This window comes from Aquimarina algiphila, assembly GCF_947494415.1.
In the GTDB taxonomy this organism is placed as follows: domain Bacteria; phylum Bacteroidota; class Bacteroidia; order Flavobacteriales; family Flavobacteriaceae; genus Aquimarina; species Aquimarina algiphila.
The window spans coordinates 461374-576716 of the sequence record NZ_CANLVC010000006.1; the positions used below are offsets into that span (position 1 = coordinate 461374).

At 32.0% G+C, this 115343-nt stretch carries 103 protein-coding genes (2 of these 103 only partly in view); 16 read left to right on the forward strand and 87 right to left on the reverse strand.

The features are described from left to right. The 14 genes from PQF96_RS11435 to PQF96_RS11500 form a co-directional block, all read right to left on the reverse strand. Positions 1 to 935: the 5' portion of a ketopantoate reductase family protein gene (locus tag PQF96_RS11435; RefSeq protein ID WP_271766242.1), read on the reverse strand. The gene continues 13 nt to the left of window position 1, outside the view; only the first 935 of its 948 coding nucleotides appear in the window; the start codon lies at positions 933 to 935; the stop codon falls past the left edge of the window. 63 nt (positions 936 to 998) lie between these two features. Beyond that, positions 999 to 1580 carry a Crp/Fnr family transcriptional regulator gene (locus PQF96_RS11440; RefSeq protein WP_271766244.1) on the reverse strand — a complete coding sequence of 194 codons (582 nt, stop codon included), beginning with the start codon at positions 1578 to 1580 and terminating at the stop codon, positions 999 to 1001. Between the two features lie 70 nt (positions 1581 to 1650). Continuing rightward, positions 1651 to 2283, reverse strand: a complete 633-nt coding sequence (locus tag PQF96_RS11445) for a hypothetical protein (RefSeq protein ID WP_271766246.1) — start codon at positions 2281 to 2283, stop codon at positions 1651 to 1653. Between the two features lie 217 nt (positions 2284 to 2500). Further along, on the reverse strand, positions 2501 to 2836 hold the full coding sequence (locus tag PQF96_RS11450) for a GIY-YIG nuclease family protein (RefSeq protein WP_271766247.1): 336 nt from the start codon (positions 2834 to 2836) through the stop codon (positions 2501 to 2503). Position 2837: 1 nt separating this feature from the next. After that, entirely contained in the window at positions 2838 to 3251 is a 414-nt protein-coding gene (locus PQF96_RS11455; RefSeq protein ID WP_271766248.1) for an ester cyclase, read from the reverse strand. Positions 3252 to 3480: 229 nt separating this feature from the next. Then, a complete protein-coding gene (locus tag PQF96_RS11460) occupies positions 3481 to 4050 on the reverse strand; it encodes a hypothetical protein (protein ID WP_271766250.1) in 570 nt (189 codons plus the stop codon). A 283-nt stretch (positions 4051 to 4333) separates the two neighbouring features. Further along, complete coding sequence (locus PQF96_RS11465; RefSeq protein ID WP_271766252.1) at positions 4334 to 5386, reverse strand: alpha/beta hydrolase; 1053 nt, start codon at positions 5384 to 5386, stop codon at positions 4334 to 4336. Between the two features lie 9 nt (positions 5387 to 5395). After that, positions 5396 to 6559, reverse strand: a complete 1164-nt coding sequence (locus PQF96_RS11470) for an aspartyl protease family protein (protein WP_271766254.1) — start codon at positions 6557 to 6559, stop codon at positions 5396 to 5398. 8 nt (positions 6560 to 6567) lie between these two features. Beyond that, positions 6568 to 7242 carry a DUF2306 domain-containing protein gene (locus PQF96_RS11475; protein WP_271766256.1) on the reverse strand — a complete coding sequence of 225 codons (675 nt, stop codon included), beginning with the start codon at positions 7240 to 7242 and terminating at the stop codon, positions 6568 to 6570. Between the two features lie 105 nt (positions 7243 to 7347). Then, positions 7348 to 8229 (reverse strand): LytR/AlgR family response regulator transcription factor, encoded by an 882-nt coding sequence (locus PQF96_RS11480; RefSeq protein ID WP_271766258.1) that lies wholly within the window; start codon positions 8227 to 8229, stop codon positions 7348 to 7350. A gap of 234 nt (positions 8230 to 8463) precedes the next feature. Further along, complete coding sequence (locus PQF96_RS11485; protein ID WP_271766259.1) at positions 8464 to 8970, reverse strand: hypothetical protein; 507 nt, start codon at positions 8968 to 8970, stop codon at positions 8464 to 8466. A 31-nt stretch (positions 8971 to 9001) separates the two neighbouring features. Next, entirely contained in the window at positions 9002 to 9430 is a 429-nt protein-coding gene (locus PQF96_RS11490; RefSeq protein ID WP_271766261.1) for an ester cyclase, read from the reverse strand. A gap of 99 nt (positions 9431 to 9529) precedes the next feature. Further along, the gene (locus PQF96_RS11495; RefSeq protein ID WP_271766263.1) at positions 9530 to 10432 is read right to left on the reverse strand and encodes an AraC family transcriptional regulator; all 903 of its coding nucleotides are present in this window, start codon (positions 10430 to 10432) and stop codon (positions 9530 to 9532) included. A 260-nt stretch (positions 10433 to 10692) separates the two neighbouring features. Continuing rightward, on the reverse strand, positions 10693 to 11484 hold the full coding sequence (locus PQF96_RS11500; RefSeq protein ID WP_271766264.1) for an alpha/beta hydrolase: 792 nt from the start codon (positions 11482 to 11484) through the stop codon (positions 10693 to 10695). Positions 11485 to 11700: 216 nt separating this feature from the next. Between PQF96_RS11500 and PQF96_RS11505 the strand changes: the two genes are divergently transcribed. Both PQF96_RS11505 and PQF96_RS11510 read left to right on the forward strand, forming a co-directional pair. After that, entirely contained in the window at positions 11701 to 12720 is a 1020-nt protein-coding gene (locus PQF96_RS11505; RefSeq protein ID WP_271766265.1) for a sensor histidine kinase, read from the forward strand. Then, on the forward strand, positions 12713 to 13027 hold the full coding sequence (locus tag PQF96_RS11510) for a LytR/AlgR family response regulator transcription factor (RefSeq protein WP_271766266.1): 315 nt from the start codon (positions 12713 to 12715) through the stop codon (positions 13025 to 13027). Before PQF96_RS11505 ends, PQF96_RS11510 begins: the two co-directional genes overlap by 8 nt. A gap of 57 nt (positions 13028 to 13084) precedes the next feature. Here PQF96_RS11510 and PQF96_RS11515 read toward each other — a convergent pair whose 3' ends face one another. The 6 genes from PQF96_RS11515 to PQF96_RS11540 form a co-directional block, all read right to left on the reverse strand. Next, the gene (locus tag PQF96_RS11515; RefSeq protein ID WP_271766268.1) at positions 13085 to 13711 is read right to left on the reverse strand and encodes a hypothetical protein; all 627 of its coding nucleotides are present in this window, start codon (positions 13709 to 13711) and stop codon (positions 13085 to 13087) included. A 97-nt stretch (positions 13712 to 13808) separates the two neighbouring features. Then, entirely contained in the window at positions 13809 to 15551 is a 1743-nt protein-coding gene (locus tag PQF96_RS11520; protein ID WP_271766269.1) for a DMP19 family protein, read from the reverse strand. Positions 15552 to 15752: 201 nt separating this feature from the next. Beyond that, positions 15753 to 16001, reverse strand: a complete 249-nt coding sequence (locus tag PQF96_RS11525; protein ID WP_271766271.1) for a hypothetical protein — start codon at positions 15999 to 16001, stop codon at positions 15753 to 15755. Between the two features lie 3 nt (positions 16002 to 16004). Continuing rightward, positions 16005 to 16277, reverse strand: a complete 273-nt coding sequence (locus PQF96_RS11530; RefSeq protein ID WP_271766272.1) for a hypothetical protein — start codon at positions 16275 to 16277, stop codon at positions 16005 to 16007. A gap of 73 nt (positions 16278 to 16350) precedes the next feature. Then, the gene (locus tag PQF96_RS11535; protein WP_271766273.1) at positions 16351 to 17502 is read right to left on the reverse strand and encodes a serine hydrolase domain-containing protein; all 1152 of its coding nucleotides are present in this window, start codon (positions 17500 to 17502) and stop codon (positions 16351 to 16353) included. 157 nt (positions 17503 to 17659) lie between these two features. Next, positions 17660 to 18499, reverse strand: a complete 840-nt coding sequence (locus tag PQF96_RS11540) for a S1 family peptidase (protein ID WP_271766275.1) — start codon at positions 18497 to 18499, stop codon at positions 17660 to 17662. A 344-nt stretch (positions 18500 to 18843) separates the two neighbouring features. Here PQF96_RS11540 and PQF96_RS11545 point away from each other — a divergent pair, with 344 nt between their 5' ends. Beyond that, entirely contained in the window at positions 18844 to 19548 is a 705-nt protein-coding gene (locus tag PQF96_RS11545; RefSeq protein WP_160114220.1) for a hypothetical protein, read from the forward strand. Positions 19549 to 19932: 384 nt separating this feature from the next. On the opposite strand, the gene PQF96_RS11550 is transcribed toward PQF96_RS11545, so the two are convergent. The 16 genes from PQF96_RS11550 to PQF96_RS11625 all read right to left on the reverse strand — a co-directional run bounded on the left by PQF96_RS11550 (position 19933) and on the right by PQF96_RS11625 (position 31885). Beyond that, positions 19933 to 21000, reverse strand: a complete 1068-nt coding sequence (locus PQF96_RS11550; RefSeq protein ID WP_271766277.1) for a DJ-1/PfpI family protein — start codon at positions 20998 to 21000, stop codon at positions 19933 to 19935. A gap of 88 nt (positions 21001 to 21088) precedes the next feature. Further along, positions 21089 to 22066, reverse strand: coding sequence for a GlxA family transcriptional regulator (locus PQF96_RS11555; RefSeq protein WP_333968024.1), 978 nt, complete (start codon positions 22064 to 22066; stop codon positions 21089 to 21091). A gap of 65 nt (positions 22067 to 22131) precedes the next feature. Further along, the gene (locus PQF96_RS11560; protein ID WP_271766279.1) at positions 22132 to 22590 is read right to left on the reverse strand and encodes a hypothetical protein; all 459 of its coding nucleotides are present in this window, start codon (positions 22588 to 22590) and stop codon (positions 22132 to 22134) included. Between the two features lie 115 nt (positions 22591 to 22705). Next, on the reverse strand, positions 22706 to 23320 hold the full coding sequence (locus tag PQF96_RS11565; protein ID WP_271766281.1) for a hypothetical protein: 615 nt from the start codon (positions 23318 to 23320) through the stop codon (positions 22706 to 22708). Then, positions 23310 to 23807, reverse strand: coding sequence for an RNA polymerase sigma factor (locus tag PQF96_RS11570; RefSeq protein ID WP_109436980.1), 498 nt, complete (start codon positions 23805 to 23807; stop codon positions 23310 to 23312). The genes PQF96_RS11565 and PQF96_RS11570 overlap by 11 nt, the downstream gene beginning before the upstream one ends. Continuing rightward, a complete protein-coding gene (locus tag PQF96_RS11575; RefSeq protein ID WP_271766282.1) occupies positions 23800 to 24639 on the reverse strand; it encodes an alpha/beta fold hydrolase in 840 nt (279 codons plus the stop codon). Before PQF96_RS11575 ends, PQF96_RS11570 begins: the two co-directional genes overlap by 8 nt. A gap of 200 nt (positions 24640 to 24839) precedes the next feature. Continuing rightward, positions 24840 to 25547 (reverse strand): DUF2490 domain-containing protein, encoded by a 708-nt coding sequence (locus PQF96_RS11580; RefSeq protein WP_109436978.1) that lies wholly within the window; start codon positions 25545 to 25547, stop codon positions 24840 to 24842. A gap of 2 nt (positions 25548 to 25549) precedes the next feature. Further along, a complete protein-coding gene (locus tag PQF96_RS11585; protein WP_271766285.1) occupies positions 25550 to 26119 on the reverse strand; it encodes a hypothetical protein in 570 nt (189 codons plus the stop codon). Between the two features lie 23 nt (positions 26120 to 26142). Then, positions 26143 to 26595 carry a nuclear transport factor 2 family protein gene (locus PQF96_RS11590; RefSeq protein WP_109436976.1) on the reverse strand — a complete coding sequence of 151 codons (453 nt, stop codon included), beginning with the start codon at positions 26593 to 26595 and terminating at the stop codon, positions 26143 to 26145. 41 nt (positions 26596 to 26636) lie between these two features. Next, positions 26637 to 27107 carry a nuclear transport factor 2 family protein gene (locus PQF96_RS11595; protein ID WP_271766287.1) on the reverse strand — a complete coding sequence of 157 codons (471 nt, stop codon included), beginning with the start codon at positions 27105 to 27107 and terminating at the stop codon, positions 26637 to 26639. Positions 27108 to 27250: 143 nt separating this feature from the next. Then, entirely contained in the window at positions 27251 to 28360 is a 1110-nt protein-coding gene (locus PQF96_RS11600; RefSeq protein ID WP_271766289.1) for an AraC family transcriptional regulator, read from the reverse strand. A gap of 61 nt (positions 28361 to 28421) precedes the next feature. Further along, positions 28422 to 29123 (reverse strand): hypothetical protein, encoded by a 702-nt coding sequence (locus tag PQF96_RS11605; protein ID WP_271766291.1) that lies wholly within the window; start codon positions 29121 to 29123, stop codon positions 28422 to 28424. A 172-nt stretch (positions 29124 to 29295) separates the two neighbouring features. Then, positions 29296 to 30453: an FAD-dependent monooxygenase gene (locus tag PQF96_RS11610; RefSeq protein WP_109436972.1), complete on the reverse strand. Its 1158-nt coding sequence runs from the start codon at positions 30451 to 30453 to the stop codon at positions 29296 to 29298. A 9-nt stretch (positions 30454 to 30462) separates the two neighbouring features. After that, positions 30463 to 30888 (reverse strand): DUF1330 domain-containing protein, encoded by a 426-nt coding sequence (locus tag PQF96_RS11615; RefSeq protein WP_271766293.1) that lies wholly within the window; start codon positions 30886 to 30888, stop codon positions 30463 to 30465. A 122-nt stretch (positions 30889 to 31010) separates the two neighbouring features. Then, positions 31011 to 31334: a hypothetical protein gene (locus PQF96_RS11620; RefSeq protein ID WP_271766295.1), complete on the reverse strand. Its 324-nt coding sequence runs from the start codon at positions 31332 to 31334 to the stop codon at positions 31011 to 31013. A 62-nt stretch (positions 31335 to 31396) separates the two neighbouring features. Next, positions 31397 to 31885: a hypothetical protein gene (locus tag PQF96_RS11625; RefSeq protein WP_271766296.1), complete on the reverse strand. Its 489-nt coding sequence runs from the start codon at positions 31883 to 31885 to the stop codon at positions 31397 to 31399. Between the two features lie 483 nt (positions 31886 to 32368). Between PQF96_RS11625 and PQF96_RS11630 the strand changes: the two genes are divergently transcribed. Continuing rightward, positions 32369 to 32833 (forward strand): hypothetical protein, encoded by a 465-nt coding sequence (locus tag PQF96_RS11630; RefSeq protein ID WP_271766298.1) that lies wholly within the window; start codon positions 32369 to 32371, stop codon positions 32831 to 32833. 173 nt (positions 32834 to 33006) lie between these two features. Here PQF96_RS11630 and PQF96_RS11635 read toward each other — a convergent pair whose 3' ends face one another. The 12 genes from PQF96_RS11635 to PQF96_RS11690 all read right to left on the reverse strand — a co-directional run bounded on the left by PQF96_RS11635 (position 33007) and on the right by PQF96_RS11690 (position 41936). Further along, positions 33007 to 33879: an ATP-binding cassette domain-containing protein gene (locus PQF96_RS11635; RefSeq protein ID WP_271766300.1), complete on the reverse strand. Its 873-nt coding sequence runs from the start codon at positions 33877 to 33879 to the stop codon at positions 33007 to 33009. Continuing rightward, entirely contained in the window at positions 33876 to 34547 is a 672-nt protein-coding gene (gene modB, locus PQF96_RS11640; protein ID WP_109437018.1) for a molybdate ABC transporter permease subunit, read from the reverse strand. The genes PQF96_RS11635 and modB overlap by 4 nt, the downstream gene beginning before the upstream one ends. Next, positions 34547 to 34945, reverse strand: coding sequence for a TOBE domain-containing protein (locus PQF96_RS11645; RefSeq protein WP_109436966.1), 399 nt, complete (start codon positions 34943 to 34945; stop codon positions 34547 to 34549). Before PQF96_RS11645 ends, modB begins: the two co-directional genes overlap by 1 nt. Beyond that, entirely contained in the window at positions 34942 to 35724 is a 783-nt protein-coding gene (modA, locus tag PQF96_RS11650) for a molybdate ABC transporter substrate-binding protein (RefSeq protein WP_143915269.1), read from the reverse strand. The genes PQF96_RS11645 and modA overlap by 4 nt, the downstream gene beginning before the upstream one ends. Before the next feature lie 37 nt (positions 35725 to 35761). Continuing rightward, on the reverse strand, positions 35762 to 36415 hold the full coding sequence (locus PQF96_RS11655) for a hypothetical protein (protein ID WP_271766302.1): 654 nt from the start codon (positions 36413 to 36415) through the stop codon (positions 35762 to 35764). 276 nt (positions 36416 to 36691) lie between these two features. Beyond that, complete coding sequence (locus PQF96_RS11660; protein ID WP_271766304.1) at positions 36692 to 37594, reverse strand: DUF1963 domain-containing protein; 903 nt, start codon at positions 37592 to 37594, stop codon at positions 36692 to 36694. A 134-nt stretch (positions 37595 to 37728) separates the two neighbouring features. Next, positions 37729 to 37947 carry a hypothetical protein gene (locus PQF96_RS11665; protein WP_109436962.1) on the reverse strand — a complete coding sequence of 73 codons (219 nt, stop codon included), beginning with the start codon at positions 37945 to 37947 and terminating at the stop codon, positions 37729 to 37731. A gap of 45 nt (positions 37948 to 37992) precedes the next feature. Continuing rightward, a complete protein-coding gene (locus tag PQF96_RS11670) occupies positions 37993 to 38400 on the reverse strand; it encodes a hypothetical protein (RefSeq protein ID WP_109436961.1) in 408 nt (135 codons plus the stop codon). Positions 38401 to 38415: 15 nt separating this feature from the next. Beyond that, positions 38416 to 38949 (reverse strand): RNA polymerase sigma factor, encoded by a 534-nt coding sequence (locus PQF96_RS11675; protein WP_143915272.1) that lies wholly within the window; start codon positions 38947 to 38949, stop codon positions 38416 to 38418. A gap of 222 nt (positions 38950 to 39171) precedes the next feature. Further along, the gene (locus PQF96_RS11680) at positions 39172 to 39924 is read right to left on the reverse strand and encodes a hypothetical protein (protein ID WP_271766305.1); all 753 of its coding nucleotides are present in this window, start codon (positions 39922 to 39924) and stop codon (positions 39172 to 39174) included. 11 nt (positions 39925 to 39935) lie between these two features. Beyond that, the gene (locus PQF96_RS11685) at positions 39936 to 40427 is read right to left on the reverse strand and encodes a DUF7000 family protein (protein WP_143915273.1); all 492 of its coding nucleotides are present in this window, start codon (positions 40425 to 40427) and stop codon (positions 39936 to 39938) included. A gap of 309 nt (positions 40428 to 40736) precedes the next feature. Next, positions 40737 to 41936, reverse strand: a complete 1200-nt coding sequence (locus PQF96_RS11690; RefSeq protein WP_271766307.1) for a hypothetical protein — start codon at positions 41934 to 41936, stop codon at positions 40737 to 40739. A 232-nt stretch (positions 41937 to 42168) separates the two neighbouring features. On the opposite strand from PQF96_RS11690, the gene PQF96_RS11695 reads away from it, so the two are divergent. Both PQF96_RS11695 and PQF96_RS11700 read left to right on the forward strand, forming a co-directional pair. After that, positions 42169 to 43200 carry a sensor histidine kinase gene (locus PQF96_RS11695; protein WP_271766308.1) on the forward strand — a complete coding sequence of 344 codons (1032 nt, stop codon included), beginning with the start codon at positions 42169 to 42171 and terminating at the stop codon, positions 43198 to 43200. Further along, positions 43190 to 43957, forward strand: a complete 768-nt coding sequence (locus PQF96_RS11700) for a LytR/AlgR family response regulator transcription factor (protein ID WP_271766310.1) — start codon at positions 43190 to 43192, stop codon at positions 43955 to 43957. The genes PQF96_RS11695 and PQF96_RS11700 overlap by 11 nt, the downstream gene beginning before the upstream one ends. A gap of 4 nt (positions 43958 to 43961) precedes the next feature. Here PQF96_RS11700 and PQF96_RS11705 read toward each other — a convergent pair whose 3' ends face one another. The 13 genes from PQF96_RS11705 to PQF96_RS11765 all read right to left on the reverse strand — a co-directional run bounded on the left by PQF96_RS11705 (position 43962) and on the right by PQF96_RS11765 (position 59668). After that, positions 43962 to 44336 carry a superinfection immunity protein gene (locus PQF96_RS11705; protein ID WP_271766312.1) on the reverse strand — a complete coding sequence of 125 codons (375 nt, stop codon included), beginning with the start codon at positions 44334 to 44336 and terminating at the stop codon, positions 43962 to 43964. A 202-nt stretch (positions 44337 to 44538) separates the two neighbouring features. Continuing rightward, a complete protein-coding gene (locus PQF96_RS11710) occupies positions 44539 to 45018 on the reverse strand; it encodes a nuclear transport factor 2 family protein (RefSeq protein WP_271766314.1) in 480 nt (159 codons plus the stop codon). Between the two features lie 394 nt (positions 45019 to 45412). Beyond that, positions 45413 to 45937 (reverse strand): GNAT family N-acetyltransferase, encoded by a 525-nt coding sequence (locus PQF96_RS11715; RefSeq protein WP_271766316.1) that lies wholly within the window; start codon positions 45935 to 45937, stop codon positions 45413 to 45415. A 110-nt stretch (positions 45938 to 46047) separates the two neighbouring features. After that, a complete protein-coding gene (locus PQF96_RS11720; protein ID WP_271766317.1) occupies positions 46048 to 46221 on the reverse strand; it encodes a hypothetical protein in 174 nt (57 codons plus the stop codon). A 316-nt stretch (positions 46222 to 46537) separates the two neighbouring features. Further along, positions 46538 to 47467 (reverse strand): carbon-nitrogen hydrolase family protein, encoded by a 930-nt coding sequence (locus tag PQF96_RS11725; RefSeq protein WP_271766319.1) that lies wholly within the window; start codon positions 47465 to 47467, stop codon positions 46538 to 46540. Between the two features lie 13 nt (positions 47468 to 47480). After that, positions 47481 to 47984 (reverse strand): endonuclease V, encoded by a 504-nt coding sequence (locus PQF96_RS11730; RefSeq protein ID WP_271766320.1) that lies wholly within the window; start codon positions 47982 to 47984, stop codon positions 47481 to 47483. Positions 47985 to 48024: 40 nt separating this feature from the next. Then, positions 48025 to 48750 carry a sulfite exporter TauE/SafE family protein gene (locus tag PQF96_RS11735; RefSeq protein WP_271766322.1) on the reverse strand — a complete coding sequence of 242 codons (726 nt, stop codon included), beginning with the start codon at positions 48748 to 48750 and terminating at the stop codon, positions 48025 to 48027. A gap of 33 nt (positions 48751 to 48783) precedes the next feature. After that, positions 48784 to 49824: a zinc-dependent alcohol dehydrogenase family protein gene (locus PQF96_RS11740; protein WP_271766323.1), complete on the reverse strand. Its 1041-nt coding sequence runs from the start codon at positions 49822 to 49824 to the stop codon at positions 48784 to 48786. 9 nt (positions 49825 to 49833) lie between these two features. Next, on the reverse strand, positions 49834 to 50628 hold the full coding sequence (locus tag PQF96_RS11745; protein WP_271766325.1) for a hypothetical protein: 795 nt from the start codon (positions 50626 to 50628) through the stop codon (positions 49834 to 49836). A gap of 2 nt (positions 50629 to 50630) precedes the next feature. After that, a complete protein-coding gene (locus PQF96_RS11750) occupies positions 50631 to 51440 on the reverse strand; it encodes an arginase family protein (RefSeq protein WP_271766327.1) in 810 nt (269 codons plus the stop codon). 4 nt (positions 51441 to 51444) lie between these two features. After that, positions 51445 to 53067: a M1 family metallopeptidase gene (locus PQF96_RS11755; protein WP_271766329.1), complete on the reverse strand. Its 1623-nt coding sequence runs from the start codon at positions 53065 to 53067 to the stop codon at positions 51445 to 51447. A gap of 57 nt (positions 53068 to 53124) precedes the next feature. After that, the gene (locus PQF96_RS11760; protein WP_271766331.1) at positions 53125 to 54057 is read right to left on the reverse strand and encodes an alpha/beta hydrolase; all 933 of its coding nucleotides are present in this window, start codon (positions 54055 to 54057) and stop codon (positions 53125 to 53127) included. Between the two features lie 181 nt (positions 54058 to 54238). Then, complete coding sequence (locus PQF96_RS11765) at positions 54239 to 59668, reverse strand: Calx-beta domain-containing protein (RefSeq protein WP_271766333.1); 5430 nt, start codon at positions 59666 to 59668, stop codon at positions 54239 to 54241. A 434-nt stretch (positions 59669 to 60102) separates the two neighbouring features. On the opposite strand from PQF96_RS11765, the gene PQF96_RS11770 reads away from it, so the two are divergent. Continuing rightward, a complete protein-coding gene (locus tag PQF96_RS11770; RefSeq protein ID WP_271766335.1) occupies positions 60103 to 60441 on the forward strand; it encodes a hypothetical protein in 339 nt (112 codons plus the stop codon). Here the strand turns inward: PQF96_RS11770 and PQF96_RS11775 are convergent. After that, a complete protein-coding gene (locus PQF96_RS11775) occupies positions 60434 to 61771 on the reverse strand; it encodes a M28 family peptidase (protein WP_271766337.1) in 1338 nt (445 codons plus the stop codon). The genes PQF96_RS11770 and PQF96_RS11775 overlap by 8 nt on opposite strands. An 80-nt stretch (positions 61772 to 61851) precedes the next feature. Beyond that, a complete protein-coding gene (locus PQF96_RS11780) occupies positions 61852 to 63588 on the reverse strand; it encodes an amidohydrolase family protein (RefSeq protein ID WP_271766339.1) in 1737 nt (578 codons plus the stop codon). Between the two features lie 325 nt (positions 63589 to 63913). On the opposite strand from PQF96_RS11780, the gene PQF96_RS11785 reads away from it, so the two are divergent. Genes PQF96_RS11785 through PQF96_RS11800 form a run of 4 tightly spaced genes read left to right on the forward strand, consistent with a single transcriptional unit; the run spans position 63914 to position 70529 of the window. Next, positions 63914 to 64663, forward strand: coding sequence for a hypothetical protein (locus PQF96_RS11785; protein ID WP_271766341.1), 750 nt, complete (start codon positions 63914 to 63916; stop codon positions 64661 to 64663). Positions 64664 to 64667: 4 nt separating this feature from the next. Further along, positions 64668 to 67436 carry a TonB-dependent receptor gene (locus PQF96_RS11790; RefSeq protein WP_271766343.1) on the forward strand — a complete coding sequence of 923 codons (2769 nt, stop codon included), beginning with the start codon at positions 64668 to 64670 and terminating at the stop codon, positions 67434 to 67436. 4 nt (positions 67437 to 67440) lie between these two features. Beyond that, complete coding sequence (locus PQF96_RS11795) at positions 67441 to 68706, forward strand: DUF4249 domain-containing protein (RefSeq protein ID WP_271766345.1); 1266 nt, start codon at positions 67441 to 67443, stop codon at positions 68704 to 68706. 47 nt (positions 68707 to 68753) lie between these two features. Continuing rightward, positions 68754 to 70529: a hypothetical protein gene (locus PQF96_RS11800; RefSeq protein WP_271766346.1), complete on the forward strand. Its 1776-nt coding sequence runs from the start codon at positions 68754 to 68756 to the stop codon at positions 70527 to 70529. A gap of 99 nt (positions 70530 to 70628) precedes the next feature. On the opposite strand, the gene PQF96_RS11805 is transcribed toward PQF96_RS11800, so the two are convergent. The 6 genes from PQF96_RS11805 to PQF96_RS11830 form a co-directional block, all read right to left on the reverse strand. Further along, on the reverse strand, positions 70629 to 72155 hold the full coding sequence (locus PQF96_RS11805; protein ID WP_271766348.1) for a nuclear transport factor 2 family protein: 1527 nt from the start codon (positions 72153 to 72155) through the stop codon (positions 70629 to 70631). A gap of 224 nt (positions 72156 to 72379) precedes the next feature. Beyond that, positions 72380 to 73711 carry a DUF4302 domain-containing protein gene (locus tag PQF96_RS11810; RefSeq protein ID WP_271766350.1) on the reverse strand — a complete coding sequence of 444 codons (1332 nt, stop codon included), beginning with the start codon at positions 73709 to 73711 and terminating at the stop codon, positions 72380 to 72382. A 13-nt stretch (positions 73712 to 73724) separates the two neighbouring features. Next, on the reverse strand, positions 73725 to 74573 hold the full coding sequence (locus tag PQF96_RS11815; RefSeq protein WP_271766352.1) for a zinc-binding metallopeptidase: 849 nt from the start codon (positions 74571 to 74573) through the stop codon (positions 73725 to 73727). Positions 74574 to 74599: 26 nt separating this feature from the next. Then, positions 74600 to 76081, reverse strand: a complete 1482-nt coding sequence (locus PQF96_RS11820) for a RagB/SusD family nutrient uptake outer membrane protein (RefSeq protein WP_143917702.1) — start codon at positions 76079 to 76081, stop codon at positions 74600 to 74602. Between the two features lie 12 nt (positions 76082 to 76093). Beyond that, a complete protein-coding gene (locus tag PQF96_RS11825) occupies positions 76094 to 79795 on the reverse strand; it encodes a SusC/RagA family TonB-linked outer membrane protein (RefSeq protein ID WP_271766354.1) in 3702 nt (1233 codons plus the stop codon). A 120-nt stretch (positions 79796 to 79915) separates the two neighbouring features. After that, complete coding sequence (locus tag PQF96_RS11830) at positions 79916 to 81088, reverse strand: FecR family protein (protein WP_271766356.1); 1173 nt, start codon at positions 81086 to 81088, stop codon at positions 79916 to 79918. 160 nt (positions 81089 to 81248) lie between these two features. Between PQF96_RS11830 and PQF96_RS11835 the strand changes: the two genes are divergently transcribed. After that, a complete protein-coding gene (locus tag PQF96_RS11835; protein ID WP_271767074.1) occupies positions 81249 to 81761 on the forward strand; it encodes an RNA polymerase sigma factor in 513 nt (170 codons plus the stop codon). Between the two features lie 23 nt (positions 81762 to 81784). Here the strand turns inward: PQF96_RS11835 and PQF96_RS11840 are convergent, their stop codons facing one another. The 3 genes from PQF96_RS11840 to PQF96_RS11850 form a co-directional block, all read right to left on the reverse strand. Further along, entirely contained in the window at positions 81785 to 82939 is a 1155-nt protein-coding gene (locus PQF96_RS11840; RefSeq protein WP_109436929.1) for an MFS transporter, read from the reverse strand. Between the two features lie 200 nt (positions 82940 to 83139). After that, positions 83140 to 83934: a sugar-binding protein gene (locus tag PQF96_RS11845; RefSeq protein WP_271766357.1), complete on the reverse strand. Its 795-nt coding sequence runs from the start codon at positions 83932 to 83934 to the stop codon at positions 83140 to 83142. A gap of 138 nt (positions 83935 to 84072) precedes the next feature. After that, on the reverse strand, positions 84073 to 86367 hold the full coding sequence (locus PQF96_RS11850) for a starch-binding protein (RefSeq protein ID WP_271766358.1): 2295 nt from the start codon (positions 86365 to 86367) through the stop codon (positions 84073 to 84075). Positions 86368 to 86987: 620 nt separating this feature from the next. Here PQF96_RS11850 and PQF96_RS11855 point away from each other — a divergent pair. From PQF96_RS11855 to PQF96_RS11865, 3 genes are all read left to right on the forward strand, one after another. Then, positions 86988 to 87458, forward strand: a complete 471-nt coding sequence (locus PQF96_RS11855; protein WP_109436926.1) for a DinB family protein — start codon at positions 86988 to 86990, stop codon at positions 87456 to 87458. A gap of 47 nt (positions 87459 to 87505) precedes the next feature. Then, positions 87506 to 88198, forward strand: coding sequence for an ArsR/SmtB family transcription factor (locus tag PQF96_RS11860; protein WP_271766361.1), 693 nt, complete (start codon positions 87506 to 87508; stop codon positions 88196 to 88198). A gap of 127 nt (positions 88199 to 88325) precedes the next feature. Continuing rightward, on the forward strand, positions 88326 to 89123 hold the full coding sequence (locus PQF96_RS11865; protein ID WP_271766363.1) for a hypothetical protein: 798 nt from the start codon (positions 88326 to 88328) through the stop codon (positions 89121 to 89123). A gap of 73 nt (positions 89124 to 89196) precedes the next feature. On the opposite strand, the gene PQF96_RS11870 is transcribed toward PQF96_RS11865, so the two are convergent. The 11 genes from PQF96_RS11870 to PQF96_RS11920 all read right to left on the reverse strand — a co-directional run bounded on the left by PQF96_RS11870 (position 89197) and on the right by PQF96_RS11920 (position 109725). Continuing rightward, positions 89197 to 93120 carry a T9SS type A sorting domain-containing protein gene (locus PQF96_RS11870; RefSeq protein ID WP_271766365.1) on the reverse strand — a complete coding sequence of 1308 codons (3924 nt, stop codon included), beginning with the start codon at positions 93118 to 93120 and terminating at the stop codon, positions 89197 to 89199. Between the two features lie 399 nt (positions 93121 to 93519). Continuing rightward, positions 93520 to 95052, reverse strand: coding sequence for an RICIN domain-containing protein (locus tag PQF96_RS11875; protein ID WP_271766367.1), 1533 nt, complete (start codon positions 95050 to 95052; stop codon positions 93520 to 93522). Positions 95053 to 95354: 302 nt separating this feature from the next. Then, positions 95355 to 97166: an acyl-CoA dehydrogenase family protein gene (locus tag PQF96_RS11880; RefSeq protein ID WP_109436921.1), complete on the reverse strand. Its 1812-nt coding sequence runs from the start codon at positions 97164 to 97166 to the stop codon at positions 95355 to 95357. 30 nt (positions 97167 to 97196) lie between these two features. Continuing rightward, positions 97197 to 98387 (reverse strand): acetyl-CoA C-acyltransferase, encoded by a 1191-nt coding sequence (locus PQF96_RS11885; RefSeq protein ID WP_271766369.1) that lies wholly within the window; start codon positions 98385 to 98387, stop codon positions 97197 to 97199. A 12-nt stretch (positions 98388 to 98399) separates the two neighbouring features. Beyond that, positions 98400 to 100805 (reverse strand): 3-hydroxyacyl-CoA dehydrogenase/enoyl-CoA hydratase family protein, encoded by a 2406-nt coding sequence (locus tag PQF96_RS11890; RefSeq protein ID WP_109436919.1) that lies wholly within the window; start codon positions 100803 to 100805, stop codon positions 98400 to 98402. Between the two features lie 17 nt (positions 100806 to 100822). After that, positions 100823 to 101278 carry a MarR family winged helix-turn-helix transcriptional regulator gene (locus tag PQF96_RS11895; RefSeq protein WP_109436918.1) on the reverse strand — a complete coding sequence of 152 codons (456 nt, stop codon included), beginning with the start codon at positions 101276 to 101278 and terminating at the stop codon, positions 100823 to 100825. A gap of 193 nt (positions 101279 to 101471) precedes the next feature. Next, positions 101472 to 103244, reverse strand: coding sequence for an AMP-dependent synthetase/ligase (locus tag PQF96_RS11900; protein WP_143917694.1), 1773 nt, complete (start codon positions 103242 to 103244; stop codon positions 101472 to 101474). Between the two features lie 456 nt (positions 103245 to 103700). After that, on the reverse strand, positions 103701 to 107387 hold the full coding sequence (gene purL, locus PQF96_RS11905) for a phosphoribosylformylglycinamidine synthase (RefSeq protein WP_271766371.1): 3687 nt from the start codon (positions 107385 to 107387) through the stop codon (positions 103701 to 103703). A 250-nt stretch (positions 107388 to 107637) separates the two neighbouring features. Then, positions 107638 to 108078, reverse strand: a complete 441-nt coding sequence (locus tag PQF96_RS11910; protein WP_271766373.1) for a hypothetical protein — start codon at positions 108076 to 108078, stop codon at positions 107638 to 107640. A gap of 2 nt (positions 108079 to 108080) precedes the next feature. Then, positions 108081 to 108374 (reverse strand): hypothetical protein, encoded by a 294-nt coding sequence (locus PQF96_RS11915; protein WP_143917691.1) that lies wholly within the window; start codon positions 108372 to 108374, stop codon positions 108081 to 108083. A 136-nt stretch (positions 108375 to 108510) separates the two neighbouring features. Beyond that, entirely contained in the window at positions 108511 to 109725 is a 1215-nt protein-coding gene (locus PQF96_RS11920) for an RsmB/NOP family class I SAM-dependent RNA methyltransferase (protein ID WP_271766375.1), read from the reverse strand. A gap of 76 nt (positions 109726 to 109801) precedes the next feature. Between PQF96_RS11920 and PQF96_RS11925 the strand changes: the two genes are divergently transcribed. Continuing rightward, complete coding sequence (locus tag PQF96_RS11925; RefSeq protein ID WP_271766377.1) at positions 109802 to 110866, forward strand: sialidase family protein; 1065 nt, start codon at positions 109802 to 109804, stop codon at positions 110864 to 110866. Positions 110867 to 110917: 51 nt separating this feature from the next. Here the strand turns inward: PQF96_RS11925 and PQF96_RS11930 are convergent, their stop codons facing one another. The 4 genes from PQF96_RS11930 to PQF96_RS11945 all read right to left on the reverse strand — a co-directional run. Beyond that, a complete protein-coding gene (locus PQF96_RS11930; RefSeq protein WP_143917688.1) occupies positions 110918 to 111364 on the reverse strand; it encodes a hypothetical protein in 447 nt (148 codons plus the stop codon). A 9-nt stretch (positions 111365 to 111373) separates the two neighbouring features. Next, positions 111374 to 111904 carry a hypothetical protein gene (locus PQF96_RS11935; protein WP_271766379.1) on the reverse strand — a complete coding sequence of 177 codons (531 nt, stop codon included), beginning with the start codon at positions 111902 to 111904 and terminating at the stop codon, positions 111374 to 111376. A gap of 31 nt (positions 111905 to 111935) precedes the next feature. Continuing rightward, positions 111936 to 112484, reverse strand: a complete 549-nt coding sequence (locus PQF96_RS11940) for an RNA polymerase sigma factor (protein ID WP_109436909.1) — start codon at positions 112482 to 112484, stop codon at positions 111936 to 111938. 1240 nt (positions 112485 to 113724) lie between these two features. Then, positions 113725 to 115343, reverse strand: the 3' portion of a protein-coding gene (locus tag PQF96_RS11945) for an ABC transporter ATP-binding protein (RefSeq protein WP_109436908.1). 208 nt of this gene lie beyond the right edge of the window; 1619 of the gene's 1827 nt are visible here — the last part of the coding sequence; the start codon falls outside the window, past its right edge — the gene reads right to left on this strand; it ends in the stop codon at positions 113725 to 113727.

The window sequence follows — 115343 nt, forward strand, 5'->3', positions numbered from 1 at the left end:
TGTGTGGCTTTTATTTCCAGATATATTTTTTCAGAAAAAGGAGTATTTATATTTATTTCCTTTCCATAATTAATGATTGCACCAGCGAATAGTTCTAGTTCATTATTTTCTTTTCCTGAATTTACATCAAGTTGTAAGGAGGTTGGTGTTTCCCAAGGAAATGTTAATGCTTTTTCAAATGTTTTTTGAATAATATCATCTTGTAGATGAATATCTTTTTTATCAGCAATTGATTTTATTTCAATCATAATTTTCGTTGCCTCTTCTTTTTGTAATTTAACAGAGCAAACGTCTCCAATAGATGAATTATGTTTAGCTGTTACTAAACCAAAACTTGCAATAAAAATAAATTTTGTCCAAATATCAATTTGAGCATTATCTTTGAAGTCAAAATTTATTCCACTTTTTTCTATTAAATTTAAAATCCAATCAATATTTTCTGAAGGATTTTCTGGGTCTTTACCCAAAATTAATTGTCCTGCTTTTCCTTTATGTTCAACGATTCCTTTTTCTTTTATATGAGAAGCAACATAAAGACAAGAGGGTAAAATAATATTGTTAGGTATTATTTTACGAATTCGGTCATATATATCAGCTCCATTCATCATTGGAAGTAAAACTGTATCTTTTGTAATAACTTTAGATAATTGACTGCAAATATTTTCTAAATCGTATTCTTTAACGCAGATAAACACCAAATTAGGGTTTTTAATTTCTGAAATATTTTGATAAATAGCGTCAGGATTTGTAATGCTATTTTCGTGTTCAGAAGAGAGCAAGGTAAGACCTCTTTTTTTTACAGTTTCATATGTTTTAGTTCTAGCAATAAAAGAGATTTTATTTTGTTTATTTGTTTCGTTATTCTGAGATATCTTAAACCCAAAATAACCGCCAACACCACCTAAACCTATAATAACAATGTGTTTTTTGTCCATTTTTTTATTTTTCACAAAAATGAAGACTCCGTAATAAATAAGCACTTGATAAATGACAAGAAATTATATTTTGCTAATTTCTTTTCTAATTCTACTTAATGTACTGTCAGTAACTCCTAGATAGGAAGCTATAAATTTTAGAGGTACATTTTGAAAAATATGAGATTGCTGTTTTAAAAGATTTATATATCTTGTTTCTGCTTTTTTACTTGCCATTTCAATTAACCTATCGTTTAATTTAGAATAATTTATAACAAATAAAAGTCTACTGAATTCCCTAAATTCAGGAATATTATGGAAGTTTTTTTGCACGTTTTCTAAGCTTGTTTCCCAAAATGAGCAGTCAGTTATAGTTTGATAGATTTCTTTTGTAGGCTGTTTTTTAAAAAAAGATAAAAAATCATTTACAAAGCAAGGAGCTGAATAAATGTTGGTTGTAATTTCTTCATTATCTTCATTAAGAATATATGAGCGTATATAGCCTTTCTCTAAAAAGTATGTTTTGGTGCTAATAGCATCTTTATTAAGCAGTGTAGTGTTTTTGTCTAATGTGAAATGGCAAAATGTTTCCGTAATTTTTTCAACAATTTCTTTTTGGATAGGAAACAAAGAATGGAAATAGTTATTAAGTTTTGATTTGTCCATCAGTTTGTTTTTTCAGTTACACACAACGTTTAATAATAGGTAATTGATTTATTCATACATCTTGTTAGCGCTAGTTTTTATTTTGTTTGTTAATCTCACCGTTAGCTTGTATTTCGAAAAGATTAATAACGGAATCAATTTTTGTTTCCACTTCTAAAAAGTCATATTCATCTTTCATATATCCATTAGAATCAATTAATGAATCGTGTGCATATTCTCTATACTCTTTTAATTTAATTGTTTTAGGTGTTATCATTTCATATTCTTTCCATTCATATTCCGGAACTGATAGATCGTGGTCACAGCCTACACTAATTTCTATGTGATCAACTTCTTTCTCGTTCAGATAAGTATCCATTGAATGTTTTGAGCAGACTCCATCATTAAATTCAAATATAGCATAGGAAATAGAGTCGTTCAGTTTCGTGTATTTATTTATTTTCGATTTCCCATATTGTCCTAATTCTTCGTTTATTTCTCTATTTATAATGTTCAACCAATCAGGATATTCAGTTTGTGTTTTATTAGAAACAGGTAAGCTCTTATTACTTTTTTTTACGATATTCTGTTCTTCAGTTGTTGAAACTTCTACTTGATTAATTAGCTCAGAATCCTTTTTTGCAATTGGTATATTGGTTTTTTTCTTCGAATCACTACAATTCAAAAAAAGAAAAGGAATTAAAAGTATTAAATAAATTCTCATTTGTTTCAATTAGCGCTAACGTTTAGTATATGGCAAGTAGGGTAGAGGAAAGGTAAGAACTTTTAAGTTTGCACTGAGTCAAAGCGTTGTATTTTGTTTTTAATTTTTCTCTTTTTAAAAGCCAAATTAAAAATTTGGCGGTCTTTGTAAATAAGCATAAACCTTTCGGTTAAGCACTTATTAGCTATGTTTTATACGCGTTGTTAGCAACTGCTTTTTAATATCTATTTTCAATGTTGAGTTCCTCAATCACCATATTTTCAAGAGTTTTTAATTCTTTATTATAGTTCATATTTCCCTCATCATTTTCCTTTAGTTCGGACAAAACTTCAAAGACAAAATTATTTTCTCCATAATCATCCCAATCTTTTTGAAAGGTTCTATTTCTGTGATTGCCAAACTTAAGTTCCATTTTATGTCTATTCCATTTTGACTCCATATCAATACTATTGTCAATTAGAACTTTATTGTTACTTATGTTTTTTATCTGAAAAACTCCCATTGGAATTTTCATTTGTTTATACTCTTCTTTGAGCTCTTTTTTTGTTTTCATATTACATAAATCCTAATTGTTTCATTACCGTTATTCTATCAAAGACTTGAGTATGTCCATTAATTAGACTGTCTTTGAAATGATATATAGTCATTCCTTTAGTTTTAATAGCTTTTTTAGTTGGCGGAAACTCTCCAATCATTCCAAGATTTGTTCCTGTTAATATCCAAGTTATTGCAACATGATTTTCTTCTTGAACTGCTGATGTTATTTCAAAATTCATATCCGGAAATGAATTGAATGAAAACTTTAATCTCTCTTTAAATTCGGAATGAGTTAAGGTTTTTCCTTCCCAAGGATCAGTAGTGTCAAGATGAATCGTATATTCTTTATGAATATATTCTTTAACTTTATCAAAACTCTGTTTATTCCAAATTTCATCCATAAATTCCCTAAGGAATGATTCTTTGTTCATTATATTTCTTATCGTTTTTAAATTGGTGCTAACGGTTCAGTGTATGAAATCGTAGCGAGTAAAAAGATACTACATTTTCGAATTAGCACAGAGCCAAATTTTTATATTTTGTTTTAACTTTTCTTTTATAAAACCAAATCAAAAGATTTGGCGAACATTATAAAAATACACTAAACTTTAGATTAAGCACCAAACCCCATATTAATTATAGTCCTTGATGGCAGTAGTTTTATTCAGCTTCTTCATCGTAAATTGTAATATTTACAGGGAATTTTACTTCTTTGTTTACTTTATCAGGCATTTTAAATTCAATTACAACATACCCTTTCAATTTTTCATATTTTTTGTTAAGTTTTATTTTAATACCTAAGTTCTGACATAAAACATTATTGTAATCCCACAATGAGTATTCTTGTAAATGAATGGTTCTTAAGTTAATAGAATCTGAATGGTAATAGACTTTTTCATCTTTTTCATTTATCAATTCATATTTTTTAAAAATATATGTTGCAAAATCCCAGATATCATCGTCTTTATTGACGATTGTTCCATTATTTTTATTAAACTCTTCAAGACTTGTTTTAGATATTGGATATCTAGTATAAAGATATAGCTTATCTGTAGGCTGCTTTTCTATTTTAGTAAAATCACCAATGGAGAGTTTTGCATTTTTCACAATTTCATCTAAAAACGAAATACTTTCCTTTTGAGAATACTTGTAATTGGATTTCTTTTGTAGATTACAATTAGTCAAAGTAATAGTTAATGGTATAAACAGAAATAGACTATAAAATTTCATTCTTTAATTTTGTTTTTTAATTCAGAATAACGGTGAAATTTTCAACTTCAATTTACTCCAAAAAATCCATCCGTAAGCTTAAGAAATTAATAGAGTTTCTTTATACAGGAATTACTGCAACGGTCTTGTATATGAAAAGTAGCGGATTTTTATGCACTATCTTTTCGGATTTATAATGACCTTAAATTTATAAAATTCATTTTCGTTTAAGCGCTAAAACTGCTATTTTTTATATACGGTGTTGTACAATGTTTTTTTGTATGATAATTAAATCAAGAGAATATTAATTATTTCCTAAATTCAAAAAGGAAAGAACAGCTTTATTAAATAAATCTGCTTTGACTATATAGGATTCGTGGGTACAATTAGGAATAATTACAAGATTTGAGTCTTTAATAAGCCTATGTGCTTCTTCTTGTTCCTCAGGGATTGCAACTGCATCATATCTTCCAGTTATTAGCAAAATGGGATGTTGAATTTTTGGAAGTAATTCCCACATTGTTGTATTCTTCTTAGAATCCCATAATTTTTTTTCTGTATACCAAAGTTTGTCTGATACAAACTTATTATCCTTGTTGTTTAGATACTTAATTGGATTATAAGGCTTGGAGAAAATTACATTGAAAACCATACCAAGTCCTGTTTTTCTCTTAATAGGTTGATAAGCTTTATCTACGTATCCATTCCATTTTCTCGAATCTTCTATAGTGGCTATAGAATCTGTTTGTACCATCCAATCATAAGCCTCTTGCCAAAAAAAATTATTGTCATCTTGTTCAATAAATTCTTTCGCCAAATTTTTAAGATAAAGCGGACGATAATAGTTGTATCGTCCTGGCGAGAAATCAGTCGTTATTGGTGCGTTGAACACTATCCCAGACTTAATCAAAGATGTTTCTTCTGGAAAGTTTGCTAAACACTCTAAAACTTTAACTCCACCAAAACTATGACCAAACAAATAAATATCAGCTTCGTATTTTTTGTGTAATGATTTTGCAATAACAATGATATCTTTTGATATTTGCCTTTTATTGATTTTGGACGTATCAATTTTTTTCACGCTTCTATTAAGTCCTCTTTGGTCAAAATAGGCTATTGCTACTTTTTTTTCTAGTGTGTTTTTCCATTTTGGATAATCTGAACGTCCAAAATCGATTCCATTGTCTGCTCTTCCACCTTGTATGTAAAGTAGTATTTTGTTAGATTCCAAATTGCCTCTTACAAATACAGGCAAGTTTTTTGTTTCGAGTTCTGCATAATAAAAGTCTTTAATTTGCTGAGCTTTTGAAAATTGCGAAGCAATTAATAATATAATTAGTACAATTGTTTTTTTCATTTTTATTGGTTATTTAAATGATTTAATTTTAATTTCTTTTCCTTGTTTTGTTTCGATAAAAAGGACTTTAGATGCTAATAATTGTGATACCTCTAAAAAATAATCACAATGAGAGGCAAACAAATCTTTGGGTTGATACCCATTTATTGTTTTTAATGTATCGCCTATTTTTAGAGGCAATTTTGGATTTGTTCTATTTACAATCCAAAGTGAATCATTAAGAATTCCTGGGATAAATGTTTTGGGTTTATCTATTGCCATTGGTTCAACAGATTCTAGGATAATTTTATCATCATTATAATCTATATATACTTTGAAGTGCTCCAAAAAATCATTACCTAAAAGAGCCTTGTTTAGGGATGAAAATTCAACAGATATTATGGTCTTGAGATTTCCTATTTTTACGTTGAGTTGTTTCACAAGCAAAGTGTCTCTATTTGAGCCAAATATTCCAGCTGTAGATTGGTCTATAATAGTTTGTGTTTTTGTTGAATGAAATTTTTCAGCAAAACGATAGGGAACAACTAAGCCGCCATTATAACCTAAATCAAAAATGACATCCTTTATTATTTGTCCATTAATTTCTATATCTATTTTTGGAATTCCAGAGAGAAGTGAGGTGTCAAATTCAATATCAAACTGTTCATTATTAGTATTAGGTAGTATCGATTTTTGTGAAACTAACATTTCCTTTTTTTGGTAGTCAATTTTCCAATGGGCTAGTTTGATGAGATTTGCTCCAATGATTCCATCTTCTGCAATACAGGGACTATATGATTTTTGGTCATATTTTAGCTTTCCCGCAGAAATATTATAAAATTTTGATTTTGAAATTTTTATAGAATCTACAGTAGTGATTTCGATTTCTCTTTTAACACCTTGTGCTGTTCCATTATTGCGTTTAGTTATGGTGTTAAGCTTCAATTCTTGTGATAATTGGTATTCAACTTTACTTTGAAAAGCGCCAGTATCAAAGATGAAACTATTAGTCGTTTTTGAATTATTTAAATGTGCATCTACAACAATCAATTTTTTAGTATATCGAAAGGGAATTGTGGTTTCTACGCTAATAGTACTATCGGCATCAGATTGTAATTTTAGTTCACTAATTGTATTGCAACTCAAAAGAGGAAGCACAGCTAGTAAATAGATTTTTATTGTATTAAATTTCATATTAAATGTTATAGTTTAGGATTAAATCTTTTTTCAGTTTTATGCAACCAAAAGAATAATAATGGAACACCTATAATCGCAGGAAGTGCAAAGGCTAAGTATGGATTAATAAAGTCATATCTGGAAACTATGGTAGATAAGAAAGCTGTAAAGGTTGCAATGTAGCCACCCATCATATTTCCTATGTGGGACAAATACCAATGATAAGCTTTGTCTGGTCTAACGATGAATGGTTTTAAATTAGTATAGGACAATACCAAACCACCAAGACCAAAACCTATAGACAAAAGAGCACCTCCGGTTGTAAAACCTTTGGTCAGTCCAAGGTACAATCCAAAAGCAACAAAAACCGTATTTACTAGAGCATTTATAATACCTGCAAACCAATCGTACCATTTAGGATTTTGTTTTTTATGTAGTTTTTTCAGTTTTAATGACCTAACACCGCAAAAAACAGTATAGTAGCTTAAAAAAGCAATTAAAAATAAGAATCTATTTAAACGAAACCCAGCTACAATTAAACCTGTTATAAAGACACCTGTCATTGCATACACATATATTTTACCAGATTGTCTATGCCATTTTTTTCCTTTGGAACTAAGAATAGCAACAAGACCAATTAGTAGTGAAATAGTCCCTACAACTATGTGTAGATAAAGTGTATTGTTAATTATGGTTTCCATTATTTTGCAATTTTAACAATGCAAAACTGCAAAATGAAAATAAGCTTACGTCCCTAATTATTAGGCTTTGTTACTAATGGGATGTATTCGGGATATTTGGGAATGCTATTCTTGAAGTTGGTTTATAAAAGTAGAAATCGTTTTTGCTTTGGTTCTAGAAACTGGTACTTTTTCCTCACAATTCTTTAATTGAAGTACTAAATTACGAGCATTGCCTTCTATTTTTATTATATAATTGCCATTAACAATAAAACTGTTATGGCATCTTATAAAAATTTTATTCGGCAATAGCTTTTCAATATTCTTTAATCGGTTTCTAACTAAGTTTTTTTGAATTGAACCAGAATCTAAGAAGAATACTTCAACGTAATTACCATCCGATTTTAAGTATATTAAATCTGAAGGATGTATTTGTAGTTCTATGGAATCATTTTCCGATTTAATTAATAATTTTTGCTGCGTACTAGAGTTAGAAAGACGAGTTGAAATCAATTTACTATTCTCATTTAGAAGATATTGAGTTAATGAATCAGCTTTTTTTAATTGTAGCTTTTGATGTCTATATTGCTCAAAAAGAATCGAAACTATAATTGGAAATATGCTAATACCAAGCGTTATAAGAGCGGTTTTAAGCACCAATGGTAAAATAGAATTGTAATTGTCTCTGATAATAAATATTGTTATAGACAGCACCAGAATTATAAGTATTACTACTAAAAGAATTAATAAAAACTCTTTTCCTATAGTCCATTTATCTTCTATTATTTCTGCAGAAACAATTATTTTTAAAATTTTTATTGTGAATAATATGATTAGAGCTACAACGACAGAAACTATAAGCGCAATAATCAATCTAGGCTGTAAACCAAGTTCTTGAAACTGTAATGGTGCTAAAAGACTTATAATTAAAAATGTAATTATACTAGGTATTAATACACTAGAGGTATTGAATATAAATGGGTGTGGTTTGTAAAAAATTCTAAACATTTTAATTTGTTACTGATTTTTCAAAATGTTGTACAACGTTTAATGTATGAAAAGTAGCAGATTAAATAGAAATACTTTTAAATTAAGCGAAAGATAATAAAAAAGCACAAACCAAATGGCTTGCGCTAATTATGCTATTTTTTATATACGTTGGTAGCTGCTGTTGTTTTTTATCTCAGATTGACGATTTCCTCATTCCTTTAAACTGATTGTGAGAGAAGCCAATTAATATACCTATTTTGAAAATACGTCCTTGTCTAAGACCTCTTTGGTATCTTTCAAATAAGACTTCATCCAATCTATCCAAACGTTCTCTACAAAATCTTGTAATTGTGGTAATACTTCCTCGGATTTTGCTCTAAAGTTATAGTACCATTTTATTTCGGTTCTTGGTCCTACAGGCCTGAATAAAAATTGCGCTACTGCTAGGTCTACCATATCCTTTAAATCTGCAGTAAAATCTGTCAATTGATAGTCGAATAGATATGGTCGCTGAATGAAGTTAATTTCCTCTCGTGCTTTATCCTCTCCGAAATGTACCCAGCGGTACGCTCCTTTTTGTCCCCAAGGTCCTTGCTGAATTTCATAACCTGTTACTTCTGGTTCTCCTTTTAAGAATTTGGTAATTACATCTTCTGCTACTGTAAAATCGAATACAGTTTCTACATTATTTTCTACCGTTGCGCTTACAGCTGCGGTTATTAATAAATTAGTTCCTTTTTCTACTAATAAATGACTCATAATATTATTTTTTTAAATTGTTTGACTGTTTTTACTCTTCGATTACTCCTAATTGTTTCATTAATCCCAGGTCATCCGTCAATCCCCATCTTTCAATCAGTTTTCCATCTTTTATTCTATAAAGGTGAAATACTTCAAAAGCAACTGGTTTCCCAGTTGCCGGATTTCCCATTAACTTACCATCATTGGTTCCTGTAATGGTGTCTCTTGCCATTACATAATCGGCCTCTGCTATGACGTGATGGTAGTCAGCTCGTACATCAGGGAAAATTTCAAAAAACTTACTATATAACTCTCTGAACACATTGGGTCCTTTTTTCGCTTCTAGTGGGAATACTTCCTGATGATTCACAAAATCTGGATGCAATACTTCTTCAAGAATGTCTAAATTTCTCTTGTTGAAGGCTTCGTCAATAAGTCTTTTTAAAATCTGCTTGTTGTTTTCTACTGTAGTTTCCATTTTTATTTGTTTTTTATTATTGTTAAATGATTACAGTACAAATGTAAAACGGAAGGTTACCCAAGTTTTGGACCATAACTAATGAAGATTATGCAATTTCTATGGATTCCTGAATTGCGAGGGAGAAATACCTGTTTCTTTCTTAAAAAAACGGCTAAAACTATTGATGTCCAAGAAACCTAAACTGTAAGCTATTTCGGTAATAGACAAAGTTGATTTGTGTAAACTGGCTTTAGCCTCACTAATAATTTTAGTGTTTATCCATTGCTTAACAGTCTTACCAGTTTCGTTTTTAATGATACTGCTAAAGTAATTCGGATGGATATGAAGTTTGTCAGCAAATTCCTGGACGTTCCAGATATAGGTTTGCTTTTTATTGAGAATATCTAGAAAATGCCTATTAAGTAGGCTGTTAAACTCTTGCACAATTTCAGTGGGCCGATTTTTAAGTTCGACTTTTGCCTTGTGCGTTCTTAATAGTGCTTTGGTTTTATAAAGGATAGTAATTAATTGGCTTGCTAAAATTTCTTTCTTATATGTGTTGGTTCTATTATAATCCAATAGTAAAAGGTTGAAAATGCTCTTTAATTCCTCAAAGAAATCATTGGGAAGATACATTACCGGAATACTTTCTTTTAAAAGAAAAGAAAACTCTTCTGCCACAGGTCTGGCAACATAAGGTTTTAGAAAATCCAAGGTAAATGTTGTTATATATCCTTCCCATTTTTTATCAATAGCAAAGGATTTAAGGTGTCCCGGATTAGTGAAGTAGAATGATTTTTCTTTTAGTGGGAACCAATTGTCATCTATTGTGTAGTACCCAGCTCCTTTTTCAATTAGTAGAAAGGCAAAATAATTGGTTCTAAAAAGCGGTGGTTTTTTTAGTTTTTCATCCTGAAGTATTTCTAAAGAGTGAATAGTAAAATCTATTTCCTGCGGTATTGAAATTTTGAAGTGCTCAAAATATTCAGAAATAGAATTGTATGTTCTTATTTCACTCAATAGATTTCTTTTCAGAATTGCAGGTAACGCTTAGTATAAGAATAGCAGCAACATTTGAAATGCTATCTTTTCCAAAATAGACTGCCTATAAATATAAAAAAGAGACCTTGATTAAGCACCAAAGCTGCTATTATTTTTATACATTGTTACCAAACGTGAGTATAAATATTATTCGATTTATTTGTTTCATGATTTTAAGTTTCAGTCAATTTATACTCATAAAAAATGACCAAAATAAAACATATTGTGTTTTAGATTCGTTATTCTTTTATCAAGTCTGATAACCAATACATACTCCGTACTGCAGCCATAGGCACTGCTGTTCGATGGTCGAGACCCTTAATTACAACATGTTCTACTGTTAAATTTCCATCGTTTATATTTTTAAGCATGTTAATAAATTTTTTGAAGCCCTTGATATCTTTCTCCTTTTCCAATGAGCCATATGTGAAAAAAACATTTGCTTTCAATTTTTTTCGCTTTTCGGCCGCAGTAGACTCAAGTTCATAAATTTTCTGTATGATTTCATGATCAACTCCAAGAACCGGAGCACCAAGAATGTAATTTTCAAAGGTATTGGTGTGTTTCGATAATATGTATGTACCAACTAAAGCAGCGGCAGAATATCCAAAATAGGTACGTCTTTCAGCATTAGCACGGTACTTGCTTTCTACCATCTTAAAGACATCGTTACGAAGAAACTTCACATAACTGTCCAAATTCCCATAGTTTATTCCTTTTGACCAGGTAAGCCCAACTATAATAACGTCTTTTATCAGATGTTCACTGAGCGCAGATAATCTTTCGATATTCTCTAACGGATTAGTAAAATAGATTACAGGGTATTTTAAATCTGTGTTTTCTTCATATCCTTCGGGCAGTTTTATGTAAAGTGTATTTAGTGTATCAGTTTCAGAATTACTGATCTGAATGACCTGGGTTCTGGGCATTTCATATGCCTTTGGTGTATCATCGTTTACCTTATTTTCTTGAGCAAATACAGTGTTTAGAGATAAAGCACATGTCAATATTAATAATTTCGCTGTTTTCATGTTTTCTTTCTTTATTATAAAATTGTTGTGTTTTTCATGTTTTTTTTTACTTAAATTTTGAATAAATGTATGGTATATTCAATGTGTAAATTCATTAATAGGATAAACACAATAATTAAATGATAAAGTCATTTCGTCATTGATACAAGGCTTTTGTAAGAAATTAAAGAATATTGTTTTTGTAAATAGTATCTTCATTAGGTATTAAAATAGTTTATGCTTAAAAAGTCAATAAAGAATACAATTTTTATAAACATAGGCGCCTTTTTATTGGTGCTTATTCTTGAACTAATGAGCGGATGGTTATTCATAGATCGATATGATACTAATTATTCTTTTTTCTTACATGATCTTAATTATACAATAGCCATTATGGCCATCATTTGGATAAATCATTTTGTTCTCATTCCTTTTTTTTTAGATAAGAGACGCTATTTTTTATTTGGCATCTTACTCATTGGGAGCATATTTTTAGTTTCTTATTTAAAGGGAAATGAGAAAGATGGCTGGTTAGATATTTCTAAATTCTTTTTCTATCTTATTTATACTACGGGAGCCGGAATGGCTGCCTTTTTTTTAAGAAGAAATATGATCATCCAAAGAGAAAATGACGAAAAGGAAAAATTACAAAAAGAAATGGAGCTTAATTATTTAAAAGCACAGGTAAATCCACATTTTTTATTCAATTCTTTAAATAGTATTTATTCGCTTTCGCGGAAACAATCATTAGAAACTCCAGACCTTGTCATGCAGCTTTCAGAATTAATGCGGTATCAATTAGAGAGTTCTAAAAAAGAGACCGTTTTATTAAAAGAAGAGCTTGAGTTTATAGAAAACTATTTATTTCTTGAAGAAAAAAGATTGAGTAATCGTTGTACTATTGAATTTTTAATTGACGGAGATTTGTCCGGCTTAAGGATTTCTCCGATGTTGCTGATCCCATTCGTTGAAAATGCTGTTAAACATGGTGCCCAAAGTACGAATAAACAGAGTACCATTGATATTTCTGCCACTATAAAAAACTCCACTCTTCACTTTTGTGTTGATAATTCAAAGCCTCACAAAGTTTCTTCATTGAAAAAAACAGGACTGGGTCTCGAAAATGTGAGAAGACGTTTAAATTTTTTATATCCTAACTCTCACGTATTGGAAATTGATGATAAAGAAGAAAAATATCATATAAATTTATCTATTGATTTAGCAGTTTCAAAATTTAAAAAAACAGTTAATGATTAAAGTTGGTATTATAGATGATGAAATACTAGCACGAAAAGTGTTAGAGGAGTATTGCTCTAAAATTGACAATTTAGAATTAGTATTAAGTACAGGAAATCCACTTGAATTTATAAATTTCACTCAGCAAAATGACCTTGATCTCATTTTTCTTGATATAGAAATGCCTGAACTTAATGGCATGGAAATTTTGCGTTCTATGATAAAACCACCTAAAATTATTTTGACTACGGCTTACTCCGAATATGCATTAGAAAGTTATAATTATGGTGTTATAGACTATCTATTGAAACCAATAAAAATAGATTAAACTTTTGATTAAGCAACATAACCCGCATTAATTATAGCCCTTGTTAGCAGTAGTTTTTCATTCGTATTTACTTCCAACATCATCCAGTTTTTTTATCATTTCGGCATTTAGGTTTTCAAGGAAAACTTTGTTTTTGAAAAAGTCATTTTGACCTGAATATTCTTCAATTTTATTTATGCTATCTCCACCGAGCTTTGTTCTCTTGACAATATATTTACCTGTAAGTAAATTATATGATTTTTCAATACGTTCTGTTGGCAAAGATTTATATTCTGTATCATAACCAATAACTTGTATTTTTTTTCTCTTTGAGTTATATCTGATTTTAATAAATCTACCGGAAGTCGCAGTTCCATCTTCAAAATAAGCAAATTGAATTGTGTTATTTACAGTTGATAATTCAATAGGGTAAATAGAAAAGTCAGTGTTATTTAGGTTTATTTCATATTGTTTCTTCAAACTTGTTAGGTAAATCAAAAACCTGTAGCTAGAAAATTCTTTTTCATTCTCAACTAATAATACAACATCATTTATTGAATCATCATCAAAATCGATTACTACTTTTTCTATTTTCTTTCCATTTGCAGGGCTTTCAGTTAATTCTATAAAATCTTTTGGAATTTTAATTTGAGAATATGAAACTGTATAAAATATCAGAAATAGAAATGAGAAATATATTTTCATTATTTTGATTAGGATTTGGTTTCAGAATTACTGCTAACGTCCCGTATAACAAACGTAGCCTGCCGATAGGCAGCTATGATTTGTTATACATTGTTAGCTATAGTGTTTTTTTTCCAAGTTTCAATTTATGTCTGATAATCAAGAAAGAATTAGTGTTTTTTCCATTTTTTTGAGCAGGATTGAATTTCATTTTCTTAATACTTGATTCTACTTCAGTGGTCAAGAAGCCGTTATCAGCAACTAAGAAATCTAGTTTAATTGGTTTCCCATTTTTGTCTATCTCAACAAAATAGCTATAACTTAATTCGTGGTCTTGCGGGTAGCCATCGAAAACAGAAATCTCAGCTTTAAAAGCTTTTTCTAATACATTCTGATTAAGTATGACTGGGTAAGTATCTGCAATTTCAAGTTCACGATTAATTAACCATTCATCCTCCATTTTACATATAATTGAAGTAACAACTACTGGATTCTGAAAAATTGGAAACTTTTTAGTTGAAATAGCTTTACCATTTTCATATACGGTTTCTTGCTCTAAATTTCCGTTATTGTAGTAACTTCTTGTAATACCGTGTTCTTTGCCTTCTTTAAATTCTCGTTCTAAACTTACAACACCTTTTATGATAGTTCTAGATTTACCGTCTCTGAGGTAATTCTTATATTTAGTCTCGTATATAGTTGTGCTATTAAATGAATTCCATTCATTTGTATAAAGTCCTGTTCCGTTTATTAAAGTTTGCTTTCCCTTTTCGTTCCAATAATTTTCAAAATAAACTTTACCATCTTTAAAATCAGCTTCAAGCTTTTTACTTCCATTTTCCCAAAATTTTAGCCATTTTCCAGTTCTTGTGGTATTATCAACGAAATTTGATTGCTCTTTAAGTTGCCCATTATCATACCATTCTTTTGATTCACCAAAGTTTTTGTTGTTATAAGCTTTTTTTGTCTCTAATTTTTTAGGGACTCCATTTTCATAGAACCATTTATGTATAAGAACTTCATTAGGTTTATTTTTTACAACCTTATATTTTAGTGTTCTGTTTTCAAAAAATTCTTCTCGCTCTCCAGTTTGTTTTCCTTTTTTATAAACTATTTTTTCCTTTAGTGTTCCTTTTTCATAAAAAGATTTGAATTCACCATTTATAACACCTTTTTCAAGCTGAAACTCTTCTTTAACTGTTTTGTCAGGATAAAAGGTTTTACAAAGTCCAGTAAAAGTCATATCAAATTCGTTTCCGTCTTCGTTAAGACATATTTCATTTGGGTTATTACGAATATAAGATTCAATTATTGACATTGTCTTTTCATTCATTTTGTAATATTGGTTGTCAAGTAAAGACATTTCGTCAAGTCTATCATAAAGGTCACTCCCAAACAAATCACTTTCTTGCGCCTTATCCAATAACTTTTTATTTTTCTGATAGATTTTATCTGCTTTTTTGACAAGGTTAGCCATTTCTGTATCTCCAATATGTTCTAAACCCTTGATTATTGTTGAAACATAAGGACCGTAACCATTGTAATAGAATTGTACAAATCCACCATTTGTAACTTGAGCATCTAAATACCACCAATAATAAAGTGCTTTTTGTCCGTACGATAAGGATTTACCAAGTTCAATTTCATGTTCCTTGTTCTTTACAAATTTTGATATTGGCTCAAGTACAAACCAGCCAAAATCAAACCCACTTAATTTGAAGAATTCGCCTTTATTTAGTTCAGGTCGAAAATGTTTATTTTCATTAAAATCCCAATAAGGGTCATTTTCGTTTTGTGTTTTACAACCAAACAGATTTAATAGATTCATAATAATTATTGAAATGATGATTGTTCTTTTCATTCGCGATGTTTGTTCGACATTATAGCTAACGTTTAATATATGTGTCGTAGCAGAGCAAAATGTTACCTTGCTTTTCGATTTTTCTTGCGCATTGGTTGCTAGCTTTTACCTTTTGCAAGCATTGCGCCTTACCAAAAATACAACAACAATTCAATTGATCACTTTGCTGTCATGATCACATATATAGTGTTGTAGTACGTTTTATCTTTTTCCGTTTTTATCTCTTGTCAGTAAATATTCTCCTTTACTGTTATAAATGTTAAATTCATAATTAGAACTTTCAGTTAGCTTTTTCTCAACAAATTCCATAGCTAAATCATACGTTTCAAAAATGTGAAAAACATCCTCATTTCCGATGTGTTGACTAAAATTAGTATTCAATACAATTCCTGTATTTAATTCGGCCGAAAGTACCGAGTGTTTTCCACTTTCCAAGATAGGAGGTTCCATTTATTATTTCTTATTAATTTCCTTGTCAAATTTTGAGGATAACTTTAAATACTCATCGCTCCAACCATTTGCCATAGAAATTTCTTGAATTGTAGAAGTAGGTGCAAATTCTACTTCTAAAAGATCTCTATCTATTTTTTCATTTCTTTCTAACTTCACAATTTGAATTTCTAAGTTTTTTACTACTTCTTTAGGCGTTAATGAGCTCCAATCAGATTCAACCGAATTATTAAGATGGTCGATTACTTTAATCAGTATTTCTTTGAGATTCTCCATTAGTGAACAATGTAGTAAAACGTTTAGTGTAAAATGCGTTTTAATGCATTTTTACACATTGTTGTAGGTAGTTTTATTCCAAAATTTCTTCATCAATTAAGATGTCTGCAATTTCATTTGCTTTTCTAAAAGCCTCTCCTGAACCAAGGTTTGAAAGCACCACAATTGTAACACCTTCATCTGGAAATCGTAATAATTGTGAGCTAATTCCCCAATCTCCGCCATCCCAAGCAACTATCTTTTTTCCATTAAAATCTCCAATATAAAGGCCAAAAGCTTGATTGTCCCTGTCGTGATTAAACTTTATGGTTTTATGCATCAAATCATAAAATTCCTGACCACCAAAATTTTTACTCATCATATTAGAGCTCCATTTCAATAAATCATCAATAGTAGTCATAACACCACTTCCTCCGTAGTGGGGTGAATTTCTTGGATGTTGGATATATTCTCCTTCTTTTTTAAGTCTAATTCCGTATTCATTATATCCATCCAAATATTCTTTTGTTCGAAGGTTGTATGGAGTAACTCTGTTTTTTATTACACTTGTAATATCATCATTTATCAATGAATTATTCATCTCTAAAGGTTCGAATAAACGAGTTTTAGCAAATTTATTAAATGATTGTCCGCTTATATTTTCAATAATTTTTGTCAGCAACATAAAGTTAACATTACAATAGTCCCATTTTTCACCAGGTTTAAATTGAAGTTTTTCTTCCGCTAAAGATGTTGAAATGCATTCATCAATATCAAAATAGTTAAAGGTCACCCAAGACTTACCACTTTTTCTTTTTAGTCTGGGATAATCAGTAATTCCACTAGTATTATAAATAAGATGTTTAATTCGAATTGTGTCAGAATATTTTTCCAATTCCGGAATAAAGTCAGATGCAGGCGTTTCTAATGAAATTTTATTTTCGAGGATCAATAATGCGATACAGGCAGCAGTAAACTGTTTAGAAACCGAAGCAATACTAAACATTGAGTTAGTTTTAATCGGAATATTATAATCCAAATTTGCGGCTCCATAGCCATTCTTATAAAGCGTTTTGCCGTTTTTAGAAATACCAATGGCATAACCTGGTGAGTTTAGGTTATTAAATTTTGAGAATAATGAATTAATCTGATTTTTTGTAGAAATTGAAAATTCTGTGTTCGATTTGTTTTGGCCACAACTGAGTAAAGTGAAGATGCAAAAAATAGTTAGAATTATATTCTTCATTTACTCAGTTTTTAAATTATCTACAACGGTTGGGCTATGGTTTCGTTGTGGAATTGTCCGCTAGGACCATTCCGCGAGAACCAAGCCAATATCTAAAGGTAGTGATTTTCCGTAGGAAAATCCGCCACAATGAATTATAGCCGTTGTTGGGCTGAGTTTACCTTGCTCTTCGTTCTAATATTGGAGCGAAATCTTTTATAAGAGATGCTTTTATAACAATTCCAAGATTGAGCGGGATATCCGTTCTTGCGATTAATTTGATCTCCTTTTTTGGTTTTTTCTTCTTTTTTATTATTTCGCCTTCCATTGTTTCATCATAACCGCTATAAAGAACTCCTAGAAAAATTAGTTTTTCACTAGCCTGTATACCTCCAAAATTACCATTATGATAAATTAGTACAGGAGAACCACTTGACCCTTCAAAAACAGTAGTATCTATTAAGAATTCTTTATCCCCATCATAGTCAATATATATTGGTGTAGCGGTTGTCCCTTTTCTAATTATCGGTAAATTATTAAACTCATCGAATATTCCAGAGGGATATCCAATCATATAAATGTCTTCTATTGCACTCAAACTATTAATTTCTTCCTCTGTTAGGATTGATTCTGCCCCAAAAGTCATGTAGAACGGAAGATCATCAGTTTCCAAAAGTTTGGTTAATATTGGTCCTGTTGGGATAAATGCCAAGTCAATTGTAGGGTTAGGATGAAATATTATATTACCAGACAAATTCGGATAATTAAGCGCCTTAAATTTCCCAATTTCAGGTTCATTTTTGTCTTTTTTCCTAAGGTTTATTCTAAATTCTGCATTTATTGCAATCTCTCCATTTTCTTCATTTTCAAATACGTGTCTATTTGTAACGATACCCGGAACAATACCATTATCTACTTCGATTTCATAAAAAAAACCAGTTCCGTAAAATGAAGCACCATCAGGAAAAGTGGATTCAATTCTTGTAGTGAAGTATAAAAGTTTCTCTGAAAGATCCATATGATGTTTTAAATTCTGCCCAACAATTGAATATAGTTACCAAGGTAACTATATATCCTAAATATTAAAAATATAGTTACCATCAAAAAAGCAAGATAAGCTCATATCCTTACGATATACTCCCAGATCAACATGCATAATAGAAAGATGTGTTAGCCGCAGAAATCTATAACACAGTATCATATGTGTTAGTATGGGGGTCCTAATACAAATATTACTTCTTTATAGACTCTTGTAATGACTTTCTTATACTTTTCTTATAAAAAATCTCAGTGTCGAAAAATGAAACTGGTATGCCTTATCCTTGTTTTTAAATTAATAATAACATTTTAAAATCAACAATGATGTCTAAAGACAATTTTGAACAAAAGCTCCCTGTATTTAATGCCATACCGGCTGATGAAGTAAAAACACCTAATATACCGGTAGATAACGTCCTGCAAGAAGCAGAAAACCTTTATGTGTGGGCTACTCATGATAAAAATGACCTGGTGAATAACTCAGGCTTAGCATGGGATAGCTATGCAGAGGAGTTGCCCGTTCGTGCTGGAGCATTACGTCATGCGCAATCGGTATGGGTTAGCGAACGCTATGGGCAGGAAGAAGCCAATAAAACCTGGAAAGAAGAATCTCCAAAAGCTTATGACCTTAGAGATGATCTGCTAGACGATTTTAGATATGCGTTTAGAAAACGTACCGATTTGCTAGGTCGAGTACGTGAGATCGCCAATGGGAGTGGCAATGCCGATATGATACAAGATCTAAGTGATCTTAGTGTATTGGGAAAAAGTAATACCAAAGAACTTAACGAGGTAAAATTTAAACTTGCCAAACTAGATACAGCAGCAAATTTATCTAATACTATGGCAGAACTGCTGGCCAAGGCTAACGGAGCTATACTAGAAAACTCTTCTGCCAAATTGGTGCGTGATAAAGCCTTTACACATTTAAAAGAAGCAATAGACGAGGTGCGAGATGCGGGTAAATATGTGTTTAAAGATCAACCCGAGCGATTTAGAGGATATACCAGTAGGTATTATAAAAGGTAATCCCTTGATATCACTCGCCCCGGCAGTAGTTTACTGCTTCCCGGCATAGAGATGACCTCTCCCGGTGGCTATCTCATGCCTCCCGGCAGTAGATTGATAGCTCCCGGCACTCTGGTTATACTTCCCGGCATGATGATGATGCGTCCCCGCTGCCGGGAAACTTGCTTTTGATGCAGGGGTTTACTTTGCATATTCCGGGGAGTACTATATGGACTACAAGGGGGCTTAAGTATATCGCTGGCAAGCTTCTAATCGTCTGAGGAAGTATATCGACCTCGCTATTTTTTAGAAGCGATGAAAAGTTATCTCATCTTATACATTAGAAAATCGATTACATCACGAAGTGCTAATGTATGAGAAGGGTTGAATAATTTAAAATTATGATCACTTGCTTAATTTATGAAATAGGGTATTAGGGTGTTCTGAGGATGTAAAACCGGTGATATCTTTATTTTTATCCATTATAAAAGTGATTTCATGATCGGCTATATTTGTAAATGTGGTATTCTTTACATGAAAAATTGGATAGTTCATACCGTCGACTACAGCATAAAGTGATTTTTCTCTTGTATTCATTTTTAATTCTACTGTAGTGTTGTTTAAGTATTTATATATTCCTGTGTAGGTTTCTAAATGTTTACTGTTTTTTATTTTTTCATATGGGTTGTCGTCTGATAGTATTAATCCTTCTCCAGGAATCCATTTGTCATATTCCATATGATAGGCTATTTTTCTTGCTTCATTAAAACCTCTTAGTTTTGCTACCAGGTGTAATGCTCCATCGATACCCGCAGAAATACCGGCAGTAGTGATTACTTTTCCGTTATCTACAAACCGTACATCTTTTCTAACATTGATTTCTGGGTATTCTTTTTCTAGTTTGTTTAATGCACTATGAAACGTAGTGGCCGTTTTACCATTTAAAACTCCTGATTTAGCTAGAGCAAAGGCCCCTGTGCATACAGAGAAATGATACTGAGTTTTTTGTTGAGTCTTGATCCAATTAATTACTTCTGCATCATTAAAAGCCGTTGAGCTGTTCCCTCCAAAAAAAGCTAAAATATCAGCTTGAGGGGGATCCTTAATATCATAGTCGGGTAGTATCTTTAATATTCCTTGGGATACAATAGGGTCTTTGGTTTTAGAAACAGTAAATACTTCAAAATTGGCATAGGCAAATACTTCCATAGGTCCTGCAAAATCCAGTATTTCTATTCCTGGTTGTAGATAGAAAGCTATTTTTTTTCTTTTAGGGGTGTTTTTTTTTAATTGTTCTTTTGAGATCAGTTTCATGTTACAGTGAGTACAAGTTCCTGGTTTTTTAAATTCTATAGTATCACAACTACTGGCACAAGGAGGACATACATAAATTTTATTTGGGTTCTGTACTGATGTTTGTGATAATACTGATATGCTGATAAAAAAGATGAACGATACGATTAACTTTGACATTGTTTTTTGATTAATTATTAATGCATATAAAGTTAAGCTTCTGCATACTCTTGTAGAAGGACAAGTATACGCAGTATCGGGACAGGTATTATAAAGAAGTAATACTTGTGGGTAAAGCGTTTTGATGTTTTTTTAGTAAAGACCTTAATTGATTGGTACTTTTTAATCCACAAAGATGAGCCACGTAGCTAACTTTATTTCCTTCTGCCAAAAGATGTATTGCTTTATCTACTCTTAGTTTTTCGTGGTAAGCTCCAATCGTTACTCCAGTAGTTTTTTTAAAAAGCCGAGTGAGATTGCGGCTGCTCATATGTATATCTTCTGCTAAATCTTCTAGTGTAAAAGAAGAATGTAAATGTTTGATCATATAGTCTTGCACATCATGAATGCGAGTATCCAAATGATTTCTATATTGTAAAAACACACTTAACTGGGGATCTGATTCTCCACGACGAAAATATAAAACCACCTCTTTGGCAATGTCTATGGCAAATTTTGGTCCGTATAGCTGTTCAAGGATATATAAGGAAAGATCAATACCAGAGCTTACTCCTGCACTAGAATATAAATTGTTATCGACTACAAAAAGTCGATTATTGATAAGTTCTACAGATGTAAACCTATTCTCGAATTCTGTTAAATATTTCCAATGTGTTGTACATGTATTACCGTCTAATATTCCGGATTCTGCAAGTAAAAATGTTCCGGTACAGACAGAACAAATATTAACTTCATTGTTATATTGCACTCTTAACCAATCAAAGAATGTTTTACTTTTTTGTATAAAAACAGGATCAGAGAGGAGTTGAAACTCTACTCCCGGGATAAAAATAAAGTCATTTTTTGTTAATGTAAATTGAGAAAAAGAAGAAAGTTTTGTGAAATATAACCCAGCGCTACTTTGAATTTCTTTTTGATTGTCTATAGAAACAAAATGAAGATCAATATCGGCACCATACTCTTTGGCTTCATAAAAAAGATGCGCCGGACCATTTATGTCCAGTAAATGTACTTTGGGCGGTATTACAAAAATGATATTTTTGATTCTCGGATTTTTAGTAAAGATAAGATATCTTCAAAAAGTGTTTAAAAATCTAAATATACACGCTCTTTAATATTTGTTTTTTTGTTTTACTCGCAGGGAAGTGCCTTAATTTCTGAAACGAATACTTCTTGAGTGACCAGAGGATTTAGATTAATAAAATTAGTTTCGGTATTATAATCGATAGAAATATCTCCATTACATATTTTTCCATTGTTGTCATTATCCCATTCGATATTTATATAATATGAGATATTTCTATTTGATGTATTAAGTTCTATCATAGACTCTGGATTAGGAGGGATGGTAAGGGTTATAGTTACCGGTAGTTGATTAGACTCAAAGCTTTGAGTACTGATCAGTGTGGCTGCAACATCTGCATAGCTATTATCAAAGCCATAGACCAAAATGGTGAATTTTGGATTAGTAATGCCTATTGATGCTGCACTTTTTAACTCTAGTCTTATTGCACTATTGCCACCATCATCATCAGAATTACATGATGTACATATTAATGCTGTTAACAATATTCGAAGTAAAATTTTCATAACATAACAATTCGTGATGTGTAACCTGATTGTGCATTTTGGACATTGCCATCCAAAATGCACATTGGCTTATATACTATAGATGTGTGATCCTATGAAAGGTTGCGGCTTATTTTTATAATGAAACTGTTTCTGTTTCTTCGACCATTTTATTTCTTAACTCAATAATTTCTAATAATGTTTTAATTTCTTTTTTAATACTTTTTCTAATAAAACTAATAAAGATAATAGCTCCGATAATATAGGAAACATCTATGAGAATCATTTTCCAGGTACTGAAATACAGACTAAACTCTGGAGTAATCATATAAAAGCCTATAGTGTATAACGCAAGAATAATAATGGTCACAGGGCCATGAATTTGTTTTCTAAATTTATAAAAAGCAATAGTGTTATTTGTTGTTTTTAATACGTTATCTATGACATCAATTTTCTTTGATTTTGATACACTAATACACTCTATAACAATCCTGGTTAGTAACCCTCCAAGCATTAGTACCACTCCGATTCGACTTAAGATTTCTTGTACAGGAGCAAGGAAGTAGAAAAATGCAGCAATACCAATTAAAGTAACAGATAATACTGCGATGTTGCCATAATGAAACTGTACACTAGAATTTTTCTTTGTAGTGATAGCGGCTAAAGTTTCATTAATTATTTCAGTATTATTTTCAATATCTTTTTTTCCTTTTTGCCATTTGTTTTGTAATTCATCAAATTCATTTTCCATGGTCTAATATTTTTTTAAGTCTTTTTTTTATTCTGTGAATTTTTACCCTAACATTAGTGGGTTTGATACCCAAAATATTGGATATTTCATCATAATTCTGCCCTTCTAATACCATCATGATCATCAATCTATCAAGTTCTTCTAATTGTCCGATGGCTTTATATAATCCTTGTTCCTGATCAGGTTCTGGATTTTGAGATTCATCTACTAATGCATGTTCTATTTTATCTATAGATAATCGTTTCTTCTTTTTTTCTTTTCTAATGTATTGAAGGCATGTGTTTACAGTGATTCGATATACCCAGGTTTTATGGGTGGATTGTCCTTTGAAGTTAAGGAGCGCATTCCAGATATTAATAAATACTTCTTGCGAAAGATCATTAGCCAGATCAATATCTCCTTTCATAAAACCCAGGCACATCTGTCTTACCATAGGATAACATTCTCGATATACAGTTTCGAAAAGCTGTTGATTCTTTTTACTCATTTGTTAAGAATGTATTTACTTGTGCATAAAACCACTCTGGTTGATCAAACATGATGAAATGTTTACTATCTGATGCCATTTCTATCGTTTTGTTTGCTAAAGTAGCATATTGTTTTTCATAATTGGATTTTGCAATTTCTACAGTAGGGAATGATGCGCCTAAAATTAGAGTCTTTGCAGTCACTTTATCTAATACTTTTCTTAAATCTAATTTTAATAAATCGGTATATCCATATACATAGGTTTTACGATCTGCCTCCATAATCCAATGGATCAAAGTATCTACTTTTTCTTTTTTATTCGTCATATTTTGAGCCATCATAGTCGCAGTTTGTTTAAATTGTGCTTCTTCCATAGCAAGCATCTGCTTATTATAAGGACTTTCGTATTGTATATTACTTTCTGGGACTCCTGGCATCATAAGCTCACGCATACAGGGTATTGCATCTACGATAATCATACGAGTTATAGTATCAGGTAATGCTGCAGCAAGATCGGTAGCTAGATTTCCTCCCATACTATGTCCGATTATTTTGACATTAGTTAGGTTTTTAGTTTTGATATAGGTTATCAATTCTTTTTTTATGGTGTCATACCAAGGCATTGGGATAGGTTGATTACCATTAAAACCTGCATAAGAAATAAGATGAGCCTCATTTTTTGAAGTTAAATGATCAACAGTCTCCTCCCAAATAGATCCGGGAGTTGTAAACCCAGGTAAAAATAATACCGGAGTTCCTTTTCCTACAACTTTAACTTTAAAAGCTGATGTTTGACCAAATCCCAAACTAACGATTGCTAATAATACAATGGTGATTTTTAATGTTTTCATGTTTATGTTTTTTATTGTTTTTAAGACTTATTTTTCCCTTTGATGCAGAACACAATGAATTGTTACACGCAAGAGTGAAAAAAAATAGAAAACATGTCGGTAAGAGGTGAAAGCCTGTGTTTACAAAGGAAAAGGAGAAGAAGAATTTATGAAGTAATAAATATTTTCCTTGTTGAGGTAAATAATACTAAGAATAAAAGTTATTTCTTTTTACGTATATCAATGGTATAGAGCCAATGTATACTTACCCAAAGTTTATGTTTGGTATCAGAATTAAAGAAATTACTAATTCGATAGTCTAAACCAAATTCAGTCTTACTTCTTCTATTGAACTCGTATCCCAGAAAAGGCAGAAGTCTGATTTCTAAATCTGTTTCATTTTGTTGATATGATCCAAGATATTCGTTACTAAACTTAAGATAGAATTCTTTGGAGTCAATTTGTTCTCCTGATAACGGTTTTTCATAGGTTACTCTATATCTCAAACGAAATTCTGGAGCTTCATTACTCGTAAAAGTTTGATCTGTTGCCAAGCGATGACCAATTCGGCCTACATGAAGTAGTTGAACATAATTGTACTGTTGAATTGTGCGATGAATAATCTCATCATCCTTTATTCTAAATAAATATCCACCATTAAGCACTCCATGAGCTCCAATTTTTGTAGAAATCAGAGAAGTTAAATCAGTAAGAATATAAGAATATTGAAATGAATTTTCTTCTGTATCATCGATGAATACTTGTCGTGATTCTATGGCATTAATTAATTTTGTACGATTAGAAAGTTTTGAAGATAATGTGAATTTGGGAAGTATACCACTTGAGAATTCACTTTGAGCGAGTATATCATGTGTTAGTAAATTGATACACAAGACTAGAAATAAAATTTTTATGGTGGTGTTATGCATGACTAAAACTGTATATTATCAGAATTACGCTGTACGATCTCAAGAAATTTTATAATAGTTCCCTTTGGATCGATTAAGACTTCATACAAATGATAATTTTTTTCTCTTTTACCTTTTATGACAATCTCATAAAGGGTGGTATAAGAATCTTTTGATGCTTTTTCCTGCATCAAACTTAATAATGTTTGTCGATCTGCTTTCCATTGTATTTGTGTTTTTACAATAGTATATTTGGTAAAAACAGAATCTAATGAATGAGTAATGTTTGTTTTTATTTCTTTAGGAAGTATTTTAAAATGTATTGTTTTCTCAATATCGATAGGGTTTCCTAGAGTGTCAAACTCAATACTAAAACGTGCTCTGTTTTTTTTGGTTTTGGCTTCTATTGTTTTTCCATCTTGACTCTCTTCAGCATACCATCTTATAGTGTTTTTGAAAAAACAACTGTCTATAAATGATAATGCTTTTGGAGGGACAATATCTGGTTGGATTCGATATTCTCGTTCATACTTTGTCTGAGCTGTAGCAAATACAGTAAAAAACATTCCGAAAGCAACTATTATTTTTTTCATCAAAAAATGTTTTGAAACATAAATCAATGCTTAGAAGAATCATTAAATTGCCATAATACATTTACGATTTTCCAGGCTCCATTAATTTTTATGATGTGCATATAATCAACCCATTCATCTGCAATAAGTTTTACAGAAGCAGTTTTGTCAAAAATGTCTAGTATAATCACTTCTTTTTTAGGATTATCAGGGAACTTATCTCCATTACGATTATAAGACTCAGAAAGGAGTACCATAAAATCTGTAAAAGTCTCACGCAAATACTCTTTGTTTGTGGTTTTGTTCTTCCAAAATGTTCTTTTTACCATTCTTGGATGAGCAGCGCGTTCAAATTGCTCAGGTTTTACGTGATGTTGCGCTTCAATATAATCCAGAGCTACTTGTTTAATTGCCAAAGAGTCTTGTTTGGTTTGGCCATAGGTTTTAATGGTAATACATGAGATTATTAAAATGAGTAAAAGAGAATATGATTTCATGTGAATGCAATTATTAATAGTAAGAATATTATATTTTTAGGTTACCAATATTCGAATATTTTGGAGATTTTACCACTTTTAAATTCGAATAAAGCCATTTGAGCATCTCCTTCTTTTGTCCCAGTGTCAGTCTTATTAATAAACTTCTTTTCTGTAACAATAGCATCGAGTCCCGTAATCATATTGATTACTTTGATATCTATTACGCTTCCATCATAACCTCCCTTTTTTTGATTACGTACGTATCCATCATATAATTCTTGTCTGGTATATGTGCCTCCATATTTTGGATGTATATAGACAAAATCATCTGTAAATAATTCAAAAACTTCATCAATATCTTTTATGGTAGAGTTGGCTTTAAAGATTTTAATATTTATAGTATAGTAATCATTTACTAACTTAACAAGAACATCTTTTGGAGTTGGTTCATGCTCTGCTTGCGCATTGATATCATGAATAGCAATAGTACATAAAAAGAATGCGAAAATAACGCTACATGGATACTTCATTGAATTGACTGATTGTTTTTCAGTTCTAAAAATATAAGATATATGATAATTAAATAAGAAAGTTTTCTTAAATCTTAAAGATCAGTAAACTCACTTGAATTAAATGAATGAAGTTATCGTTTTAGTTTTTTTTGAATTTCTCCTTAGTTTTGCAACGAAGTAAAATATTCTTTTGGTGAGGTTCCCATTAATTTTTTAAACGATTTATTAAAGGTCGTTTTAGAATTGAAACCTGCTTCTTGCGCAATCCCAAAAAAAGTAAGATTTTGGTTTTTTTCAGATTTTGCCAATTCTACAAATTCCTTAATACGATAATAATTGATGTATTCGAAGAAATTCATACCAACATTTTCATTGAGTAATCGAGCAATTTCGGGACTACTCACTCCAAGCATTTCTGCAAGCTCAGCCTTTAATAATTTTCTATTGAGATAAGGTTTTTTCTCAATCATTAATGTATCTAATTGGGCTTTTAGTGCATCAAGATCCTTTTTTGATAATTTTGATTGTGTATATTTTTTATGGATTGAAGGAGGGATAATTTTAAATAAATCGGGAGAAATCATACCATAATAGGCAATAAAGAGAATGATTAAAGCAATACTTAACCAGATAGTTTCTCTTGCCGTTCTTTCTATCATTTCAAATCCAAAAATACTAATGAAGTATACAATAACCCAGCAGAGTAGACAAATACCGATTGCAATAAGAAAATTTAGGAAAAACTGTGTTTTTACGGTATAGCTTAACTCATCTCGAAGTTCTTTTTTAAATACAAAAAACAGATGCAGGCTCATGACCCAATATGTAATGTTGAATAGTAATCCTATGCCTATAAAAATGGTTATGGTACGAAATAATTCTCCGCTTTTTACTCTTAATCCCATTTCTTGATCTGTAGGAAGCATAAACATGAAAATCACAAAAATAATGTAGAAAACTCCTGGGATGTAATGTAACAGATCCTGATAAGAAAAACGTTTTTTTAATAAAGAAGATCTGGTAAACAAGTAAATTGTGGATCCAAATAAAAGTGTAGCAAATTCTGAAAAGGCAATAAATCTAAAATTCTTACCAAAAACTTCTGATATATAGATAACCCGTCCCGATAAACCTATCATAAGCACTACTACCAAAAAAGCGACATAACCGTTAATGTTCTTTCTGTTTTTTGGTGAAAAAAGATAAATAAAGAGTAAGAAGATACTCTGAAAATATCCAAAATACACAAGTTGATTTAGAAGTGTTTGCATAGGTGTTGGGTTAAGTAGGTGGTTTTTAATACCACCTACTTTTTTATATCGCTAAAAATAGTTACTTAATCTGAAACTGATTCACATGTTTTACCGAACTATGGTCCATTTTTAGATTCTCTGTATAGAATTTTTCAAAAGCAGCTTTATTTTCCCATGAAGTGATGACCAGATAATCTGGGTTATAATGATATCCAAATGGAGATGTACCTTCTACAAATTCTATTTCTATTTGGCCACCTGCCTTTTTACTTTTTTGTAACCACTCTTGCTTAAATTTTTTAAAGGATTGTTCATCTTTTTGCCAATATGCAGTGGTGATATTAAACCTTTCTGGATCGATTTTAAAAGAAAGATCTTCCTTTAATTCATAATACGTTAAACCAAAGGTTGACCAGATATTTCTTCTTTCTTGATGAAAGTCAGGCATTGTTTTTTCTATTTCTTGTAAAAATTTTTCTCGACCACTTAGCGTATCCCAATATCCAAAGACCATAACTTCGGGGTGGTAATTTCCTTGAGTCGGACTTCCTGATACTGCTCTTCCAGGTAATGGGTGATATCCCATTTTTTCGGCAACAGGAAATGCGGTTTTAAAATAGTTATCTAATTTTTTTTTGGTGTCGGGTTTTGTATTTAGAAATATAATATCAAATACTTGTCCTTTTTTTTGGGCATATGATTTTATTTTTGATTGCGCCTGTAGATTTAAAAAATTAGTGATTAAAAATAAGGTTAATAGTGAGATTTTTAAAAGCTTCATATGTTTCTTTACTTTAATTAATGATTCTTAATTGATAAGACAAATGTAGAAGCTATATTCTGAGAACTAAAGTAAAATAAGGACTTTGAAGTACATATACCGTATGCGTACTTATATAAAATACAAATATAACTGATAGTTATTCTTAAAAGAATAGATAACTAGAAAGTGATCATTTATTAGATATGGTTTTATCAATACTGTATAACGAAATCATCTGCTTTTTAAGTTTAGAGGAAGGAACATTTTTTAGCATAAAGTTTCTAATTCTACTGCCATATCTCATGTTACCAATTTTACCCATGTTCCAGGATTGGGATACTATCGAATTTACTTTTTTAGATCTTAATCTATAGAATTCTGAAAATGCCTGAATAATATCTTTTTGTGATGCGATTAGATTCGATAGATAATATGCATCTTCAATAGCTTGCGAACCTCCTTGTCCAAGATTAGGGGTCATGCCATGCGCAGCATCCCCAATTAAACATATATTATGATGATGCCAGGTTTTTAAAATTTTTAAATCATTAAGATCGGTTCTAATAATTTTATCAGTTGGTGTGTGTTTTATAAGTTGAATAACTTCTTCGTGAAAATCAGAAAATAAATCTATGAGTTTATCTTTTAAAAATACGGTATCATCTTTCAAATTAGGCTCACTTAACGCAACGGCAAACCAATATACTTGATTCTTTTGCAATCTTGAGATTCCAAACCTTAACTGATTTCCCCACATTTCTATTCCATTATGATCAAAAGTAGGATTCATTTCATATGCTGCAACTCCTCTCCAACAAGTTTGCCCAGAGTACCGTAATCGACTTTTTGGAAAAAGTTGGTGCCTTATCTTAGAGTGAATTCCATCTGACCCAATAAGGTATGTTGTCGTAGTTTGTGTACCATCTTCAAATACAATCTCAATCTTTTGGTCACTTAAAGAAGTATAGCTTTTAAATGCTTTTCCCATAGTTATCTTTTCTTTGGGAATATTTTTAAGTAAAAGGTACTGTAGTTTCCCTCGATGAATTGCAATTGTAGAGAAGCCAAATTGCTCTTTTGCAAAATTTTGATCGGTGTCAGAAATAGGGTTTAGTTGTAAATCTGCTAATGTAATTCTATCTATAGAATTTCCATGGAGCTGAAGATCTTTTAAGATACTCGGATTGATCCATTCAATAACCTGAAGCGCATTTGGAGGCATCCAGATACCAGCACCAATTTCTTTTAGTTCTGGAGCTTTTTCATACACATGATATTCGATTCCTAGTTTTTCAAAAGCTAAAGCTGTGGTAAGCCCACCAATTCCTGCACCAATTATTGTAATCATACGTATTATTTATGGTAAGTCATCTGCAAATAAAATATTAATTTCAGAGAATCCTTTATCTCTATTTGGAATAAGATTTTGATATGCTTTACTATTCAATAAATTTATAACATTCTCTTTTGAAGGAAAGTCCATAACCAATAAAAAAACAAATTTTTGTTCTCCGTGATATACATCCTCTATTTTACTTCTTTTGATTACCGTCCCACCAATATCTAATAATAGAGGCATAACTTCTTTTACATACTTTTGTAAGGCCTCTATTTCGTCTAAATTTGGAGAAGAGGTTACAATTAAAGTTGTTTTTTTAGGTGGATCTTGTTGAGGCATTTTTTGATGCAATGACTTTTGGTGAATACTATAAAATATATCTTTTGCATTTGAGCTATGTATTGTGGAAAAAACTATGATGATTAATAGTAATGTTTTTTTCATTTTTATAGAATATGCGTATTGTAAATGTAATACAAAAGCATACGAAGTCCTCTTAATCTAGATTAATAAATTGAATATAAATTAGGTGTAAAGATCGTATCAATCCACTTTCTGTCTTTCCATTAAAATTTTGATATATTTATACTCGTTTTGGTAAGTCTGCATTCACTCTTAACCAAGTCTAGAGTACATTCATATGTATATTCTTGTTCAGATTTATCTTTGCATTTATATCCTGTAACTCCTCCGGTATTAGTATCCAAACAAAACCAACCTCCCGTTTCCTCAAGACTTTCTAATTTTTTATTAAATTGTTTTTCAGTTACTTCAATATCGTTAATGAAATATTTTGTAGTTATTTCCTGATGTATAGCTTTTGTTGTGATATTGGTGTACGCAAACATCGTTGTGAACATCATGAATATATGTAGTATTATTCTAGCCAAGAGTTTAGTAGATTTGATTTATAACGTTTAATGTAAACTGCTTCTAATGAGTTTATATATTCTTAACTTTCTTTTTTAGGAGGCAATTCTATATCTCCATCGGGATGAATACGACAGATGACTTTACTCTTTTGATCAATTAGATTTAAAACAAACACTACGGGGCCATCTTTAGGTAATTTTTGAAACTCTATACTACTGGCAACAGACTGTAGCCCTTTTAAAACCGCAGCAGAAGCATTTTGCAAACATTCTTCGATATAATCATCTTCATTACTTGCAAAATATTCACTTTGTTCATCAAGTGGAAAGAAAGAGGTTAAATCTATTCCACCGCATTCACTAAAACTTTCTCCTTCTGATCCACCACCATATCCCATAAATTCTAGATCTGGAGGAGAAGTGATTTCTCCATGGGCAGAAAAAATAATTTTAGATACTGGTTTTAGGGGATCATATCCTGTATATTCTGAATCTATAAAAAGAGTAAAAGACTCTAGTAAATCAGCATTAATTTGCTCTTGTATACTGTTGTTTTTTGTAGTGCTCATAAGTCTGTTTTTTTATGATGTAATACAAAACTAATAACAATAGGAGAGGTGTAACTACCTGTTTTCAGTGAAAAATAATATAAAAATTAAAGAGCATTAGTATATGAAAAGGAGAAGTATTAATACATAAAGCAACCAAATTATTATTTAGAAACCACATGGTAAGATTTTTGTATTATGAGAATTAAGAGCAGAGAGTAAGGTATGGGTATACGAACTTTGTTAACTATAGGATAATTTTGAACATATTTCTTACATGTTTTCAAAGTAGTCTGGATTTCTCTAAAGTTCTCTACAGGCATTGGCTACCTTAGCAGTCAAAGTTTCTTTAGTTAAAGTTTTGATAATATATGCCCTTGACCAGATTTAAACTACTGGAAGTATTTACACTAGATTTTTCTTGAATTAATTTTAAAATAATTACTGCAACTTTTTATTTAAAGTATAGTATTATCTATGTAAACTTTTAAAATCAATATCACAATGAAAAAACTAGTATTATTTTTAACAATTACCATTGCATTATGTTGTTCTTGTAATAATGACGATGATGAGGCTAAGGCTACCATGCAAGAGTTCGTATTAGAAGAAGTAAATGGGTCTGGAATCAAGGGTCTTGTTAGGGTTGTGAAATCTTCTACTGATTACACATGGTTTTCTATTGCATTAGAGGGCACAAGCTCAGGGAATTTATATCCTACACATATTTATAATAATTCTTTGGCCGATGATGGAAATATTGCTTTTTCACTTCCTGAAGCATATAGAAGAGAAGGTGATAAATTTGCGATTTCTTCTACCTCATTTAGCCCGATTGATATAGGTGATTCTTTTTTTGTAATGACATACGATGAATTAATCAATTTTGATGGCCATGTGAAAATCCTTAAAAGTGAAAGCGATCCAACAGTTGTAGCTCAAGGCAATATTGGAATTAATGCACAATAAGAAACTACTTTAATAGTACAAAAAATAAATAACGTTTGCTTTGTATCTTAACTTTGAATATGACTATTATATTCAAAATTAAGATACAATACTTGTTGTTGATATTCAGTGTTTTAGTGGAGGGATATGTAAGTTTTACAATTCATTTGTAATAAACCTCTAGTCTTTTTTACTTAAATTTTATATAAAATAGGATTAAACGCTTTGGAAGCAACAATAACTTTATCACCAATACTTAAATCCTTTATTTCATCTTCCTGGGCAACTACTTTTACAAAATTAGCATCTATTATGATGGTAACAATATAAACGACGTCTTCCTTTTGTATTTGAACGATTTCACCAGAAAATTGAAATTTTCCACTTACTCGTTGATTTGTAAATATATCAATAGGATTACCTTGTTTGGTAATCATCCCGTTTTTTATAATCATCACACAATCAGACATTTTTACAACTTCACCTATATCATGACTAATGAGAAGGGTGGTTAACTTAAATTGTCTATGCACTTCGAGAATATAATCCTGTAATTTTGCTCGCATTTTTGGGTCCAACGCAGAAAGTGGCTCGTCTAATAATAAGATATCTGGTTTTCTAACCATTGCCCTGGCCAAAGCAACACGTTGTTTTTGTCCTCCAGAAAGGTGTTGAGGTTTTCTATTCTGTAAGTTCCCTAATTCTATAATAGCAATTAATTCATCTACAATTTTTTTATCTTGCCCTTTCTCTAATGCAAAAAAGAGATTTTCTTTTACTGTCATATTAGGGAATAAGGCATACTCCTGAAAAACAAGTCCCACTTTTCGTTGTTGTGGTTTTAGATATATTTTTTGTTCGGTATCTAACCATATTTTTTGTTTGACAGTAATTAACCCTTTGTCTGCTTTTAATAATCCAGAAATTATTCTGAAAATAGATGTTTTTCCTGCTCCCGATTCTCCATACAATGTCGTTAGTTTTCCTTCTTCCAAAGTAAAATCTACATCAAGAAACATTTCTCCTTCTACGGCTGTTAATTTTTTTTGTACTGCAATATGTATCATTTCCAGAATCTTTTTAAATGACCTCCATTAACTAGATATACTAGCAGTAGTATACAAAAACTAATGAGAAACAAAATGAGAGAATACCAGTTTGCCGTAGAATAGTTAAGAGCTTCAACTTCATCGTAGATTGCAATCGAGGCTACTTTGGTTTTACCCGGTATATTTCCTCCAATCATTAATACAACCCCAAATTCTCCAATAGTATGTGCAAAAGCAAGAACAACTCCCGTAAGTAATGAAGGTTTTATATTAGGAAGAAGAACTTTAAAAAGTGTTGTGATTTTTGATTTCCCCAAGACATAAGATGCTTCTGAGATGGTCGATGATAAATTCGAAAACCCAGCTTGTATAGGATGTACCATAAAAGGTAAACTATATAAAACAGAGGCTAGAACCAGACCTTGAAATGAAAAAATAAATTGTATTCCCAGAGATTCATTAAGCCAACTTCCAAAAGTACTTGAAGGACTAAAAACAACTAATAAATAAAATCCTAAAACTGTAGGGGGGAGTACCAAAGGCATACTTACTAAGGTCTCAGCTATTGGCTTGAACCATGATTTTGAATGTGCCAACCAATATGCAAGCGGAATTGAAACAATCAATAGTAAAAGTGTTGTAACAAGAGCTAGTTTAAAAGTTAATACTAAAGGTTGCCAATCCATCATTCTGATAACATTATTTCATTTGTTTTAATCATAGCTGTGATTTTTTCATCTACCTGAAGGCGTAATTCCTGAACGGCATTTGTAGTGATGATAGATACTATATTTCCTACACCAATATCAATAGTAAGTTTACTCAATAATTCTCCGTTTTCTATGGTAAGAATTTTTCCGACTATTTTATTTTGCATACTTACGGCATGTTCTACACCTTTACCAATAATAACTTCTGTTTCTTTAAAAATAACCTTGACAATATTTCCTTTTGTTAAATAAGAAGCCGTATCGGGTGTTTCAACCACAATAGTTTTGAAAGAGATATTATCCACATCAATCTCTACTAATGAAAGATTTCCATTGGTTTTAACAGCCGTTATTTTTCCTTTAAGAATGTTCATTTATTAGTATTTACATCATATCCATAACCTTCAAGGATTCCCTTTGCATCAGAGGAGAATAAGAAGTTATAAAATTGCTTAGTATTTGCAGCAACACGATTTTTTTGTTTTATCATCACTACTCCTTGGGTTATTGGTGAATATACAGCTTTATCAATATCAACCCAATTTCCTTTATTTTTCATTTGAGAAGATAGCACTACCGACTTTGATGTAAAACCAATTTCGGCAGATTTTGAAACAATAAATTGATTGGTTTGTGATATACTTTCTCCAAAAACTAATTTATGCTTTAAATTATCATAAAGTTCATAATGTTCTAATATTTCTATTGTTGATGATCCATAAGGAGCTGTTTTAGGATTTGCCAATGCGATATGCTTGATTTGTTTGTTTTCTAGCATTTGCAATGAAGGAGTTATGTCATCGATCATGGTCCATAGGATTAATTTTCCATAAGCGTAAATCTCTGGATTTTTGGTTGTTAATCCATTCTCGAATAGCTCGTAAGGATATTTCATATTGGCAGAAATAAAAATATGATAAGGAGCTCCTTCTTTGATTTGAGCAGTTAATTTCCCAGAAGAACTGATAATCAATTCACAAACTATACCTGTTTTTTGAGTGAATTTTTTGGCAATATCCTCTATGGCATAACGCATATTGGAAGCTACTGCAATAGTAACTTTATTATGATCATCCTTTTGGTAACCACAAGCAGAGATTATAAATAAAGTACAACCTATCAATATAGAATTTAGTGTGCTAGTCCATTTCATCCTTATTTTCTTATTCGAGGAAAGTATCTTAATTAGATTACTTATTTTTTATTTCGCTATAAATTAACCCTTTCCAGAAAAGCTTTTCTTCGGGTTCTAAAGTATTTTTGAACTTAAAGTCAAAGACGGCTTTTATAATTCCTTGATTGAATACTATTTTATCTATAGTAATGGTTCCACTATCTAATGGAAAAATATGTTCTCCTAAATCTCTAATACTATTAAAATCAACCCAAACAGAACAATTGTCATTGTCGATATTTAAATTCAAACTGCTGTGTGTGGAGACATTATTGATGGATTGCCCTGTTATTGTATTCTTTTCTGTTTTTTTAAATTCAATGAAATTGGTTCCTGAATATTCATACATTCTGTTTTCTGATTTTAAAGAATATGGTACATGAATGGTATCAATAATCTTATAAAATACTTGCAAAGAGTCTTTTAAGATTTTTCCGTTTTTATCTTTCATGTTGTCAACCTCAGGGGGACAATCCCAATCGCAGCTAATTTGTCCAAAGCTATTTTTATAGATACCTTCCTTATAACTCCAGTTTTTTCTAAATGAAAAATCTCCTTCTAAATTTTCGGTCCATTTAATTTTTATTCCTCTTGTCGTATCTTTTTTTTGCCCTGAAGTATGGCAAGATATAGCCATTAAGGATACTAAGATTATGAAGTTAAATTTCATTTTTTATGTTTTGATAGAAGGAAATATAGATGATTTATTCTATCAAAGATACAATACTCATTTAATAATAGTATGGGAATGAGTACAGGATAATTCTATGAATCGATAGGCTAGTATAAAGACGTATAATGGTATAGAATTATTTATTATGTACTTTCTCGAGCTAGAAATAATATCATAGTGATATTTCTATTATGATTTTATAGTAAAAGACACTAATGTATAGTCAATTATGAGCTTTATATCTGTGATAACATTATTTTATAGCACGATTTTCTATGTGTTTTGTACTAATGCTACAATTTTGCTAAAGTCATTATTTTTTAAATCATCTTTATCTATACAAAGATAGAGGTGAGCTCCATTTGCACTAAAACCATAACCTTCGTGCCCTTTCATCTCAAAAGAGATCAGGTTTATATACTGGTCACTTTTATCATCGTTACCAAAATGTTGTTCTGCCCATTCTTCTGAGATCGTATGTTGAACCGAAAATGGAACACCTAATAATAAATTGTGACTAAAAAGCGTATGCAAATCATTTTTTGGAGTAGGAGGTTTTAATCCTACCTGAGCCGCCATTTTTGTATGCATCTGAATTTTAATTGCATCATCCATCATATTATTGGCAACTTGATCAATGCCATCGGCATCATCTTCAGAAATAAGATCATCTTCTAATAAATCATAATTAAAAGGATATCTTGGAAGTTGGAAACTACTTTTAAAGTGAATTGTTCTAGGTGCTAATCGTTGATCAGGAGGAATGACTTCGGGAATATCTGCAAATATGAGATTTTCTGAGTCAGGAAAGTAGTATGTCTTAAAAGCATCTTCAACATCATACTCCCACATGATGTCATCTGTAACAGAAGCAAAACATAACAAAATTCCTTTATCCGGAAATTTATTCTCGATGTCAAAAGGTTTTATTTCCTCAAAATTGAGTTGAAAAAAGAAAGCCATTGGAGCCTTTTGCCCTAATGATTGTATTGGCCACACAAAATTAGAAGGAACAGCAGGTTGACCACCAAATCTAGAATTTTTTAAATGATGCTCAGATTCTTGTTCATCAACTGAAAAAATAATATTAGGAATAATAGATTGAATTACACCATCTTCTTTATCCCATTCATATTCTTTTATTTCATCAATAATTAATTGCTTTAAATCGCTCATATCTTTATTTAGATCTTCTTATGTCAAAGATAAATACGATCTATGTTCTTTATCTCCCTGTTTTCAGTGAAATTATAATTGGATGGTTTATTTGGATTGCTATTATTTAAAAAAATCCTTTTACACCATGATTTTTAATCAGCTAAAGTTTCACAATAGAAACCATTGGTTTTTACTAAGTCTATTATGTCATTTTCATGTAAATTTTCGGTGGTTTCAATTCTTAAAACATTGTCAACGTCTTCTGTGTCAATAGACCAATTGATTATTGTTGATAAGCTATTTAATAAAGGTTTTATAGATTTAATTTTTTTCTTTGTTTCAATATCAGTTTTAAATATTAACAATTTCATGTATGTGGTTTATCTATTAGTGTAATGTACTTAGTTTTGTATTGATTATTCTTCGCTATCACTACTGGTGTCGTTGCTCATACGTTCTACATATTCTTTATATGCACGATCTCCTTCTTCTTTCCAAAAGTCATCATAGTATTTCCATTTAGAAAACTCGCTTTTAGGTTCTTTTTTACAAGATGATTTCGAATGTTTAGAAGATTTATGACTTTTACCACCACCTCCAGAACTTCCAAGGATAATTTTAAAAAGTATATATAAACCAACGGCTTGCCAGTAGGTGAGTAGCGGTAATCCAAAAATTACTGGCATTAACCAGTTCCAGAGCCACATGATGACAAAACCAAACAATATGGCTAGTCCCACTACTGCAAGTACTCCTAAAATTACCCACCCTATAATTTCTCCCAGGGATTTACTTCTCATTTTATGTTTAAAGAAATTTGTCATTTTTTTTGTTTTAGATTATATTTTTTTTAGTTCAATTTTTTTATATAATAATGAAATAGCTCTATGCCGTCTGGACATCAAAGTGCCTTCTGGAATTCCTGTTTCCTGGCTAATCTCGCGATATGTGTACCCTTCAAAATCTATCGCTATGATGATGTCTCGATATACAGGTTTTAGATTCCAGATGGTTTTTTTTAATTCACTTTTCATTTGTTCAGAGTACAAGTTATCTTGTGTGTCGTATACAATTTCTGCAAATTCGGCTAATCTGATTTCATTTTCATCTTTGTAGGCAGTTGACTTTTTATTAGACCTCATTACATCGATAATTTTGTTTTTAATAGAATGATATACAAAGCCAGCCACATTATTAATAGGAGAATACCTATCTGCTCCAGAAAACAATTTTAATGCTACATCCTGAAGAATATCCTCAGCATCACGATTTACACCAGCTTTTATCTTAGAATTGATATAAGCTTTAAGTGAAAGATATTCGTTGCTAAAAAACTCAGAGAGTTTTTTGTTATTTTCGGATTCCGAAGTCATTTAAAAACTATTTCGATAGGTCTTCATTACTAAAGACGAAACTTTTTAAAACCATTGCATTATTTTTAAAAGTAATTTTTAATACGCAATGTTTTTTACTTCTTAAAGAATAAAAAAAGTAGCGCAGGAGCTAAGTTGAAAGAAAATTGTACTTGTCAATTTTTTTAAGAATGCAAAATATTAACAAGATGAAGTGCACTATGTTAGACTATAGTAGTGTAGTCAAATATTTGTTTTTACTTTGTTAGCCAACATTTCTGCATATTCGAACCCGTTAACATCTTTAATGCCATATAATGGATAATTCAAAGAAGCAGAGGCATGATCTCCATAAAAGAAGTTGAATAAAATACTGTAGTCATCCTGTTCTTTGTTTTTTTGATAGAAAACTTTTATAAAATCATATTTTTTATCCTTATCTATCTGGATAACACTTGTCGTTTGTTGTTTTACAAAGATTTCTTGATTTACATGATCTTCAAGTGTTCGTATTTTTGAATGGTTTAACCAATATATTGTACGATACACATATTCTAGGGTTCTTTGTTTTATACTAGCGGCATTATAGTTTTCACTTGTCCAGAAATACGGTGTACAAAAATTTCTGGTTACTAATGCATTTAATTTAAATTTACTATCAAAATCTGTCGTATACTGATTTGTCCACCCGCCCTTGAGATCATCGGCTAGATTTAAAACAATGTTAATGACTTCGGAATTTTGATTTTCATATTTGGTATTTAAATTTTTGGTAACTTCTTCAATTAACTCTTCAGCATTGATATTTTTTAATTCCCTTATTTTCTGAAGTACATGTTCTTTGGCCATAGGATTAAATCCGCCAATTGGTAAATCCAAATCTCCTTTTGTTCCTCCTTGAAGTTTAGAAATATAGGTTTTAAATCGCTCAGGGGATATGGGTTTATTATATAAATCTTCTATAAAAGAAAGTACAGGTATATTTTTAAATTTCATTTTGATTGATTTTAAAGCTTCAGATGCTTAATAATATCCTGAATGAATTTTGATGTGCCTTTTTCAATTTGTTTTGTTAACGTATCCAGATCATCAAAATTAGGATTTTCGACTACAATATGTTCTACTATAGAAACCTCTTTTTCTGTAGTAGTAGGGATGTGATATTTATCCCAATCACTGTTTTTAAATAGTGTCCAATATTTGGTTTGAATCTTTTTGTTATATCCTGCTAGCCAAATTTCGAACCTGATTTTCTCATGATTAAAAATCATAGCAATTTTTAACTTTTCTTTTTTTAAGCGTTCTGGAGTGAAAGAAAAATAGGTAATATCCATATAACCATGATGAATATTTCCAGATACAAAATAATCTGGGTACTTATTTTTAAAATAAGTTTTTAAACTCATCATATATTCAATCAAGCCTTTATACGCCTTTTTGATATCCCCTTTTTCTAGTTGTTTTTTATATTCGGTAACATAATTGTTAAATGAGTTCATATATTGTGTTTTTTTGATTTGTGATATGAAGTTTTATCTAAATAATAATTTAAACCTCTCATTTCCATTATCCTTCGAGAAGTAAATAGCTTTAACTCCTGGCTTTTTATTGATTTTTTTAGAACATACAATTTATTTCTAATTTCAATTCATAAATATAAAATACAAGATGTTGTTTTATCTAAAATGTATATTAATTTTTAGATATCTAAAAGCTTGTTTTATGTATAAAGAACAGAGAAGATATGACAAAAGCCCATCAGTGAGATGAGCTTTGTTATTATATGTGATTGAATATCTAAATTGAAATTAGAGACCTTTTACGGCTTCTGCATTATTCACCAATACGATTACATCATATCCAAATATGATTTTTCTAAACGCTTTGGATAATTTTGCATATAGACCATATCGAAGAGGTACTAAATCCAAAATGTAATATTTCTTGGTAATTGATGGGATTATATTTTGAATCTCTTCTGGAAATTGTTTTGTATTATCAAATGACATTATAGGATCTGGAGTAAATGGATTTCCAGTCATCGTTTTTCCGTGAATACCCATAATTATATAATGTAGTGAATGCATATCGTTAGTAATTGCTAATTCACTACCCATATTAGCAATATCATAAATATGAGTGCGAGTTAATCCTTTGGCTGTGTGATTCGCTCCTAATTTGAAGATTACTTTTGGAGTATTTTCATTTTTTTTCGCCTCTTTGTAATAACGCATAAAATTACTCTTCATTAATTGACCTCGTGTCTGATTGTTTTTGTAATATTCTTTGGAAATAGTATTATATGCATATATTTCTTTTGTTTTCCAGAGTTGATTTAAGATTTCAATTTCCTTTTTATTCGTGGTGAGAGCTAGTAACTCTTTATGGGTGTTTTCATCATAGCTAAAGATATATGTTGCATTAAAATCTTTATTGGTAATGGCAGATGTAAAGGCTTCTTTAGCTTTTTTCTTTAACTCTATAAGTTTGTTTTTGAATGGTTTGTTAGAAGTGGTCTTCATCATATGATCAAAGTTTAACCCAAATTGAACCATAAAAGTCTGATCAATACCCCAGATCTCTCCATTTTTTTTAATGGTATTGGTAAACATATCATAATCATCTTGATTGCTGTAAAAGGGAATAGAAAATGGAAATTCTTTATACATATTTCTGGCTTCGTCAATAGGAGTTTTAGAAGAGGCTATTGTAGTTATTTTTTCTGCGGCTAAAGCATCGGTTTCGATGCATAATGTTTTATAACCAAAAGGTTGTGCAATATCGTAGATGAACTTTGTAAATGTTCCGGCTTCTTTTATTCCGTGTTGTTCTCCCACAAAAACAAATTGACTGTTTTCTAAACTTTTCTGAGTAAGTGTAACAAATTTTTGATCTGTAAAATCATCGATTTCAAAACTATACTTTGCCAAATCGACCTGGTTTTGTGCCAGAAGCAGAGGTGAGGATAAAAAAGTGCAACTTAAAAGTAAACATAAAATTCTGTTCATCACATTTTGTTTTTTGATTGAATACTCAAAAATACCTCGTTTGGGAATTGGTTTTTAAATGATTATTATCAACTACGATATCTCATACATAAAACTTGATATAATGATTATGAACTGTGTTATTTTATGCATAAGCATATCGTTTTATCTATTGAAATGCTATAAGAAACGATAGAATACAAATACATTTTAGTAGTAATTACCTACATTTATTAATATAAAATATATAATTATGGAAATACAAACGGCAAAACTTCCTGTATTATGGCGATGTGCTATCGTTGTTATTCTTGGGGGAATTATGTTTGGTATTATAGCCATCGCTTCAAGGTTTAAGGAACCTCCTAAAGTTTATCCATTCTTCGCAGTATTATGGCTATGTATTATTTATTTGAGTTTTGAAGCCATTCGTCGTTTTCAGTTAAAAGTTATAAAAAAGAATCAAAAAAATATGGTTGTGTTTGTACAAAGTATTCTTTTGGGAACTTCAGTATATACTACACTGTTTTATTTTTATAAATGGTTAGATTATTTTATCCTAGGCAGTGAAAAACCCATGATACCACATATGGTATTCGCTTTTTTTACTGGTATCGCTATTTCTACTATTCTAAGCTTAATTTTACTGGCATTTAATTGGAGAAATCAATATTATATATCACATATTCAAAATGAGCAATTTAAAAGAGAAATTGTAAATGCTAATTTATCTATTCTTAAAAACCAACTCGACCCACATTTTATGTTTAATAACTTCAACACTTTATACTACCTTATCGATGAGGATAGTGTGCTGGCACAGAAGTTTTTAAAAAACATTGCTGCAGTATATCGTTATATCCTTCAAAATAATGAACAAGCAATTATACCCATCTCTCGCGAATATGAAATGGCACGTCAATACCTTTTGTTAATAGAACAACGTTATAAAACGGCTTTAAAAGTACATGATTCTGTAAATCTTGAGTTATTTAAATGTAAAAGCGTCCCACCTTTGGTACTACAACAATTGGTAGAAAATGCTGTAAAACATAATCGAATAGACGAGCAATCTCCATTACACATTCACTTTGAAGCAGATGAAAATTATTTTACCGTAAAGAATACAAATAACCCTAAACGATCTCAACATACGAGTGGTACAGGGTTGGATAATATTACAAAGAGGTATGATTTTCTAACTGATGATAAGGTAATCATTTCACATACCAAGGAAGAATTTATAATATCTATCCCTCTAATATCTGTAATTGATGAAAATTAAAGCTGTTATTCTAGAAGATGAAGCCTCAGCCAAGGATCATTTGATAAAATTGATAAAACAAATAACTCCCGATATTTCTGTGATTAGTTCATTATCTACAGTAACTGAAGCACTACACTGGTTTCATACACAGAAACATCCTGATTTAATTTTTATGGATATCCATCTATCTGATGGAGTTTCATTTGATATTTTAGAAGAAGTTGAGATTGATGTCCCTATTATTTTTATTACAGCATATGATGAATACGCTATTAAAGCATTTAAAACTACTGGTATCGATTATTTGTTAAAACCGATTACCAGAGAAGATTTGGAAAATGCAATAGAGAAATTCTTAAAAAATAAAAATAAAATAAATGAGGAGTGGATTATTCAGAACCTTGATTTAGCACAATTGATTAAAAAACCAGAAAATGTGCAATATAAGAAGCGATTCTTACTAAGGTCTGGTAATAGCATGATTCCCGTAGTTATAGATGATATCGCATATTTTTATAGAGATGAACTTGTGTTTGCCAAACTAAAAGATAAGAGATCAATCCCAATAGACCATGCATTAAATCAATTACAAACCATGGTAAATCCTGAGCAATTTATTCGTTTAAATCGTCAATTATTAGTTAATATTAGTGCAATTAAAAAACTGGTTCCTTCAAAACCAGGGCAATTGTCCATAACATTATCCCCAGAATATCATACTAAAATACAGTTAAGTTCTGAAAGGTCTAGATGGTTAAAATTGGTTTTAAGGTAAGATATTAGCTGTTTTTTAAAAGAACAGCTTTTTGTTGATCAAACTCGTCTTGAGTAATTGCACCCTCATCTAAAAGTTTCTTTAACTTGGTTAGTTTATCAATACCATCTTCTTCTGCTTTTTGTATAGGCTGCTGGTTGACAACAATTTTAGCAGGAGATACTTCACTAGATAAACTCCAAACCAAAGAGACTACCCATCCCACAATGCTCCATCCTAAAAATAAGTTTAAAGCAATGATGGCTACCGTATTACTTTTTCCTCGCATTAATGCAATTATAGAAGGGATAAAATAAAATATAGCTCCAACTATGATAAAAATAACAAAAACAACTCCAACAGTAGCGTCACTTGTATTAGATTGAAATAATAAATTCATAAAAGAATGTTTGATTTTTATTCAGTATTGATCATACATAAAACAGGAGGGGTTAGTAGTTTATGTATCTAAATGCGAAGCTACTGTATTTTTTCAAATATTCATATTAACCATAAATAAAGAAGGTGTAGATTTATAAATTTAAAGATAAAATTAGCCTAAAATATAACACAGATAGAATATTATTCATGTAGAATTGAATTTATTTTATTTTGCCATCATGAAATCCTGCTCTTTTCCAATTACCGTTTTCTCGTACCCATATGTTTGTGACTCTAAACCCATTTTCTTGTAGATTACCTTGTCTTGTATTAGAAACTAATATTTTAGCCGTTACAATAGCGACATTATCATAAAATTGTACGGTTTCTTCACTCATCTCATAAGCATTAACAATTAGATCTCCGTTCTCAATATCTTTATTTCTCTTATGCAAATAATTGACCCAGGTGTTTTTATTAATTGATTCTGAACTACCGTTGGTATGAATATAGTTATCAGTAATCATCTCCTTTAATTTTTCTACATTACTATTTTTGAAAGCCTGATTAAATTCTGCTATGGTTTCCCAAAGTTTTTGTTCATCATTAACAGATGGTTTATTGGTATTAGAAGAACAACTTAGAAGAACTGTTAATATTAGAGTGAAAAAACTGATGTAAATAAGGTGGATTTTCTTCATGACAATTTAGTATAACATGTGATTATGCAATATATATACTATTCTAAATCGCAACAATTTTTTAAGATTCTTTTATATTCTTACAATTGTAGTGATTTTATGTCTCAAGAAGATAATCATTTAAATTTATCAAGTAGGAAAACCCCGGTCGACTAGGGATCGGGGTTTGGGTACGTACCTATTACCAAGCTAATACAGGTTAAGTAACTCGATATATTTCAGAAGAATTTTATTCTAGAGTATGTGTAAGAGTATCCTGTCATATTAAAGTTACAAACAAAATCAATATGTTGGTTACGGCAAAACAACGTATTTTTTATAGATAGAAAATAAAAAACTTAAATATAATATCGTTGATTAGATATTGTATTTCATTTTAAAGATCAATAGTTAATTAGTTTCTTGATTTTGAAAAAATAATATTATCAAGATTACCTTCATCTTTTCTTCCTTCTATAAGAATGAAGTTATGACGCGTCAAGAGTTTTTTTGAAGGGATATTTTCTCTATGCGTAAAGGCTTCAATTTGATTGAGTCGAAGTTGTTTGAATCCATAGTGTAGAATACAAGATAATGCTTCGCTCATAATTCCTTTTCCCTGAAAATTGGGATGTAAATCATATCCTACTTCGGCAATTTTTCTGTCTTCTGAGAAGTTCCATAAGCATATAGTACCAATTAATTCGGAGCTATTGTTTTCAGTAATACTCCAAAATAGTATATCATTATTATCAATTTTTGTATTGATATTAGTAATGAAAGTAATTGCCTCCTTTATCGTATCGGTCTTTGCTCTTTTTATAAATGTATTAACAGCATCATTAGATCGCAGGAATTGAATGTTTACAGCATCACTTTCTTTTAATCGTCGTAGTAATAATCTTTTGGTGTGTAATTCAGGAAATGTTGTGGATTTCATTTTTCATTCTTTATGCTCTGAAGCTAAAGTATTCAAATCAATTATTTTGAAAAGCAAAAACCGCCAAAAATTTAAATTTGACGGTTCTTTTATTTTAATAAATTAAAGCGTTAACATTCCAAAGAAGCACAAACTCCTTCTGCGGTAGCACATGGAAAATAGCATTGTAAATCAGGTATGCTAGAATTACAATGACCACTCACACCTCCTTGAATTTTTTCTGCGCCAATTTTAGAAATCGTGTTTTTGTTAAGCTTAAGCTTTTTTAGCTGTTTCTTTTTCATGATATATAAATTTAAATTGATTAATAATTAAAATTGACTAACAACCGGTTAGGACAGTGGCGCATGCCAAGTTGCAATTGTTATCATGTACACTAGAATCACAGTCACCCGTACCCGTGCCTCCTTGAATTTTTTCTGCGCCAATTTTAGAAATCGTGTTTTTGTCGAGCTTAAGCTTTTTTAGCTGTTTCTTTTTCATGATATATAAATTTAAATTGATTAATACTTCAATTTAGATAAAATGAAATCGGTTTATTGGGGGCATAATGTTAATTAACTAAATCTTAACCAAGCACCAATAAAAATCTTAATTGTATTAACTTTTTCGTTCTTGTTGTATTTCTGGTTGATCTTTTACTTCAAACTGAAAAATGTCATTTCGCGAATAATGACCAATGACGTCAAAGTCAAGTTTACTTTTGCTAATTTCATCCAAATCCAATTCTGCCACTAAAACTCCTGACGTATTAAATAAAGGACCAGCAATTACTTTACCCAAAGGAGAAACAATAATACTGCCTCCCGGGCACATATCTTCAGGTTCATTTTCTACTAAAGATTGATATTTTTCTGGATACATTGATTTTGTATAGAATTGATTACATCCCAAAACAAAACACCTGCCTTCTAGAGCAATATGTTTCATGGTAGAAGTCCATTCTTCTCGAGAATCAGCAGTAGGAGCTATATAAATTTCGACCCCTTTTTTATACATAGACATTCTGGCTAACGGCATATAATTTTCCCAGCAGATGAGGCCTCCCAGTTTTCCGATTTTTGTTTTGAATGTAACTAAAGATTCTCCAGCAGCTTCTCCCCAAATAATTCTTTCTGTCCCCGTAGGTTTTATCTTTCGGTGTATGCCTAATAGACCTTCAGAAGGAGAGATGTATAACATAGAACAATACAACGTTCCGTTCGTATCTTGTTTTTCAGTAGCTCCAATCACCAGGTAAATATTATTGGATTTAGATAATTTCTCTAGTCTTTTAAGATCTTCACTTTCGAGATCGATGCTGTTTTTAGCGTATTCAGCATAAAGAGCTCTTCCATCATCAGTTCTACTTCCGATTTTTGCTCCGAAAGAAAACCCTCTAGGATACCCAGGAATAAAGGATTCAGGAAAAACCAAAAGTTCACACCCTTCTTTAGCATACTTTTGAGTAAGCTGTTCTATTTTTTTAATCGTTTCATCTTTGTCAAAAAAAACTGGACTATCCTGAACCAGGCCTACTTTTACTTTCATAGAGTATATAGTTTTATTTCTCTTTAGTCGTTGTATCTAATATTTGTAAGAGTGTTGGCATTCTATAAATACCATGCATTGATAGTATATGATTTTTTGCTTCTTCTAGGTCGATTCCTATAGCAGTTACATAAAGAGGTTTTGTACTTTCCCCTCTATATACTTCATGTACATGTTTTTTATTATCATGAAAACTAGATTTTGCAACTCCGATTATTGGAATTTTATGATCCAATTCCTCATATAAATGCCCTCCTAAACCTAATTTTTTGTGATCATCGAGATAAACATAACCATCAACAATAATACATGTAATATGTTTTAGATCAAATTCTTGTATTATTGTAGTGATGCAGGGAAGTTCTCTTTTGTAGAATTCTCCAGGAACATAAGGAGCAATGTCTTGTACTTCTTTCACTACAATATTAGTAGGGAGATCATCGTCCCAGTTATCAAAGCATACGCAAACAGATTTTGCATGAGTTTCATAGTATTGTACGTCAAATGCTAATTTCATATATACTGTTCTTCTGTGTATTAGTATTCAATTATGATATTTATTTAAATAAAATTACAAACCCTCCGATTGCGGTCATAATTAGGATAAACTTTCGATATTGGTGATCCTTAAACCTTTTTACGGCTTTAATACCAATAATGAAGCCTAATATAACCCCCGGGATTAAATATAAATCAATCGTTAGTGTTTGCAAACTTATAGTCTTCCAACTAAAAATATGAAAAGGTAATTTAAAGAGATTAATGATAAAAAAAAGCCATGCAGCAGTGCCGATAAATTCATTTTTTGGAATACGAGTTGCCATGAAAAAAATATTTGTAAATGCTCCTGCCAGATTTCCAATCATAGTAGTAAACCCTGCGGCAAATCCTGTAGATCCAATGAACCATAGTTTGTTAGGAATATTCTTTTGATTATATCGATCTCCAAAAAACATAATAATTACACTAATGATGATAATTACAGCCATACCCTTTTTGAAGATACTTTCGGGAAGATTCTTTCCTATAAATACAGCGATAAGTACACCACCTATCATCCATGGAAGAAATCGTAGAAGATATTTCCAACGTGCATGTCTGTTGTAATAAATCACCGCTAAAATATCAGCAAAAATCAAGAGAGGTAATAATATTCCTGTAGAGGCTTTTGCACCATGAACTAATGCCATTAACGTTACAATAACAATTCCCATTCCTTTAAGACCTGATTTTGACATGCCTAAAATGAATGCAGCAATAAAAGGGATGAGGTGTGATATCATTTTATAATTTGTGGTTGCATATAATACTCATTATCAAAACGAATTAATCACTTGCATACCTTTATTATCAAAAGTATTCATATTGGGCAGTGCGGTAATTGCATCTTCTAATGTAATCGTTTTTTCTATAAGTTTTTCTGGATATAATTTACCATTTTTGATCATGTTCAACATCTTTGGATATTTATATGCTTGCATTCCATGACTACCTATAATTTCTAATTCATCAGAGAGTACTTTATCCATAGGGATTTTAGGATGTTGATGATCACCAGTCATTAAACCGACCTGGATATGTTTACCTCTTTTTCTAAGGTTAGATATAGAATTAAAACATGTTATAGCACTTCCTAATGCGTCAACAGATACATGAACACCTCCATCAGTAATAGATGTGATATGTTCTGGGATGTAATCATGCTTTCTTGCATTTACAGTGGTAAAAGCTCCCAGGCTCTTAGCCAACGCCAATGTGTCTTCATTGATATCTATAGCAATTACTTGTGCTCCAAGAGCATTAGCAATCATAATAGCAGATAATCCAACTCCGCCACAACCATGTACGGCAACATATTGTCCAGCAGAAACTTTACCCTGTTCTACTATAGCCCTAAACGAAGTAATAAATCGACACCCCAAAGTAGCAGCGGTTACATCATTAATTTCATCAGGAAGTTTTACCAGATTCGTATCGGCATAATCGATACTCACATATTCTGCAAAAGAGCCCCAATGTGTAAACCCTGGTTGAGATTGCGAATCGCAGACCTGATGATTTCCCGAAGTACATTGCATACATGTGCCACAACCACAGACAAAAGGAACGGTAACACGATCTCCAATTTTAAAATTGAGAACATTTTTACCAATGGCTTCTATAACACCTGCCAGTTCATGACCAGGGATATGAGGTAATTCTATATCAGGATCATGTCCCATCCAACCATGCCAATCACTTCTACATAAACCGGTTGCTTTTACTTTAATGACCACTCCATTGTCTTGTGGAGTAGGATCAGGAACATTTTGGATGGTTAATGGCCCCTGAAATGATTCGTATACGACTGCTTTCATGTATAATTTTTATTGTATTGCATCTAAAAAAGATTTCATTTCCAGTATTTTAATATCATCACGTTTACGTAATTCCCGAAGAAACCACCCTTTATGACCAGCTCCATAAATAATAAGTATTCTTTTTCCTTTATATCGATGTTTTTCTAATGCCTTTTCAATATTCCAGTAATGCGCAATATTGATATTATCCCATCCTCCCAGACCTAATTCTACATTAAACAATTTGTTGTATACCTGTAAACTAATATCCTGAATGCTATCATAAGTATCTGTATGAATAAAGTAGGGGTCATTTACTTTTCCGGTTGCCTTGTATACAGAATCAGAGTGTTTGTTTGCTTTCAGATATGCCTTCCAATCTATAACTCTCGAAGAATCTTTACTAATGGCTCTTAGCTTCTGACTTCTCTCTTGTGCCATAGGTTGTGTCCATCCAGCAGTAGGTATAATTTCAAAATTCATTTCTTTGGTAAGTGGAAAAACTACATCTACATACTCAGGAAAACGCATTACTCTGGGTTCTGAGATACTATCATCTCTTTTAAAGCCTTTAACTGCTTCTTTAAAACGATCTGGTGGAATCTCAGCAAGGATATAATCGGGTTGTATTTGCCGTATTAATTTGTCCAGATATGCAATGTTATAAACACTATCAGTATGATGGCCACTATGAATCGTACCTAGAACTAATACTTCGTTTTTTTGTTTTTGTACTGGAGTGTTTTCAGATTTTGATGGATTACAATTTGCTATTAAACCTATACTAAATATAATAGATAAGTATTTTAGAAAACCATTCATTTTTAGTTTCGGATTAACGAATTAATAATATTCTCAATAGGTTTAAGCTCTTTTTGAGCCGTAGTTATGGATTCTAATACGCTACTTCCTACAATAGTAAAATTTTCTTGTAATGCTTTAATACACATTTCGGCATCTTTAATTTTTACTCCATCAGCAACTTGATAGTATGTTTTGTTATAATCGTCAGGCTCTAAACAATCAAAATCAAAATGTAAATAAAGATGTGTTATATTTTTAGAAACTAAAGTCTGAATAAGGTCATCTACATTAATTTTCTTAGGTGCATATATACTATCAGTATCTATACGTTTTTGCTCTGTATCATCAATATCCCGTAAACCAATATAGTGAATTTGAGAAGCTAGAATAGTTGAAGATAGGAGTGGAGCCATTTTTTCCTCTCCCTCACCGAGTAATGTTCTTAGCGGCATACCATGAAAATTACAACTAGGTGAATCGCACGGGCGATTAATATCTGCATGGGCATCAAACCAGATTACACCTAGATTAGGATATTTTTTATTTAAATAAGATACAGGAACAATCTCCAGACCACAATCTCCACCAATAGTTTGTATTGTTGAAGGTTGAGCAGTATCAATTTCTTTCTTTAATCGAGATAATTGTTCTGTAATGGCATCATAATTATTGATATAATGCTTTTGAACTCCGTGTTCTCCGGCTGGGATTGTAGATAATGGAATGTTAATAAACTCTGGGTCATCCAAATAATCCAGTATTGCTTTTGCTCCGGGTTCAATATTTTTGCCAGTACCAGACCCTTGCCATTGAGGGAAATATATTTTCATTTACTTATAAAGATTTAACATTCACATAAAAATTTGGATCAACACGCAATGTATCTCCTTTAAATTCTTTTGTTTGCCATGTTGCATTGGGCTGTATCCATTGGGGAGTGTCATCAATAAAAAGACGAACAGGCATATCAAACTTTTCTATGATATTTACGTATCGATATTTCAACTTTCCCTTTTCAAAAATATATTCAAGAGTTGGGATTTTGGTTGTTCTAAGATATTGATCAAAAAACTGAGTAAGATCAATTTTGGCCTTTTTACTGATATAATCTTCTATTTGTTTGGTTGTAATGGTTTGATGATAAAATGTAGAATTAAGTCCTCTTAGGATATCCCTCCATTTTTCATCATCTTCTATCAATTGCCGAAGGGTATGTAGCATATTTGATCCTTTAAAATACATATCGCTAGACCCCTTTTTATTTACATCATAAAAACCGATAATAGGGCTGTCGTTTTGAATACTTCTTCTGGTACCGATTACATATTCTGATGCAGCTTTTGACCCATAGTGATAGTCCAAAAACAAACTTTCTGAGTATGCTGTAAACCCTTCGTGCACCCACATATCTGCAGCATCTTTATAGGTTATATTATTAGCAAACCACTCATGTCCGGATTCATGAATAATAATAAAATCAAATTTTAATCCCCATCCCGAACCAGAGAGATCATTCCCCAGGTATCCATTTACATATTTATTACCATAGGTTACAGAGCTTTGATGTTCCATTCCCAGATAAGGAACTTCCACCAATTTAAAACTATCCTCATAAAAAGGGTAGGGGCCGAACCAATGCTCAAAAGCTTTCATCGTTTTTGGTGCATCCTTAAACTGTTCTTTTGCTTTATCCAGATTATCTCTTAGTACATAATAATCCATATCCAAAGTGCCTTTTTCACCTTCATATTGCTCTCCAAAATGTACATAATCTCCAATATTAATATTTACTCCATAATTATTGATGGGATTATTTACAAACCAATGAAATGTTTTGGTGTTATTATCAAGTTCTTCTACTTTACGTAATCGCCCATTAGATACATTCATAAGATCCTTGGGAACATTAACACTGATCAAAAGACTATCTACTTCATCATACATATGGTCTTTATTGGGCCACCAGACGCTAGCTCCTAATCCTTGACAAGAAGAAGCTACAAAATGTTTCTCATTCTCGTCTTTTTTCCATGAGATACCACCATCCCAAGGAGCACGAACAGCTTCCCTGGGTTTACCACCATAAAAAATGGTTACAGATTTGATGCTGTTTTCTTGCTGAGGAGTTTCGAGTTTTATAAAATGTGCATTACCTTCAGATGTTATAGCTAATTCTTTTCCATCTTGAATCACTTTTTTGATTTTCAAAGGAGGTTGTAAATCAATTTGCATGACATCATGAGCTTTTACTACTTTATAAAATACGGTGTTTTTACCAGAAATTGTCTTTTTATCCGGGTTCACCTTTATATCCAGGTGATAATAGGTTAAATCCCACCATTCTCGTTCTGGGGTTATCGAACCTCTAAGCGTATCTTGTCGCGTAAATTTCTGCTCTTGTGCAAAAAGGAGATGTACTTGAAATGTAAGTACTATAAAAAGAAAGATTTTATTCATTGTTGTATTCGCATTATCTTTAGAATTGATGAATTTTTTGAATATCGATTTTGTATATTATTGTAAAAGAAATTCGAGAGGAATATGCACTCTATCGTTCCAGCTTTTTTCATTATGATCTGCTCCTTCAAACTTTTTTGTAATCCAGTTTGACCCTTCTGTATATCCTTTGGCGCTCATTATAGAATCCACATGACTTTGAAACGGTTCATATTGTGCATCGTAGCCTTTTGTTCCAAAATCAAAATATATTTTGTGAGTAGACGGATCCGGAAGAGTAGTGGGTAATGTACCGATATAAGCTTCTCCCAATACAGGAACTGGCCAATGCGTAGAGACACAGCCCGCTGCTCCAAAAACTTCTGGATACGAGCAAATAGCATATAAGGATATGAGTCCACCCATAGATGATCCCATAATGGAAGTATCTTCTCTTTTGGTAGACACATTATAAGTCTTATCAATAAATGGTTTTAATTCTTCTACCAAAAATTTAAGATATGCATCAGAATACAAATCATCATATCCTGTGTTTTGCTTTAATGTAGCTTTAGCCTCAGGCGATGAGGTAAGTGCAGCTGGTGCTTTGGGCATATATTCAGAAAAACGCTTTTTTACAGTATTCCATGGAGCTACGACGATAGTTTTTTTAATCTTTTGTATTCCTAACAAGCTATCGATAGCTTCGTCTACACCCCAATCAATTCCTGTGTATGATGTTTTTGCATTAAATACATTTTGCCCGTCATGCATGTACAACACTTTATACTTTTCTTTTGAAGTAGCATCATAACCCGTAGGTAAGAAAACTTCAACATGGCGAGTATCTACATATTTTGACTCAAAGTTTTTGTATTCGATAACTTCACTTGCTGTAAAAGGTGTTTTTTCTACTGTTTCAACCAGTGCAATTTCTTCATGTTTTGGTTGTTGTTTACAAGAATATAAAATTAGGATACTTATACTAAAAATGAGTCTGTGCGAATACATAACAAGGATATTTGATTCTAAAAGTAAATAAATTATTCTTCTTTAGGACGTGTCTACCATTCTATACATATGATTTTATCATAATTTTAATAAGAAATGATTACGGATTAAATTTTTGAAACAATAAACCCCTCTTTTATAGAGGGGTTTTCTAATTAAATAAAAATATATAAACTAAAGATTAAAGTTTTATTAGTTTTCGTTCGATACTACCATTTATAGTCTTTATTCTGATAAAATATATACCAGTAGGAAGATTTGCAATAGAGAAAGAATTGTTCTTCGTTTCAAAAACCTTTTTTCCCGTTACGTTATAAACAAGTACCAGATTTAAAGGTATATTAATGTTTACTTCTCCCGCTGTTGGGTTTGGATATATTCTGATATCTAAATCGTCGTCATTAAGAATTGTGATTAGTGCACTATCTGTACTATTAATTTCTAGCGAAGTATTAGCTACATTAGATAAGGTAACGGTTACAGTTTCATCAGATTCTGGAGTGGCATCTTCCGTAGGTAAAATAGTGAATGTTTGTGTCTCACCTGCATTTCCTGTAAATGAAAGTGTTTGATTGATAATTGCGGTATAATCATTATCATCTATTGTAGCTGTTCCATCAGTTGTGTTTACATCCACAGTAAAACCTCCAGGAACTTCATTGTCGAGAGTGGCGATTATTGTTATTGCACCATCATCTTCATTAGCATTTACATCTTCTATAGTAATGGTCGCAATATCAGGATCTGTTATAGTAATTGTTGCTTCATCAGTAGTCCCAATAGTTGCACTGGTATTATTAGTATTAGTCATAGTAAGGATTACAGTTTCGTCTAATTCTACAATATTATCATCAATAACTGATAATGGAATGGTCATAGATGAAGTATTGGCCGGAAACATAAAACTAGATCCTAAATCATCATAATCTGTTCCCGAAATAGCTGTTCCCGTTGTTGAAATAGTAACCATAACAGGAGTACTAAACTCATTCGTGGTACTCACTGTATACACTCCATTAGTAGTGCCTTCTTCTGCCTGTGTTGTGGCTGTGATAGAAAGTAAAGCTACATCATCGTCCGTAATGGTAACAGTAGCATTATCTGCGCTACCAATAGTAACAATACCGTTGTTTGTTCCTGTTAATGTTACAATAACGGTTTCATTACTTTCAACCAGATTATCAGCAATCACAGGCACATTGATTGTCGCAGAATTGGTATTAGCAGGGAATATAAAGGTTGTACCCAAAGCAGTAAAATCTGTTCCCGAAGTTGCAGTTCCTGTTACTGAAAGATTGACTGTCACAGGAGTACTAAATTGATTTGTAGTACTTATTGTAAATAATCCATTAGTAGTATTTTCTGCTGCTTGTGTAGTGGCTACAATAGAAAGTACCGCTGCATCATCATTCAAGATTGTCAATGTAGCACCATCGGTGATATTAATATCTCCTGAAGCAACCGTTGAAGGGGAAAGTCCACTCATTCCTATAATTACGGTCTCGTCTGGTTCAGAAGTTGCATCAGCGGTAGGGGTAATTGTGAAGGTTTCTGTTTCTCCAGCCGTTCCTGCAAAAGTAAGTGTCTGTGCTGTTACTGCAGTATAATCACTATTAGCCGTTGTTGCTGTTCCATCTGCCGTACTAACATCTACATCAAACCCACCATCTATAGCGTTATCAACAACAACAGTCACGGTAATGGCACCATCGTCTTCATTGCCGCTTACATTAGCGATAGTTACTGTCGCCTGATCATCATTGTTTATGGTCAGCGTAGCTCCATCTGTAACATCTATATCGCCAGAGGCAACTGTTCCAGGGCTTAAGCCACTCATACTTATGGATGCGGTTTCATCAGCTTCTACTTTGGTATCTCCGCCAAGGGTAATATTAAAAGTTTCTGACTCTCCAGCCGTTCCTGCAAAAGTAAGGATCTGAGCTGTTACTGCAGTATAATCACTATCAGCTGTTGTTGCTGTTCCATCTGCTGTGCTAACATCTACATCAAATCCACCATCTACTGCATTGTCTACAATAACCGTAATGGTTGCTGTGCCACTGTTCTCATTCAATGCAACATCTGCTATCGTCACAGTAGCCTGATCATCATTGGTAATAGTAGCGGTACCCGTAGCATCTCCTATAATGACATCTGTACCTGTTGGATTCGATAAGGTTAGTGTAAGTGTTTCATCTATTTCAACGGTTTGATCACCTGTAATGGTAATATCTACTGTTTTACTGGATTCTCCAGCGAGAAAGGAGAGCGTTGTCGTGCTAATGGCTGTATAATCAGAACCAGCTGTCGCAGATCCGTTTGAAGTTGCATAATCTACTGTAGCTCCTCCAGCAGGAGCAGGGGCATTCAAATTTACTGTAAATTGTAAAGTAGTGGTCCCACTATTTCCTTCAGCTATTGATGGATCATTAACCGATATTGATATATCGTCATCATTGAAGATTGTTAATGTAGCACCATCGGTGATATTAATATCTCCTGAAGCAACCGTTGAAGGGGAAAGCCCACTCATTCCTATAATTACGGTCTCGTCTGGTTCAGAAGTTGCATCAGCGGTAGGGGTAATTGTGAAGGTTTCTGTTTCTCCAGCCGTTCCTGCAAAAGTAAGAGTCTGTGCTGTTACTGCAGTATAATCACTATTAGCCGTTGTTGCTGTTCCATCTGCCGTACTAACATCTACATCAAACCCACCATCTATAGCGTTATCAATAACAACAGTCACGGTAATGGCACCATCATCTTCATTGCCGCTCACATTAGCGATAGTTACTGTTGCCTGATCATCATTGTTTATGGTCAGCGTAGCTCCATCTGTAACATCTATATCGCCAGAGGCAACCGTTACAGGGCTTAAGCCACTCATGCTTATGGATGTGGTTTCATCAGCTTCTACTTTGGTATCTCCGCCAAGGGTAATATTAAAAGTTTCTGACTCTCCAGCCGTTCCTGCAAAAGTAAGGGTCTGAGCTGTTACTGCAGTATAATCACTATCAGCTGTTGTTGCTGTTCCATCTGCTGTGCTAACATCTACATCAAATCCACCATCTACTGCATTGTCTACAATAACCGTAATGGTTGCTGTGCCACTGTTCTCATTCAATGCAACATCTGCTATCGTTACCGTAGCCTGATCATCATTGGTAATCGTTCCAGTACCAGTACTGTCTCCTATAATGACATTTGTACCTGTTGGATTCGATAAAGTTAGTGTAAGTGTTTCATCTATTTCAACGGTTTGATCACCTGTAATGGTAATATCTACTGTTTTACTGGATTCTCCAGCGAGAAAGGAGAGCGTTGTCGTGCTAATGGCTGTATAATCAGAACCAGCTGTCGCAGATCCGTTTGAAGTTGCATAATCTACTGTAGCTCCTCCAGCAAGAGCAGGGGCATCCAAATTTACTGTAAATTGCAAGGTAGTAGTACCAGCATTTCCCTCAGCTATTGATGGATCATTTACAGATACTCTAATAATTGTATTTTTAATCTCTGTATCTGTTGCTGCAGTACCGGTATTTCCAGCCATATCGTTTAGTGTAACACTTAATGTAATTGTTCCATCGGCTAATCCACTTAAATCAATCCCTGTAATCTGATCTGTAGCAGTTGCAATAGCGCCGTTATTCGTAACTGTACCAGCTCCTCCACTACTGCTAAATGAGTAATTATACGTTGCACCCACTTCTGCACCTGCAAAAGTGAAACTCACTGCATTGTCATTAGTACCTGTATTAATAGGTGATTGATCTATTGTTACACTGTATCCATTTGGGGCTTCATTATCTAATGTATATGTTTGATCAGTAGTGGGTTCAGAATTTGGTAAAGCATTTCCTCCTAAATCTTGAATATTTTGTCCTGAAGATAAGTTTATCCCTACAGCCCCATTAAGGTTTGCAAGATCGCCAACACCAGAGACTGTAATATCATATGTTGTTCCTGAACCTGATACATTAGAAATACTTGTGGTAGTTCCTGTTACATCAAAATCTGCTGCATCTACAAATTGAACAGGTTCATTAAAGATGGCTCTAAACACAAGCCCATCTGCATTGGTAGGGTTTGTTACAGGGGTTTGTCTTGTGATACTTACAAAACTTGGGTCTATTATATCAGGCACAGTGCTAAATTGTATATTAGCTCTATTTGTATTGGAACCAAAAGAACTTAAAGTACACCCATCTGTATTATCTGTATATGAATATCTATTTGAATTACCGGTTGTTGTCGAATATTGTACTGATGAATTACCAATAAATCTAGTGTTGTTAAAACAAAAATTGATAATAATACCATTACCATCATACGTATATGGAGTATCGAAAAACATAAAGTCCCAACCCGGATTAGGGTCGTGATTTCCATTAAATACTTCTGTAAAACCTGTATTATCAAATGCAAATGTAGAAAATTCAGTATCGGTAGTGGATTTCAGCGAAATAGTTACTGCACTACTAGGGGTTACATCTGAAATTACATTAAATGCTAAACCATATAGTTGATCTCCATTAGATAACCCCAGTGCTAATAATTCTGATGCTGTAATTAAATATTGGCGTCTCCCATCTTCAAAAAATGTAGTCCAGGGAGTAAATGTATTGCCCGCAGAACTATTAGTATCTGTACCTATTTGAATGATTGGATTGGCATTAGGGTCAGTAATAGTAATATTTCTATCTTCAGTACCACTGCAAAGTCCTGGGGTTTCATACGTAACGGTATACATCCCCGGTGTACTTGCAGACACATCTATTGTTCCAGTATTCATATCGATAGATAATCCACTTGGAGAACTTGTAAAATCTCCTCCTGTAACTCCTGTAATAGTAGGTGTTGGATCTGCATCTGCAGGTAAATATGAGGTAGCTGAATAACTAAAATTAGCATCTTCACGAGCAGTGATAGTAATGGTATGCGATCCACAAGCACCTGGTGTAACGCCTCCTCCTTCTCCTCTAACAAAATATGTAACTGACCCTGATGCTGGAGGGGCAACAATTACCGAATTACCAGTTGTTGTGTCTATTTCAGTGCCTCCACAACTTCCTGTATATATATGCCATTCTGTAGCATCGTTTAGATTTCCTGTCCAAGTGAGTAATGCTGAATTACCACTACAAATAATAGGAGGGCCGTGATTCACTGAGGGCACGCTTGGAGGTGTAGCTAGAGAAGTACCTGAAAGCGCAACCGAGTAGGAGGTAAGTACTCCTATTGTATTAAACTGTACACTCAAAGAATAAAAAGAACTTGCAGAAAGAGTTTGGGAAACTCCCGAAGATAGTGTAACCGAAGAAGGTGCCGTATTTCTTGCTGATGTGTCATAAGTAAACAATGTAACCACTACATTATCAGACCATGTTGCCATAAATGTACCACTGGAGCCATCTGCTATAATCCAATGATCTGAGGGGTCAGCAGTAGGACAGCCTCCACCAAGACAAACATCACCAGTAATAGTGGTTGCTGATGAAACTGTTAACACTCCTGATTGAAGCACAGAATTGTTAGGTTCTGTTTCTGTGGTTTGAGCATTAATAACTTGATTTCCCAACAGGAAAACAAAAGAAATGAGTAGTAGTTTTTTCATAAGCATATGTTTAAGATAGTGATAGATTATGGGGGTAATTTTTTTATTTTGATTTATGCAAAATCATATGGCATACTATACAATGATGAATAGTAATCTTATCATTTTGTAAATTATCTTATGTATAAAAGGAGAGCGTAGTTATTTCTTCATATAGCGTTGGTTTAGTGTTTTTTATAGTTTGAAAAAGCACTACAAATAAAAAGAAATTCTATATCAAAAGCAAATAAAAATGCATTTTATCGATTTTATGTGTTTTTTGTCGGTGATTTATGGTGTTAGAGATTAAATTTTGTGTTAAAAATCACATGAGAATGGATTTTTAAATTAGACATGTTTTATGGTGTTTAAGTATATGCTATCGTTGATTTTTATTAAGGTATAGTGATTCTCCTTATAGTGGATATTCAGGAAATTTCGATCGTTTCTTTTGGATGATTGAGGATTGTACCGACACGGTTAAGGATTTACCCTATAAAATTAACAGTTATACTAAGATAGCCAAGGCTCGTAACAACAGAGTTGGAAGTCTTGACCAAGAAGCTAACGTTCTTGACAACTTAGCTGATGTTCTTGACAAGAAAGCTAACGTTCTTGACGACTTAGCTGGTATTCTTGACAAGAAAGCTAACGTTCTTGGCGACTTAGCTGATGTTCTTGACAAGAAAGCTAACGTTCTTGACTACTTAGCTGGTGTTCTTGACAACAAAGCTAACCTTCTTGACAAAGTTTATGATACTATGTTGATGCAATGTGATGTTTCTGCTATCTAAAAACTTCTGATGGAAATACGACAGCGCTCTCGTGACCATTTTTTCCTACGGTTGCGATGCCAAAAAAGAAATTATCGATCACAATACCATCCAATACAAAGTTATCCACATCACCAACAAATCGACTATGATCCCATGTAGGGGATGTAGTATCTCTCCAGTAGATTTTATAACCTTTTACATTAGGGTTGTTGACTTTTTTCCATTTAAATTTTGCAGATGGTTCTACGATGCCTCCAATTTTCACTTCAGATGGAGCAGGAGGCGCCCAGGCAAGACCAGCCAGATTAATGGCATTTACAGCGGTAAGTTTTGCAGCATATTCAAAATTAACATGTTCTACCACATCACCATATTTGATTCCGTTTTCTTCTCTAATATTTTGATGTTGTTGTGTATAGTTTTCATGGGCTTCCATAATTCTGATTCCGGCATATCCTAAATCATTAAAGGGTCTGTGATGCCCGCCCCGACCAAAACGATCTAATCGATAAATCATCATTGGATTCATTTCTGGCATATAGGTTTTTACACTTTTATGTACATATCTTGCTAATTGACGAGAAATACCATCAACTTCACCTCCATAAAAACGTCTACGACGAACTTTCTTTTCATCATCTGTAAGATTGGTAGGTTCAGAAAATATTCTAAACGCTCTGTTGTCAATAACTCCATCTACTCCTTTGATATTACCAATCATGTCATTGTTAAGAATACCTATAATATCCCATCCTTGATCCTTGGCATATTTTGCTAATCCACCACCACCAAAGAGTCCTTGTTCTTCTCCTGATAATCCAACATAAATAATACTACTCTCGAATGTATATTTGGATAACACTCTTGCGGCTTCAATAGTTCCTGCCATTCCGCTGGCATTATCATTAGCACCAGGCGCATCTGTTGTAAAATCCATGGTGTCACTTGCTCGAGAATCTATATCACCACTCATGATGATATAACGATTAGGATATTTTGTTCCTTTTTGTATAGCCACTACATTCACTACCCATGCATCATGTGGTACTCTGGTTCCCATATCTTTAGTAACGAAGTCTTTTTGATAAAATACATCCAAACAGTTTTTACAATCTTTAGAAATGGTTTCGAATTCTGATTTTATCCATCTTCGTGCAGCTCCGATACCTCTGGTATTTGAAATGGTATCACTAAATGTATTACGAGTGCCAAAATCAGCTAATTTTTTGATATCCGTTTCAATTCGATCTGCAGAAACAGCAGTAATGATATCATAGATGCGTTGATCGGTTTGTGCTGTTAAAATGGTAGATAATAAAAGTAAGCTTAAGGTAAAAAATGTCTTCATTTGTGTGAATTTGATCGCCTAATTTAGGTAAAACAGGGAATTAATAAATGTGTCTTAACAAATTTATATGATGAAAGCTATTATCTTAAAAAAGTCACTTTAGAAATTTTACCGTTTGTTACTTCATAAATAGCAATCACACTGGAGTACTTTTCTCCGAACCTTACATATTCACGATCTATAACTTTATTCCCTAATACGATGCGATTCTTAATATTACAGTAAAGGTTAGGGACTTTTTCAAACATGTCTTTAAAACGTTCACGCATCTTTTCTTTTCCTTCCATTGAGATTTCATCAGGGAAATTATAAATCTTGATGTCATCAGCATATGTATCCATGAATGCATCAATATTTCTGGCATTATATGCATTAACTTGTCGTTGTACCACTTGTTCAGGAGATTCTTTAATTAAATTTGAAATATTAAGAATTTTACCGCTTTTAATGACTTCATGAATAGTGTTCAAATTTTGAATATTTTCTAAAGGGTTCTTATTTAGAATCACCAAATCTGCCAATTTACCTTCAGTAACAGAACCAATTTGATGGTCTAAACCAAAACCTTTTGCAGCATTTATAGTAGATGCTTTAATAATATCATTAGGGGTAATCCCTGATTTTTGCATAGCTTCGATTTCTTGGATATAGGAGGATGCATGCATTGTCCCTATATTTCCAGCATCTGTTCCTGTAGCTATATTTATTTGTTGTTTTTGTAATTTTTGAAGGTTAAGATCTATAACACTATCGAATTTTTTAAAACGTAATCTTATAGCATCCTTTTGTTTATCACTTCCTCTAATTTTTCTAAATCTTTCCGGAATTAATCTTGAATCTAAACCTTCAAGATCGAATAATGAAGCATATGCTTTTGGATTTGCATAGTTGAGATCTTGTGGGTGCATACTTAACTCTGAGAAAAAAGTTTTAGTATAGTTATTAGAAACTATGAGAGTAGGTATATAAGTTACTTTATTTTTTTTAAGAATTTTTGCGAATTCATCATCAATTATTTCATCTCTAACACTATGAACTAATATATCTGCTCCAGCTTTAACAGCAAGTTTTGCAGTATTTAAATCGGTAGCATGTATAGCAAGTTTTAAATTGTTTTTATGAGATAGTTCGGCAATATGTTTTACAATAGGGAAATTCTTTTTTGCTGGATTATCCTTATTTACGATGTACCATATTTTTATGAAATCAGGCTTATACGGGAGCATTTTGTTAAACAATGCGCTGGCTTCTTCTAAAGTACTAATCTTTTCTATAGGAATATCTTCTAACTTAGAGAAAGCTTCTGGTTGATAAGGAGAGAACAAAGGACCAGTAACAAAAACATTAGGAGATAAGTTGTTTTTGACAATACTATCTCTGATTTTAAAATTGTAAAAAGGACCACCAACATCCATTACTGAAGTAATTCCTAATCTTAGATATCTTTTAAAATTATCAGTAATAATATCTTTCGCAAACTGAATTTCATCCTCATAAGACACTACTTTTCTTAGATCAATTGCATCTGGCCTAGTATATAAACCGCCAGTTTGAAAAAAATGGATATGAGTATCAATCATACCGGGCATAATAAATTTATCAGTACCATTAATGATTGTAGTGCCATCTGTAGGAATATTTTTTTTAGAAGAAATAGATATTATTTTTTCATTTTCTATATGAATATGTTGTTGTTTTTTGATTTTTCCAGTTTCTACATCAATTATATTAATGTTTTCTATAAGTACTGATTGTGCTCCAATAGAAACTATATTTAAAATTGTAAATAGAATGACTATAATTATGTTTTTTTTCATAATTGGTTCCTGTGGCTGTTTGTGATTATTAAATAAATGTTATCCAAGCGAAATTCCAAATTAAATAAAAACCAAGAATTAATGATGATGTCTTAACAAATTTATAATAGGATTTGTTATAGATAGGGATTTGAATCAAAATTAAAAATAAACTTCATTCTGATAAGGTTAAATGTGAAAATGATATTTATTATGTTAAAACGATTTATGTTTAGTTATAATTTATATTCTTTATGATAAATTTTACAGCACATTCACTGATTAAGTTTTAAAAATATGTTTACAGAATATTTGATAAGTGAAATAAATCATAAGGATATATAAAATGCATAAAAAGAAAAGCAGTATTGTTTTTTTACTAGTACCATTTCTTTTTTTTGGGCAACTTAAAGAAGAAAGTAAATATTATAATTGGTTTGATCAGGTTTTGGGTCAAGAGCATACAGGTTTGCATAATGGGAAATGGTATCTTGATTTTGATGTCAACAGGATATATGATAATAGACATGCATTTTTTCGTTCTGATGAAGTACTTATGGGATCAGTTACTTATAGCGGTCAAACCTACTATGATATAAAGATGAAATACAATTTGGAAATAGATAGGCTTTTGGTACAGTTAAAATCTTCTTCTACAGCTTCTGTTATAAAACTAATACCAGATAAAATTGATGAGTTCGTTATCGATGGTTCGAGATTTATAAGAATTGATGATAGAGAAGTAGAGAAGGCAGAAAATATTCTAAATACTATATTTTATGAGGTTCTATTAGAAACTGAAGATTTGTTGTTATTAAAAAGTAATAAGAAAGTTAGAAATAGAAGACTAGGAGATACTGGAGATAGGATGGTATATGAGTTTACTAGTGCAAATAGATATATTTTATCTTGTAATGAGAAGTATTATGTAGTTAAGTCTAAATATGATATTGTAAAAATTTACCCCGAACTAAAAAAAGAAATTAAACAATTTTATACCACTAATAAGATATTAAAAAAATCAGAACCTGATAGATTTATGAAAAGACTATTCGAAAAAGTTGTTCAACCTTCGCAATTAAATAAAGAGTTGTAGCACTATGAAAAAATATTTGGGGCTAATTTTTTTAATGTATATACAAACTCAAAGTATATCGGCGCAACAAAAAGATTCTTTATTAACACTTTCTTTTAAAAATACAGATGTACTATCTGTTATACATCTTATAGAAGAACAAACAGATTATCATTTTTATTTTATTGATTCTTGGTTGAAAGAATATAATGATGTGTCTGGTGATTATAAGAATGAATCGATTATTAATGTCTTAAATGGTCTTTTTGAAAACACAATTATTAATTTTTTTATTATTGAAAATGATAAGATCATTCTAACTCCCAATAGCATTATATATGATAAAGTTCCTGATGGTTTTTTTGGGAGAGATTCTATCGTAACCTATACAGAAAATACAATAGCTAAAACGAAATCATCATCTTCTGTATTTGCGAATGCTAAAAAGTCTAAAAAGAATAAAATCGAAACCATTAGAATAGGAAAAGCTAATGCAGACAATACAAAACAAAAATTTGTACTATCTGGATATGTTAAAAATAGACAGACAGGAAATCCTTTATCTAATATTGTTATTAACCTTAATGGAGTTGCGGTAGCAACAAACTCAAAAGGTTTTTATGAGACAGAACTAAATACTGGACTAAATATTTTAGAAGTCAAAGTTCTGGCAATGGAAAACGTTAGGAAACGTATTATAATGTATAATGATGGACAATATGATATTATACTTAACGAAGGAATCGAACAATTGGATGAAGTAGTACTACAGACAAAGACATATAATAATGTAGATGAGGTAGTAACAAAAACTAAGATTGATGTAAAAGAATCAAAAAATATTCCCTTGGCCTTAGGAGAACGTGATGTACTTAAGGTTGCCACAACCTTGCCGGGTATAACTACAGCTGGCGAAGGTGCTTTGGGGTACAATGTAAGAGGAGGTAAATCTGATCAAAACTTGATTCTGTTAGACGATGCAGTTATCTATAATCCACAACATTTCTTTGGGATTTTCTCAGCACTTAATCCATTTGCTCTAGGAGATGTAAACATTTATAAGAATAACATTCCTGCAGCCTATGGAGGTCGATTATCATCAGTTTTTGATTTAACTACAAAGGATGCTAGTGTTGAAGAGTTTAAAGGAGAAGCCTCTATTGGTCCAGTAACAGGAAATGTTCTTTTAGAAACTCCAATAATAAAAGGTAAATCGGGATTAATGGTTGGTGGAAGAGTAGCATATGCAAATTGGATTTTGGATGTCCTTGATGAAGAATCGCTTAAGAATAGCGAAGCCTCTTTCTATGATATTATCGCAAAATATAATCATCGCTTTTCAGAAAATTCAAAAATAGAAGCGACAGCATATATAAGCAGAGATGATTTTAGTATAACCTCAGATTCATTATATGTATATAATAATAGAGCATTGTCTTTGAAATGGAATTATAGATTTAATGATAAACATGCTGCAAAGTTATCGTTATCAAATAGCAGGTATGATTTTGACATAGAATTTGACGGAGATACGAATACTGATTTTGACATTGGATATAGTATTGATGAGAAAGATATAAAGCTACAGTTAAAATATCTATATAATGATAACATAAAATTTGATTATGGGGTTTCAAGCAAATTATATACAGTAAATCCAGGTTCTATTCAACCAACAGGAACAGAGTCTATTATTACTCCATTACGACTAGATGAAGAACGAGGTCTAGAATCTGCTATTTTTCTAGCATCAGAAATAGATATAACAAAAAACTTCACCTTAGATACCGGTATTCGCTACTCGGTATTTAATGCATTAGGAAAAGCTACTCAAAATGTATTTCAAGAAGGAGTACCTAGAAGTTTAGAAACCATTAGAGAAACTATCTCTTATGATGAAAATGAGGTCATTAAAACTTATGGTGGCCCTGAGTTAAGAATCTCTGGGCGATACTTATTAAATGAAGATTTATCAATTAAAGCGTCTTACAATAAGACCTATCAGTTTATACATACCTTATCCAATAACACCACAGTTTCTCCAATAGATACCTGGAAACTTTCTGATCTTAATATAAAACCACAAAGCTCACAACAATATTCACTTGGAGTGTATAAAAATATGAGAGAAAGAGCATACGAATTGAGCTTGGAAGGGTTTTATAAATTTTCAAAAAACATTCTTGACTTTAAGACCGGTGCAGAAATCTTACTTAATGAAAATATAGAAACTGAAGTTTTACAGGGTAAGGGTAGAGCCTACGGAGTCGAGTTTTTATTGAAAAAACAAAAAGGAAAACTTTATGGCTGGTTGGGATATACGTACTCCCGCTCTTTTATTCAGTTAGAGAGTGAATTTAGAGAAGAACAAGTAAATAGAGGAGATTTTTTTCCTTCTAACTTTGATAAACCTCACGATTTTAGCATGGTCTTAAATTATAAATTCACCAAACGGTTTAGCTTAGCTACTAATTTTGTGTATCAAACAGGTCGACCTGTTACTTTTCCTATTGGGAGTTTTAGATTTGATGGGGCTGATTTTTCTGTGTTTAGTGAGCGAAATAAATTTAGAATCCCAGATTATTACCGATTAGATTTAGGGTTTAATATAGAGGGGAATCATAAACTTAATAAGCTTTCTCATAGTTTCTGGACGATATCTATTTATAATGTGCTGGGTAGAAATAATCCTTTTTCGGTATTTTTTGTTACCGAAGACGGAAAGGTTAAAGGATTGCAGAGTTCGATTTTCTCGATTCCTGTCCCATCAATCACATACAATTTTAAATTTTGAACCGATGAAATTTGCAAATAAATTGATCAGATATAAAGAAAAAGGTAAAATTTTATTTTTGATATTCATTTGCCTGTTATTTTCTCAATGTGTAGAAGAGTTTGATTTTGAAACAGAAGATTTTGAAAGTATTTTAGTCGTTAATACTACAGTAACTAATGAAGTAAAACGCCAACAAGTTTTATTATCTCGTACCTTTAAATTTGAAGATAATGGACCACTTTTAGAGACGGGAGCTACCGTAAAAATAATAGAAGAAAATACAGCGATAGAATACCTTTTTGAAGAAGTTTCTTCAGGAACGTATCTTTCTATACAAGAATTTGCTGCGATGCCTGATAATAAATATCAGCTTGTTATCAGTACAACAGATGGAAGATCATATATATCTGAGAAAGTAATGTTACCAAATGAAATATCCATGGATAGAGTATATCCAGAGAGAATGTCTAATACTAGAGGAGTAGAAGGTGTAGGAATACTAATTGATACTTTTGATCCTACAGGTACTTCAAAATATTATCGCTACAAATTCGAAGAAACATACAGAATCACAGCACCATTTTGGACATCGCAAGATGTCGTGATCATTAGCGGAGAAGAAGATTGTATATACGATTTTGTAGAAAGACCCATGGACAGAAGAGCATGTTATGCCAATAATTTTTCGAATACTATCATTATAACAAACACTACTGCTTTTAACGAAGATAGACTTACAGGTTTTTTGTTAAACTTCTTACCCTCTGATGATATACGAGTAGTAGATCGTTATAGTATATTAGTCAAGCAATTTGTACAATCAAAAGAAGCCAATGGATTTTATCAAATACTCAAAGATTTTTCTGAATCTGAGAGTTTGTTTTCCCAGGTACAACCTGGATTTATTGAAGGGAATATTATTTCAGAAAGTAACAAAGACGAAATCGTACTAGGCTTTTTTGATGTCTCTTCAGTTTCAGAACGACGTATTTTTTTTAATAGTAATGATGTTATTGATGGTTTACCAAAATTTGATTTTGATTGTGAAATTATTGTACCAGTTCTTGATGCTGAAAATGAAGAAACTCCAGAAGAATTTGAACAGAGATGGATTCGTATTGCAGGTGATCGTTCAAATAAGTTTGTTTCTAAAGAACTTACTGGCGAACCAGAACCACCAGATGAATGTAAATCATCAATTGATGGATTTACTTTTGTTACACCAAGAGCATGTGGGGATTGCACGGCGTTTGGTAGGAGTGAGGTTCCCGATTTTTGGGAAAATTAAAGTTCGATTAAAAATAGATTTAAAAAGATTATTATAAAATTATAAATGTGAAAATAAGATTAATAGTATATATTATATTTCTTTTCGTTTCGAGTGTTCAGGCGCAACGGCAGTCGGTATTAAAAACACCAGAAGAAGTTACAGGATATTATAGGGTTCCTCAGGAAAAAATGTTTATACATTACAATACATCTTTATTATTTGTTGGTGAATATCTTTATTATAATGTCTATAACTTTACTACAAATGACAAGCTATTAAGTACTCTTAGTAAGATTGCTTATGTGATCTTAGTAAATGAAAAAGGCGAGCCCGTTTTTAAACATAAAATCAAACTGGATAAAGGTTTAGGGCAAGGAGATTTTTTTGTTCCAGTGTCTATTCCTTCAGGAAACTATAAATTGATTGGTTATACCCAATGGATGCTCAATACAGATGCATCTTTTTTTGAAGGGGATATTAGTATTTTAAATCCATACCAGGTTAATCAGGATGTCATTTTGTTTAAAAATGATTCTTTGATAAACCCTATTGCCAAAGATTTAAAAAACACCAATCATAAGGTTGTGGATGAAACCGCAAAACGTACGGTAAAATTATCTTCTGATTACGAAATATATAAAAAGAGAACTCCTGTAAAATTAACTATAGAGAATTCATTATTAGAAAATGGGACGTTCTCAATTTCTGTAAGAAGGAAAGAAGCTTTTAAGAATGCTGATTTATGCACTGCAAAGGAGTTTTTGGAGGAGTATAATAGTATTACTAATAAACAAAATTTATCTCCGGGTTCATCGGTTTTCTTGCCAGAAATGCGCGGTGAATTAATTTATGGTAAGATTATACCAAAAGATCCTTCTTTTCCTGTTTTAGATCAAAATATAGCCTTATCAATGCCAGGGAAAGCAAGTGATATAAAAATAGTTTCAACAGATGAAAAAGGTAATTTTGTATTTAATTTAAACAATAGAAATATTAAGAATGAAATATGGGTTGAAGTTTTTGAAGAAGGAAGTGAAAATTATAGGATTGTAATTGACGAAATACCAGAGATAGATTACACAAATTTAGAATTTTACAAGTTCAAAATTTCTAAATCATTAAAAGAAATTATAGAAAAACGAAGCGTTCATAACCAAATTGAAACTAACTTTTATAGTGTAAAACCTGATACCATAAAACAACCAGATTTTGTACTTCCATTTTATGGAAATAAGGAGATCGAAACCTATGTTCTAGATGATTATACTAGATTTAAAACAGTGAAAGAAACAATATTAGAAATAGTAGATGGAGTATGGATCAAAAAAGACAATAATAATAAGTCTGTATTTGGTGTAAGAACTAATTATCCAGAGCAGAAAAAGGATAATTTTCCGTTATTATTGATTGTTGATGATGTAATTGTACAACACCATGAAGATGTTATAGCATACAGTGCCAGTAAAATAAAGAGTATAGGTTACATTAAAGATCGATATTATTTAGGAACTAGAGTTTTTGATGGAGTAATTATTATAAAAACTATAGAAGAGGATTTTTTTAATGCATTAAATTATAGTTCGGATTCACCTGTAGTATTAGCCGATTTGCAGGATGATAAGCAATATTTTGGACAGCAATACGATAAAGATAAAATCTATAGTCGTATACCTGATTATAGATATCAGTTACTATGGAGGCCCAATTTTACAATAAATAAGAAGAAAACAAATATTACGTTTTTTACATCTGATGTGGTTGGAGATTTCGAAGTTTCACTAGAAGGTTTTACTACCAACGGAATACCAGTTTCTATTAAAAAAAATATTTCAGTTGAGTAGAGAAATAACCCCTAACAGATGTAATGAATATTAATAATAAACTAGGAGATGGTGATACCAACTTTAAATCTAAATTGTTGAATGTATTAAAAAAGTGACCTACTGAATAAAAGTAACTTTAGCAATTTTTGTATTTTCTACTTCATAAATAGCTACAGCACTGTAGTTTTTACTCTTAATGGTTAAAAATTCTTCATCAATGATGGTATTACCCATTATAATTCGATTTTTGATTTTACAATTCAGGTCTGGTGTTTGTTCAAAGAAACCGGTATAATTTTTTTTCATCTTTTCCTGTCCCTCATATAAAAGCTTATTAGGGAAATTATATACTTTTATAGTTTTACTATACGTTGCTATAAAAGCACTGATATCTCTGGCATTGTACGCGTCAAGTTGCTTTTGGATTATTTTTTCAGGGTTCTTTTTCTCATTTGTTTCTAAGAGAGGTCTAATAAAGGTAACTTTAATGATTTTTCCATTTTCTACTTCATATATAGCAGCTACACTTACATTTCCGTCTTTGTAAGTTACATATTCTTCATCGATAACTTTGTTTCCTAATACAATACGATGTTTTATTTTACAATGTAAATTGGGCTCTTTTTTAAACTTTTCTTCATAATAGGTACGCATCTCTTCTTTTCCAGTAAATCGAATAGTATTAGGATAATTATAAATAGAGATATTGTCAGAATAGGTAGAAAGAAAAGCGTCAATATCACGAGCATTATATGCATTTACCTGTTTTTGAACGATGTGCTCTGGGGAAATATCAGATACTACGGTTAGTAAATTTCCGGTAATATTTGTTGCAATTCTTGTGATATTGCCAATTTCTTTATCGGTAAAAGAATGAAATGCACTCCACCTGGTATCAGTTTTTGGATTAAACTGAAAAATAGTATTTCCTTTCCCCATCAAAATAGTCCCATCAGGTAGCCAACACATATCCTCTGCACCAGGAATTGTATTGATAATTTCCTGAGTAATTCCTGTCATAGGATGAATTGATTTTATTTTCCAGATTTTATTTTCTTTACTGATATAGCTTATCAGTTTAGAATTTGGAATTTTATGAAGTGATCTCCCTACTTTTTTCTGAAGAGTATGATTGCTTCCATCTTTTAGATTAGATACTATAAGTGACATTGCATTATCTTCGAGTACAGATGATACAATGATGTCTGGAGTATACCATGTATGATATCCAACTTTGAGACCTTCTAATAAAGCTTTGGATTCCCCTGTTTTGTAATTGTAACGATAAAGTAATTGTTTACCATCTCTATCCAAGCGAATAGAAGAAATTTCATCTTTGTTAGGAATCTTTGTTGGAGAATACTCACTTCCTTCTTGGGTTGAGGTGATCCAATTTATTTTTTCTGTTTTTATGTGATAAGCTGCTATGTCGGTTTGCTTTTTTCTTGTGGAGGAAAACAAGACGGTATCATCAAAAAAAGAGGGTTGATTATCATACCCTTCATTATTAGAGATATTTCTTTTATTATCAAGAGTAATTGTTTCTCCTTTTTTGATAATATCAAATAGATATATTTCTGTATCGGTTTGAGAAAATAAAGATGATGTAATGAATATAGTAAGAAGAACAATTGTATTTCTCATTGTTTTTGTTTTCTAAAATACATTGAAATATTGAAGTTATTCTTAAGTATATGTTAATGTGATGTTGGTGTTGAACTTACGTTTTATTGGAAATTGTAGAAATCAAAAAACCCAGAACATTACATTCTGGGTTTTCGAAGTTGAGTTAGAAAGGCTATTGCTGGGGGGTCAATAGATTATTGTAAAATGAGATTCTTTCTACAACTGGGGTGTTAAAATTTAATTTAGAACCATAGACCATAAATCCTTAATGCTGGATTTTGAGCACTAGTAAATGTTCCAGATTGATCAATAAACTGGAAATAATTACCTGTATTATTATAGTAAAGACCTTCTGTACTTGCCCAGAAATTCGTTAAAGGTTCCATTTGAGTTGCTAAGAATGCAGAATTTCCATCATTGGGAGTAACATCTTCAAAAAAGATTTTTTTGTCTTTAATACTGGTCTTCAATGTATACCTCAGATCCAAGGCTGCTCCAGTCCCGTCTACAAATCGAATTAATAAAGTACTATCTCCGTCCACAGTAATAAAAACAGCAAATAAATTAAATGTTAATCCAAATGGAGTCATATTAGTATTTAATTCTTCTACTAAGGCATCAAATCCAAGAGATGTTAAAGGACTAGTTCCATCTGCCGGAGCATATAAGAATGAATCAAAGTCATTTCCAAGATCTTGAAAATCATTACTAATAAAGGTTGGTTCATCAAGAAAGCCGATACTAGCTTTATTTCCTCCTATATCAGAAATATATGATTTAGACATTTCATCAAAAGTAAAGTTTTCATAAGCGTTATCACCAACTTGTATTGAAGGACTTACTACAAGACCATCAGGAGTATAGGCAATACCATATGAAATTTCAGAAATAGTACCATCTGCTGCTTGATTTACCGAATTAGCAAAAAGGCGTAAAGGGTCATATTCAAATGTATAAAATGTCTTATTACCCGAAGTATCTTCGATGGTTAATGCCTGAAAAACCGAAGAGGTAACACTAGGTAAAAGGCTTGACCTTCTTGCTAGAGAGGTGTTTACATTAGCCCAGTCTCCTGCATTAACTGGTTCAAAAACTATAGTAGCTTCGTTTCTTGGTTCTATAAAGGTAATATTTCCGCCTTCGTTTTTAATATACATAAAATTAGAATTCCCTTCATACCCAGATCCTATAAGTCCCGGGATATTACTATCCGATACTTTATGAATATGATTACGAGTAGAAAACAATAGCTCAGTAGTTGTTCCCATTTTTACTTCATATCTGCTAGAGGTAATAGCCGTTTCACTATCTACATCTGATGTCATTTCTACGGTACCATCACTATTAAACTTCATGTAAAAAGTAAATCCACCATATTCATCATCTTTTGTAAAGTAAATAGCTCTATACCCATCAGGAGAAGCTAATAGTAAATTTTGCAACTCACTAATTCTTTGGTCTATTCTAGTACTTGGAGTCTCGTTAAATAACTCCTCGTTATCATCATTACTACATGAGAAAAAAACCAGTAGTAAGGATAAAAACCATATTTTTTTTAATGCTTTTATAATCATTTCTTTTATTTTATTAATTTATAATATCCAAAGTATTTTGATTTACCAGCTCTTGTAATTCATAAATGTCGATGCCAAATTCATCGGTGAAATATTGAGCAACAAATTGTTCTTTGGTTCGAATAAAAGCTTTAGCATCATCACTTGCAATAAGATCAACAATGGCATCAAACTCTGTTTTAGAAGTAGTTAACATAGTAGCTACCATTTCAGCAAAATCCTCAGCTTCTTCACTCGAAGCATAGGCAGTGATGTATCCTAACTCTCTGGCTTCAGCATCAGATCTATTAAACCATTGAGCAGTATAATCTTCAGGGTTTACATTGCCGTAATCTGGATTATATGGTCTAGTTTGATTTAAGATATGGGCATATTCATGCTGTATCGTTTGGAAATACCTTCTTGTTAATGTAAGATCAGATAAATCCAATTGATCAACATTAAAAAGTGTGATTTTAGTTCCAGCTTCTGCAATACCCAAAGTAATGGTTCCAGTTTGGTTGAAATTAAAACCACCGACTAATGTAAACTGTCTTGGAGCGATATTTCTAATAAAATTCTCTCCTCCTAATTGAGTATATGGCTCTATCCATACTGCTTGAACTACCTCTAACAGAGGCTGAACATTTTCTTCTGTTGGAGGATATAAGAATCGATTTAAATCTACTTCATTTTCGTTCCATTTATATTGAATATCTATATTATAAGGCCCGATAAAATTGTTTCTTATCCATATGTCAAGCTCTGATAAAGCAGGAGTTTCAGTATTGATTTGAGATGGTCCAACACTTTCTCCTTTGTCGCAGCTTATCATAACTAATAAGCTGGCAACTATAGTTATATATTTAATTATGTCTTTCATACTTATTGTTCTTAAATTATTTAGTATTATCTAGGATTTGGCTGTAAACCAAAGCTAAGTGCATCTGCAGGTATCTGTAATTGTTTTCTGTTATCAGTTTTACTTAGTGTACTTTCGTTTTCATTAACATCCTCGTGGATAATCTCAAGATTATGTCTTCTGATATCAAACCAACGTAATCCTTCATTATGAAACTCTCTTCTTCTAAATTCTGCTAATGCATGAATCAACCCTAATTTGTCTGCTTCAATGGTATAAAATGGAGTGTATATACCTTCGACAACAGTATAAATAGTATTGATTTGATCAATAGTTAGTACATCGGTTGCAGCATCATATCCATCCACTTTTTTGGACAAGAAAGAATTGATGTCCATTACTGCCATATCTGTTTGACCTAACATAGCGTATGCCTCTGCTCTGTTTAATAATACTTCATCTGTACTTAAAAGCACAGAATTAATAAAAGGAATTCCAATACCTGCGGCTGCATTGGTAGTTCTAAAATATTCTACGTATTTAGGGATATTAAAAACTAAATCATTACCAAATACAGGGTACGCCCATCTTTTATTATTAATCTCAGTTCTGTTAAAGAAAAGACTAGTAGCCAAGCTGGCTGATAATTGGTATCGAGCACTAGCATAAGATCTGAAATATACAGAGTTAGATGATACAATTAATAAATTTGAAACATCAGTAGTTGAAGAGTATTCATTACCAATTTCACTAAAAGTAAAGGCATCATAAGCACCATTCCAATCTCTTAAAAGGGTTGCTGGAGCATCTCCAAGAACGTTATTACTATATTGTATTACTTTTTCCCAATCTCCTTTGAATAGATAAAATCTTGAAGCAAAGGCATTAGCGGCATCTTTATTAAAATGAAATTTTGGGATGTCGTAATCATTTGTTACAAGAGGTAATCCTGCTATAATATCAGCTTCTATTTTTTCATAGACTTCTTGTACAGTACCTCTAGTGTAATCTTTGATCACTATATCTTCTGGCTCTGTAACATAAGGAATCCCAAGGTCACTAGCCGCAGTAGTTGGGTCATAAGTTTTTGACCAAATATTCACCAACATAAAGTGAGCATATGCTCTTGCCATTAAAGCTTCACCTTTTAGAGAGTTAAGTTCACTACCACCACCCAATTCTTCTATTGAAGCTAATGCTTGATTTGCCTGCGCAATGGCTTCATAAGCTTCGTTCCAATAATTAGTTGGAAAGTCAATATCTACATCATTTACATCTCTCCAGAAAAACATTTCTGTATTTACTCTAATTTCATCGGCGGTAGGTCCTTTATCTTCTGCATTATCAGTTCTTGGCTCCAAAAAAGTTGCATAAGTTGCGGCAGGATAGGCTAGTGTAAGTAATTCACCAATTTTCTCTGCAGTATCTATCTGTGTTCTATTATCTGGTATTTCGTCTAATGAATCTTCACAAGAGAATATTAAAATACTTAATAAACTTATACCAACTAATTTAAGTGTTTTTTTCATAATCATTTCTTTTTAAAATCCAAGATTTAGTGATACAGTATATTGTTTAGCAATTGGGTAAGCAACACCACCTGCTCTGAAAAATTCTGGATCTTGTCCGTTAAGGTTATCGTCAGAATATATTAAGAAAGGGTTTGTTGACTGAAATGTCATCTTAAGGTTGTTTAACCCTATTGCATCAATTGTCTTTTTTGGGAAAGTATAGGATAAAGAAATATTCTTCATTCTAATAAAATCACCATCAGCAATTCTCTCTGTAGAGAAGTTATATGCGTTATATGCTCGGGCAATTTCATTGGTTCCTACTTCGTTAATTAACCTTCGTGAAGGGATCACAGGAATGTTAGTTGTGTTTTCGTCTCCAGGGAATAACCATCTGTTTCTAAACTCTGTAGGGAAAACGGACAAATCACTATATGTAGAAGTGTAATAAGGGTCTAATCGAATTTTATTTCCGGCAGAAAAAGTTACGAAGAAACTAAGATCCCAATTCTTATAGGTAAAGTTGTTAGCAAATCCACCAGTTAAATTAGGCTCTACAGATCCCTCAAACTTAAGATAATCTTGTATGTCTTCTACCTCCTGGAAGTCAACTCCAGAAATAGGATCTCTATCATCACTAAAAACATAAGTTGGTAATCCTCTTTCGTCTAACTTATCAAATTGAAAAGAAAATAATGACCCTCTAGGAAAACCAACTGCGTTACCTCCTGTAGATGATACCAAATCAAAAACATTAGGTCTTTGTTGTAACTCAGTAATTTCCTGATCAAAATAAGCAACATTAATAGTTGTACCCCATTTAAAGTTAGGAGTAACTATATTTTGTGTGTTTAATTGAAATTCTACTCCATTTGTATTCATAGATGCATTGTTAGCCAATTTAATTGATTGTCCACCAATACCAGAAGTTCTGATTTCATCAATTAAATCTTCACCTTTTCTAAAATACACATCAGCTACAAGAGAAATTCTATTGTCAAAAAAACCAGCATCTAATCCAAGGTTAAGTTCAAAAGTCTTTTCCCAGGTTAATTCTGTGTTTTGTAATGCAGCAATATTAATTGCATTTTCTCGTGTATTAGGATTTAATCGATCTGTAACTACATTTCTAAAAACGGGTAAATTATTACTTACATTATCAGCAAGTAAACCAACAAGTCCATAACTAGGACGGATAGCTAATTTTGATATCCAATCAATATCCTGAATGAATTGTTCTTGATCAATGTTCCATTTAGCACCTACATTATAGGTAGGTAACCATCTTGCGCTAGAAGATTTACCAGCTCTGTTAGAACCTTCGTAGTTTCCTGTTACATTTAGGATGTATTTTTCATCAAATGCATAGGTAGCAGTAGCAAAGAAAGTAGCTCCACGTTCTCTGGTTTGTTCTAAACCAAAATAATCACCACCATCTAATATAATCTTATCAATTATATCTGGATCTGTGAAAGGAACTCCACCTTTATCAAATTGATAACCAAATCCTCTACTAATACTTTCTTCTCTATTAGTAAACCTAAATTCTTGACCTAAGTATACTCTAATATCACTTTTTTCGCTAATATTAGTATTGAAATCTAATGTGTTTCTGAAATTGTAAGTGATAATTTTATTATCTCTTCTGGTGTATATACCACCAAAAGGAAGTACCACTTGTGGTCTGGAGTTAGGCCTGTCAGGATCTTGAAATAAGAAGGTATTTTGATCTTCTACAATAGTTGTTTCGTTAGCTCTGTAAGCAGCCGCAACGTTAGAGTTTTCTGTAGCTTTATGTTCATTTGCAGCAGTAGCATATCTTGCAGTACCAAGGAAATTATATTTTAATTTCTCATTAATTTTTGCTTCAAACTCACCTTGAATCTTTAAATCAAGTACGGTTAATTCTGTGGTGTTATTCTCAATCTCATTTAAGATGTTAAATGGAGCCCAGTTATATCTAAAAAACTCAAGATTACCTTGGTTGTCTCTTGGTCTAAGCGCACGACTAGTATTAAGTGCATAACTAAAAGGGTTAATGTCAAAGTCCCTGTCAAATCCTCCATTTACTACATCGGATAATCTATCAAATGCACCTGGTGCATTTTGATCTCTATATGATCCTTGAATAAGAGTAGTTACTTTATATTTTTCTCCCAGATAATATGTGTTTCTAATATTCCCAGTAAGCCTTCGTACACGATCTGCTATAGTAAGTCCAGGATCAGTAAAGTAACCAATAGATGAATAATGAGATGAGCTTTCACCACCACCAGAGAAACTTATAGAATGATTTTGTGTTAAGTTTTCTCTAAAAAGTGTTTTAAACCAATCCGTATTTGCTAATTCATATTGTTGTAAGAATCTAGCTCTTGCTTCTGGAGTATTAGTAAGGGCAAAAGAATTTGTTTCAGGGTTAAATGTATTAATTGCTCTATACATTTGATTATAAATACCTCCAAATCTACCTTGCAAGCTGGATGCTAGATTTAAAAAACCTTTTGATTCTAATTCTCTATAAATAGAAACAGTCTCTTGAGAATTAAGTAAATCATACTGACCGTAAGTTGGTCTCGCTCTTACTGCATATTCTGCAGAATAGCTAACCTTTGTTTTTTGATTTCTTTTACCAGATTTTGTAGTTATTACAACAACACCATTTAGCGCTCGTGCACCATAAAGTGCTGTTGCAGAAGCATCTTTTAATATTTCTATACTTGCAATGTCTGATCCATTTAATCCAGCTACTGCAGAACTTAATAATGTACTAGAATCTCCAGATACTAAATCGTTTAAAGATACATTTACGATTTCCTCTTGTATAGCACCGTCAATAATCCAGATTGGTTTTGTATCCCCTAAGATAGAAGAAGACCCTCGTATGGTTATCCTTGGAGTAGCACCAAAAGTACCTGTTACATTTTGTATTGATACACCGGCAGCTCTTCCTTCTAATGATCTAGAAATATCAGGAACACCTTCAAGTTTGATTTCTTCTGCTTTTAATGATTGTGAAGCACCAGTAAAGAATTTTTTTCTAATATTTTGGTATCCTGTGATTACAATTTCTTCAAGTCCTTCTACTCCTTTAGATAGTACAATATTATAAGTCGTTTTATTTTTATCGGTAATTGCGATTGTTTGATTTTCGAAACCTAAACTTTCGATTTTTAACACATCTGCAACAGAAACACTAATTGTGAAATTTCCGTCAAAATCAGCAACCACTCCTCTTGTAGTACCTTCAATAGATATCGTAGTTCCAGGAACGGGTAGCCCATCAGAATCAACTACTTGCCCACTAATTTCAAAACCTTTTTGCGGTTTAACAAAGGCAATTTGTGGTTTTTTAGGAACATTATTCGTATTAATTAGTTTTTTTATTAATACAATTTGTTTATCAATTATTTTGTAAGATACATCAGTGTTTTTAAAGATTTTATCCAAAATGTATTCTACTCTTTTGTTAGATACTTTAAGAGATATCTTACGTTTGGTATTTACTTCTGCGTCTTTAAAAAATACTTTAAATTCTGTTTTTTGTTGTATCAAATCAAATACATTCTCAATTGTGAAATTTTTTACATCCAAGCTAATCTTAGTGTTTTGAGAATATGTATTTGCATTTATTCTAAAGAGAGACAGTATAATTAGTAGAACTGTTAGTCTCATTTTTAAATTAAATATTAATTTTACCGCACCAATTTTGCGGTTCTGTTTAATTTTTTTCATATTTTTAATATGATTTAATGATTGAACCATTGTTAAATTAAGCTTACTCTAAAATCGAGAGGTGTTGCAGCATTTCTCGATTTTTATTTTTTATGGTTGATTTCTTGCCATATTTTGTTTTTAGGGGTTAATAATTATTTCATTTCCTTTGATGCGATAATTGAAGAATGTATTGCTTTTAAAAGTCTTTAATACATCTTCAACATTCTCAACATCAAAGCGACCAGTGAATTTTTCCGTTTTAATATTTTGGTAGTTGATTGTTATTTTTTTATCGTAAAATCTTTCAAGTTTTTTCATTACAGTTTCAAAACTCTCACTTTTGAATAATAATATCCCATCTACCCAAGCGATATAATTTTCTGTTTTAACATTGGAGATGTTTAAACTTTGACTTGTTTTTGATAAACTAGCTTTTTGATTTGGGGATAAGATCTTATCTGTATTCTTATCAAATCTGTTTTTGTCCTTGAATACTCCTACACTACCTTCAACTAAAACAACTTCAGAAAAAGAATCATCTGCATAAGAAGAAACATTAAACTTTGTTCCCAGAACTTCAGTTCTAATGCCATTGGTAGAAACAATAAAAGGATCTTTTTCATTTCTGGCTACTTCAAAATAGGCTTCTCCTGATAGATCTACTTCACGTATTTGACCACTTAGGAATTTTGAAGGGAATTTTAAAGTAGAACCTGCATTAACATGAACAGTGGTGCCGTCTGATAAAACTAATTGGATTTTTTTTCCGTAAGGAACTCTTAATGTGTTTATCACTACTTTTTCTTCAGAAGTAGCATTATTACCTTCGTTATTATAAACGATTTTGTTTTTTTCTTGGAACGCTAATATGGTTCCGTCTTCATTTTTAATTTCCTTAAACAATTCGTTATCCTGTAAGGTCTCAATACTTCCATCACCTTGTTGTAATGTTACTTCGGTAATGATCTCATTTTCATTAGAAATGTTTTTATTATATAAAAAAGTACCCCCTAATATTAAACCAATAAAGACAGCGGCATATTTTAAATAATTATTGTTTCTATTTTTGTTAGTTTTAGTAAGAGATTTTGTATTTTGTATATGTTTTTGGAATAGTGAAGAAGCTTTTTGACTATCAAAGTCATTTTTACTCAATTGTATATAATGATCGGTGACAATATATTTCTTAAATAAATTAAGATTTTTTTCATCTTTTAATAACGTTTCGAGCTCTATGATTTCACTCTCAGTCATTTCATTATTTAAGTATTTTATAATTTGATTTGTATCCAAATCCTTATTATTTTTCATGCGAATTATTGGCTTATTTATAGTTAAGACTTCAAAAAAATAAAAAACCCTTACTCTTGGAACTATTTTTTTTATTATTTATGTAAAGTTTTTGTTAATTGTTTCGGAATTGGGGTTAAAAATGGGTTAAAAAAGGATTGCTATAGAGAACAAAACTCAAATAGAAGAACTTAGGAAAGGGAACGAATTTGTATATAGGCGTTTATATGAAATGTACTATAACGAGCTGTGTGCCTATGTTTTTAGTTTATCAAGAGATAAACAGCAAGCTGAAGATATTGTACAGAACGTAATGCTTAAGATATGGAAGAATAAAGAAAAACTAAATATTAATACTTCTATTAAAAGTTATTTGTATAAAGCTTGTTACTATGAATTGATTGATAGCTATAAGAAAAATAAAAAAGAACTGAATTATATAGAGCGAGTACAAAAAGAAGCTCTGGATTTTTTTATAGAAGAAGATAATGATTTTATTAATAATAGAATACGTTGTGTTAATATTGAAATAGAAAAACTTCCACCCAAATGCAAAGAAATCTTTGTATTGAATAAAGTACAAGGTTTTAAATATAAAGAAGTAGCAGAGCAACTAGGTATTTCTGTTAAAACAGTAGAAGCTCAAATGTCAAAGGCGATGTCTAGAATTAAAGAGGCATTAGACGCTTTATAATATTTTGCTATAAAATTTTAAACTTATTTTCTTAATGCATATAACCCAAAAATTGGACCTATGCTTAAAAATAGATAAAGCATGGTATTGTCTATTTTTCCTGTTAAGAAGGATAATAGTTGAATGCTTAATATAGTAATTGCAAATCCAATACAATTTGTAATAGTAAGTCCTGTGCCTTTTAGTTCTGGTGGTGCAGCTGCTGCTACCATTGTAGAAAACTGAGGAGAATCAGAAATGACCAACATACTCCAAATGCTTAATGCAGTTAAGAATAACTCTGGAGGTAATTTAAAAAGCAGGGGAGAGGCAATACAAAATACTCCTGATATCAATAGCGAATTATAAGCAACTTTTCTGCTTCCGGTTTTTAAAGAAACAAGTCCTCCAAGAATACAAGAAATAGCTCCAATTCCTATAATTATAAATGACCAAAAGGATACTTGAAGTTGGATTGATTGAAGATCACTATAGGTTTTAAGAATGATAGGTATAAACCCCCAAAAAGCATATAGTTCCCACATATGACCAAAATACCCAAAAGCAGCTTTTCTAAAACTGGGAATTCCAAAAAGTTGAGTCACTATACCCAGTTGAAGTTTAGAAACTAATTTTCTATAGGGGCCATCGGGAACCAAAAACCACATTGAAAGTCCTCCCGTAAAAGCCAATATTGATGTACTTATAATAACTGCCTTATAATCACTGCTCCAAGAAAATTCATTGATTAAATGAGGAAATGCAGTTCCGAGAACTAATGCCCCAACGATATATCCTAATGCTCTTCCCAAACCATCCTTATAATAATCGGAGGCTATTTTCATACCTATAGGGTATATCCCTGCGAGAAAAAAACCTGTTCCAAATCTGGCAGTCAATAAATTAAATACTGTAATATTAGGTATCAATAATGATAGATTTGACAAACCTCCCAAAAAAGCACAGATCATAAATATTCGAGATGGAGAAAAACGATCTGCAAGTGTTAGTAAAGCAAAAGTAAGAGTGCCTATTATAAAACCAAATTGTACAAAAGACAGAAGATATCCTAAAATATTAAACTCTGCATTAAATTGTGTAGCAAGGTCATCAATAACAGCATTCCCGGCAAACCATAAGGAGGTGCAAAAAAATTGAGAAATTATAATAACCGGGAGTATGTAAAATTTTGGTTTCAAAAAAACATAGGTTTTAATACATAAAATTGAAATAAAGGCTTTTATAAAAGATTTCTACTTTTCATAAGTAGAGAAATCAATAGATTTTAGCCAATAATACTAATTAATTGGGGTAAAAATATATGTTTTACATTACAAATGTACTTTCAATTAAAGTACATGCTGATGTGACTTAAAAAGAGGTTTCTATTCCTATACAATTATTCCACCAACAGAATAGTGCCAAATACATCAGCATTAATCCAACCTAAGTTTTTTTCCTCACCTGGGATAAAAACCGAACCAATAAAATTTTCTCGTTCCTTACTACCATCATTATCATTATAGGCTATAGCAAATCCCAATTGTTGATCTTTCTTTAAAATTACAGGGTCATTGACTTTCCCTTCCTCATAAGTATCATCATAGACAATCATTTCAAATTCCCAAACTGAAACATCACCTTTGGTAACTCTTTTGGTAGTTACATGATTGTTATAGAGTAGCGGTTTCTTATCTTTTCCTAAGTCAACTACATTACCATCGAGAGCAACATGATATGCAAAAGCATTATTTGAAAATTGGTGATTACCTCCAGAATTGTCAGCATCAATAAATATTTCTACACAATCATCATCCCACCATAATGTTAATGGATCTTTATTTTGATCGTATAATTTATTGTCTTTGATTTCGACCAAAATATATAGTGCTTCTGGTGTCCAGACCATTTTATAGCGTCCAAAAAAATCATCAACAGTATAGTCTTCGCCTAACCATTTTTGATCCAATCCATACCAAATGACTTCTTTCCAAACGGGATCGTCCATATTTCCATCTAATTTAGGAACGATTGTAGCTTTTTTTACTTCTCTGATCTGATGATTTTTTTTAGTTGTCGTTTTTGATGTATCTTCTTGATCGGTTACAGCAAGTTGATTATTGGTTTTATCTGTAGTTTCTTTTTTACAAGCTACTAATGATAAGATAAGGTAAAGAAAAAATATTTTTTTCATGGTAAGAATTTAGTGTGGTAATAAAAGCTAAAAATAATAAACATAATTTAAAAAGCGGTTGCTACTTCATTAAAAGTAACAACCGCTTGTCTGTTTATAGCATAAATGCTATAATAAAATATATAATTTTTTAGCTTATTATTGTTTAATAGCTTTTACTTGACCAATTGTATTTTTATCAAGAGAAATGGTATAAAAATATATTCCTTGTTGGTCGGTTACACCGTTTTTAATATCAATAATTTGATTACCTGCTTGGGTTTCTTGATGATATAGTGTTTTTGTTTGTCCTAATATATTCGAAACTGTAACTTGTAGCAATCCTTGGTTTTCGGTTGTTACATATAATTTGGTTTGATCTGTAATAGGATTAGGAGAAATAGTTGCTTTATTAAAATTTTCTAGAGAATCTGTTTTGTTTGTTGTTAGAAGTTGTGCTGCATTGCTTGTGGGGCAGTCGGTTGTACAATTTGCAGACCAGTTTCCATTTCTTTTCCCGTTTGTACTCCCGGTAACTCTAAACCATCCATTTGTTCCTCTTGTTAAATCAACTGTTTGTTGGCCACTACCATTATTAAATACTACTCCAATATCATTGGTTGAAACACCGCTAGGAATAGTAAATGTATTACTAGACCATGAGGTACCACTGATATTACTCATTGATCGGCCGGGCCATCCCGGTGTACCTGTTAAAGTTTGATTGTTAGACTTATTATAGAGATAAATTCTAGCAGTATTTCCCCATCCATCACCAGGTTTTAGGAAGTTAAGTGTTACAGAGGATGATGAACCTCCACCAGAACCACTACTAGAGCAATTACTTGGACAATTGTTAGACCAGGTATTACCTCTATACCATCCATTGGTACTTCTTGATAAGTCATCGGTTTGGTTATTTCCATCATTAAAGATCACTCTTAGATTTGCAGCAGAAACGCCAGAAGGAGGAGTTACTGTAAATGAATACCAGCTTGTTCCTGATATATTGGTCATTTGTTGTCCAGGCCATCCACTGGTTCCAGGTAAAGTAGTGTTATTTCCTGCATCAAAGAAATATGCATTTACTGTATTATTCCAACCATTAGGTTTAAAGAAATTAACAGTATAAGGTGCGACTGTATCTCCACCTCCGGTATCACCACCTTTAGTCCACACTGCATAATCTGTACCTGATGTTTTAAGAGTCCAACCACTGCCGTTTGGAGACCAGTTTCCATTTCCTAGTTTCATTGCTAGTGTTCCTGATTTTCCATCAATATATGCAGCATATAGATTACCACGTGCCTCTGCTATATTTATAGTAGATCCCGAATGTACTCGAACACTTTTTCTTGCAGAGATTAAGTTTTTGATGGCATTTCTTACTCCCGAACCACCATCTATAAAATGAGTCCAGAATACCATTGGATTACCTGGATGGGTTAAAATATATGCATATCCTTTTCTAAGATTAGTTTCTCCTCCCGGAAAAACATAATTAGAGCCACAGCACTGCTGAGCAAACCCTGTATCATGGTTGTCTAGAAATGTTACAGATTTTGATGGATTTATGCCAATCATTCCTGATGGTTTTCCTTGTCCATCCCTTAAATAAGAAAGGTTATTATCTCTAATAGCATTTTGTAAACTTACTTTGGTATTAAAATCAAAGGCAGATGAGGATTGCTGTGTTCTATTCACAAAATTATTTGTCTGTACTCTACTACTTTCTAATAATTCTCCAACTGCAAAATATGGATTTGTAGCGTCATTATATTCTTTGTTATAAATAGGATCATATCCATGAACAAAATCATACCTCCAACCATCAAAACCGATATCATTTTTTAGGAATCTCATCCATTTAATGATTTCTGCTCTTACTGCAGGATTTTTATGATCAAGATCTCTTGCTGCAGCAAAAGCACCATTAGAACCATCAGATTTAAGACTAAATCCAGGTACGAAATCACCATTGATACTAAACTCTACAGGGCCATTAACAAAATTTCTTCCTTCGTCATCAGCAGTGATATAAAATGTTGGCCATGCTGGATTTGTAAATGTTACCGCATCATTGGTACCAACTCTATGATTGATTACAATATCACTTATTACTTTAATATCTAAAGAATGATATTGATTAATTAGATTTTTTAATTGTGTCTCTGTTCCATATGCACTATTGAGGTTGTTTAATTCTCGGGGTAAATATCCTTGAGGAGCTGCAGAGTTACTTGGAGGTGGCATCCATATGAGGTCAATGCCTGCATCGTTGATAGTATTTCTATTTTGTGATACAACATCATACCAGGTTTGCCCTGCTGGTTGGTTCTGTACATTCCAGTCAAATGCTTGAAATAATACGTCTTCATCTTGCGCTTGGATACCTAGAAATGGTAAACAAAAAACTAGAGTTAATAGAAAAAGATTTACATTTTTAATTTTCATTTTGCAATTTTTTAATTCAATTAAGAATAATTAGCGTTTAAAAAAATTTGTGTTATCCCGAAATACAGCAAGTATTTCAAGTAAAATATCTAATCATCTTCAGAAATAATTATGTATATATTTATCTATAGTTAAGAAAATGATATAGTTAGGGTAATAACTAATCATACGTATATTGGGTTTTATTTCGAAAAGAAAACTTTTGATGTTATCTATAAATAATAAAAACTATACCGGTATAAAAAAATACATTATCATAAAGAAGATAAGAATCAGAATGGTGTATTATTTGTTGGTTTTATATGTTAGATAAAACGCAAAAAAAATTCTGATTTTTCGTTGGAGGAGAGGGTGATTTCATAATTAGTAGTTTTTTATTAATAAAAGTGTTTCTTGTGTTAAACTTTCACTAAGTTATTGTGAAATATTCAATTTCTTAGATTGATAAATCTACTACAACGTTTTCGTGTTGATAAATTGATGATATTTTGAGAATTATATGGTGAGAATTATAAAATAACTCATGAAAGTTATGGTGAAATAAAGATTTGATACTTCATTTTAGAATGAAACAAAAAAAGATGAAGTGTCTACTTTTGTATGCTACAAATATTAATTTTATGAACTCGATAGCACTTATTTTACTAAATCTTTCTGAAACAAGAAGAAGGAGTCTTAAACTTTGGAATGGGATTCCAGAAAAATATTTTAATTGGAAACCAGATAAAGAAGCTTTTACTATTATTGAAATGATAAGGCATGTATTAGAATGTGAACACTTATTTCATACCATTATCAAGAATAGAGGTAATTTAGGAGATTATGAATCACCTTGGAGCGAATTAAAATACATAGATTTACAATATGAACTTAAGATAGCCGAACAATATCGTAGCAGTTTCCTTGATATGATAGAAAACCTTACCGAATTAGATCTTGAAAATATAAGAATAGAAAGAACAGAGGTTGGACAAAGTAAAAAACTTGGAGATTATTTAAATCGAATCGTATTTCATGAAGCGGTGCATATGGGTCAAATGTTAGATTATTTAAGAACCTTGGGAGTTGAGCGACCTAAGATTTGGGATTGAAATTATCAAATGTTTTTTATAAATAGTATTGTAATAGTGTATTTGTAATGATAGAAAAGTTTGAATACAAATTTACTCAGATTGCTTCTTTGTTAGGAGATAAATCTCGTTCTGTTATGCTTTGGTGTCTATTAGATGGAAGAGCTTATACGGCAATGGAATTATCTATTTGCGCAGATATTTCTGCACAATCTGCTAGTAATCATTTAAAAAAACTCATAGAGGCTAATTTACTTCAGGTTGAAAAACAGGGACGACATAGATACTATAGGTATGCTAACGCAGAAGTAGCCCAAGTAATTGAGTCTATGGCAGGTTTAGTGTCTTTGGAAGATAAATACGAGAGAACTAAAAAACCAAAACATAATGACATTACATATGCCAGAACTTGTTATGATCATTTGGCAGGTGAAATAGGTGTTAAGGTCACAGATGCATTACTGAAAAATGGAATCTTAGAGATTGAAGCAAAAATATATAGGGTAACCAGAATAGGAAAAAAATGGTTTCAAGATTTGAGTATTGATGTCGATTCTTTACAACTACAAAAACGCTCTTTTGCTCACCCATGTTTGGATTGGAGTGAACGAAGACATCATCTCGCAGGTGCTCTGGGATCTTCTCTGCTAACAACCATGTTACATAATGATTGGATTAGAAGAAAGAAAGATTCAAGAGAGGTTGTTGTTACTGCAAAAGGTGAAATAGAGTTGAAAGCAAGATTGAATATAGAATTATAAGTGTTTTTTTAATTTTTTCTGAACAGTTGTCCATCCTTCAAATGGATAATAATTTGATAACCTTTAGGTTTTGATCTTCATTCATGCATAAATTATTTTAGTGAAACTAACTTAAATAATTTATATCATGAAAAATGAATTAAAACTTGTCTTGTTATTTGTTTCATTATCTCTGTTTTTTACCAGTTGCGATAAGTCAGATGACAATCAAACCCCAGAATCTATTGGATTAGAAATTCAAGATGAAAACGTGTTTACAGGAAAAAAAGATATCGAGGGTCATATCATTTCCTATAAAGTAGAGTCTAAAGAAGAGCTTACTTTTAATGTAGAAGTGACTATCGATAAAAATACCTTGTCTGCTTCTGTGGCTTATGGTGATGAAACTATAGATTTTGATGGAAACGATGTTGTATTAACTCATAAACAAAAAGAAATTCTATTAATGCTGGGAGAAGAGATTTCTCTCTTTTTATTTAAGGATAAATCTGCTGATAATTTTACAATGGCAGAGTATACATTATTAAGATTATTAGAATATTGGGCTAAATCTCCTAGTAATTATAAATACTCAAAAGTAAAAGTAAAATCTCCAAAAAATGTTATGACAGATTTAAAGAGTAGAAATGAGGGAGTTACTTGTATTAGAAAAAATACTGTTGTTACTGCAAATTATGATGATGATCGTGGTGATGTAAATGAAAACATATTGGTTAATGGAGATCGTTGTATTGGTAGATGCGGTTCTGGATGTCCGGGAACTTTTACAATAGCAAGTGCATGGACTAAAGATTGTTTGGATCATGATCGTTGCGGACGTGTAAATGGAGGAAGTACAAATCCTTTTGATAGAGAATGTGGTGATGAGTATTTTGAAGCTGCAGATGATTATTTATTTGGAGTGATAAGAGGGTGCAGAGGATAGATGTCTTTTAGTTTAAATCATTATCCCCTTTGTAATAAGGCAAAAGGGGATAATGATTACTATAATCAAAAGCTTATTTAAGCAATATCTTTTTTACAAAAGTGGATTTGTTTTGTTTAATTTTAATAAAATACAAACCTGTGTTTATTAGTGTTTTTCTATCTATTTGAATGCTTTTGTTATCTGTCTGTGTTTGATAGACCTCTCTTCCTTGTGCATCATATATTCTTATGTTGGAAGTAATAAATTCTCCAAGATTGATCGTAAAATTATCGCCTTTGACCGGATTGGGGTAAATAGTGATTTTATGGTTACTACCAATATTTTTATCAGCTTCAAGAAGAATACTTTCATTAATACTACAGCTTCTCTTATAGATATGATTATCATCTGTTATTATCCAAGGAATTTTATCAGAATCTACAGTAACCTGGCTAGCTCCGCCCGGTAATTGTTTAAATGCTCCATTACCAGTGTATAGATATATTTTCTTATCCATACTAGTTACGATCACCTGATCTCCATTAGGGTCTATGCCAATATCTAAGATTGTAAGTGATCCTTTTCTATTCCAGCCACTTCCATTCCATTGATAGAGTCCATTATTCATTCCAACTATCCAGGGAGTACCGTTACCATCTACATCAATTCTTTGTCCGGTTCCGCTAGGAAGTGTAGTATATTTTCCACCACCTTCATACTTTCTTATTCTATTGTCCAGACCAAGAATGTAAAAAACGTTATTGGCTACACCAATATCAATACCAGTACCATTTTTATCTAACCAGGGACCATTTGGATATTTATATTGCCATAGTTTATTATCTTCTCCAATCGCCCATACATCACCACTAGGAGCAACATCAATACGTTTTAGCTTTTTAGTATTATCGGTATTGGTCCATCCACCATTTCCATTGGATTTGTATAAATGGCCATTAGTTCCAATAACATATACATGTGATTTATTGGCTCCAATATCATTGGCTTTACCAGCTTGTATGTTCCAGGTACAACTTGTAGTTGAACCAACAGATATTGTCATAGTGGCTTCAGAGGTAGCTCCTAAGTTATCGGTAGCTACCAGTTTTAAAATATGGTTTCCTTCTTGTAAATTGGTCATTAATGGATCATATTTACTCCACCAAATATGAGTATTGGCTTGTGGGCTCTTTTTTACAAATTTGTCATCAAAATATAAGTCTACTTTCTTTATTGATCCATCTGCATCATCTGCCTTAGCTTCAACAGTAAGATTATCTCCTGCAGTAAAATTAGTTGCAGTAGGTCTTAAGAAAGATAGTGTTGGTGGCTTGTTAACACTAACTATTTTCCAGTTTTGATTTTTATTACCTTCCTGATAAGGCCATAGGTGCATCTTTTTTCCATTATTTCTATCCACTACTTTTTCGCAATGTAATGGCTGTAAGAAATAGTCATTTCCTACTTTAGTAATATTCCACCTTAAGTGATTTGCCACAACTTGCGTATAGGTGCCTAAATTAACATTAGGGTTTTGAGTATTGTCTCCTGCATTGCAAGCACCATATGGTACTTCTAAATATCTTCCTGTTTGTACATTTTTTAATGTATAATCATTAATGCTACCATCAATTTTAGTAAAAGTCCATTTAACGTCATTTCCAGAACCTGTGGTAACAGAAATATTTGCGCCATTAGTATTCTTAATTCTAGCACCTCCGGTTGGAGTTTCAATAAAATAGTTTCCGTTAGATAAATTAGCTGGGGGTCTTGTTACTACCACAGGAGGAGTTCCATTAATGATTAATTCTATTGTATGCCTTCCGGCTGGTATGGTTACTGTGACAGAATTTAAAGCGGAAGAAATAACAGTAGTGTTGGTTCCATTTAATTTTACTCCAGTGATACCTTGTCGGAAGAAAGTAACATTTGAATTTGAATTTGAATTGATACTACCAGAATTATTTTCTAATACGATACTTACCTGTTGAGAAGCTTGATACCCATAATCTACACCTTCAGTATCTCTAAAACTAGTTCCGTTAGTAGAAGAAAATTTAGTAGTCTTACCGGATTCTTTTCTGAAAAAAGTGGTATTGGCTTTAAAAGAAATCATACCGTAGGTATTAGATTTATTTTGATTTGCACCAATGTAATAGTCTTTGAAACTAGTACTATGTGAAATAATTGCTCCACTATAATTTGCATTTGAAATTTTAGAAATTGGAGGTTTCTTATGTGTTTTATCTTCTGGGAAAATCACCGTGGTAGCTCTTACATAACCATCAGAAGCAGCCTGATAAGTCGCTCTAATATTATCTGTTACAGGTACTTTTATTTCATTACATTTCCCTTTCGGGAACTCTCCTTTATAGGATTTTACTATAGATATCGAAGGTTGTGATGCAAAAAATAAATTAGCACTTTCACCATCTGCCTTGGTTTTAAATACAATAGAAGCATTAGCAGGTGCTGAGTACTCTTCATTTTTGGTAATAGTTTTTGTATCATTACGTTTGGTGTTTACTTGAAAATTTATATTCACAGGATCCTTAGAATCATTAGGCTTTACTTCATCGTGAATTACAAAGTATCCGTTAGATTTACCAGAGATTGGTTGTATTAAATGCATAGTCCTTTTGTGAGTTCCATTCTTAATAGCTGGACCGGCATCAGTAGTTCCAAATTCAATATTTCCTCCTACAAGTCCATCTACTAAACCATTTCCGTCTCTTTGATCATGTTGTTTTTTATTGCCAATTAGCACTGTGTTGTGAAGCGTAGCTCGGTTCCAACCTCCACTATCAGGAGCTTGTCCAGGATATCCTCCTCCGCATCCATTCGCATTGTTATATCTTACACCAGAATTCATTACCAAGTGTTGTCCGTATCCCACGATACTAAATGAATTTGATTCTTCTAAGTCATGGGTTATGTTATCTATTGTGGGGTTATCTCTTTTAAGGCAATAAAGAATACCTTGTAATGCTTCTTTAGAGTCTGTTTTATCCCAAAGTGCTGCTCCAGATTGCTCTTTGAGTAAAGAGATTGGCATAACAGGTTTGGGTCTATTATTACTTCTCATAAACAATAACATAAAGTTAGTTGAGTTGAAAGTAAGTGGACCATCGTTTCCTTTATGCCATTCGAAAAAGCTGGCAACTTTAGGGCCGTATTTCTCTGCATAATGAACATTAGATTGGTGACCAAACCTTCTTTCATTAAGACCTGTATCTCCAAACTTAGTGAATGTTCCAAAAGGAGTAAGTGCAAATGTAGGAGACCATTCAAAAGCCTTTTGCATTAATGGGTTGTTGTAGTAGTTGCCAATTCCCGTAAATTCCATCACGTCTATTATGTGTGTTTTTGACATACGCGTACCGTGAAGTCTAGCAAATATATACCCTGTAGATTGCCCCCAGGAACCATCATTTAAAATGGATTTGTCGAAGAGATAGTCATCATACAATTTTTTCCATTTTTTGATTTCAGGCTGATCATTTTCGTATATCGCAAATAATAAGTTTATACCATATCGCGCTAATTTTCTTCCTCCTTTATCATCAGCTCTGAAATAGTTTATATAATCTCTAATGTTTTTTTCAGCAGTATTTCTTTGACTTGTAGTAAGGTCATTGTAAATAATGTCCAATGCAAGAATGGAATAAAACTGAGTAAAAGTAGCATTAACTAAAGCTCCATGACCATTGGGCTTTACAAACGTTCTGTTTTTTAAAATACTATATATTTTATCTTTGTATTTTTTTCTAGCAGAAGGGCTCGCTTCTAATATATATGCACTAATGTTATAGTTTAAAGTTGTATTGCCTTCGGGTCCATTCCATCTTTGAAATGCAATACTTCTAATAGAACCAAGAAGACCCGATTCCGCTTTTTTTCGTATTTCTGGATATTGGTTCTCCTTAACAATAAGGAAAGGGTGTTCTTGGGAATAACTTTTTAGTAGTGTTAAAAAAAAGAGTAGAGCACAGAAAATTGGTTTAAGAGTTTTCATGTTATAGTTGAGTTAAGATTTGTTTTGTGATCGGGAAAAGAATGATTTGTCGACTACTGTTATTTCAAACGAATAGAACATGCTTTTGTTATTCTAAGTTTTAAAAAAACCATTAGATAATGGTATATAAATAGGTTCTACGATTTTATTTTTAATTGTATAAATGTAATTAGTACATTTATAAGAATAATGACTCTTTTAGTATTCGTTTTGTTTGTATTAGAATTCGTTTAATATAAACTTGATTTTTAAAAGCTAATGAATAAATATAATGTATAGCATTTTAGTGTTTTTTTATATAAACCACATTTTGATAAAAAAAGAAACCGTCTTTTTACTTTACAAAAAGACGGTTTCTATGTTAAGTTGAATTATTCTTCGGTTTTGTATTATTTAGTTTTATTCTTTTAAAAATTTTATAGATTCGTCATCAATTAATAAGGTATACATTCCAGGGTTTAAACTACCAACATTTAGTATAACATCATCTCCACCAGATTTAACTTTATGTTCTAGTAAAACTTTACCATACATGTCGATTACTTTCAAATTATGAATGCCTTTGGGTAGTTTAGGAATGTTTAACGTTCCTTTAGTTGGGTTAGGAAAAGTAAATGAGCCTAAAGAGGCTGATTCGTTTGATTCAAACCCTATATCATGAGAAGATAATTTACCAGGACTTAAAATCCAAAAACGTTGATTTTGGTTATTTGCACCACAATCCCATTGTTGGAACTGTACATTATGGGCAATATTTCCTGCTGGTAAATCTATACATTTACCGGTTTTTCTATTTTGAAAAGCAAATAGCCCATTTCCACGATCAACCCTTTTCCATTGCTGATCTTGGTACCCTTTACAGTCCCATTGTATAATTTTAGTCCCGTTTGCAGGATTACCTCCAGCAACAGCTAAACATCTACCAGACCTGATATTTTTGATTTCAGAGTATCCATCACCTTTATCTACAAATGTCCATTCTCTTGCGTTTCCAGTTCCGTTTTGGTGATTTACAACTTTTGCACCGTTATTAGAGGTGCCATTGATAGGTGAAATCCATTTATTAGATTTTACCGACTTAATGACATAGGAATTATCGGTATTGCCACCATCATTATCATTTACCAGTTTATATGTGTGTACCCAATCGACTTTCATGGTGTTAATGGTATTGTCATTTAAATGACTTTTAACCGCTACGCCACCAAGAAAATTTTCGTCATCAGTCCACAAATCCCAAATAAGATTTAGATTTCTAGTTAACGGTCTATTGGTTTTTACACTTCCGGCAGGTTCTCCATCAAGATAAAATTGTACATTATTAGCGTCTTTCCACCACATACCTACTATGTGATACTCTTCGTTCCATCGTACTCCTTTTTTAGGATTATTAGGAGATAAATTTCTATTGTCAAAATTTCCTTTATTTCTTTCTGTATTTCCATTAATTACCTGAAAATATTGAGAATTCATTTGCCACGGAAAATTTGGCTGACATCCGCAACTAGGCCTTGAATTGTTTTCAACAATATCAATTTCATCTCTATTATTGATATCTCCATTATTTAGCCAAAAAGTATTATAAGCCGATAGGTGAGCAGTTATCATCCTGCTTTCAGTGTACATTGGGAATTTGATTTGAGCTTTAGAATAGATTCTAGAACTTTGAAACCATAAAGGTTCAGGACCCAATGTAGCTTTAATCCATAAGTTTCCTTGAGATACTCCAGAATTTTCTTCGATCATCTTAGTCGGAGTGTTGGTATAATCCCACAGCACTTTTTGCCATTTATTGTTATCAAAATTACCGTTGAATTCATCAGAGAGGTTGTCTACTTTTTGCCATTTTTTTCCTGAAGGAGCGGTTGGTTGCGCATATCCAAAAAAGCATGCCAATAGCAAGCTAATACTTGCGATAAGATTGTTTTTCATGATTATTGGTTTTAAGAATAAATTTTTGTGATATTATAAATTTATGTATTAAAATTTTATATAAAGATCCTCTTTGTGGTTGTATTTCTAATTGTCTATATATAGTCTAGTAGATAATAGAATATTATCGAGTGCAGAGAAAAAAGACTATATCTAAAAGATAGTTTTTTCTTAATTTGAAATTGTATCAAATTATAATTGAATAAAAAGAAACCGTCTTTTTACCCAATAAAAAGACGGTTTTTAAATCAAAATTAAACAACTCTCCAGTTTAATGCCTTAGAGCGGGCAGTTCTATAGGGTTACCCAAGAAAATATCCATTTTCTTGAGCAATTTTATCAGCGATTTTTGTTCTTAAAGCAACTACATTTGGTTGATTAGCATACTTGGTGAAACGCTTAAGTCCCATAAGCATCATTCGCTGCTCATCTCCTTCTGCAAATGAAACAATAGCTTCTTTTCCTTTTTTGATTGCAATATCTACAGCATTGTATAAATACAATTGAGACATAGCTATCTGAGTTTCCTGAGCTTCTTCTCCAAAACGTTTTGCATTTTTCTCTGTACGTAGGATCGCAGATTCAGCCATATAAATCTCAATTAATATATCCGAAGCAGCCATTAATAATTGTTGATGTTCTTCTAATTGAGGTCCGAATTTTTGTACTGCAGAACCAGCAACCATTAAGAATACTTTCTTAAGTTTTGCAAGAATTTCTTTTTCTTCTGAAAATAATACAGAATAATCTGGAGTATCAAAAGACGGAATACCAGTAAGTTCATCAGCAACTTTCATTGCAGGTCCAAGAAGATCAACATGTCCTTTCATTGCTTTCTTAACTAACATTCCTACAGCTAGCATTCTATTGATCTCATTTGTTCCTTCGTATATTCTAGAAATACGAGCATCTCTCCAAGCAGATTCCATTGGAGTATCTGCAGAGAACCCCATTCCACCAAAAATTTGTACACCTTCATCAGTACAACTTTGTACATCTTCAGATACAGCAACTTTAAGAATAGAACATTCAATAGCATATTCCTCAACACCTTTAAGTTCTGCTTCCTGATGAGAATTTCCTTCCGCTTGACGGATAGCAATTCTATCTTCAATATTTTTTGCAGCTCTATAACTTGCAGATTCATCTGCGTAAGTATTAGTAGCCATTTCTGCAATTTTAGATTTAATTGCTCCAAAATTCATAATTGGAGTTTTAAACTGAATACGCTCATTAGCATATTTGGTTGCTTCTCCGATTACTCTACGTTGTGCATCAAGACAAGCAGCTGCTAATTTGATACGACCAACATTTAGCGCGTTCATTGCAATCTTAAATCCATTACCTCTTTCTGATAGCATATTTTCTACCGGTACTTTGGTATTGCTAAAAAATACCTGACGGGTAGAAGAAGAATGAATTCCTAATTTTTTCTCTTCATCGGCCATAGAGATTCCATTAGATGGATCATTCTCTACGATAAACCCTGTAATATTTTTATCATCTTCAATACGAGCAAAAACGATCATTACATTACAGAATCCTGCATTAGAGATCCACATTTTCTGACCAGAGATCAAATAATGTTTTCCATCATCAGACAGGACCGCTTTGGTTTTTCCAGAATTTGCATCTGATCCTGCACCAGGTTCTGTTAAACAATATGCTCCCATCCATTCACCTGTAGCTAGTTTAGAAACATATTTTTTCTTTTGTTCCTCATTACCATACAATGAGATTGGCATAGTGCCAATACCAGTGTGAGCTCCAAAAGCGGTACTAAATGAACCGGTTGCTCCAGAAATATAATCACATACTAGCATTGTAGAGACAAATCCCATTCCAAGTCCATCGTAAGCTTCGGGAACCGCAACACCAAGAAGGCCAAGTTCTCCAGCTTTCTTCATACAAGCTTCTGTATACGCATAATCTTTAGATTCGAATCGTTCCCAGTGTGCCCATAGCTCACGGTCAACAAATTCTTTTGCGCTATCACGCATCATTCTTTGCTCCTCAGAAAAATCTTCTGGAGTAAATACATCTTCACATTTAGTTTCTTTGACAAGGAATTGCCCTCCTCTAAGAATATCTTTATTTACAGTTTCTGCACTCATTGTTTTATATTGTTTTTTCTTAGCTCGTTTTTAGTTTAAAAATTCAAAAATACCAGCAGCACCTTGTCCGGTACCTACACACATAGTAACCATACCATATTTACCTTTCATATCGCGCTTACGCATCTCATCAAATAACTGAACAGAAAGTTTTGCTCCAGTACATCCAAGTGGATGTCCTAATGCAATTGCGCCTCCATTAACATTTACTATATCTTGATTAAGACCTAACTCTCTCATCACTGCAAGAGATTGAGATGCAAAAGCTTCGTTAAGTTCGATTAGTTCTATATCATCTTGTTTTAATCCAGCCTGTTTTAATGCTTTTGGAATAGCTTTTACTGGTCCAATACCCATAATTCTAGGTTCGACACCTGCGGCAGCATAATTAACAAGTCTTGCAATAGGTTCAAGGTTTAACTCTTTTACCATTTCTTCGCTCATCACCAAAACAAAAGCAGCACCATCACTCATTTGAGAGGAGTTTCCTGCGGTAACACTTCCACCTGCTTCGAATACAGGTCTAAGTTTACCAAGCACTTCTTTACTGGTTCCGGCACGAGGACCTTCATCTTTATTTACTGTATATGATTTTGTAGCTTTCTTTCCATTTTCATCAACATAAACCTGTTCTACATTTATAGGAACGATTTGATCCTGAAAACGGCCTTCTGCTTGGGCTTTTAAGGCCTTCATATGAGAATTGTATGCAAATTCATCCTGATCTTCACGAGATACTTTGAATTGATGAGCAACTGCTTCTGCAGTATTTCCCATCCCCCAATAGTAATCTTCATGTCCGGATTTTGCTAAATCATAATTGAGTTCTGTTTTATATCCTGTCATAGGCACAGAACTCATACTTTCTGCACCTCCTGCAATAATACAATCTGCCATTCCGGCCTGTATTTTTGCAGTTGCGATACCGATAGTTTCTATTCCTGAAGAACAAAATCTATTTACTGTTACTCCTGGAACATCAACAGAGTTTAACCCCATAAGTGAGATTAAACGAGCCATATTAAGTCCTTGAGATCCTTCTGGCATTGCATTACCAACAATCACATCGTCAATACGAGATTTATCGAGATTAGGAAGCTCCTTCATCATGTGCTCGATGGTCTCGGCTGCCAATTCATCGGTTCTTTTAAATCTAAACACTCCGCGAGGCGCTTTCCCAACGGCTGTTCTATATGCTTTTACTATATATGCTGTTTTCATTTTTTTCTTTTTCTAGTTTCTTAGAGGTTTTCCTTTCTTAAGCATATGCTCGATTCGCTCAAGAGTTTTACGTTCTGTACAAAGTGATAAGAAAGCTTCACGTTCTAGATCCAATAAGTATTGTTCTGTAACCAATGTTGGTTCTGATAAATCTCCACCGGCCATTACATATCCTAGTTTATTTGCTATTTTATGATCATGCTCAGAAATATATTTACTGGCTTCCATAGAATCAGTACCTACTAAGAACATTCCAAGTGCCTGTTTTCCTAAAACTTTAATGTCTTTACGACGTACAGGTTGCGTATATCCTTGTTCTGCAATTAGTTTTGCATGAGCTTTTGCAGTTGCAATCTGACGATCTTTATTTACAACAACAATATCTTTTCCTTTTTGCAGTAAGTTGGTATCAAATGCTTCATATGCCGATGTTGATACTTTGGCCATACCTATAGTTAAAAAATGTTCTTGCAATACATTAAGTTCGATATCATCTTTTTTGAAGGTATCAGCGGCTCTTAATGCCATTTCTTTGGATCCACCACCACCAGGGATTACACCAACACCAAATTCTACTAATCCCATATATGTTTCTGCCGCAGCAACTACTTTATCGGCATGAAGTGAAATTTCACAACCACCACCTAAAGCCATACCATGTGGTGCAGCGATTGTTGGAATAGCAGAGTAACGCATGCGCATCATAGAATCCTGGAAGTATTTGATGGCCATATTTAACTCATCATACTCCTGTTCTACAGCCATCATAAAAATCATTCCGATATTTGCTCCAACAGAGAAGTTCGCAGCTTGATTACCTACTACTAATCCCTGGAAATCTTTTTCAGCAATATCGATAGCTTTGTTTAATCCGGCAAGGACATCACCACCAATAGTATTCATTTTACTTTGAAATTCTAAATTAAGAATCCCATCTCCAAGATCTTCTACTACAACACCGCTATTCTTGAAAACCTCATTGGATTTACGAATATTATCAAGAATAATAAAGGCATCTTGTCCCGGAACTTTTGTTTGTTCTTTTTTCGGAATATCATATGAATGAGTTGCTCCTTCTTTTACTGTGTAAAAAGAAGTATTTCCCGAAGCAATCATATCATTAACCCACGCGGCTGGTTCTAAGCCTTCGGCTTTCATAATTTCGATTCCTTTTTCTACTCCAATAGCATCCCAGATTTGGAAAGGACCATGTTCCCAACCAAAACCAGCTTTCATAGCATCATCAATCTTATATAGCTCATCAGTTATTTCTGGAATTCTGTTTGAGACATATGCAAATAGGGCAGATAAGGTTTTACGGTAAAACTCACCGGCTTTATCTTTACCAGCAACTAAAACTTTGAAACGATCAACTACTTTATCTATAGTTTTTGTCATCTCTAAAGTAGCAAAAGAAGCTCTTTTCTTTGTTCTGTATTCTAAAGTATCTAAATCTAAAGAAAGGATCTCTTTTTTACCATCAGCAGCTACATGTTTCTTATAGAATCCTTGTCCTGTTTTACTTCCTAACCATTTGTTTTCCATCATAGTATTGATGAAATCTGGAAGTTTAAAAAGTTCTAAACGCTCATCATCAGAACAGTTATCGGCAATACCATTAGCTACATGAACTAAAGTATCTAAACCAACGACATCTACGGTACGAAATGTAGCAGATTTTGGGCGGCCAATTACGGGGCCAGAAAGTTTATCAACCTCTTCTATTGTTAGTCCCATTTCTTTTACCATATGGAACAAACTCATGATACTAAAGATTCCTATTCTATTTCCTATAAATGCAGGTGTATCCTTTGCAACTACAGAAGTTTTTCCTAAATATTGTTCTCCGTATCCATTAAGAAAATCCAAAACTTCTGAAGAAGTGTTTGGACCAGGAATAATTTCGAATAATTTTAAGTAACGAGCAGGGTTAAAGAAGTGTGTTCCACAAAAATGTTTTTGGAAATCTTCACTTCTTCCTTCGTTCATAAATTTGATAGGAATACCAGAAGTATTAGATGTAATTAGTGTTCCTGGTGTTCTGTATTTTTCTAGATTTTCAAAAACTGATTTTTTGATATCTAATCTTTCAACAACAACTTCTATGATCCAGTCTACATCAGCAACTTTTGCGATATCATCTTCAAGATTTCCTGTAGTGATACGACTTGCAAATTTTTGATGATAGATAGGAGAAGGTTTGGATTTAAGAGCAGCAGTAAGCGAATCATTTACTAATCGATTACGCACCACTTTGTTTTCAAGGGTAAGACCTTTTGCTTTTTCCTTTTCGTTTAGTTCTCTAGGAACAATGTCTAATAATAGCACTTCGACACCAATATTAGCGAAATGGCATGCAATACCGGATCCCATAATTCCTGAGCCGACAACTGCAACTTTTTTAATGATTCTTTTCATTTTTTAACTTCGAGTTGTTAAGGTGTTATAGATTCTTGTTTTGAGTAAATTTTTTTAGATGATATGAGGTCATTTATAATTTGAAATACTTCTAAGAAGATATCTAGTTTTTCCTGAGGTACATGTTTTCTAACAGTACTATCAAAGGCAAAAACTACTTCTTTAGAAAAATTTCTCATTTCTACACCAAATGGAGTTAAGTATATCAATACACCTCTGCCGTCCTGGGGATTCTTCTTTCTAAAAATCAACCCTTTTTCTTCCATGGTTTTTAATGTACGTGATAGACTTGTGGCTTCCATTCCCATTTTGGGGCCTAATGAGGTAGAAGGAGTACCACTTTCTGGATCTATGCTTAGCAAAGCAAATCCGGTAGCCATTGTACTACCTTTTTTACCAGCCTCTTCATTATACATCTTAGCAACTGCCATCCAGGTGGCTCTAAGTGCATAATCAATTGTCTTTTCTCTCATTTAAAAAAATTATTGTGAATGTAAAGGTAAGAAAATTTATTATGCGTGCATAATAAATATGGTAAAAATTTAAGAAAAGATGAAGTAATTTACGTTTTTCTATTGAATTAATAAAAAAACTCCCCATAAAATGAGGAGTCTACTGATTAACAGTTAAACTATTATACAATTTTTTTGTAATCAGTCAATTGAATTAGCCATAAATTTTAGAATATAAATCTTGATATTTTTCTTTAATTATTTTTCTTCTTAATTTCATAGTAGGAGTAAGGTGACCTGCATCAATACTCCATTCTTCAGGAGTAAGTTCGAATTTTTTTACTCGTTCCCATTTTCCAAATCTTTCATTATGCTCATCTACTTCTTCTTGATAACGATCAATTACTTTTTGGTTGCTGATCATTTCTTGAACAGTAGTGCCTATTTGTAAGCCTTTGCGTTCTGCCCAGTCTTTTAAAAATTCGAAATTAGGTTGTATAAAAGCGCCAGGCATTTTTTCTCCTTCACCAATAACCATAATCTGTTCAATAAAACGAGATTGTTTCATTGCATTTTCGATTAATTGAGGGGCAACATATTTTCCTCCAGAAGTTTTGAACATTTCTTTTTTACGATCGGTAATTTTTAAAAAGCCATCACTGTCAACTTCTCCAATATCACCAGTGTGGAAATATCCATCTTTTAATACTTCATTTGTTTTTTCCTCGTCTTTATAATATCCTTGCATGACTTGAGGACCTTTAATTAAAATCTCACCATCTTCTGCAATCTTAACTTCGGTATCAGGGATCATCCTTCCGACCGTGCCGATTTTAAAACCACCTTCTCTGAGATCATTTACAGATACTACAGGGGAAGTTTCTGTAAGACCATATCCTTCCATTACTGTAAGTCCAGCAGCGTTAAATACTCTTGCCAGTCTTGGTTGTAACGCAGCACTACCAGAAGCAATTACTTTTAAATTACCTCCAAGAGCTTCTTGCCATTTGCTAAATATTAACTTTTTAGCAATTCCTAATTTCTTTTCATAAAGCCAACCATTAGCTCCATAAGGCTCATATTTTAAACCTAACTCAACAGCCCAGAAAAATAATTTCTTTTTAATACCAGTTAAATCAGCTCCTTTTGCAATAATCTTGTCATATACTTTTTCGAGCAGTCTAGGAACTGCTGTCATTACATCAGGTTTAACTTCTTTAAGGTTATCACTAATTGTTTCGAGAGATTCTGCAAAATAGATGGTTACTCCAAGGTATTGATATAAATACATCAGCATTCTTTCATAAATATGACAAACAGGTAAAAAGCTTAAAGCTTTTGCTTCTCCAGCTGGTATAGGAAAACGAGTGCCTGAATTTAATGCATTGCTTACTATGTTTTTATGACTTAACATTACGCCTTTGGGCCTTCCTGTTGTTCCTGATGTATATATTAATGTAGCAAGATCATTTTCTGATATAGAAGCCATTATTTTTTCTACTTCTTCTTGATTGCTATCATCTTTACCCAACTCTAAAACTTCATTCCAACTTTTACAACCAGCTATATCATTAAAAGAATATACCTCTTTTAATGATGGAACATTAGTATGAATATTTTTAACTTTTTGGAATACTTCTTCATCTGATACAAAACAGTATGTTGCCTCAGAATGATTTAAAACATATTCATAATCTTCTTGAGAAATAGTGGGATAAATAGGCACATCCTGAGCGCCTATTTGAAGGACACCTATATCAGTGATATTCCACTCTGTTCTGTTGTTAGAAGAAATGATTGCCACCTTATCATTAGGTTTAACTCCTAATCGTAAGAGGCCTCGACTAATCTGGTTAGCTTTTTCTACATATTCTTTGGTGGAAATAGAAATCCATTCTCCATCATATTTGGTTACTAAAGCCTTATCTAAATTAAATTTTTTTAATTGGTAATGTGGGAAATCAAATAGTCTAGTAATTGTTGTCATACGTTGTTTTATAATATTTCTTAATAACCTTTGAAGTCCTTGTCTTTTTATATTTATTTTTTAAAATGATAAGTTACTAAATTTATAGGTAAATCCGTTTAGATAACTAACATTTGTAAACTTCAAAAAATTATTATGCGTGCATAGTTTTGCAAATTATAAAAAATCTGATAATACGCAACTCTAATATATAAAAAAAGGAGCTTTAATTTGATAACTCCTTAATATTTTATTGTTTTTGTTGATATATTTAACTGTTAAATTAACTAACCTTTGAGTTTATTGGATTAAAACGATCTCTTTTTTAACATAATTTCAAAATAAAAAAGTTTGGGTTATGTATACTTTTTAGAACAATAAATTCATAGGTTAGCTATGTTTATGTAATTAAAAGACCGTTTTTTATTCCAGATATTACATAGTATTTCAATAATGTCTATATAGTAGATATAAATTTTATTTTTTATCCAACCATTTTCTGGCATTTACAAAGGCTTCAATCCATGGGGATATTTCATCCTGTCTTTCTTTGAGGTAGTATGCCCAGTTCCATTGAAAAGTAGAACGCTCGATGTGCGGCATCATTACTAAATGACGCCCAGTTTTATCTGTCATCATTGCTACATTGTAATCAGAACCATTTGGATTTGCGGGATAATTGTCATATCCGTATTTGGCAACGATGTTATACTGGTCTTCTGATAATGGTAAATTAAATTTTCCTTCTCCATGTGAAATCCAAACTCCAAGTGTACTTCCAGCCAAAGAAGATAGCATTATAGAATTATTCTCTTGTATTTTTACAGAAGTAAAACCACTTTCGTGTTTATGAGAATCATTATGAACTAATTTACCATGTACCTCATGTTCTGGGTTGATTACCTCTAGTTCCATAAATAATTGGCAACCATTACAAATCCCAACAGATAAAGTATCTTCTCTTGCAAAAAAGTTTTTTAAGGCAGTATTTGCTTTTTCATTATATAAGAAAGCACCAGCCCATCCTTTGGCAGATCCTAAAACATCACTATTTGAAAAACCTCCAACGGCACCTATAAACTGAATATCTTCAAGGGTTTCTCGTCCAGAAATCAAATCGGTCATATGCACATCTTTGACATCAAAACCAGCCAAATACATTGCATTAGCCATTTCTCGTTCAGAATTACTTCCTTTTTCTCTAATAATTGCTGCTTTAGGTCTTTTTTTAGAAGTGTCAATAACTGGTTTTTTTCCTGTAAAATGTTTTGGAAATGTATAGTTTAAAGGTTGGTTTGCAAAATTCTTGAATCTATCCTGAGCCAGATTCTTATCAGTTTGCTTTTGATCTAGTAAAAAAGAGGTTTTATACCATGTATTTCTAAGTTCTTCAATATTGAGGTCAAAAGAATCATTTTGATTTTTTATTTGTAGAGAAGGTCTCTCTATAACTTTTCCGATGTTAAAAAACTGAATATCACGTTCTGATAGAATAGTATCGATATCTACATCAGAATTTGCTTGAAATACAATTCCGGCGTTTTCTGAAAACAATAGTTTTACGGAGTCAGATTCATCAATCGCAGATAAATCAATAGTCGCACCAAGATCATTATCAGCAAAACACAATTCTAATAATGTAGTAATAAATCCGCCAGACGCTATATCATGACCTGCTACAATTTTATCTTCTCGAATTAATTTTTGTATTGTATTAAAGGTATTTTTAAAATCTTTAGCATCTTTCACGTTAGGAGCTTCAGATCCTATTTTATTCATGATTTGTGCAAATGAAGAACCTCCTAGTTTATGTGTATCATTAGAAAGGTTTATATAATAAATACTTCCTCCGTTTTTTTGAAAAACAGGTTCAACAACTTTGTTGATATCATTACAATTAGCTGCTGCAGAAATAACTACGGTACCTGGTGCAATAACTTCTTCATTTGGGTACTTTTGTTTCATTGATAATGAATCTTTACCTGTAGGAACATTAATTCCTAAATCAATAGAGAATTCTGAAATTGCTTTTACCGCTTTATATAATCTCGCATCTTCTCCTTCATTCCTACAAGGCCACATCCAGTTTGCAGATAAGGAAACAGAGTGTAAACCATCCTTAAGTGGAGCCCATATAATATTAGTTAAGGCTTCTGCTATTGAATTTTTGCTGCCTGCTTCTGGATCAATTAAACCCGAAATAGGGGAGTGACCAATACTAGTTGCAATACCTTCTTTACCATTATAATCCAAAGCCATTACTCCGCAATTATTTAATGGTAATTGAAGAGGTCCTGCACATTGTTGTTTTGCAACTTTACCACCCACACAACGATCTACCTTATTTGTTAACCAATCTTTACATGCAACAGCTTCTAATTGTAGTACTTGCTCCAGATAGTTTTCAAAATCATTTACAGTATAGGAAATGTCATTATAATTACGATCAATAGAAACGTCATTCATAATAGTTTTGGGAGAACTCCCAAACATATCCTCTAATGCTAAATCCATTGGTGTATCGCCTTTTGTTTTAGACTGAAAAGTAAAACGATTATCACCAGTTACATCTCCTACCTGGTACATTGGAGAACGTTCTCTTTCTGCAATTCGTTGTAAAGTATCTATATCTTTTTTAGCAATAACCAATCCCATTCTTTCTTGAGATTCATTTCCAATAAGTTCTTTTGAGGATAAAGTTGGATCTCCCACTGGTAATTTATCTAGGTCGATTTTTCCTCCGGTTTCTTCTACAAGTTCAGAAAGGCAATTAAGATGGCCTCCAGCGCCATGATCGTGTATAGAAACTATTGTGTTTTCTTCGCTTTCTACCATACCTCTTATGGCATTGGCAGCTCGTTTTTGCATTTCTGGATTAGAACGTTGGATAGCATTTAATTCGATCCCACTACTAAACTCTCCAGTATCTGCAGAGGATACAGCAGCACCACCCATACCAATTCTATAATTCTCACCTCCAAGAATAACGATCTTATCTCCGGTTTCTGGTTTTTCTTTAATCGCTTGCTCTGCTTTACCATATCCAATACCTCCGGCTTGCATTATTACTTTGTCAAAACCAAGTTTACGAGCTGTCACGCTGAGCTTTTCGAAGTGTTCTTCATGCTCAAAAGTAAGTACGGATCCTGTAATAAGAGGTTGCCCAAATTTATTTCCAAAATCGGATGCCCCATTAGAAGCTTTAATTAAGATATCCATAGGAGTTTGGTATAACCAATCTCTTTTTTGCATAGTTTGCTCCCAAGGTCGATTATCCTCTAATCGGGAGTATGAAGTCATATATACTGCTGTTCCGGCAAGAGGCAAAGAACCTTTTCCTCCAGCAAGTCGATCTCTAATTTCACCTCCCGATCCAGTTGCAGCACCATTAAAGGGCTCTACCGTCGTAGGGAAATTATGAGTTTCAGCCTTAATAGAAATGACACTATTAAATTCAGTTTCTTCATAAAAATCAGGTTTGTCAGCAGTTTTAGGAGCGAACTGAGTGACTTTAGGACCTTTTATAAAGGCTACATTATCTTTATAAGCAGAAACGATATCATTTGGATTTGTTTCTGAAGTCTTTTTGATTAGTTTAAAAAGTGAAGTAGGTTGTTCTTCTCCATCAATAACAAATGTACCATTGAATATTTTGTGACGACAATGTTCAGAATTTACCTGAGAAAAACCAAATACTTCTGAATCGGTTAATTGCCGACCGATTTTTTTACTCACTTCTTCAAGATATTCAATTTCTTCAGTGCTAAGGGCAAGACCTTCACTACTATTATAGGCAGCAATATCATCTATAGCGATGATTTGCTCAGGTTCAATATCGATAGTGTAAATATCTTGATTTAGACTACTATACTTTTGAGAGAGCATAGGATCATAATCGGTATAATCTTGAATAACCTTTTGAAATTCTTCTATTCGAATGATTCCAGGTATACCCATATTTTGTGTGATCTCGACTGCATTAGTACTCCAGGGAGTAATCATTGCGGCACGTGGACCAACAAAAAAAGCGTCAATAGACGCCACAGATAATTGAGGTTGGTTGCCAAATAACCAGATGAGTTTCTTTATGTTTTCAGGGGAGATTTCATTGTCTGTTTGAACGGCAAATACTTTCTCGTTTTGGTTTCCGAAGAAATGAATCATTTTAAGGTTGTTGTATTGTATTGAACAAGCGGCAAATTTACTATTTTATAACTTAAGTTTAGCATAAAATTATTGTTGAATTGTATAGTTATTCACCGAATTTTAAACAATATAAATAACTGAAAATGTTATCGGGATGCCTGAAGCTGATATAACAGTGCTACAACACATACTGCTAACTATTGGGATTAGAAACTTTTAAGTAGTATAATAGTAACGTTTTATGAAGGGGTTAATACAAATAAAACTACTATTCTACATCTGTCAAGATAAACGTATTACTAGCTTCTAAATCTGTTTTTTCTTGTAATACTTTATCTAATTCTAAAAGATCATCTTTTTCTAGAGCTTTGACCAGTATTTTGACTTTTTTTGATTTGTTTTCTTGAGTATTGTAATGCAGTTCAAGAGTTTTTTTAACAACAGAAAAGCTTGTGATTTGGTCATATTTCATGAGCTTTTTGGGTGCTATTATCCCTAATTTTATTTCCAGATATTGGGGATAAAGCTTTACTATTTTTAGATTTCTATTTGTTGCTCCAATGATCATGAATAAGATTCCAAATCCAATTAATGTACCATTACCAGCCAAAACTAATAAAACCAGACCCATTGCAAGTGCTACTCCTCCCATATATAAAGACTGATTCCCCATTTTTTTACTTAAAGTGAATTCTTTTATTGGTTCCATATTTAAAGTGTTTCTAAAAATTTATCTTCTTTTATTTTGTTTAATACTTTTCTGGCACCCATTACTCCAATTAATCCTATTGGGACAAAAAGAATACTTCCTATTAAGAATAGAGTACTTCCTGTTTTTGGTTTTCCCAAAAGTATAATAATGATTCCGATACAGTTTAATATCAAAAAAGGAAGAGTTATCCAAAATATGATTAAACTTTCATCTTCATGGGAGTTGATAGTAAATAGGACAATCAATAATTGAATTGCTATCCATATCATCATTAAGGGATTGATCATTTTCATTTTAAGTTAGTATTGCAAGGTTAATATTTTAGGAATTTTTTATACCAGATTCAAAAATCAATTATTTTGATAATTTACAATACCTTGTTTTCAGTGAAATCAACTGCTTTTATGTATAAAGAAAATTATTTTTAAGTTAATCAGCTTTTTTTTCTAATAAAGCCATGTAAAACCCATCATAACCAGATTTGTGAGAAAGTATTTTTTTGTCTTTGATAAGCATGAAATTTTCCCCGATTTCTGTTGAAAGGAATTTTTTTACTTGATCTTGATTCTCTGAAGGTAAGATTGAACATGTTGCATACACTAATTTTCCACCAGGTTTTACCATTTTAGAGTAGCTTTCTAAGATTTCAGCTTGTGTATTTTTTATTGTATCCAAAAACTCTGGTTGTAATTTCCACTTAGCATCAGGGTTTCTGCTTAGAACCCCTAAACCACTACAAGGAGCATCTATAAGTACTCGATCCGCCTTGTTATGAAGCTTTTTAATATCTTTTGTGCTTTCAATAACTCTTGGTTCTATATTGTGTGCGCCAGCTCTTCGTGCCCTTCTTTTTAATTCCTTAAGCTTATTACCATAAATATCCATGGCTATTACCTGACCCTTATTTTCCATTAATGCGGCCAAGTGAAGTGTTTTACCTCCGGCACCAGCACAAGTATCGACAACACGCTGCCCTGGTTGAACATCCAGAAAATCTGCTACTAATTGTGAAGAAGCATCTTGGACTTCGAACATTCCATTTTTAAAAGCATCAGTAGTAAATACATTAGTTCTTTCTACAAGTTTAAGAGCATCAGAATATCCATTGATAAATTCAGTATCTATATTTTCATCTTCTAAAGCACTTCTTAACTTATCTTTTGTTGTCTTTAAAGTATTCGCTCTTAAAATAACCGATGCTTGTTGATTTAAAGCATTGATTTCTTTATCCCATAGAGGCCCTAATTCTTTTTGACCTAGTTCATCCATCCAGTCAGGGATAGATTCTTTAAATTTTCTGATTTTACTTAATTCATCAAACCGACCTTTAATTCGCCGAGTAGGAGTAGGAGCTATTTGTTTCCAGTCTGGCAAAGAAATTCCTCTTAATGTTGCCCAAACAGCAAAAATCCGCCATAAGTTTTCCCTAGAATATGGTTCTTTTACTTCTGCAATTTCAGCATATAAACGTTTCCATCTAACAATTTCATAAACGGTCTCTGCTACAAAGCTACGATCACGAGATCCCCATCTTTTGTCTCTCTTTAGTAATTTTTGTACAATTTTATCAGCATATGCTCCTTCATTAAATATTTCATGTAATCCATCTATAACAGCAAAGACAAGGTTTCTATGTAAACGCATTGTAGTATTTTTTTAAGGTTTGCAAAGGTATATGTTTGTAATCAAATACTGTTATATTTGAGTATAATTATTGAGAATGAGATTAATTACTATCATACTATTAGTTTTGACCATTATTTGCTGTAATACAGAAGATAAGGTGATAGCTCATGATTTTTCTGAAATAGAAATAGAATACCTTTTAAGGGATTCTTTAAGTGTAAGAGCAATAGCAATATATAGCGATACATTATTAGGTTTTGGTTATAATAAAGGATATGGGTTTATCAACCTAAAAACTAATGAAAAAAACTTAATTAATTTTGAAATTACTGGCTCTAATGAGGAATATCCTAATTGGGTTGCAGAGCAACGTGCTGTGAGTTTTAATAATACTTCCTTTTTTAGTTTGAGTATAGGATCCCCGGCAAGACTCAGAAAAATTAGTATTAATAACAAAGAAGAAAAAATAGTATATAGCGAAACCAACGATAAAGTATTTTATGATGCGATGGCCTTTTGGAATACAAGAGAAGGGATTGCAATGGGAGATCCAACTACTAATTGTTTATCAATATTAATAACACGAGATGAAGGAGAGACATGGAGCAAAGTTTCTTGTGATAATCTTCCTAAGGTTTTTGATGGTGAAGCAGCTTTTGCAGCTAGTAATGGTAATATTGCTATAATAGGAGATGAAACTTGGATCGTTTCTGGTGGTATGAAATCGAGAGTATTTTACTCTCCGGATAAAGGGAAGACATGGGATGTTTTTGCAACTCCAATTATTGAAGGAAAACAGACCTCTGGTGTGTATTCTGTAGATTTTTATGATAAAAATGTTGGAATCATTTATGGTGGAGACTATACAAAACCAAAAGATAATATAGCAAATAAGGCAATTACTAATGATGGAGGAAAAACCTGGAGCTTACTATCAGAAGGCAAAGGACCTGGTTATAAGAGTTGTGTGCGATATATACCTAATGGAGGCGGTAAAGAAATAGCTGCAGTTGGATTCACCGGAATTTCAATTTCAAATGATTATGGAAAACATTGGAAAGAGCTAAGTAAAGAAGGGTTTTATACTCTAAGATTTATAAACGATAGTATAGCAATTGCCGCTGGAAAGGGTAGAATAGCTAAAATCATTTTTAAATAAAAAAAGAGAAACCATTAAATTTTCTCTTTTATATATTCAAAGCAATTAACATTATCCCTTTTTTCTTCGCTCTCGCATTCTTTGTAGAATACGTTTGTTAAAATCGGCTTCTGCTTTAATAAGGGTGATAATTTTTTTATTAGAAATGGTTTGTTTTAAATCTGTAATTAACTTCTTTCTGAATCTTGATTTTTTTTCCTGATTTTCAATGTGATTATTTAAAAAATCACCTGCTTGTTGATCACTTAATCCATCTGGTCCATCACTAGCTTCTCTTAGTGCTTTTAATTGTTTACGTTCTTGACGTTTAAGCTTATGAACTGTTTCTTCATAAGTATTATAAATAGGCCAGAATTTTTCTGCTTCTTTACTAGTCAAGTTTAATTTTTCTGTCAGATACGCAACTTTATATGCTTTCATTCTCTCTCTTGACCCATTTTGAGCAAGGGAGCTGAAAGAAACAAAAATTACAAAAACAAGTATTAATATCTTTTTCATGTGTATGTTTTATTCTACAAATATAATCTCATCGTCAATATCCTCCTCGGATAAATAGTCTAATATCTCGTCATCGTTTGCGAGTTCTTCTTCAAATACTTCTGTATAATTAATATCTTCATCTAATAAAGCAATCATTTCAGTAGTACTTAATTCGATATTTCCTTCATTAAAATAGTGGTGTATATCTGCTAATTCTATATCGTCAAAGTTTAATTTAGACTCCTCATATGTAGATAATGAAATAATAATTGCAATCATTGCTGCTATACCCGAAAAATATAAAATACTGCGTTTAGTGATTAATGAACGCACTTTGGTTTTGGATGGAGTCTCACTTACATTGTTCATTACATTATCTTCTAAAGTAGTAAAATAATCTTCGGGAATTGTAAAGCCAGAATCTATTTTGCTGCTTAGCATATTATCATTATCAGTAGGTCTAGATATTTTATCAAAAAGTTTGTGCTCAAACTCTTCAAAATAACCTTCGGGTACTTTAAAACCTCCATTGTTTTTATGTAGATTATCTTTCTTCACGATATATTAGACTTAAGATGTACATAATGGTTTAATCATTTTTTAAAAATTCTTCTATTTTTTTAGAGGCTAAGTGATATGATGCTTTTAGTGCACCTTCACTTGTTTCTAAAATTTCAGACATTTCTCTATATTTTAATTCCTGAAAATATTTCATATTAAAAACCTGTTGCTGCTTTTGTGGTAAAGTAGCTATTGCTTTTTGTAATTTTAGTTGTATTTGATCACCTTCATAATATACATCAGCCTCGAGGTTCTGAATCAATTGTTGATTTAACTCCTCATTGCTAATTGCGTATTTTTTGGCTTTTTGATTAAGAAATGTGATAGACTCATTTGTTGCAATGCGATATAGCCAAGAATACAATTTACTATCACCATTGAATTTTTTTATGTTTTTATAAACTTTAATAAAGACATTCTGAAGTACATCATCTGTATCATCATGATTTTTCAACATATTTCTTATGTGCCAATAGAGTCTTTGTTGATATAGAGTAACAAGTTCCCTAAAGGCTTTATCAATATCCTTTCCTGATTGTAATATATTGAGTAGGTCTTGTTCTTTTTTAGTATTCAAAAGATAAAATTAGTTTTATTATGGGATCTATATCATATTAGACTAATGTACAATAAAATGGTTTAATCAAGTATTAAAATAAAATAACTCTTTATTTTTTGTAGGAATTTGTAAGAATTAATGTTAAATATTACTATTTTTTGCATTTTTAATAGATAAAATACATTTTTTATTTGGTGAATTGAAAATAAAGACTATCTTTACAGTGTGATAATAATTTAGTTCTTTCATTCCCCCCGAAGTGAAAGTTTTAATAAAAGTGAGTTTTAATTTTAGAATAAGCCCCTAAATTAAGATGATTTGTGTGAAGAGAAAGAGTGCGAAAGCACTCTTTTTTCATTTTATTACTTTTCGAAACAGTTTTAACAAATGTAGTATTAATACTACAATATTTTATTGTTTGTTTTTATTTTAAAAGTTAAAAAACATTTTTTTTAGACAAAATGCATAAAATGTTTGGTAAATTAAAAATAAATAGTATCTTTACAGTGTAATAATGAGTTAGTTCTTTCATTCCCCCCGAAGTGAAAGTTTTAATAAAAGTGAGTTTTAATTTTAGAGTAAGCCCCTAAATTAAGATGATTTGTGTGAAGAGAAAGAGTGCGAAAGCACTCTTTTTTCATTTTATTACTTTTTAAAAATGTTAATATAAGTAGTATATTTCTTACATAAAATATATTTTAGAGTTTTTTTAAAGTTTAAAAGCATTATTTTTAGATAAAAGGCATAAGATATTTGGTAAATTAAAAATAAGTAGTATCTTTACAGTGTAATAATGATTTAGTTCTTTCATTCCCCCCGAAGTGAAAGTTTTAATAAAAGTGAGTTTTAATTTTAGAATAAGCCCCTAAATTAAGATGATTTGTGTGAAGAGAAAGAGTGCGAAAGCACTCTTTTTTCATTTGCGCTTTTTTTTTATGTATAAGTAACTACATTATTTTAATATGCAAGCATTGTAAAAAGTAGGAAAAAGATTACTTTTTAGTATAAATTTGACTTCTATTATAGATAAAGTGTGTTTTTTTTAGATAAAAATCAAAATTTACTTGTTGTTATCGAATTTTTGATATATATTTACATCATAGTTAAAGAATTAGTTCTTTCATTTCCCCCAAAGTGAAAGATGTTAATAAGAGTGAGTTTTAATTTTAGAATAAGCCCCTAAATTAAGATGATTTGTGTGAAGAAAAAGAGTGCGAGAGCACTCTTTTTTATTTTTAAAACTATGTTTTCTAGTGATTTAGCTTTCTAGTGATTGCATGGTGACTAATTTTTGATACACACCATTTTTAGAAATCAATTCATCATGAGTTCCTTTTTCAACAATTTTACCTTTTTGCATTACAACGATTAAATTTGAATTTTGTATTGTAGATAGTCTATGTGCAATCACAATACTAGTTCTGTTTTTCATCATGTTTTCTAATGCAGATTGTACCAACCTCTCACTTTCTGTATCCAAAGCAGAAGTCGCTTCATCAAGAATCATAATAGGAGGATTTTTTAATACTGCTCTGGCTATTGATAGACGCTGTTTTTGACCACCACTTAATTTGTTACCACTGTCTCCTATATTGGTTTCTATTCCAGAGGGTAGATCTTTTACAAACTCCCATGCATTCGCAATTTTTAAAGCTTCAATGATTTCTTCATCAGAAGCTGTTTGATCACCAACTAATAGGTTGTTTTTTATAGTATCATTAAATAGGATAGAGTCTTGAGTAACTAACCCCATAAGATCTCTAAGAGATTTCTTTGTTAAATCTCTTATGTCAGTGCCATCAATTTTAATACTACCTTCATTTACATCATAAAAGCGAGTCACTAAGTTTGCTATAGTTGATTTACCACTTCCTGATTGTCCAACCAATGCAACCGAACTCCCTTTGGGAACTTTTAAAGAAAAATTGTTTAATACAAATTCATCTTCATATTTAAAGGAAATACTTTCTAATGAAATGTCTGTATTAAAATCATTCTTCTCTATAGCACCTTTTTTATCTTGTAAAGGAGAAGTTGTGTTAAGAATCTCTAAGACACGTTCTGCTGCTGCATTTCCTCTTTTTACTCCATAGCTAGCTTTAGAAATGGCTTTGGCAGGGGTGAGAATATTATAAGCAAGTCCCATGTAAACAATAAAAAGTCCTGGATCTAATGTTTTTTCGACTAATACCATCTGGCCTCCATACCATAATAGAATAGCAATCACAGTGATACCAAGGAATTCACTGGTAGGTGATGCGAGGTTTTGTCTGTTGAGCAAAGAATTTGAAAAACTATAAAAACGTGAGGTTGATTCCTGAAACTTTTTTCCAAAGATTTTTTCTGCAGTAAATCCTTTAATAACTTTAAGTCCTCCCAAAGTTTCTTCTACTATAGAAAGAAAAAAACCTTGTTCTTGCTGTACTTTATCTGAATGCTTTTTTAATTTTTTTCCAACTAAAGAAATTAAAAATCCTGAGATGGGAATAAAAATAAACACAAATATGGTGAGTTTTAAACTGATTAAAAGCATAGTAAGTATTGTAAAAAGAATCATTAAGGGTTCTCTTACAATAAGCTCCAAAATAGATAAAAAAGAATGCTGAATTTCTAAAACATCAGTAGATATTCTAGCCATGGTATCTCCTTTTCGTTTTTCTGAGAAATATGACAATGGTAATTCAACGGTTTTGTCATATAATTCATTACGAATGTCTTTTAAAACACCATTTCGAAGAAAGGTAATAAAATACATAGCTAAATAGCTGAAGATATTTTTAAGAAAAAACATACCTATTACAAGGATGACCATAAAAATTAGGACATCATCATTACCTTGATCTGCTTTTTGGGTTACAAAATAATTAAGATAATCTT

What these genes read in the sequence shown, in the direction of transcription:
- PQF96_RS11880 (WP_109436921.1), bottom strand. Translation starts at nt 97,166, where the DNA reads ATGAGTGCAGAAACTGTAAATAAAGATATTCTTAGAGGAGGGCAATTC.
- PQF96_RS11625 (WP_271766296.1), bottom strand. Translation starts at nt 31,885, where the DNA reads ATGAGCACTACAAAAAACAACAGTATACAAGAGCAAATTAATGCTGAT.
- PQF96_RS11585 (WP_271766285.1), bottom strand. Translation starts at nt 26,119, where the DNA reads ATGAAAAAAATAATAGTTGCTTTCGGAATGTTTTTTACTGTATTTGCT.
- PQF96_RS11550 (WP_271766277.1), bottom strand. Translation starts at nt 21,000, where the DNA reads ATGTCAAAGTTAATCGTATCGTTCATCTTTTTTATCAGCATATCAGTA.
- PQF96_RS11765 (WP_271766333.1), bottom strand. Translation starts at nt 59,668, where the DNA reads ATGAAAAAACTACTACTCATTTCTTTTGTTTTCCTGTTGGGAAATCAA.
- PQF96_RS11515 (WP_271766268.1), bottom strand. Translation starts at nt 13,711, where the DNA reads ATGAAAATATATTTCTCATTTCTATTTCTGATATTTTATACAGTTTCA.
- PQF96_RS11740 (WP_271766323.1), bottom strand. Translation starts at nt 49,824, where the DNA reads ATGAAAGCAGTCGTATACGAATCATTTCAGGGGCCATTAACCATCCAA.
- PQF96_RS11745 (WP_271766325.1), bottom strand. Translation starts at nt 50,628, where the DNA reads ATGAATGGTTTTCTAAAATACTTATCTATTATATTTAGTATAGGTTTA.
- PQF96_RS11775 (WP_271766337.1), bottom strand. Translation starts at nt 61,771, where the DNA reads ATGAAGACATTTTTTACCTTAAGCTTACTTTTATTATCTACCATTTTA.
- PQF96_RS11510 (WP_271766266.1), top strand. Translation starts at nt 12,713, where the DNA reads ATGATTAAAGTTGGTATTATAGATGATGAAATACTAGCACGAAAAGTG.
- PQF96_RS11450 (WP_271766247.1), bottom strand. Translation starts at nt 2,836, where the DNA reads ATGAAAACAAAAAAAGAGCTCAAAGAAGAGTATAAACAAATGAAAATT.
- PQF96_RS11860 (WP_271766361.1), top strand. Translation starts at nt 87,506, where the DNA reads ATGATAGAAAAGTTTGAATACAAATTTACTCAGATTGCTTCTTTGTTA.
- PQF96_RS11870 (WP_271766365.1), bottom strand. Translation starts at nt 93,120, where the DNA reads ATGAAAACTCTTAAACCAATTTTCTGTGCTCTACTCTTTTTTTTAACA.
- PQF96_RS11750 (WP_271766327.1), bottom strand. Translation starts at nt 51,440, where the DNA reads ATGAAAATATATTTCCCTCAATGGCAAGGGTCTGGTACTGGCAAAAAT.
- PQF96_RS11735 (WP_271766322.1), bottom strand. Translation starts at nt 48,750, where the DNA reads ATGATATCACACCTCATCCCTTTTATTGCTGCATTCATTTTAGGCATG.
- PQF96_RS11465 (WP_271766252.1), bottom strand. Translation starts at nt 5,386, where the DNA reads ATGAAAAAAACAATTGTACTAATTATATTATTAATTGCTTCGCAATTT.
- PQF96_RS11790 (WP_271766343.1), top strand. Translation starts at nt 64,668, where the DNA reads ATGAAAAAATATTTGGGGCTAATTTTTTTAATGTATATACAAACTCAA.
- PQF96_RS11470 (WP_271766254.1), bottom strand. Translation starts at nt 6,559, where the DNA reads ATGAAATTTAATACAATAAAAATCTATTTACTAGCTGTGCTTCCTCTT.
- PQF96_RS11885 (WP_271766369.1), bottom strand. Translation starts at nt 98,387, where the DNA reads ATGAAAACAGCATATATAGTAAAAGCATATAGAACAGCCGTTGGGAAA.
- PQF96_RS11700 (WP_271766310.1), top strand. Translation starts at nt 43,190, where the DNA reads ATGAAAATTAAAGCTGTTATTCTAGAAGATGAAGCCTCAGCCAAGGAT.
- PQF96_RS11810 (WP_271766350.1), bottom strand. Translation starts at nt 73,711, where the DNA reads ATGATTATAAAAGCATTAAAAAAAATATGGTTTTTATCCTTACTACTG.
- PQF96_RS11475 (WP_271766256.1), bottom strand. Translation starts at nt 7,242, where the DNA reads ATGGAAACCATAATTAACAATACACTTTATCTACACATAGTTGTAGGG.
- PQF96_RS11805 (WP_271766348.1), bottom strand. Translation starts at nt 72,155, where the DNA reads ATGAGAAATACAATTGTTCTTCTTACTATATTCATTACATCATCTTTA.
- PQF96_RS11760 (WP_271766331.1), bottom strand. Translation starts at nt 54,057, where the DNA reads ATGTATTCGCACAGACTCATTTTTAGTATAAGTATCCTAATTTTATAT.
- PQF96_RS11615 (WP_271766293.1), bottom strand. Translation starts at nt 30,888, where the DNA reads ATGAAAAAAACATTACTATTAATCATCATAGTTTTTTCCACAATACAT.
- PQF96_RS11845 (WP_271766357.1), bottom strand. Translation starts at nt 83,934, where the DNA reads ATGAAAAAAATATTTTTTCTTTACCTTATCTTATCATTAGTAGCTTGT.
- PQF96_RS11720 (WP_271766317.1), bottom strand. Translation starts at nt 46,221, where the DNA reads ATGAAAAAGAAACAGCTAAAAAAGCTTAAGCTTAACAAAAACACGATT.
- PQF96_RS11590 (WP_109436976.1), bottom strand. Translation starts at nt 26,595, where the DNA reads ATGAAATCATATTCTCTTTTACTCATTTTAATAATCTCATGTATTACC.
- PQF96_RS11500 (WP_271766264.1), bottom strand. Translation starts at nt 11,484, where the DNA reads ATGAAAACAGCGAAATTATTAATATTGACATGTGCTTTATCTCTAAAC.
- PQF96_RS11915 (WP_143917691.1), bottom strand. Translation starts at nt 108,374, where the DNA reads ATGAAAATGATCAATCCCTTAATGATGATATGGATAGCAATTCAATTA.
- PQF96_RS11925 (WP_271766377.1), top strand. Translation starts at nt 109,802, where the DNA reads ATGAGATTAATTACTATCATACTATTAGTTTTGACCATTATTTGCTGT.
- PQF96_RS11665 (WP_109436962.1), bottom strand. Translation starts at nt 37,947, where the DNA reads ATGAAATTGTTAATATTTAAAACTGATATTGAAACAAAGAAAAAAATT.
- PQF96_RS11890 (WP_109436919.1), bottom strand. Translation starts at nt 100,805, where the DNA reads ATGAAAAGAATCATTAAAAAAGTTGCAGTTGTCGGCTCAGGAATTATG.
- PQF96_RS11770 (WP_271766335.1), top strand. Translation starts at nt 60,103, where the DNA reads ATGATTGAGGATTGTACCGACACGGTTAAGGATTTACCCTATAAAATT.
- PQF96_RS11445 (WP_271766246.1), bottom strand. Translation starts at nt 2,283, where the DNA reads ATGAGAATTTATTTAATACTTTTAATTCCTTTTCTTTTTTTGAATTGT.
- PQF96_RS11900 (WP_143917694.1), bottom strand. Translation starts at nt 103,244, where the DNA reads ATGACAACAATTACTAGACTATTTGATTTCCCACATTACCAATTAAAA.
- PQF96_RS11815 (WP_271766352.1), bottom strand. Translation starts at nt 74,573, where the DNA reads ATGAAAGACATAATTAAATATATAACTATAGTTGCCAGCTTATTAGTT.
- PQF96_RS11780 (WP_271766339.1), bottom strand. Translation starts at nt 63,588, where the DNA reads ATGAAAAAAAACATAATTATAGTCATTCTATTTACAATTTTAAATATA.
- PQF96_RS11575 (WP_271766282.1), bottom strand. Translation starts at nt 24,639, where the DNA reads ATGAAAACATTAAAAATCACCATTGTATTATTAGCAATCGTTAGTTTG.
- PQF96_RS11570 (WP_109436980.1), bottom strand. Translation starts at nt 23,807, where the DNA reads ATGAGTAAAAAGAATCAACAGCTTTTCGAAACTGTATATCGAGAATGT.
- PQF96_RS11820 (WP_143917702.1), bottom strand. Translation starts at nt 76,081, where the DNA reads ATGAAAAAAACACTTAAATTAGTTGGTATAAGTTTATTAAGTATTTTA.
- PQF96_RS11875 (WP_271766367.1), bottom strand. Translation starts at nt 95,052, where the DNA reads ATGAAAAACAATCTTATCGCAAGTATTAGCTTGCTATTGGCATGCTTT.
- PQF96_RS11705 (WP_271766312.1), bottom strand. Translation starts at nt 44,336, where the DNA reads ATGAATTTATTATTTCAATCTAATACAAGTGACGCTACTGTTGGAGTT.
- PQF96_RS11440 (WP_271766244.1), bottom strand. Translation starts at nt 1,580, where the DNA reads ATGGACAAATCAAAACTTAATAACTATTTCCATTCTTTGTTTCCTATC.
- PQF96_RS11490 (WP_271766261.1), bottom strand. Translation starts at nt 9,430, where the DNA reads ATGGAAACTACAGTAGAAAACAACAAGCAGATTTTAAAAAGACTTATT.
- PQF96_RS11635 (WP_271766300.1), bottom strand. Translation starts at nt 33,879, where the DNA reads ATGATACATATTGCAGTACAAAAAAAATTAACAGCCGTAGAAGGAGAA.
- PQF96_RS11895 (WP_109436918.1), bottom strand. Translation starts at nt 101,278, where the DNA reads ATGAGAGAAAAGACAATTGATTATGCACTTAGAGCCACCTGGATGGCA.
- PQF96_RS11730 (WP_271766320.1), bottom strand. Translation starts at nt 47,984, where the DNA reads ATGAAATTAGCATTTGACGTACAATACTATGAAACTCATGCAAAATCT.
- PQF96_RS11480 (WP_271766258.1), bottom strand. Translation starts at nt 8,229, where the DNA reads ATGTTTAGAATTTTTTACAAACCACACCCATTTATATTCAATACCTCT.
- PQF96_RS11920 (WP_271766375.1), bottom strand. Translation starts at nt 109,725, where the DNA reads ATGCGTTTACATAGAAACCTTGTCTTTGCTGTTATAGATGGATTACAT.
- PQF96_RS11455 (WP_271766248.1), bottom strand. Translation starts at nt 3,251, where the DNA reads ATGAACAAAGAATCATTCCTTAGGGAATTTATGGATGAAATTTGGAAT.
- PQF96_RS11930 (WP_143917688.1), bottom strand. Translation starts at nt 111,364, where the DNA reads ATGAAAAAGATATTAATACTTGTTTTTGTAATTTTTGTTTCTTTCAGC.
- PQF96_RS11505 (WP_271766265.1), top strand. Translation starts at nt 11,701, where the DNA reads ATGCTTAAAAAGTCAATAAAGAATACAATTTTTATAAACATAGGCGCC.
- modA (WP_143915269.1), bottom strand. Translation starts at nt 35,724, where the DNA reads ATGAAATGGACTAGCACACTAAATTCTATATTGATAGGTTGTACTTTA.
- PQF96_RS11485 (WP_271766259.1), bottom strand. Translation starts at nt 8,970, where the DNA reads ATGAGTCATTTATTAGTAGAAAAAGGAACTAATTTATTAATAACCGCA.
- PQF96_RS11660 (WP_271766304.1), bottom strand. Translation starts at nt 37,594, where the DNA reads ATGAGCGATTTAAAGCAATTAATTATTGATGAAATAAAAGAATATGAA.
- PQF96_RS11795 (WP_271766345.1), top strand. Translation starts at nt 67,441, where the DNA reads ATGAAATTTGCAAATAAATTGATCAGATATAAAGAAAAAGGTAAAATT.
- PQF96_RS11530 (WP_271766272.1), bottom strand. Translation starts at nt 16,277, where the DNA reads ATGGAGAATCTCAAAGAAATACTGATTAAAGTAATCGACCATCTTAAT.
- PQF96_RS11540 (WP_271766275.1), bottom strand. Translation starts at nt 18,499, where the DNA reads ATGGATCTTTCAGAGAAACTTTTATACTTCACTACAAGAATTGAATCC.
- PQF96_RS11680 (WP_271766305.1), bottom strand. Translation starts at nt 39,924, where the DNA reads ATGAAATTTAAAAATATACCTGTACTTTCTTTTATAGAAGATTTATAT.
- PQF96_RS11600 (WP_271766289.1), bottom strand. Translation starts at nt 28,360, where the DNA reads ATGCAAACACTTCTAAATCAACTTGTGTATTTTGGATATTTTCAGAGT.
- PQF96_RS11520 (WP_271766269.1), bottom strand. Translation starts at nt 15,551, where the DNA reads ATGAAAAGAACAATCATCATTTCAATAATTATTATGAATCTATTAAAT.
- PQF96_RS11655 (WP_271766302.1), bottom strand. Translation starts at nt 36,415, where the DNA reads ATGAAATTTAACTTCATAATCTTAGTATCCTTAATGGCTATATCTTGC.
- PQF96_RS11710 (WP_271766314.1), bottom strand. Translation starts at nt 45,018, where the DNA reads ATGAAGAAAATCCACCTTATTTACATCAGTTTTTTCACTCTAATATTA.
- PQF96_RS11545 (WP_160114220.1), top strand. Translation starts at nt 18,844, where the DNA reads ATGTCTAAAGACAATTTTGAACAAAAGCTCCCTGTATTTAATGCCATA.
- PQF96_RS11725 (WP_271766319.1), bottom strand. Translation starts at nt 47,467, where the DNA reads ATGAAAGTAAAAGTAGGCCTGGTTCAGGATAGTCCAGTTTTTTTTGAC.
- PQF96_RS11675 (WP_143915272.1), bottom strand. Translation starts at nt 38,949, where the DNA reads ATGACTTCGGAATCCGAAAATAACAAAAAACTCTCTGAGTTTTTTAGC.
- PQF96_RS11715 (WP_271766316.1), bottom strand. Translation starts at nt 45,937, where the DNA reads ATGAAATCCACAACATTTCCTGAATTACACACCAAAAGATTATTACTA.
- PQF96_RS11690 (WP_271766307.1), bottom strand. Translation starts at nt 41,936, where the DNA reads ATGAACAGAATTTTATGTTTACTTTTAAGTTGCACTTTTTTATCCTCA.
- PQF96_RS11910 (WP_271766373.1), bottom strand. Translation starts at nt 108,078, where the DNA reads ATGGAACCAATAAAAGAATTCACTTTAAGTAAAAAAATGGGGAATCAG.
- modB (WP_109437018.1), bottom strand. Translation starts at nt 34,547, where the DNA reads ATGGATTGGCAACCTTTAGTATTAACTTTTAAACTAGCTCTTGTTACA.
- PQF96_RS11595 (WP_271766287.1), bottom strand. Translation starts at nt 27,107, where the DNA reads ATGAAGTATCCATGTAGCGTTATTTTCGCATTCTTTTTATGTACTATT.
- PQF96_RS11850 (WP_271766358.1), bottom strand. Translation starts at nt 86,367, where the DNA reads ATGAAAATTAAAAATGTAAATCTTTTTCTATTAACTCTAGTTTTTTGT.
- PQF96_RS11605 (WP_271766291.1), bottom strand. Translation starts at nt 29,123, where the DNA reads ATGAAGCTTTTAAAAATCTCACTATTAACCTTATTTTTAATCACTAAT.
- PQF96_RS11560 (WP_271766279.1), bottom strand. Translation starts at nt 22,590, where the DNA reads ATGAAAATTTTACTTCGAATATTGTTAACAGCATTAATATGTACATCA.
- PQF96_RS11460 (WP_271766250.1), bottom strand. Translation starts at nt 4,050, where the DNA reads ATGAAATTTTATAGTCTATTTCTGTTTATACCATTAACTATTACTTTG.
- PQF96_RS11865 (WP_271766363.1), top strand. Translation starts at nt 88,326, where the DNA reads ATGAAAAATGAATTAAAACTTGTCTTGTTATTTGTTTCATTATCTCTG.
- PQF96_RS11825 (WP_271766354.1), bottom strand. Translation starts at nt 79,795, where the DNA reads ATGAAAAAAATTAAACAGAACCGCAAAATTGGTGCGGTAAAATTAATA.
- PQF96_RS11535 (WP_271766273.1), bottom strand. Translation starts at nt 17,502, where the DNA reads ATGAAGAATATAATTCTAACTATTTTTTGCATCTTCACTTTACTCAGT.
- PQF96_RS11610 (WP_109436972.1), bottom strand. Translation starts at nt 30,453, where the DNA reads ATGATTACAATAATTGGTGCAGGAATTGGTGGGCTTACCACAGCTTTA.
- PQF96_RS11830 (WP_271766356.1), bottom strand. Translation starts at nt 81,088, where the DNA reads ATGAAAAATAATAAGGATTTGGATACAAATCAAATTATAAAATACTTA.
- PQF96_RS11525 (WP_271766271.1), bottom strand. Translation starts at nt 16,001, where the DNA reads ATGGAACCTCCTATCTTGGAAAGTGGAAAACACTCGGTACTTTCGGCC.
- PQF96_RS11580 (WP_109436978.1), bottom strand. Translation starts at nt 25,547, where the DNA reads ATGCATAACACCACCATAAAAATTTTATTTCTAGTCTTGTGTATCAAT.
- PQF96_RS11645 (WP_109436966.1), bottom strand. Translation starts at nt 34,945, where the DNA reads ATGAACATTCTTAAAGGAAAAATAACGGCTGTTAAAACCAATGGAAAT.
- purL (WP_271766371.1), bottom strand. Translation starts at nt 107,387, where the DNA reads ATGATTCATTTCTTCGGAAACCAAAACGAGAAAGTATTTGCCGTTCAA.
- PQF96_RS11630 (WP_271766298.1), top strand. Translation starts at nt 32,369, where the DNA reads ATGAAAAAACTAGTATTATTTTTAACAATTACCATTGCATTATGTTGT.
- PQF96_RS11670 (WP_109436961.1), bottom strand. Translation starts at nt 38,400, where the DNA reads ATGACAAATTTCTTTAAACATAAAATGAGAAGTAAATCCCTGGGAGAA.
- PQF96_RS11755 (WP_271766329.1), bottom strand. Translation starts at nt 53,067, where the DNA reads ATGAATAAAATCTTTCTTTTTATAGTACTTACATTTCAAGTACATCTC.
- PQF96_RS11785 (WP_271766341.1), top strand. Translation starts at nt 63,914, where the DNA reads ATGCATAAAAAGAAAAGCAGTATTGTTTTTTTACTAGTACCATTTCTT.
- PQF96_RS11565 (WP_271766281.1), bottom strand. Translation starts at nt 23,320, where the DNA reads ATGGAAAATGAATTTGATGAATTACAAAACAAATGGCAAAAAGGAAAA.
- PQF96_RS11685 (WP_143915273.1), bottom strand. Translation starts at nt 40,427, where the DNA reads ATGAACTCATTTAACAATTATGTTACCGAATATAAAAAACAACTAGAA.
- PQF96_RS11855 (WP_109436926.1), top strand. Translation starts at nt 86,988, where the DNA reads ATGAACTCGATAGCACTTATTTTACTAAATCTTTCTGAAACAAGAAGA.
- PQF96_RS11695 (WP_271766308.1), top strand. Translation starts at nt 42,169, where the DNA reads ATGGAAATACAAACGGCAAAACTTCCTGTATTATGGCGATGTGCTATC.